This is a genomic window from Wenyingzhuangia sp. IMCC45533, from assembly GCF_054111225.1.
The window spans coordinates 1,248,517-1,363,859 of the sequence record NZ_CM134197.1 but is presented as its reverse complement, the minus strand read 5'-3'; the positions used below and the strand labels follow the sequence as shown (position 1 = coordinate 1,363,859).

Here is a 115,343-nt window from a genome sequence, read left to right as displayed (position 1 = left end):
CTTAAATGGAGTTACTATTTTAGAAGGAAATCAATTAGTTGATAATCATACGTTGGTAGCACACAAATCACCAGATTGTCAATCTAACGAAACCTACAAAGGAATTTATGGAGGTAAGTCCACAGGAGTTTTCAACGGAAAGGTCATTGTAGAGCAAGCAGCACAAAGAATTAACGCTTATCAGCAAAACGATTCTGTGCTGATTTCAGATGATGCAGTAATCAACTCCAAACCACAGTTAGAGATTTTTGCAGATGATGTAAAATGTTCTCACGGTTGTACTATCGGACAGTTAGACAAATCAGCTTTGTTCTACATGCAACAAAGAGGGATTCCTAAAAAAGAAGCAGAAGCATTGTTAATGTTTGCTTTCTGTTCCGATGCTATAAAGGAAGTTAAAATTCCAGCTTTAAAAAGAAAAATCAATCAGTTGATGGCTGATAAATTAGGAGTTAACATTCAGTTTGATGAAATAAGTTAATATCTCAAGACATATAACATAGCAGAGCCTTTCGATATAATCGAAAGGCTTTTTTGTGAATTCTATATTTTTCTGTAATTTAAAAACAAAAAAGCTATGAAAAGGAAAGTAATATTACTGATGATTTTCTATTGTCCTATTTTGTTCAGCCAAAACACCGGAGATATTTTGTTTACGGGTTTTAATGCAGACGGAGACAAAGATTTTTCTATTGTTGCAATGGTAACTCTAAATCCCAACACAACTATATATTTTACGGACAATGAGCCTAATGCAGCTGGTAATGGGAATATGGGCTCCGAAGGAGTTTTAAAGTGGGTTACGGGTTCAAACACTATCAATGCGGGAGATATAATTGTTTTTACAGATGTGGATAACGATTCAAATTCAAGTTTTGGAAGCTCAGTAGGCCTACTTACTACAGTAGATGCAGGTTTTAATATTTCTGCCAGTGGAGATGTTATTTACGCAACATATGGAGACCCAACCACTAATTCCGTTACCAAATGGATTTGTGGTTTACAAAATAGTAACACGAGCTTGGAGCCCAACTTTGGTCAAACAAGTCTTAGCTTGTCTGAAAATTATATCGTGATAGATGAGACCGCAAGTAAAGACGGTGGAACTTACAACGGAGTTAGAGAGAACAAAACAGGAGCAGAGTTTGTAGCTTTATTATTGGACGAAAATCAATGGTTCACCAGTACAACTGACGGAGAATCGTTGCTACCTTTAAGCCAAACTCCTTTTTCATTTTCAACGTTAAGCCAGTCAGTTGTACTTTCTAAAAGTAAAATACAATTCAAAATCATAAACGGTGAAATGGTTCCCGATGAGGGTAAAGTGATTTATGTTAGTGATATTTTAGGTAGAAAAAGAGAAAATAAGAATTTAGGAAGAGGGATTTACTTTTTTCAAGTTCTTCTAAACGATAAAATAAACGTCGTAAAAGTAAGTATATAACACACATGGTCTTAATCGTAATTACTTATCTAAAAGTGGCATTTAAACGTAATAAAATAGCCGAATACAATAATGTATTCGGCTATTTTATTACGTTTAAACTAATGATTGCTATTAAGCTTCAGCCTCTAATTGAACTGGAGTAATAGAAACATAAGATTTGTTGTTTCTTTTCTTTTGGAATTCTACAATTCCATCAACTTTTGCGTGTAAAGTATGATCTTTACCCATGTAAACGTTTTCACCTGGGTTGTGAGTAGTACCTCTTTGACGTACTATGATGTTACCAGCCAAAGCAGCTTGTCCACCAAAAATCTTTACACCTAATCGTTTCGATTCTGATTCTCTACCGTTCTTCGAACTTCCGACACCTTTCTTATGAGCCATAATATTGTGTTTTTAAGGTTATTTTTTTTAATAATTAAATTAGACAGTCAAATAATTAAGCGTTGATAGCTTCAATTTGAATTTCAGTTAAAAACTGACGGTGTCCGTTTTTCTTTTTGTAACCCTTTCTTCTTTTCTTCTTGAAAACGATTACTTTATCACCTTTTAGGTGACCTAAAACTTTAGCTTTCACTGAAGCTCCTTTTATAGCTGGGGCGCCAACTGTAACATCACCATCATTGTCTACTAATAAAACGTTGTCAAAAGAAACTGAATCTCCTTCTTCGCTTTGTAAACGGTGAACGTATACTTTTTGGTCTTGCGCTACTTTAAACTGCTGCCCTGCTATCTCTACAATTGCGTACATACTTAAATATTTAAAATGCTTGTTAATAAAATGGACGCAAATATAATTAATATTTCTTAACAACTAAATTTAAAAGTAAACTTTTTGAAATATTTATTTTTTTGATTTTAAAGTACTTATACGTTTTTAACGTTAAGTAGTCTGTTAATAACTTCCGAGCTCTAAAATTTATATAGTAGTGTAATATTATTCTGAAAAGTAGTTTAATAGTTATCTAAAATCTTTGCGTATTTTTGTCGTACATTATTTTAAAAAATTAAAAAATGAAGTTTATACAGTTTATATTGATTGCTTTTTTGTCAATTTCTTTTGTGGGATGTAAGCAGTCATCAGAAAAAAAAGAAACAGTTGAAGCGCTGCCAGCCAAACTATTAACCGCTAATATAAATATCGATGGAATGACCTGTGAGATTGGGTGTGCCAAAACGATAGAGTCAAAAATTTCTAAGATGGAGGGTGTTCAAGAGTCAAAAGTGAATTTTAAAGATAAAGAGGGTGTTTTTGTATATGATGCCAATAAAACTTCTGAAGAAAAATTGATGGCTACCATTAACAATTTATTAGACGGTAAAACTTATACGGCTACCAAATCAGCAAAACTATGCGAGCCAGATTGTAAGAAAGCTTGTTGTACTACAAAAACAAAAATTAAGGATTGCAAACCTGATTGTGAGAAACCTTGTTGTACTGCCAAAAAAGGGGATAGTTAAGAAAGTCACAATCATCAACATTAATCTTCTCTTACTAAGAAATATTTAAAATTAAGATATTAAAAAGCTACTCTGTACAGAGTAGCTTTTTAATATCTTAATTTTGTTCCAATTATTATTTGAATTAAGATGCAAAAATCACTTTTGAGGGCTATAAAATTAGCGACCATATCAGTTTACATCATTTTTATTGCAGGTTCAGTTGTGAGAATGACGGGGTCGGGGATGGGATGTCCTGATTGGCCTAAATGTTTTGGATACTATATTCCACCTACCTCTCAAGACCAGTTGGAGTGGAAAGAAAACACAACTTTTGAAAAAGGGGTGATTATTATTTACAACGAGGCTTTATTTGTTGCTAAAGATAATATTACTACCAATCAAGAATTTAATATTTTTCATTGGAAGCCTTATACTAAGCATGAGTATGCCGTTTTTAATGTCTATCATACTTGGACAGAATATATCAATAGGTTGAGTTCTGTACTAGCAGGATTTGTTTTTTTGTTTTTACTTTGGAAAGTAACTTTTAACAAAAATAAAATTAAGGGGGTAGCTCCTTTGGTTTATATCGCTTTTTTAGGAATGTTGTTTGAAGCTTGGCTGGGCAAAGTGGTAGTAGATAGTTTTTTAACACCTTACGTAATTACTTTCCATATGATTGGTGGTTTGGTCATTATAGGTTTGTTACTTAGAGCAAGATTTTTGGTGGAAAGTACAAATTTGTCCCTTGCTTATCAATCTAATAAACTGTTCCACAAACTTTTAGTAGTTTCTTTACTGATGATGATTGGGCAAATATTATTAGGAACCCAAGTAAGGCAATTTGTGGATGAACAAGTAAAACAATACGGATTTGAACACAAGGAGTTTAGATTATTGAATCCTAGTTTTAAATTCTATTTCCACAGGTCTTTTACTATAGCAGTAATAATGGTAAACGCTTTTATGTTTTGGTTAAACTATAAATACAATTTAGGTTTTAAACAGGTAAAGTACGTAATAGGTCTTTTGTTTTTTGAGGCTTTTACGGGTATTCTAATGTATTACGTAAACTTTCCGTTCGGAACGCAAGCAATACACCTGCTGTCTGGAGCTTTGTTATATGGAGTGTTAATTTATATGTACTTTATTTCTAGAAGAACGAATCAGTCAAGGATTGACTAATTTTTCCATTCTAAGGTTTCTATAAGATGTTTAATATCGTTGTTGATGTAATTAATGGCTGGTAGTATAGAATCGTAGTTAGGTCTTGTATTAAAATAAAGAGAACCGTAAATAAAGTTTTTTACAGAATCTGTAACCTGGAATTGAATAGGGGAGGCAACATCTCCGGTAAGCGTAAAAAGTCTAGCATATACTTTATTAGTGCTATTTTCAAACGGATAAACATCAATGTTGTCTGCCTTTAAAGTATGCTTGTAGGTTAGTTTTTCAGCATCCTTTATCAACTGAGTAAGGTTATTTGCAATAGGCTGGTAAGTGATGCTTATTTCAGCATTTAGACTAGGATAAAATAAATTACTCCACCCATTTTTTTTGTGTACAAACTCAGATAATTCAGACCGCTCAAAAGAGTACGGTATGTCATCCTTAATTGTAAAATAGGCTACTTTTGGATACTCCAATTTTAAAAAAGCATTGGGCTTAGGGGTTGTAGACTTTGTGCTACAGCTACTGACGATTAAAACAAGTAGTATGATGTGAATTGTTTTCATAGGTTAAGATAAAACAGCTACTTTTATTTGTTTGATTCTCTTTCGTTCTATAGCCTCTACGGTAAACGTTAAATTTTGATAATTTATTTTTTCGAATTTTCTTGGGAACTTTCCAGACAGTTCTAAAATTAATCCTGCAAGCGTTTCAGATTCTCCTTTTTCTTTTTCAAATAGGACTTCATCTAGTTCTAAAACTTTACAAAAATCTTTTAGATTAATTTTTCCATCAAAAACGTAATTGTTTTCGTCTATTCTGGAGTATGATAGGTCTTCGTCGTCAAATTCGTCACTAATGTCTCCAACAATTTCTTCTATCACGTCTTCTAGAGCGACTAAACCGCTAGTCCCTCCATATTCATCTACTACAATAGCTAAATGATTTTTCTTTTCTTGAAAGTCAATTAACAAATCGTCTAACTTCTTATTCTCAGGTACAAAAAAGGGTTCTCTTACTAGAGGAATCCAATCAAAGTTTTTTTTATGCAAATGAGGAAGTAAATCCTTAGAGTACAGCACTCCAGTGATTTCATCGATATTATCAGCATAAACAGGATTTCGAGAAAAACCTCTGGAAGATATAATTTCTAAAACCTCAGCAAACGAGGCTCTTTTGGAAATAGCGCAAATATCCATTCTCGGTTTCATAATTTGGATAGTTTCTGTATTTCCAAAATTTACAATTCCTTCTAAGATATTTTTTTGTTCTGCAGTGGTTTCGTTTTCTGATGTTAATTCTAGCGCTTGAGACAAATCTTCCAAAGAAAAATTACTTTTGTTGTTCCTTAAACGTTTTTCTATAAAGTTAGACAGCGCAATTAGCGGCGTTATAATAAAGATAAATAGCTTACTCAATAAAAGTAGTACAGGGCTCATATTTAAAGCAAATTTCTTTGCATTTCTGGTTGCATAAATTTTTGGCAATACTTCTCCAAAAATTAAAATGATGAAAGTGATGAGTACGACCTCTATAAAAAAACGCAGGTCAACTGTAAAAAAATAGAGATCTAATTTAAATGATATGTTGCCAAGAAACGTTTCTCCCAAATTGGAGAAAAGGAGTACAATTAAAATGTTAATTGCATTGTTGGCAACAAGAATATTGGCTAGTAATTTTTTGGGTTTTGCAATTAATCTTGAAGCTTTAAGGCTCTTGGCTTCTTGATTTGTTTTAATCTCGTCTAGCTCACTTTTGTTGAGAGAAAAAAAGGCAACCTCGGATCCTGAAATTAGGGCAGAACAGATTAGTAATACAAGTGTGACAACACAATTTATAAAGGTTTCTATTCCTATTTCGCTATGGAGTATGGGTTCAGGCAATGGTTTGTAGATTAAAATGGTAAATCATCAATAATTTCTCCCGGGTTAGAGGTTTCTTGATGAGAATTAGGTTTCTGGTTGTTAGGATTTTGCGATAAAAAATTCATCTCTTGTACGTGAATTTCAACGGTGTATTTCTTTACTCCCTCAAGTTCCCATTCTCGTGTTTTTATTTTTCCTTCACAGTATATTTTATCTCCTTTGGAGAGATACTTTTCACAAATTTCTGCCAATTTATTTTTGACAACAATATTGTGCCACTCGGTAGTGGTTATTTTTTCTCCAGAGGTTTTATTCGTGTAGGTTTCATTAGTAGCTAAAGGAAAACGAGCTATGCATCCACCTCCATCAAAATAATGGGTTTTTACATCATCTCCCAAATGGCCAATTAGCATTACTTTATTTAATGTACCTCCAGACATATTGAATCTTTAATATCAAAAATAACGAAAAATTATTTGCTTTTGTACTTCTTGAGAAAATTGTGAATGAGTTTGGGTACTGCAAACTTTTCAATGTCAGCCCATTTATGTTTGTCTGCATTTTTTAGGGGTGCGTTCACAATCCAAAACTGAGTATACAAATGCTGATGAGTTAATTTATGAACGATGGGTTCTGTGTTAAAAAGTGTAAGGCTTTGAACATCTACATGATTGAGTAATTCATTATCGAGAATTGTTTTGGTATCTACCAATTCAGACGATTCTATCAGTGGAAATTGATAAAGATTTTTCCAGATTCCGTTTTGGGTTCTTTTTTCAATTTGAGTATGTAAGCCATCATCAAAAACAATAAAGTTTAAATACCTATTCTTTATTTTTATTTTTTTCTCTTTAACAGGAAGAAGGGCAATTTTATTCTTAGCTTTAGCTAAGCATCCCTTACTCAAAGGACATTCATTACAAATAGGGTTTTGAGGTTTGCACACCATGGAGCCAAAATCCATAATAGCTTGGTTGTATTCTTTAGGATTTGCATTTTTAATTAATTCTTGTGCAAGTTCTTTAAAGTACTTAATTCCTTTGGAGCTATTTATAGCAATACCTATATCAAAATATCTAGCCAAAACTCTGTACACATTTCCATCTACAACAGCTGTTTTTTCATTAAAACAAATAGAGGCTATGGCAGAGGCTGTATAATCTCCTACTCCTTTTAGCTTTAAAATTTCTCGGTAGGTTTGCGGAAAAATTCCGTTTAACTCATCACAAATGTATTTTGCGGAAAAGTGTAAGTTTCTTGCTCTAGAATAGTACCCAAGTCCTTGCCAGTCTTTTAAAATTTCATCCTCAGAGGCATTTGCAAGGTGGTGCACGGTAGGATAATTTTGCGTAAATTTAAGGTAATAGTCCAAACCCTGTTGTATTCTAGTTTGTTGGAGTATAATTTCTGAAAGCCAAACAAAGTATGGATTTGAAGATTTACGCCAAGGTAAATCTCTTTTATTTTTTAAGTACCACGTTTCTAAGGTGTTATAAAATTCCATATATTTGCAGTTAAGAATGCAAACTTAACTAAAACTTCTCTTAAATTTTGGTGGTTAATGTTTTTAGAATTAATTAATTATCATATATTTGCGTCCTCAATTTTTTTCTAGAAATAATATTAAATTTAACAAGAAATGACGAAAGCAGATTTAGTGACAACAATTGCAGATAAATCAGGAATTGAAAAGGCTGATGTTTTAGCAACTGTTGAGGCATTTATGGATGAAGTAAAGAAAGCTTTAGAGAACGGAGATAACGTTTATTTAAGAGGGTTTGGTAGTTTTGTAATTAAAACTAGAGCTGAGAAAACAGGTAGAAATATTTCTAAGAATACAACTATTAAAATTCCTGCTCATAATATTCCAGCATTTAAGCCTGCTAAAACGTTTACAGAAGGAGTAAAAGCAAAAGTAGAAGTAAAATAAGATTACAAAAATAGATTATTAACTATCTCCGATAAAAGGAGACTTTAAAATTATACATTATGCCAAGCGGTAAAAAAAGAAAGAGAGCTAAGATCTCTACTCACAAACGTAAGAAAAGATCAAGAGCTAACAGACATAAGAAAAAGTAAGTTTTAAACTTACTTTTTCTTGTTTTTTATGGTTTTCTCAAAACCATTACACGTTCATTGACATTAAGACAATTGTCTTAATTATCAATACACTTATTTTTAATCGTGTTATGAAAATAACACTTAAAACAAAATCAGGATGAAATTAGAATTAATTATTCGTTCAAATTCTTCTGATATTGATTTTGCATTATTAAAAGACGGTAGGCTAACTGAGTTGAATAATGAATCTAATGATAATAAAATATCAGTAGGAGACATATTTTTGGCTAAAGCAGGTAAGGTATTAAAAGGATTAAACGCTTCTTTCGTAAACGTAGGTTACGAAAAAGATGGATTTTTACATTATCATGATTTAGGAGCTCAGGTTCAGTCTTTAAACAGTTTTTTGAAAAAAGTAAGTACAGGTAATTACAAAGATTTTACGTTAAACAAATTTCAATTTGAAAAAGATATTGACAAAGGAGGAAGTATTGACAAGGTTTTAAAGCCGAAGCAAAATATTCTTGTTCAAATTGTAAAAGAACCTATATCTACCAAAGGACCACGCATTAGTTCTGAGTTGTCCATTGCAGGTAGGTATTTAGTATTAGTGCCATTTTCTAATAGAGTATCCGTTTCTCAAAAGATTGAAGATCCTAAAGAAAAAGATAGACTTAAGAAGTTGGCTAAAAGTATCAAACCCAAAGGGTTTGGATTAATTCTGCGCACAGTAGCACAGGGAAAAAAAGTTGCAGAATTAGATAAAGATTTACAAAACTCACTACAAAGATGGGTGGATATGTGTGAACGTATTCCAAACACAAATACCCCCACTAAAGTTTTAAGTGAGTTAAACAGAGCATCCTCAATTTTGAGAGATGTTTTAAATGATTCTTTTACAAGTATTGTTGTCGATGATTCCGAATTGGCAACAGAAATAAGAGATTATATTCAAGAAATAGATCCTAAGAAAGTGAATATCGTAAACGATTACGATGGAAACGTTCCCATATTTGAAAAATACGGAATCGAAAGGCAAATTAAATCTGCCTTTGGAGAAACCGTATCTATGAGTAAAGGAGCTTATTTGGTGATAGAACATACCGAAGCGCTTCACGTTATTGACGTAAATAGCGGAAATAGATCTAACAAAGCCAGTTCTCAACAAGATACTGCCTTAGAAGTAAATTTAATTGCAGCAACAGAAATTGCTAGACAATTAAGATTGCGTGATATGGGAGGAATTATAGTGATAGATTTTATTGACATGAACACCAATGAAAACAGACAAAAACTATATGAACATCTTAAAAATGAAATGGCTACAGATAGAACCAAACACAAAATACTACCTCCTAGTAAGTTTGGTCTAGTTCAAATTACTCGTCAACGTGTTCGTCCGGAAACGAATATCAAAACACGAGAACCTAATCCGAATAAAAACGGAGAAGTAGAAGCACCTATAGTGCTTGTTAGTAAGATAGATTTTGAACTAAGAAAAATCTTATCAACAAAAAAACGTAACGAAAAAATCTTTTTACATGTACATCCTTTTGTGGCTGCGTATCTAAAACAAGGACTATTATCTCAGCAGAGAAAATGGTTTTCGGAGCATAAAAAATGGATAAAAATTGTACCAAGAGATGCTTATATGTATTTACAATATAAGTTTTCTTTTAAAATGTAGAATCGCATATCAGAGCCCTAATTAGTATACTAATTAGGGCTTTTTTTTGTTTAAGAAAGACTTATTCTTTTTCTAAAAGCCCTTCTTTGTCTTAGTAAAAGCCGCGTTACTTTATCTAAAACAATATCTCCCCCCACGTAAAAGAAAGCAACACCAATAGGTGGATTTATAGTAGTAAAAATTCCTTGCTGCTCATCCCATTTCCATACCCCCAAAGCAGTTCCTATAATTTCTAAATACAATACAATAAGTCCCATCATTAAGTAAAAAGGAGAGAATTTTCTCCTAATTAATATAACTAAATATAGAATCCCTAATAGCAGACTAAAGTTGTCTCCTAAAAAAAATATGGCATATGAAAAACTAATGATGAGAAAACTGATTAATATAACTTTAAACTTTTTAGGTTGTGTATAAGCAAAACTCCTTTGCGTAAGCAAACTTCCTACAACAAACACTCCTGCGTGTCCTACAGGAACATATAGTGGAATTACAGCCCCTCTATAGTCATACATATCTAAAAGTACAGAAAAAATATATTCTCCTAGCCAAGACAGCGGAATCATAATACACATTAAAACCTTAGACTTTAAAGGAAGTATATATAAAAGATAAAACGTAATGAAAATGACAAGTGTGGTGGTGATTATTTTTCCATCAAAAAAGTTCTCTGCAAAATAAAGAGAATCAAAAAATAAGATGGGTCCCCAAATAAGGATGATAAAAAGTGGAAAGAGCACACTTTTCTTATTTTGTCGAATATTCATATTACAATCATATTAAAACCAAAAACCTGCACTAAAGTAAACATTACTAAAGTCATTCTCATGAGACCAAGAATAGCGAATTTCAATTGGCCCTAAGAATGTATCTGAGCCAATTCCCACAGAGTATCCTCTGCTAGAATTACCAAAGAAAGATTCCGTTCTTAAAAAATTTAAAACATCATCCGTAACAACGGCATAATTGGCAATAAAGTCCGCATAGTTTTTTTTGTACACTCTGTACCTAAATGTAGCTGCTGTTTTTACAAATGAATTACCTTCTAGTTGCGAAAAACTGTAGCCATGTAGTGGTACAAAGTTATTGATAAAGTTCTTTCCGTAGCTTCCTAAGGAGTAGTTAAAATTATCGAGGGTTCTTCCTGTAAAACTCAAACCTCCATCACCTTGTCCCGTAAAAGTAAACCTATCGGAGAGGGTCCATGTTCCTTCTAATAGCAATCTCAACTGGGAGAAAGGAGAGAATTTTTCATTAAAATTACTAGATTGCAAAAAAGTCCTTAGCGTGGCCTCTAGTAAAATTCCTTTTTGGGGAAAGTTTTTATTATCATAAGTGTCTGCTTCAAGTTTGGCTAGTAGATTCAAATAATGACTGTTGTCAAAAAAAGTTCTGTCATCATCGTCTATAGACCCAAAATTATTCGTAAAAGATCGTATATGCTTATGTTCTATTCCAGCAGTTACAGAATATTTATTCTTTAAATTTCCTTGTAAATAGATAAAATTGGTAAAGTCCTCATATTCAAAATTAATTTTATTTACTCCGGTAAACGCTTTACTTTCTATAAAAGTGTCAAATTGGTTAAATCTACTCCTCAATCCATAACCCATAAAATAACCGTTGTCAATAAAATAGTTAATCTCATACCTTAGATTATCTCCAAAAGCAAGATCGGCAGACAACATATCATTTCTCATCAAGATATGTTTGTGAGTATAGTTAATTAATCCTGCAAGTTCATAAATTCTATCGTAATGAATTCCCAGTTTTAAAAACTTTGTATTTGTATTTTCTTTAATTTTTAAATCGATGTCTACAATAGAATCTTGATTATTAAAAGAATATAGTATGCTATTGAAGTTATTAGTAGTGGTTGCGTAATTAATATTATTATTGAATTGTTGGATAGATACTCTTTTCCCCTTTTTAAGATTTAACTTTCCACGAATATATCTTCTTGTATAATTTTTAGCCCCTTTGATGGAGTACGATTTAATGGTGTATTTTTTTGTGTCGACTTTTGCACTCCCAATTTTGGGAACTTTGGTGGAGGATTCTCCAATTAGATTAAGCTCCTTTAAATACTCTTTAGCTTTTGCATAACCTGCATCTATAATTTCTCTCTTTTCATCAAAATCCACCAAACTAAATTTCTTAACATCGGGATGAATGTGGAGATCCAGTCCTTTAAACTCTTGATTTTCGTCTCCGTATAATTGAAAGTTTACAATCTGATCAATCACCTCGATGGCGGAGTGAATTTTTTTCTGATTTTTTAGGGTACCTTGAACATCAACTCCAATGATAAAATCCATGCCCTTGGCTTTCATTTCTTCAATAGGAAAATTGTTGGAAACTCCTCCATCAATCAGCATTAAAGAATCTATTTGGCTTGGAGATAACAAAGTGGGCAGTGAAGCACTAGATCTGATAGCTAATGCCAATGAACCCGAATTAAGTTCTACCTGTTTCCCCGTTTCAATATTGGTTGCCATACAGAAAAACGGAATGGGCAGTTTTGAAAAATCTTGAATATGATCTACATGGTGATACAATTCACTTAACTTGTTATAGGTGTTTTGTCCTTTGGATAACGCAATGGGCAAACCAGGTTTAAATCCTTTGATAGGCAGTTGTAACAAATATTTTTCTCCGTGTTTTTTATGAAAAAACGAATAATACTTTCTGTCAATTTTATCGGTTAGCATTTTAGTAAAGTCGATAGACATGATGATAGAGTCTACTTGGTGGGCAGAATAACCAGAAGCATATAACGCTCCTACGGCAGCTCCCATACTGGTTCCCCCAATGTAATCTATTTCTACACCAGCCTCTTCAATAGCTTTTAAAACGCCAATATGAGCAAAACCCTTGGCACCACCACCGCTAAGTACAAGTCCTACTTTTTTTTTGTTGATGGCATTCACAATTGTTTTTTCCTGACCGAAAAAAAGACTGTTGTAAAGAATTAATATTATAAAAAAGTACCTTGCCATAACGGCAATAAAGTTAGGCCTTTTTATGATAGAAATTGTAAACTTTTTTAGCTCTAGATTCCCCAATTACACTGACGAGCTGAATTAAAGTAGCTTCTTTAATGCGTTTGACAGACTTAAAATATTGTAGCAAACTTTCTAGCGTTTGCTTTCCAATTCCAGGAATAAGCTCCAATTCCGAAACCAAAGAAGTTTTACTACGTCTATTTCTATGATGAGTAATTCCAAAGCGGTGAGCCTCATTACGCAACTGTTGCAAAATTTTAAGAGTTTCCGATTTTTTATCTAAGTACAAAGGAATAGGATCTTCTGGGAAAAACAGCTCTTCCAATCTTTTGGCAATACCAATAATAGCAATTTTGTTACGCAAGCCTAAAAGATCTAAGCTTTTTAGAGCCGAAGATAATTGTCCCTTCCCCCCATCAATCAATATAAGTTGAGGTAGAGGTTGATCCTCATCCAACAAGCGTTTGTACCGTCTGTGTACGGCCTCTTCCATCGAAGCAAAATCATCGGGTCCTTCCACAGTTTTGATATTAAAATGGCGATAGTCCTTTTTACTAGGTTTACCGTTTTTAAATACCACACAAGCCGCAACAGGATGGGTTCCTTGTATATTAGAGTTGTCAAAACATTCAATGTGTTTAGGTTCCGCACTCAAACGTAAATCCTTTTTCATTTGAGCCATAATACGTTTTGTATGTCGCTCAGGGTCTACAATTTGCACCTGTTTAAACTGCTCTTGTCTGTAATATTTAGCATTTCTTAAAGAAAGTTCTACTACTCTAAGTTTGTCTCCCTGTTTAGGTACAGTAACTTTAATTTTTTCTCCCACACTTACTTTAAAAGGAACAAATATTTCTGGAGCAATGGAGTTAAAACGTTCCCTAAATTCCACAATGGCCAGTTCTAGTAATTCTTTATCAGTTTCGTCTAATTTCTTTTTAATTTCTGAGGTGTGAGATTGGATAATAGATCCATTGGAAATCTTAAAAAAGTTTACATAAGCAGCAGATTCGTCCGAAACAATAGAAAACACATCTACATTGTTTATGCTCGGGTTTACGATGGTAGACTTTGCTTGGTAGTTAGAAAGCAACAGCATTTTCTCTTTAATTTTTTGTGCTTCTTCAAACTCCATTTTGGCGGCAAAATCAGACATCATATTTTCAAAGTACGATAAAGATTCTTTAAAATTTCCTTTGATGATGTTTCTGATGGAATTAATCTGATTAGTGTAAGCAGTTTCAGATTGTAAAGCTTCGCAGGGCCCCAAACATTTTTTAATGTGATAATCCAAACAAACCTTAAATTTTCCGGCATCGATATTTCTACTGCTTAAATCTAAAGCACAACTTCTTATTTGATATAGCTCCTTAATCAAATCAAGCAAGGCACGGGCAATTTTAACACTGGTATAGGGACCATAATATTCCGACCCATCACGAATAACTTTACGAGTCACAAAAATTCTTGGAAAACGTTCCTTTTTAATGCAAAACCATGGATAGCTTTTATCGTCTTTTAAAAGTACGTTGTACTTAGGTTTGTACTTTTTGATGAGGTTGTTTTCCAGCAAAAGCGCATCGGTTTCGGTAGCAACTACAATATGTTTGATATCACGAATTTTAGAAACTAAAATTCGGGTTTTGGCATCGTCGTGAGTTCTGTTAAAATAACTACTCACTCTCTTTTTAAGGTTAACGGCTTTCCCTACATAAATAATAGTTCCGTTTTTATCAAAATATTGATAAACTCCAGGAGTTGTTGGTAAAACGGTTACTTTTAATTTTAAATCTTTATCCACAATGTAAATTTAAGAATTAATGTTGATAGAATATCTCTCTTTTGTACTTAGCGAACTTGTTAAGAATTTTTATAAATGACTTGCTTCTCCGTACAAAAACAATCGCCATTTTATTTTGATTATCAATATCAGAAGTGATGTGTTGAAGATTATTTTTATAAATTATTGATATACGATTAACTATGAAATTAAATTTGTAGTCATCTTTATTATTACTACATTTGACAATTAACGTCAAGTCATAATATGGAAAATAATTTCGGGGAAACAATACGTAAATTACGAGGAGAGAATAATCTCCTTTTGAGAGAGGTTTCTGCAAAGTTGGAAATAGATGCTTCGATTTTGAGTAAAATCGAAAATAATTACAGAATTGCTAAAAAAGAGCTTGTAGAAAAGTTCTCTAAAATATTTAATGTAGATTGTAAAGAACTACTAATAATATGGCTTTCTGATAAAATAGTAAATGAGTTGAAGGGCGAAGACAATATTGACAAAATATTAAGATTAGCAGAACAAAAATTGAAGAATGAGAAAAAGTAAATTAATGGATTATCATCGTTTTTTGGATGAAGCAGGAGATACCACGTTTTACGGAAAGGGTAAAAAAAACATTATTGGAATGAATGGTGTTTCGAACGTTTTTATTCTTGGTATGGTAAAGATAAAAGATCCATTGGATGAGGTTCGGGAGAAAATTAACACACTTCAAGATAAGATTGCTAAAGACAATTTCTATCATGTGCCTAGTGTATTGAAAAAAATAGGCAAAAATGGTTACTACTTGCATGCAACTGACGATTTGCCTGAAGTTAGAAAAGAAATGTTTGATTTAATGAAAACTATAAACTGTAGCTTCGAAGCAGTTGTCGGAAGAAAAAGTATCGAACGTTACGAAACTAAGCATAAAGGAAAAGAAGAATATTTCTACGCTGATTTGCTATCCCATTTGCTAAAAAACAAACTTTCAAAACACGAAAAACTAGTAATGCATATTTCTGAAAGAGGTAAAAGTACCAAAAACCATAATTTAGAGTTAGCTTTTTTAAAAGCCAAACAAAGGTTTAGGAATATTAATGGGAATAAGGAGATGAAAACTAATATTGTCTTTAATATAAATTATCCAACTAAAGACCCTTTACTAAATTTGGCAGATTATTTCTGCTGGACAATACAAAGGGTGTTTGAAAGAGGCGAAGTAAGATATTATAACTTTATTAAAGAGCAAGTAAAAGTTGTAATTGACTTATACGATGCGAGCAATTATAGTAACTGGAAAAATTATTACGACAACAAAAAGAATCCACTAACGGCTAGAAATAAAATAAGCCCACTAAAACACTAATTTTAAATTGAATTTAAAATAACGACTTGGAGTCGACTTTCGTGTTTTGCAGACTTAGATTAATGCAAATATATAAAATATGTACGAGCTTATAAAATAAGTCTTAGAACAACGAGTAGGTACTATTTTAGGGCTAAGGCTGCTAACACTTGTTCATTTTACGAACGTCAATTTGGCTTCGTATATTCTTCTTTGCACTCACAAAACTGATGCTTTCGAAGTACTATAGTGGAGTCAAGAACTGTTCTCAGGATTCGGATTTAAGTGGTTGTGGTGGTAATATTAAAATCAGTTCGAATGTTTTTTGGAGTTGACTTAATAAAAGTGTAATAATAACCGTGTTGTTAATTTGCGTTAAGGATTGAACGGTTTGTATGAGCTCTTTTTTGGTGTTCTAAACTCCGTTTAAACAAAAAAAAAAGCGAGTAGTGAAAGCCTGACCCGTAGGGTAACGCCCAAAGCAAAAAACTAATAGCTAATTGCTAAAGGCTAAAAGCTAATTAATATCTTTGCTCAAAATTTTTTAAAAGATGGCTTACAACTTTGTTGAAGAACTAAAGTGGAGAGGAATGATGCACGACATCATGCCAGGAACAGAGGAACAATTATTAGAAGAAGTAACTGCGGGGTATATTGGATTTGATCCGACAGCAGATTCTTTACACATAGGGAGTTTAATTCCGATTATCGTATTAATGCACTTTCAAAAAGCGGGGCATAAACCTATTGCTTTAATTGGTGGGGCTACAGGAATGATTGGAGATCCTTCTGGAAAATCGGCAGAACGTAATTTGTTAGATGAGGAAACTTTGGCTAAAAATGTAGCAGGTGTAAAGAGTCAGTTAGAAAGATTTTTAGACTTTAATTCTGATGCTGCGAATGCTGCGGAGTTGGTAAACAACTACGATTGGATGAAGGAATTTTCTTTGATTGATTTTGTGCGTGATATTGGGAAACACCTAACGGTAAACTATATGATGGCAAAAGATTCTGTTAAAAAACGTATTTCTGGGGAAGGTGTAGAGGGAATGAGTTTTACAGAATTTACGTATCAGTTATTTCAGGGGTACGACTTTTTGCATTTGTACGAAAACAAAAATTGCAAGTTGCAAATGGGAGGTTCTGACCAATGGGGGAATATTACCACAGGTACAGAACTAGTAAGACGTAAGGCAAAAGGTAAGGCTTATGCAATGACTTGTCCTTTAATTACAAAAGCGGACGGAACTAAGTTTGGAAAATCCGAAGGGGGAAACATATGGCTAGATAAAGCGAGAACTTCTCCTTATAAATTCTATCAATATTGGTTAAATTCTTCTGACGAAGATTCTGAGAACTTTATTAAAAAGTTTACTTTTTTAAGTAAAGAAGAAATTGAAGCGTTGATTGCTGAGCACAAAGAAGCTCCGCATATGCGTTTGTTACAAAAGAAGTTAGCAGAGGAGGTTACCGTAATGGTGCATTCTCAAGAAGACTATGATAATGCTGTAAAGGCATCGTCTATATTATTTGGGAAATCTACGGCTGATGATTTAAAATCTTTAGACGAGCAAACGTTTTTAGATGTGTTTGAGGGAGTTCCTCAGGCAGAGTTAAGTAAAGAGGAATTAACTGAAGGTTTGGATATGATTGGTGCGTTGGCTGCAAAAACAAACTTTTTAAAAACCAATTCTGATGCGAGACGTGCGCTAAAGGAAAATGCAGTTTCTGTAAACAAAGCAAAAGTAAAAGAGGATTATAAAATTACGGAGGCTGACTTGATTGCAGAAAAGTACGTGTTATTACAAAGGGGTAAAAAGAGCTACTATTTGTTAAAGTTGGTTTAGTAGATAACTTTTTCTAGAAGATTATTCTAGGTGGTAGCGCATAAAAAAGCCATTAGCATTTTACTGCTAATGGCTTTTTACAAACTAAAACTATACTAAAACTACTTATATGATGACCAATTTTGGTCAGCTTTCTTTTTTAAATCCTCTGGATTCTCATCTGTCCATTTTTTTAAGGTGTTTACTCCCCACGAGTTATAGAACAAATACAATTTATCATCTCTAATTTCGTAAGTTTTAGGGTTGATATCGTATTTTGTATTATTGGCTCCTAACGCATATGCACACCAACCACCATATTGTGGAACGTATTGAGAAGGATTTGCTTTGAACTTTTTTAAGTTTTCTGCGTTGGCAAAACGGAACTTAACTCCATCGTGAGTTGCCGTAAACTCTTTTTTTCCTTCTATAGGATCGTTATCAAAATACGAGACTACATCGTAACCCTCTGCAACATATCCTTTCTTTAAGTTATAGTCTTTGTTTTGAGAGAAACTTACTAAGCTCACTAAAAAACTTAAAAATAAAATTACTTCTTTCATTGTATTGATACTTATATTTAAAACCTTTTTGAGAGGTTTGTGCTGTTTTAGACGTGTATTCTTAACGCAGTTTACAGCAAATTTGAATTAAGTTTTGTCACGCTATTATTTTGAGGATGTTTATTGGCTTGGCTGAGGCTAATTGAGTTGTAAATAGGTGTTATTGAATTAAAAGGTTGCAACCTCTAACATCAGAATTATCAAATCTACCTAAAACGTCAAAAGTACCGTTGTTGTACACTTTACCTAAATCTTGAGTAGCAATAAAAGAACAGGAATTTATGTTGGCCAAATCAATAACGTTAATTCCTCCGCTTTTGCCGTTAGGCAATAGCGAAAGAGCATCTTCTGTATCTCTAATTAAAATTTTCATCCATGGAGGACACTGAAATCTTTGAGTATCGGTAAAATAAGCTTGACTTAATAGTTCTGTCATCCCGTATTCGGAATGAATATTTGCTACTCCAAAACCTTGTTTTAGTTCTGTATGTAACTCTTCTCTAATCATTTCTTTTCGTTTGCCTTTCATACCACCAGTTTCCATAACAATGGTATGTTTTAAGTCAAGCTGATATTTTTCTATAAAATCTAACAGCGCAAAGGATACTCCTATTAGTAAAGTTTTCTGCTTTTTAGCTTCTTGTTTTTGGAGCTGCTCGTATAATTCTTGATAGCTATGAAGATAAAATCCGCTGTTTGGGTTTTCAGTTTTTTGAATTAAATCTTCTACCATATAAATTAATGAAGAGCCATTTCGTTCCAAATAAGAGGGTAGTAAAGCCAAAATTGTATAGTTCTTAATGTCTCCGTAAAAGTGTTTAAAAGCACCTAGGTAACTCTGTTCGTAGTAAGAGAGGTCCGTAACTAAGTGTTTGCTCTGTAAAGAACCTGTGGTACCACTACTTAAAAAGGTTTTTTCTACCTGCTTATTGTTGCTAATTATTTGATGACTTTTAAAAAACTGTATAGGTAAAAAAGGAATTTCTTCTAATTTGGTAATTGTTTTGGTCTGAATGTTCAAATGTTTAATAAACGTTTGGTAAACACTGCAATTTTGTGCCTGAAAATTAAAAACTTCTAAAGCTTTTTTTTCAAAACTATTTGGTTCCGTGGCATCAAAAGGAGTTAGGTTCATTTTATTAAGTTAAAAAAACTTTCTTCAAAATTATTCTTTATTTATGATTCGGAGCAATAAATTAATAAATATTCAAAAGGATGAATTGAAAGTTCACATATACCTATCTATCAGTAAAATACATTAACAAATGTCTGTTTTAAGAAAAATAGGTATATCGCTGGTTCTTATATATTTGTGTCAAACAAACTAAAATTTTTAACATGAGACATCTTAATTTACTGTTGGTAGCAGCGCTAATTGCACTACCATCTGTTGCCCAAAAGGAAGGCAAGACTAAAACGGGAGAAATTCCCGATACTGCTGTAAAAGCTAAAAAAGACTTAAAAACACCTGAGTTATCCTTTAATGATTATTGGTATGATGGAAAGGCGGAGATATCTAGTTACAAGCTAGAGCAGGCAAGGTATGGAGAAATGAGAAAAGGTACGTTAGTAAATGTATTTGTAACAGAAACCTTTTCTCCAAAAGCCAATGCTAAAACTGACACCTCGGATAAGGGAAATGTAAAAGTGTTAAAGCATATTACCGATAAAAATTTTAATACAGGAATTTATTCTTATTCAATATTAAATAGTTCTTTTTATCCAATCGATTCTAAAAAATATAAAAGTTCGTTAAAAGTATCTACGTCACTTCAGGAATGGTGTGGACATGATTATGCTGAACTAGTCAATGAAGGTGGTAAGTACAATGTTAGTTTACATTCGTATTACGAGGGAGAAGGATTTGAGGATAAAGAATTAGGCGAGGACGTGTTTTTAGAAGATGATATTTGGTCTATGATTAGAGTTGAGCCGAAGAAACTAATAACGGGCAAAAAAGTGAAAATGATGCCAAGTTTTTCTTATTTAAGATTTTTGCACAAAGAAATAAAAGGTTACGATGCGGTGCTTAGTTTAAATGAGAAGGATGGAAAAATAACTTACGAAATTGATTATCCAACTTTAAATAGAAACTTACGTATTACTTTTGAAGCTAAATTCCCTAATCGAATTTTAAGTTGGGAAGAAACTTGCTTAGAAGGAAGTGGTGCTATGAGAAAATTATTGACCTCCAAAGCAAAACTAATTAAAACAATAAAATTAGATTACTGGAGTAAAAACACTAATAAAGACCTTTATTTAAGAAAAGAATTGGGAATAGAATAATTTATTTTCTTCCAAAATCAGCAGGAATTTCACCCCATACTTTTGTTTCCCACTTAAGTATGGGGTTTTTGTATATGTTTTCTTGCAGCCATTTTTCTCCACGTTTAATCAAGTCAAACATTTTTTTGTTTTTTGATGTAGGCATTATCTTAGTTCTGCATTGTTTGGCACGTACCCAAGCAATGGCTGTTCTGGAGTCTGAATAAATCGACAAATTTTTCTGATTAATTTGCTGCAAGTAGGCCAAACCGTGAACTAAGGCCAGGAATTCTCCAATATTGTTAGTTCCTTCTTCAAAAGGGCCTTGAATAAAAAGTTGTTGCTTGGTTTGAGTATGAACTCCTCGGTACTCCATGAGTCCAGGATTTCCACTACAAGCAGCATCTACGCTTATAGAGTTTAAATTGGGTTGGCCTATTTCTTTTAACAACGCTTTATCAATAGCGGGTCTTTTGGTGTTCTTGCCTTTGTATTCATCATAAGTTTTGGTAAAAGCAACGTTTGCCTCTTCTTTAGAACTAAAAGATTTGTATTGTGCCCCTTGAAAGCCATCAATACTTTTTTTGCATGCATCCCAAGTCGTAAAAATCCCTGTGTTTTTACCACTCCACACCACATAATATTTTTTGCTTTTAGCCATTCAAAACTTACTTACAAATAGTTTCTTTAATCACTTTAGGGAAGTGTTCATATTCCAAAGCGTGCACTTTTTGCGCAATATCTTCGGGAGTATCGTTTTTGTTTATGGCCGTTTTAGCCTGAAAAATAATGGCTCCCTCATCATAGTTTTCATTCACAAAATGTATGGTAATTCCAGTTTCGGTTTCGTTATTGTTTTTTACTGCGCGGTGTACGTGCATTCCATACATCCCTTTACCGCCATAACTAGGTAATAAAGCAGGATGGATATTGATGATTTTGTTTGGAAAAGCCTCAATAATATTCTCGGGAACTTTAAGTAAAAACCCTGCTAAAACAATAAAATCAGCCTCTGCTTTTAGCAATTCGAGTAAATTAAGATCCTCTTTCATCTCCTTATTAGTGAAAACTCGACTTTTAATTCCCAACTTTTTAGCTCTTTGTAGTACAAAAGCATCCTTTTTGTTCGTTAAAATGTAGGTGATTTCAACATTTTTATCGTTCGAAAAATAATTGGCAATGTTCTCTGCATTGGAACCAGAACCAGAGGCCAAAATAGCTATTTTAATCATATTTAATGGGCTTTACAGCGGTTTTCAAGTTTCTTAACCTGTGTTAGTTGTAGAAAAACGAACTACAAAGATGTGATATTTTTTTTTATCTTAGTGAATATATTTATCAGAAAGATTGTTTGTGGAAACAAAAGTTTTTTATTTTTGTCCCCGGTTTTAAACTTATAAATTATATTATTATGTCAGACATTGCATCAAGAGTAAAAGCAATTATCGTTGATAAATTAGGAGTTGACGAAAATGAAGTAACTGCTGAGGCAAGCTTCACAAACGATTTAGGAGCAGACTCTTTAGATACTGTTGAATTAATTATGGAATTCGAAAAAGAATTTGATATTCAAATTCCAGATGATCAAGCTGAAAACATTGGAACAGTAGGTCAAGCAGTAAGCTTTATTGAGGCTGCTAAATAATTAGAAAATTCTCTATTTATGAAATTGAAACGAGTCGTAGTAACTGGACTTGGTGCATTAACACCAATTGGGAACAATATAGAAGAGTATTGGGATGGTTTAGTGAATGGGAAGAGCGGAGCTGCTCCTATAACACACTTTGATGCTGCCAAGTTCAAAACTCGTTTTGCATGCGAAGTAAAAAACTTTGACGTGAATGATTTTATTCACAGAAAAGAAGCTCGTAAAATGGACAAATTCACGCAATTTGCCATGGTAGTAGCCGATGAGGCTATTACAAATTCAAAATTAAATTTAGATACAGTAGATCCAGATAGAGTAGGTGTTATTTGGGGATGTGGTATTGGTGGTATAGATACTTTTGAGCAACAAGTAATAGACTTTGCTAATGGAGACGGTACCCCAAAATACAACCCATTCTTTATCCCAAAAATGATAGCAGATATAGCCCCAGGGCATATTTCTATTAAGTATGGGTTTAGGGGACCTAACTTTACAACGGTATCTGCTTGTGCATCTTCGGCGAATGCTATTATAGATGCTTTAAATTATATCCGACTAGGACATGCAGATGTTATTGTAACAGGAGGTTCAGAAGCTTCTGTAACTCCAGCTGCTATGGGAGGCTTTAATGCCTTAAAAGCGCTATCTGAAAGTAACGATCATCCAGAATCAGCCTCTAGACCTTTTGACAAAAATCGTAATGGTTTTGTAATGGGAGAAGGTGGTGGAGCCTTGATACTTGAAGAATATGAACATGCTGTAGCTAGAGGGGCTAAAATATACTGCGAAGTAGCAGGAGGTGGTCTATCTGCCGATGCATACCATTTAACCGCACCGCATCCAGAAGGATTGGGAGCAACTAAAGTAATGCAAAACTGTTTGCAAAATGCAGGATTAACTCCAGAAGATGTAGATGCAGTAAATATGCACGGAACATCAACTCCATTAGGAGATGTTGCGGAATTAAAAGCGGTTCAAAAAGTTTTTGGCGATCATGCTTATGATTTAAATATCAACTCTACCAAATCTATGACAGGTCACTTGTTGGGAGCGGCTGGAGCTATTGAGGCCATTGCTTCTGTATTGGCTATGGAAAATGGAATGGTACCGCCAACCATTAACCACGAAGAATTAGATGAACACATAGATCCTAAGTTAAACTTGACTATCAATAAAGCTCAAAAAAGAGACATTAAGGTAGCCATGAGTAACACTTTTGGATTTGGAGGACACAATGCTTGTGTGTTGTTTAAAAAATTAGAAGCTTAATACTTTTGAAATTTTTAAAAAATATAAAGAGATCTCGTTCGTCATCGGACGAGATTTTTTATGCACAAATAAAAAGGACCATAGGTTTTGTGCCTAAAAAACTTCAATTCTACAAAACAGCATTTACTCATACTTCTTTACAAATTAAAGACGAAAAAGGAAATCCTATCAATTTTGAGCGTTTAGAGTATTTGGGAGATTCTATGTTAGGTTCTATTATTGCGGCTTATCTTTTTGACGAAGTACCTGAAGCGAACGAAGGTTATCTCACGCAAATGAGATCTAAAATAGTAAGTAGAGATCACTTAAACGAATTAGGTAAAGATTTAGAATTGTTATCCTTCCTAGATACCAAAGTGTCTAAATCCAAAATGGGAAACAATATTCATGGAAATTTATTTGAAGCTTTAATAGGAGCTATATACCTAGACAGAGGTTACAACTACTGCGTAAAGTTTATCAATAAAAAAGTGATTATTCCCTACGTAGACATCCAAAAATTAGAAGGAAAGATAACCAGTTACAAAGGAGTTTTAATTGAGTGGTCTCAAAAAACAAAGAGGTCTTTAAAATTTCAAAATTACGAAGATTCTGGAAACCAATCGGCTAAGCATTTTAGTGTCAAACTTTTTGTAGATGGCAAAATAGTGTCAAAAGGAAGAGCTACTTCTAAAAAGAGAGCAGAAGAAATGGCTGCAAAAAGAGCCTACTATGCATTTCAGTCCGAAATGTAAATTTTACGATAACGTTTGCGATTTATTGTCCTAATATTTAGGTGAAATTCGATACTATTCGTTAACTTCGTGTTTAAATTTTTACGTATAAATACGTAGTTACATGGCGGCTAATTTTTTAACTCTTTGTGATTTTGATGAGCCCGATTATCGAATAGTTGGGGTACATACGGTTTTACAAGATTATAAATTAGCTTATTTGTTAAATAGTGAAATAAACTTTTGCTTCAAAAGAACAATGCCAGATTTAGATTATGTAATCGAAGGCAAAAAAGCTTTTTTTTCATCATTTGAATTTGAAGATTCTAAAAGGTTAATTAGTTGGTATTTAGCTAGTAACAAATGTAAAGTAGGGCCGTCGAAAGGAAATTCGTTAGGTTTGTTTCAAACGGAAGAGGCTTTTGCTAGTTCTTACGTATATTTGCAGCCAGAGATAAAGGAAGCAGATTTTATTCTAAAGATACAAGGAGATTTTTTAGAATCTAGTTTAAAGAATTTATTAAAGAAGATAAACAAAATAAAAGGTGTTGTTACTGCATATTCAGTAGACACTCATAAACTAAACCACAAAGAATATTTAATTTTTTAAAAATATGTCACAGACTAAAAAAACCAAAATTGTAGCTACGTTAGGTCCTGCTTTAACAGGAAGTAAAGATAAGCTAAGAGAGTTAATGATTTCTGGAGTAAACGTTTTCAGAATTAATTTCTCTCATGCTGATTACGAAGATGTAACTAACAATGTTAATATCATTAGAGAATTAAACGAAGAGTTAGATTTTAACGTTGCAATTTTAGCGGATTTACAAGGTCCTAAATTACGTGTAGGTGTAATGGCAGAAGGAGTTGAGTTAGCTCCTGGAGATGTTTTCAAATTTACTACTGACAAGTGTGAAGGAAACCAAGAAAAGGCTTTTATGACTTACCAACGTTTTCCTAAGGACGTAAAAGTAGGTGAAAAGATTTTAGTTGATGATGGAAAATTATTATTTGAAGTAACCGCTACTAACGGTGAAGATTTAGTAACTACCAAAGTGTTAAGAGGAGGACCTCTAAAGTCTAAAAAAGGAGTTAATTTACCAAATACGGATATTTCTTTACCTGCATTAACAGAGAAGGATATTGAAGATGCTAAGTTTGCTTTAGGATTAGAAGTAGATTGGATGGCATTATCTTTTGTACGTAATCCTGCGGATTTAGATGATATTCACAAATTAATTAAAGAAAACTCTGATATATCTGTTTACAGAACAAGAGTTATTTCTAAGATAGAAAAGCCAGAAGCTTTAGAAAATATAGATGCGATTATTGCTAACACAGATGCTATTATGGTTGCTCGTGGAGATTTAGGAGTTGAAATTCCTATGTCTGAAGTACCTTTAGCTCAAAAAATGTTGGTTAGAAAATGTAAAGAAGCTAAAATTCCTGTAGTAATTGCTACACAAATGATGGAGACAATGATTGAGAACTCTGTACCTACAAGAGCAGAGGTAAATGACGTTGCAAACTCTATTATGGATGGTGCAGATGCAGTCATGTTATCGGGAGAAACTTCTGTAGGAGCTTTTCCTAACGAGGTAATCAAAGTGATGAGACAAATCATTTTAGATGTTGAAAACTCTAGTTTGATTGAAGTGCCAAGAGAATCTCCTAAAGTAGATACTGATTCTGATAAAGCAATTACAAATGCAATTTGTCACCAAGCTGCTTTAGTAGCTGAGGACATTAATGCTAAAGTAATTTCTACAATTACCAATTCAGGTTACACTGCTCAACAAATTTCTGCATTAAGACCAAAATCTCAAATCTTAGCTTTTTCTTCGGACAAGAGAACTTTAGGGATGATGAATATTATGTGGGGAGTAAAAGGAAGATTTTATGAACCAAATACTCCGTATTCTACTGACATTATCAGAGAAGTTAATCAAATAGCTTTTGATACGGGTTATTTAACGGATGGAGATGTTGTGGTTAACTTAACATCTACACCTATCATGGAGCATGGAGATGCCAACACATTGCGCATTTCTAAAGTAGATTTAAGCAAATAAGGATATCATCCTAAAATATATAAAAAGCCCTATTTGACAACAAATAGGGCTTTTTCATTTATTCTACTAAAAACTTAACGGGTAGCGTATAAATAATATTTACAGGTTTTCCATTTTGCTGAGCAGGTTCCATTTTAGGTAGTTTCATCAATATTTTTTCCACTTGCTTACTTAGTTCGGGACGTGCACTTCTCGTTGTGATATCTTCGGTAATATAACCGTTACTACCAATGATAAATTGACTATAGATACTTTGAATTCCAGTTAAATTTAAATCACTGGCTATAGAAGCATCAAATTTTTTGGTAAAAAACTTGCTAATTTTACTGCTAAAACATTTCTTGGATTTAGTTTTGTCGTACTTGTATTTTTCACAACCAGGAAATACAGGAATGTTTTCTACAGAGATAAAAGGGATGTTTTCTTCGTTTTTGTCTTCAATGTCACTAGTGTGCTTAATACTTCCCTCATCTATAACTTCCAAAGGTTCATTATCAGTTGCCCCTAAAGGACTCTCTTTAATGATTAAGTCATTTTCTTCTTTTTTAACATTGTTAGGGTCTGTGATTTCGGTGGGTTTATCTTTAGGTTCTTCAACAGGTTGGTCTACAGTAATTGGAGCTTCTATTTTTTTTGGCTGCTCTTCTATAATGGTATAACGAACAGTCTCTATGTTTTCTTTTTCCGTTACTTTAAAAGATTCATTAAAAGTAGTTTTGGTTGATGCATACGATTTATGTTCAATAAACTGATAGGTGATGAATAAAGAGAGTACTAAGCCAAGCAGTGTAAAAACGCTACTATACTTTTCTAAGTTTGCATTGGGATTTTTTTTAAGCTTCATGATATAAAAAATTGATTAGTTATAATTTTTAGATATCAAGTTAAGTGCCAAAAAAAGCCTAACAATTGATTGTTAGGCTTTTATAAAATATTGAAAAACTTTTTATTTTAAAAGTTTTTTTGCCATTTCTTTTCCTAATTCTACCCCAAACTGGTCAAAACTAAAAATATTCCAAATAATTCCTTGTACAAATATTTTATGTTCGTACATGGCAATTATCTTCCCTAAGCTGTCTGGGCTCAATTTATCTGCAGTTATACAGTTACTAGGCCTGTTCCCAGTAAATACTTTAAAAGGCAATTCTATAGCATCTGCAGCTACTCCGCTTTCTAAAACTTGTTCTTTAGTTTTACCATAGCACAAAGCATCCTGTTGTCCGTAAAAATTGGCCATCAATTTTTTATGATGATCTTCTTTACCGTATAAAGATTTCTCAAAACCAATAAAGTCACAAGGAATTAGTTTAGTTCCTTGGTGTACTAGTTGCATGAAAGCATGTTGCATATTTGTACCTGCAGCACCCCAAATAATAGTTCCTGTTTGGTAGTTTACATCATTTCCATCTCTATCCACAGATTTACCATTACTTTCCATAAATGCTTGCTGTAAATAAGCTGGTAAAGTATTTAGGTATTGAGTATAAGGTAAAACTGCTTCACTTTCTGCTCCGTAGAAGTTATTATACCATATACTTAGTAAGGCTAGAATTACTGGAATATTCTGATCAAACTCGGCAGTTTTAAAATGCTTGTCCATTTCATGTGCACCGTTTAGTAGGGCAGCGTAGTTCTCGTATCCAACAGATAAAGCAATAGATAAACCTACAGCAGACCATAAAGAAAAACGACCTCCTACCCAATTCCACATTGGAAATACGTTTTCAGAATCAATTCCAAAATCAGCAACAGCTTCTAAATTGGTAGATACAGCAACAAAATGTTTAGCAACATCTGTCTCTTTAGCACTCTGTAAAAACCATTCTTTAATGGTTAATGCATTACCTATAGTTTCTTGAGTTGTAAACGTTTTAGAAACAATCACAAATAAAGTAGTTTCAGGATTCAATTTCTTAATCACTTCAGAAACATGGTCTCCATCAATATTAGAAACAAAATGTGTGTTTAAATGGTTTTTGTAGTATTGCAAACCATCCACAACCATATTGGGTCCTAAATCAGAACCTCCAATACCGATATTTACAATGTCGGTAATTTCTTTACCAGTGTACCCTTTCCAGTCTCCAGAAATTACTTTTTCTGTAAATATTTTAATATTTTCTTTAGCTTCATTAACCTCGGGCATTACATCTATTCCTTCAGAAATTACGGCATCTCCACTATTGTTTCTTAGCGCAGTGTGTAATACGGCTCTCCCTTCCGTAGCATTGATTATTTCTCCACCAAAATATTGCTCAATAGCATTGGGTAACTGAGTCTCTTTAGCTAGTTCTATCAAAAGATCCATAGTTTCCTTAGAAACTCGGTTTTTGGAATAGTCTAGTTTTAAGTTATCTAATTTAACACTGTAGTTGTCACTACGATTAGCATCCTCTGCAAATAAATCTTTGATTTCAATATTTTTTGCAGTTTCAAAATGAGCTGTTAATTTTTTCCACGCACTTGTTTGCGTAGGATTGATGTTCTGTAAAGACATGATAAGTAATTTATTAATAGGGTATAGCATCCAATTCTTGTTTAATAGGTGCTATGTGAGTTAAATATTTTTGTTGTATTTCTTTTTTCATAGGCTTGGCAGCCGGAAGCTTTTCTTTTAAAGGATCTACCTGTCTACCGTTCTTCCAAAAACGATAGCATACATGAGGTCCAGAGGTGTTTCCTGTCATTCCAACCCATCCAATTACATCTCCTTGCTTTACGTAATCTCCTTTCTTCACCTTTCTTTTTCTCATGTGCAGGTATTGCGTAGTGTAGGTAGCGTTGTGTTTAATTTTAACATAATTACCATTTCCTCCTCTGTACTTAGATTCTATCACCCTACCATTGGCAGTACTCATAATTGGACTTCCTATGGGAGCAGCAAAATCAGTACCTAAATGTGGTTTCACCCTTCCGTATAAAGCAATTCTCCTTCTCAAATTATATTTAGATGAGATTCTACTAAATTTCAGAGGAGCTTTTAAAAAAGCTCTTCTCAAATTTTTTGCACGATCATCAAAATACTCTTCTATTTTAGTAATGGAATCGGGTACGTAATTAAAAGCGTAAAAAGGTTTTCCTACATGCTCAAAATAGGCAGCAGTAATTCTTCCGATGCCAACAGGAACGGTATCATTAATGTATCGTTGCTCATAAATTACCTTAAATCTGTCGTTCTTTTGTAACCTAAAAAAGTCAATAGTCCAAGCGTAAATTTCGGATAAATCATTTGCTACTACAGGGCTTACATGTTTTTGATCTAGTGATTGAGATAGAGAACTAGTAATAATACCCGAAGCTTTTTTTAATCTGGTAGTTACATCCTTTTTAACTGTTTTAGCAAATATAGAATCTCTAAAATCTACAATAGAATAGTTTACCAAATCATGCTGATAAATAAATACTTGTGCTTTTTCTGTAGAATCTTTTTTTGCCAAAACGGTATAGTTCTTTCCAGCTCTAATCCTTCTAGCGTTAAATTTGGGCTTAATAGTGTTGGCAATTTTATAAATTTTGGGAGTCCAAACATGGTGCTTGTCAAGAATATTTCCAAAGGTTTCGCCTTTTTTTACTTTACTTTTTACAACCTTATAATCGTCTAATTGATAACCAAAGAATTTTTTGGAAACTTTCTCAACTTTTTCTTTTTGCTCCACGTCACTTTTTTTGTCTTCTTCCTTTGAATTACAAGAGGTGAACGCAAGTATCAAAAGGCAGATTAGGCTGATTTTTTTCAAGTCGCTGGAGATTTTAATTTTAACAAACAAAAATACAATTATTTTATGAATTATAGAGTTTTAAAAGGGTGTGCTAAGCCTTCATATTTATCAATATCAGCTTTTAAGGCACCCACAGCTAAATCGGCTTGAATTCTGATTGGAATTCTGTTTTTGTCAGCTGTTATCCATATACTTAAACTTTCTTTGGCTTTAAAAACTCTACCAGATTGTACCATAGGTTTAAATACAAAACACGCTACTTTTCCAAACTTTGTTTTTAGTGTTTCTTTCCCCGTTTTAACCAATTTAAAAGGAAATTTTTTGTGGTCAAAAAACATATCAATTTCTACGGATTGGTTCACGTCCAAGCTGTCTGGCACATTGTTGCGCAAGTAATAAAAAGCAGCAATCATATCATGAACATTTTTGGCAGCAACTCTTTTTTCCTTATTTCTTTTATGATCTACGGTTAACACACTGTCTTTTTCAAAAAATAATTCCACATTTTTTGTGTGTCCTCCCTCTTTTACTTTTCTGATTGCCCTAGTTGGATAACCTGTTTTTTTATGGATAAAAGACTCATATTGGTCATCAACATAAAATACCCATTTTAGCATACCAGAGGTCCATCCTTTGCCGACTACATGTTCGTAAGGCTCACTATCAATTATTTTGTCTTTAACTTCTATACTTGCATAACCAGCATTCACAATACCATAGTGAATTCTAAATTTTATTTTTTCTCCGCTTTTATAAGCTTGATGGTTTTGAGCATAGAGTCCAAATGAAATAAAACAAAGTAGAGATATAATGTATTTCATGTCCGTAATTGTTGGGTTTGTTGATAGGATTATCAAAACGTATTCCAAAATAAAAAATTAAACTCCAAGCTAGCTAAACCCAAGGCTATTTTTTTAGTTTTGTTGTTATGAGATTGTTATATAATATGCTAATTTATTTAGCAAGTTTATTGATTAAAGTGGTAGCTCTTTTTAATGACAAGATGAAATTGTTTGTAGCGGGTAGAAAGCAAACTTTTGAGATTTTAAAGAATAAGTTGAGCGACAAGGATGCTGTGGTGTGGATTCACGCATCTTCCTTGGGTGAGTTTGAGCAAGGAAGGCCTCTGATAGAAGCGATAAAGGCAAAATATCCTAGTTTTAAAATTGTACTCACCTTTTTTTCACCTTCAGGTTATGAGGTTAGAAAAGATTATGAATTGGCAGATGTGGTGTGTTATTTACCATTGGATAGTACCTCTAACGCAAAGCAATTTATCAATCATGTAAATCCAAAGCTAGCAGTATTCATCAAATACGAATTTTGGCCAAATTATTTGCGTGAATTGAGCAAAAATAAAATTCCAACGTTTTTAATTTCGGGTATCTTTAGAGAAGATCAACTATTTTTTAGAGCTCATGGTTTTTGGATGCGTAAACATTTAAAAACAATTCAACATTTCTTTGTACAAGACGTATTATCAGAAAAATTGCTAGAATCTATTGACATCGATACAGTAACTGTAGCAGGAGACACCCGTTTTGACAGGGTTCAAAAACTAGTAGATACTAATAAAAAATTACCGTTTGTAAACGACTTTAAAGATACTAAGCATTTGCTAGTAGCAGGTAGTACATGGCCAGAGGATGAGGAGCAATTAGTACATTATATAAATAATATTTCAGAGAATAATGAGCGATTTATCATAGCACCTCATAACATAACCAAAGAAGGAATTTTAAGACTAAACGAAAAGATAACAAAAAAAGTAATTCTCTTTTCGGAAATGCAAAATCAAGAGATGAAGAACTACGATGTTTTTATTGTAGATACTGTTGGGATTTTGTCAAAAATATACGCTTATGCAGATGTAGCCTATATAGGTGGTGGCTATACCAAAAGTGGAGTTCATAATACTTTGGAAGCAGCTACCTATGGTTTACCTATTGTAATTGGACCCAACTTCAAAAAATTTAAAGAAGTACAAGATTTGGTAGCTCAAAAAGGTTGCGTTAGCATAGATAATACTAATGATTTAATTCATATTCTAAAAGAATTACGTACCAACGATATATTAAGAAATGAAATGTGTAGTATTACCCAACAATATGTTGCTAGTAATTTAGGAGCTACTCAAAAAATTATGTCAACACTTTCAAAATATCTAGAAAATGAAAAATAGCCTTGTAGCTGCTGCGTTGGCTTTTGTAAGCTTATTAGCGTTATCAGATTTAGATTTTTTTAAAACAGTTTTATGGTTTCCAAACTTTTTATGGATTTTGCCTTTTTATCTGTTTTTCAGAATCTCAGTAAGCTATTTTGTTTTAGCTTTTCAGTACAAGGGATTAATAGTTAAAAAATTAGGACTAGTGGGCATCAATTCATTGTTGATTGCTGCGCTATTGTATTTGGGGTTTCAACTATGGAGGTCTAATCAGGGTAATATTCTAAGTACACAGGCTAACGAATTCCACATCACTCTTAAAAATATTTGGTTTTGGATAGTTTACCAGTCCCAGCTTTTACTGTTATTTTTTTCGGCATTTAAGTTATTAGTTACAATAGATCAGAAGTAAGCAAAGGAGCGACATTTATAAAAATAGGAGATCAAACAAATTAAGTTCTTTTGTTTTGCTAAGTTTGCGGCTAATTACAAGTGTTTTAACCTTGTAAAATCTATCCATCAAATAAGTGTTTTATAAAAGAGTATATGCACTTGTTTTATAGGCAAATGTTATATTTGCAGCTATACATTACAAAATATGAGTTATACAAAAAAAGAATTAGAGGCTTTAGACTATCACGAAAAACCACAACCAGGTAAAATAAAGGTAGTGCCAACAAAAAAATACGCAACGCAAAGAGACTTGGCTTTGGCTTATTCTCCGGGAGTTGCTACCCCTTGTTTAGCTATTGAGAAAAATATTGAGGATGCTTACAAATACACTTCAAAAGGTAACTTAGTAGCGGTAATATCTAACGGTACAGCTGTTCTAGGACTTGGAGATATTGGGCCTTTGGCAGGTAAGCCTGTAATGGAAGGTAAAGGACTCCTGTTCAAAATTTTTGCTGATATTGATGTTTTTGACATTGAAGTAGACACCAAGGATGTAGATAAATTTATAGAAACTGTAAAAATGATTGCTCCTACCTTTGGAGGAATCAATCTAGAAGATATCAAAGCTCCAGAGGCTTTTGAAATTGAAAGAAGATTAAAAGAGGAATTGGATATTCCCGTAATGCACGATGACCAACACGGAACTGCAATTATTTCTGCAGCTGCTTTAAAGAATGCCATTGAATTAACGGGGAAAGATATTTCCAAGGTAAGAGTAGTTGTAAATGGAGCAGGAGCGGCAGCTATTTCTTGTACCAAACTATACAAAGCATTGGGTGTTGCCTCGAACAACATTTTAATGTGCGATAGTAAAGGAGTGATTAGTACCAAACGTGAAGACCTCAATGCTCAGAAAAAAGAGTTTGCTGTAGATACTGAGTTTACCACTTTAGCAGAAGCCATTAATGGAGCCGATGTTTTTATCGGTTTGTCTGTAGCTGGGGCATTAACTCCAGAAATGTTAGCAACAATGGAAAGCGATCCTATCGTTTTTGCCATGGCAAATCCTGTTCCAGAGATTGATTACGATTTGGCAGTTGCTACTCGTAAGGACATTATTATGGCGACAGGGCGTTCAGATTATCCTAATCAAGTAAATAATGTTTTAGGGTTTCCTTTTATTTTTAGAGGAGCTTTGGATGTTAGAGCGACAGGAATTAACGAAGAAATGAAAATGGCAGCCGTAACAGCTTTGGCTGAAATGGCTAAAAAAAATGTTCCAGAACAAGTAAATATAGTTTACGGAGAAAAAAACTTACAATACGGAAGAGAATACATCATTCCTAAACCATTCGATCCAAGGTTGATTTATGAATTGCCACCTGCCATTGCTAAAGCAGCAATGGATAGTGGTATTGCTAAAAATCCTATCAAAGATTGGGATGCTTACGTGCACGAGTTAATGGAGCGTTCAGGAGCAGGAAGTAAATTTGAGCGTATGTTGGTTACTCGCTCTCAAAAAGATCCTAAAAGAGTGGTTTTTCCAGAAGCGGAGCACTTAAACGTTTTAAAGGCTGCACAAATTGTAAGTGATGATGGTATTGCCAAACCAATTCTTTTGGGAAATGTTGAGCTTATTAAAACATTAAAGAAAGATATTGGATTTGATACAGAAGTAGAGATTATTGATCCTAAGTCTGAAGAATACAAAGACAAAGTAGAAGAATACGCAGAAAAGTTTTGGATAAAACGTCAACGTAAAGGAATTCGATTATTAGATGCTCAAAAGCACATGATTACTCGTAATTATTTTGCAGCGATGATGGTAGACCAAGGAGATGCAGATGCAATGGTATCTGGATATTCTAGAAATTACCCCTCTACGGTAAAACCTATTTTTGAAACCATTGGAAAGCGATCAGAAGTTTCCAGAATTGCAGGAGCTAATATTATGCTAACGGCTAAAGGACCATTAATTTTTACAGATACTACAGTAAATATTGATCCTCAAGCAGAAACGTTAGCGAACATTGCGGAGCTAGCAAGTGATATGGCAAAAATATTTGCAATTGAGCCACATATTGCGATGTTATCTTATACCAACTTTGGGGGAGTGGCTTCTAAGGGAGTTTCAAATGTTAGCAAGGCAGTGGATATTTTAAAGCAGAGAAGACCTGATTTAAATGTAGATGGACCTATTCAGGCAGATTTTGCATTGAATAAAGATTTGTTAGAAAAACAATTCTCTTTTTCAGACTTAAGTGGAAAAGAAACAAATACCTTTGTTTTTCCTAGTTTAGATGCCGCTAACATATCTTATAAAATGATTAAGGAGTTGGCAGACACTACCTCTATTGGACCTGTGTTGATGGGATTAAATAAACCAGCACACGTTGTACAGTTAGGAGCTAGCGTAGAAGAAATAGTAAATATTACGGCAGTCGCAGTAATAGATGCTCAAAATCAATAAAATAAAATGATTACCCATTTAAAAGGTAAACTAGTAGAAAAAAATCCAACTTACGCCATTGTGGAATGCAATGGTGTAGGTTATTTTTTACATATATCCTTAAACACTTATTCTCAAATTCCAGATGCTGAGTTGTTAACGCTATATACTCAGTTAATTGTTAAAGAAGATTCTCATACTTTATATGGTTTTTCAACTACGCTTGAAAGAGAAATTTTCAAATTATTAATCTCTGTATCCGGAATTGGACCTAGTATTGCTAGAACCATGTTATCATCATTAACTACCGAAGAAATACAACAGGCTTTAGCATCAGAAAATGTTGCGGTTATTCAATCCGTAAAAGGGATTGGTGCAAAAACAGCCCAAAAAGTAATCATCGAATTAAAAGATAAAATTGTAAAAACATATAATATCGAAGAAACTTCTTCTGTGTTAAACAATAGTGTGAAAGATGAAGCGTTATCTGCTCTAGAAGTTTTAGGTTTTGTAAAACGTCAGGCAGAAAAAGTAATTACCTCAATTTTAAAGGAAACCCCAGATGCCAGTGTTGAGAAACTAATTAAATTAGCGCTAAAAAAATTATAAGGAGTTTGAACAAGTGTTTTCAAATAATATTTTTATTCCTATTTGTTATAGCTAGTGGGGTAGGTCAGGAAAAAGAAAATCAAAATTCTGAACCTGAAAAAGAAGCCCACACCTATTCTTTTGATAACAAGAAAGATGGAACACTTTATTTAAAAAATCCCTCCGAAGAAAAAATAGAATATGACTACAAAATTGGAAGATATATCATTAGAGAACGTATCGGGAAATCTAGTTTTACAACTCCTAAATACCTAACGGAGGAAGAGTATAAAAAATACAGACTTAAAAAAGATATTCAAGAATACTTTGACTCGAAAACTGCTGCCATAGAAGGTAAAGAAGGTAGTGAAGAAGCTCAAAAAGATTTATTGCCATCACTCTACGTAAATAACAAGTTTTTTGAAACACTATTTGGAGGTACAGAAATAAAATTAGTGCCAAGAGGGTCTGTAACACTAAGACTAGGGTTGCTTTATCAAAATGTAGAAGACCCACTTTTATCCGAAGAAAACAGGAAAAGTATTACTCCTGAATTTGATCAGCAAATAAGAGCCAATTTAACGGCCAAGGTAGGAGAGCGTTTAACAGCAGATGTTAATTACGATACCCAATCTACTTTTTCTTTCCAGAATCAATTAAAATTAGAATACACTCCTGGCGAAGATGATATTTTAAGGAGTTTAGAGGTTGGTAATATCAATATGGATATTAAAAACAACCTAATTACAGGGTCGCAAAGTTTGTTTGGTGTTAAAGCAAAATTACAATTTGGGGCTACTACGGTAACAGGGGTGTTTTCTCAGCAGCAGTCTCAATCTAGAAATATTATTGCTGAGGGGGGTTCTGCTTTAACTGAATTTGAGCTAAGAACCACACAGTACGATAACAATAGACACTTTTTTTTAGGACAATATTTCAGAAATAATTATAACAGGGCTTTAGAAAGATTGCCTTTGATTAACTCTGCTATACAAATTACCAAAGTAGAAGTTTGGGTTACCAACAGAAATACAAACACACAAGACGTAAGAAATGTTGTTGCTTTGGTAGATGTTGGAGAGTCTGGAAGAGATGTTTACGACAACACTACTAGCAACATAACCAATCAGTCTGGTTTTGTGCAAGAAACCCCAATCAATCCAATTACTCAAATTCCAGGAAATAATGCCAACACCTTAAACAGGTTTATCGGAACTGATAAAACGGCTTTAAGAGAGATAGAAAATGTACCTACAGCACTGAGTGGATTAGAGCAAGGACGAGAATACGCTATTGTAGAAAATGCTAGAAAACTAGATAGCAACGAATTTACTTTTCACAGACAGCTAGGATACGTTTCTCTTAATTCCCGTTTAAACGATGGAGATGTTTTAGCCATTGCTTACGAATATACAACAGGAGGGGAAACTTATAGAGTTGGAGAATTGTCTACAGATGGTATAGAGAGCGGCCAGAATTTAGTGGTAAAGTTAATAAGACCTCAACTTATAGATACTACAGATATCGTGTGGAATTTATTAATGAAAAATATTTACAACATTGGAGCTTTTAACTTGCAAAGAGACGGATTTAGGTTTAATGTGTTGTATAGGGATGACCAAAGAGGACAGGCTACAAATAATCTGTTTAGTGCTACCGAACAAGGTATTAGGGAAAGAACTCTTTTAAACATATCTCGACTAGATAGATTAGATCCTAATAATAATTTGACCTCCAAGAAAGCAGGTACAAACTTTGAAAGAGGAGATGGTTTTTTTGATTTTATCGAAGGAATTACCGTGAAGTCCCAAAGTGGGTCTATTATATTTCCTGTAATAGAACCTTTTGGTAGAGATTTAGAAAATATTTTAAGTGAGCCATCAGATATTGATAAGTTTGTTTTTAACGAATTGTATACTACCACAGTTTCGGTAGCAGAAAACGATTTTCAGGACAAGGATAAATTTTTAATGAAAGGTTTGTACACCTCTAGTGCTGCCGATGGAATTCCTTTAGGAGCTTTTAATGTGCCAAGAGGTTCTGTAACAGTAACTGCGGGAGGGATTGCCTTAATTGAAGGAGTAGATTATACAGTAGATTACTTTGCAGGAAGGGTGAAAATTATCAATCCAGCCATAGAGTCTTCAGGGCAAGCCATTAATGTTTCCTTGGAAAATAATACGTTTTTTAATCAACAACAAAAAACATTTGTAGGGGTAGACGTAGAACACAAATTTAGTGACCAATTTGTTTTGGGAGCTACATTCTTAAATGTTAAAGAAAGACCTATCACCAATAAAGTTCAGTTTGGGCAAGATCCAATTAACAACTCTATGTTTGGGTTAAATGTTAATTACAGTGCAGAGGTTTCGCAACTAACAGATTTGGTAAATTATTTGCCCAATATAGATACGGATGCCAAATCTAATATTTCTGTAAGGGGTGATTTTGCGTACTTAAGACCTAGTACCCCTTCTAGTATCGATATAGGAGGTGAGGCAACTACTTATATTGATGATTTTGAAGGAGCTCAAATACCCATCAACATTGGTACGGCTCAAAATTGGTCTTTGTCAAGTGTGCCACTTGGATTTGATGGACAAGATTTTGGAGTGGGTGCAAACGGTTCAGACAACGTAAACGATATAGAATCCGGATTCAAAAGAGCAAAATTATCTTGGTACACAATCGATCAATTATTTTACAATTCTTCTTCTCTAAGACCTGGTAATATCGATCCAAATGAATTGTCTAGAGCCGAAGTAAGACCTGTGGAAAGTAGGGAGTTGTTTCCAGAGCGTAATTTAGATGTAACTCAAAGAAACAACCTTCGAACATTTGATTTAACGTACTATCCAACTGAAAGAGGACCCTACAATTATTCTTCAGACGATAGCGATGCCAATAGTAGAATATTAAATGAACCAGAAGAAAATTGGGCGGGAATTACAAGAGGATTGGTTACTACGGATTTTCAAAGATCTAACATTCAGTACATAGATTTTTGGCTTCAAGACCCGTATGATAATTATAGCATTAGAAATAACACCGAGGCAGAGGGAAATATTGACACAACGGAACTACTAAGTCAACAAGGAAAACTATACATCAATTTAGGAAGTATATCCGAAGATATTTTACGAGATAATCGAAAGATGTTTGAAAATGGTTTGCCAGACGATGGAGCCATTGATAGAGGTATTGATTCTACTGCAGTAGCGAATATCCCTACCGAAAAATCGCTGTTATATGCCTTTGAACAAAACGATAATGCTAGACGTAACCAAGATGTTGGATACGATGGGATGAATGATAGAAGGGAAAAAAATAGATTGGTTTCTGAAGGAGCTGATGCTAACGTAATTGCTCTTGACGATCCATCATCAGATAACTATCGCTTTTTTAGAAGTGGTTTCTATGATAGCCAAAACGCTTCTATTTTAAGAAGATATAAAGATTTTAATAATCCAGAAGGAAACTCGCCAACAGCAGCGTTAAATCCAGAATCTTTTCCAACGTCTGCCACAAACAATCCTGATGTGGAAGATGCCGACAGAGATCAGACAATGAATACGCTTGATTCTTATTGGCAGTACGAAATAGATTTATCTAAAAATAATTTGAATAAAGGTTCGAACGATTTTATTATTGACGAAAGAACCACCACAGTTACTTTAGAAAACGGAGCACAAAGAGATTTTAAATGGTATTTGTTTAGAGTGCCTATAAGTGTAGGGGAGTCTATTGGGAACATTAATAGTTTTCAGTCTATTAGATTTATGAGAATGTTTTTAACAGACTTTGAAACCCCTATCAATTTACGTTTTGCTGATTTTCAGTTGGTGCGTGGAGATTGGAGAATTTACGATGAGGTAATTCAAGAAGATGATACTGAAGTAGAGAGACAACCTAGCGATACCAATAACTTAATTGAATCTGGAGTGGTAAACATTGAGGAAAATGAAAGGAGAGTTCCTATCAATTATATTTTACCTCCAACAATTTCTAGGGAAAATTTACAAGGAACCTCAAATGTGTTACAACAAAATGAGCAGTCTTTAACAGTTACAGTAGATAATTTAGAACAAAATAAAACGGTAGGAGTTTTTAAAAATATTACTACTGATATGCGTATGTTTAAACGTTTAAAAATGTTTATCCATGCAGAAGAATTGTTATTAAACACTGTGAATGATGATGATTTGGTAGCCGTAATAAGGCTGGGTAGTGATACAAACGAAAACTATTACCAAATAGAAATTCCGTTGAAACCTACAAGAGTCTCAAATCTTTCTGCATCAAATGCTTTAAGTGCCTCCGCAGTTTGGCCCGAGGTAAATAGCTTAGATGTTTCTTTATTTGAGATGACTAAAGTTAAACTAGACAGGGATAAGGAGGGTGTCCTAAACGATCAGTTATTTCCAGCCACAGTAGACAACAGCAGAGTCGCTTTAAGGGTAAAGGGAAATCCTAATTTATCCAATATAAGAACTATGTTTTTGGGAATTAAAAATGTAGATGTTGTTCCTAAATCTGCCGAAATTTGGTTTAACGAGTTGCGATTGAGCGGTTTTGATAACCAAGGAGGTTGGGCAGCTCAGGTTTCTGCGGATGCAAACTTTGCAGATTTTGCTAAGGTAGCAGTGAACGGAGGATATCAATCCATAGGATTTGGAGGGATAGATCAAAGCGTGAACGAAAGAAGTCAAGAAGAAATTAAAAATTACAGCATTAACACAAGTGTAAATGCGGGTCAGCTTTTACCCAACGATTGGAACGTTAGAATTCCTTTTAACTACACAGTTTCCGAAGAAATTAGTACTCCAAAGTTTGATCCAAAATACGAAGATGTATTGTCAGAGGATGCAAAAGATATCAATCCAAACAGTAATTCAACAGACATCACAAGTAAACGTAGGAGCATTAGTTTAATCAACGTAAAAAAAGACAAATCAGACGGGAGTTTAAAAAAACCTAAGATTTACGATATAGAAAATTTTAGTGTGTCTTACAGCTATAGCGACATTTCTAACGAAAGTTATACTATAGAAAAAGATTTAAAGCAAACAGTAAATGCATCGGCTAACTATGCCTTTAAATTTAAGCAAATAGAAGTGGTTCCTTTTAAAAAGGTTGCTTTTCTAAAGAATGACAATTTAAGTTTGTTACGAGACTTTAACTTCAATTTGTTACCCTCCAATATTGCAGTAAACAGTTCTGTAAATAGAAATTTTAGCGAGTACAAAACAAGAGATTTACTAGAACCTGGAGAAGGAAGTGTTGAGATTCCTACCCTAAAGCAACGCAATTTTATGTTCGATTGGGATTATAGAATTGGTTACAAACTAACCAAAGCAATCAACTTAGATTTTAATGCTAGTAACAGTCATATTTTTGATTCTTTTGAGCGAGTAGAAACAGCAGCTGAAGAGCAAGAATTAGAATCTATTGGGTTGTATTCAGACTTTTTCAACGTAGGAAGACCCAATAACTACAATCAAACATTAGTAGCTAACTATAAAATACCTATTGACAAGTTACCTTTGATGAATTTTGTAAGCGCAGATTATTCTTACAATGCAAACTTTAGCTGGCAGGCAGCTTCACCATCATTTGAAGACGAAATAGGAAATACGATACAGAATGGAAACACTCACAACATTTCTGGAACTTTAAATTTTTCCAAATTTTACACAACCATAGGCCTTAAAAAATGGTTCAAAACAAATAAAAAGAGCACTAATAAACCTTCCATTGGTAGAAATAAAGCTAGCAGTAAAAACAAAACTTCTGCAGGTACTATTCTGTACAACTTTTTAAGCGCATTTAAAACTGCTAGAGTTAGTTATAACGAAAATAGGAGTAGCTCTTTAGATGGTTACGCTCCAAGTGTTGGGTTTTTGGGGAGAGATAGATTTAGAGGGGGTTATGCTCCAGGGTTGGGTTATGTTTTTGGAGAACAAACGGATATCGTGAACAGAGCTGTAGAAAATCAATGGCTATTAGGAAGACAGGATACTTTAGGAGCTCCTGTTTATAACAAAAATTTTAACAGAACTAAATTCACAACGCTTAATTACGATGTTACTGTTAAACCTATTAGGGATTTGAATATTCAATTTACTGGAGATAGAAGTTTTTCCGAAAGTACCCAGCAACAAATAGACTTTATTGCAGGAGAAGATTCGATAGAATCTACTCAAGAAACAAAGTCTGGTAGCTACAACATTTCTTATTCATTGATAAAAACGGCTATCAATAGCAATCCAGATGAGTTATTTAACACGTTTGTACAAAATAGATCTCAAATTGTTGATGAAATACATGGCGATTATAGAGCTCAATTAGCAGGTGCAGCTGATCAAATGGAAAGAGATAGGTTAGAAAGCCAAGGGTTAAATAGCCAAGAGGTATTAATACATTCCTTCTTAGCTGCTTATGGAGGGAATGATGCTAAAAGCTCTGATAAAACGATTTTCAAAAAAATTCCAATACCCAATTGGCAAATAACTTATAGAGGTTTAATGAAGTTAGGTTTCTTTAAAAAGAGGTTTAGCAATTTTACATTGAGCCATGGATATAATTCCTCCTATACCATCAATAATTTTTCTAATAATTTAAACCCAGATTTGTCAAATCCGTTTCAACCAAGAGATTTTGTCTATTCTGGAGTTACACTGGTAGATGCATTTTCTCCACTGATAAAACTTGATGTAAAATTAAAAAATTCGTTATCGTTTAGAGGAACTATAAACACCAACAGAACTTTATCACTAAATTTAAACAACGCAACATTATCAGAAATAAACGGAAAAGAATATGTGCTTGGGTTTGGTTACAGAATAAAAGACGTTAAAATTAAAACCAAGTTTTTACGAAAAAGGAGAACTCTAAAGGGAGATATTAATATTAAAGCAGATGTGTCTTATAAAACGGACGTTACCAATATAAGAAGTGTCGACTCAGAAGCCAACCAGCCGGTGGGAGGGCAAAACTTATTAGGAATTAAAGTTGCTGCAGATTATAATTTAAGTCGTAGTTTTACTGCGTCTTTATATTACGACCAAAATGTTGCGAGTTATGCAATATCAACCTTGTATCCAAGACAATCTATTAATGCAGGATTGAGTTTAGTATATAACCTAGGAAACTAAAAATAATATAGAATGAATTTTCCAGAAGAATTAAAGTACACAAAAGATCACGAATGGGTAAAAATTGAGGGAGACCTTGTTGTGATAGGGATTACAGATTTTGCTCAAAGTGAATTGGGAGATATCGTATATGTGGATGTAGATACATTAGATGAAACAGTAGAAGCAAACGAAGTATTTGGATCTGTAGAAGCTGTTAAAACGGTGTCAGATTTATTCATGCCTGTTACAGGAGAAGTAGTAGCCTTTAATGAAGAATTAGAAGATGAACCCGAATCAGTAAACGAAAACCCGTACGAAAAAGGGTGGATGATTAAAGTAAAACCTACTAATATTAGTGATGTAGATACCCTTTTAGATGCGGCAGCTTATAAAGAACTTATTGGAGCGTAACAGCTTGTTTTTTGCTATAGCTTTTAGTGTTCTAATACTGATTTTAAGTTTAATTAAAACAGATGGAATTCCAAAAATAAGTTATAGTCATATAGACAAGGTGGAGCACTCAATAGCTTATGCGGTCATGACATTTTTTTGGGTCTTATCTTATCAATTAGGTAAAATAAAAGTTCATTTGTTAATTTTAATGTCGTCAATCATTGTTTTTGGTGTTATTATTGAAATATTGCAAATGAAGTTAACAGCCCACAGAACAGGTGATATACTTGATGTATTGGCAAATTCATTTGGTGTTATTATAGGGTACTTTTTTTTCAAATTAGTTAACCGTATATATTTGCAAGTGTAATTCTAATTTCGTTATTTTAGCGAACTAAAATGCAATCGAACTGAATAAAATGGAAGTTAAAAAGAATCCAAAATCAAACCTTGAAAATTTTAGTAAGGTATTTACCTTATTAGGATTGGTTTTAGCTCTATATATAGTTTACATAGCTATTGAGCATAAAACCTACGACAGGGTAGTTGAAGAGTTACAATCTGTAACCTTAGAATCTGAGGAGGTTGAGGATATGGTCTTGACACAAATTAAGCCACCATCTGCTCCACCGCCACCACCGCCACCGCCACCACCGCCACCATCTCCAGAGAAATTTGAGAAAGTTGAAGATGATGTTGAAATTGAAGAAGTAGTTATTCAAACTACTGAGGCAGAAGTTGACGATGTTGTGGAAATAGAACAAATTGAATATTCAGATGAAGCAGAAGAGGTAGTTTACGAAGATGTTCCTTTTGCAGCGATTCAGAATACGGCAGTTTTTCCAGGGTGTGAAAAGGAAAAAGATAAAAAGGAATGTTTTTCAAAAGGAGTTAGCAAGCATATTAGTAGAAACTTCAATGGAACTGAATTAGCAGAAGAATTGGGTTTAAGTGGTGTTCAAAGAATGTATGCTTTGTTCAAAATAGACACTAGTGGTAAAGTAGCACAGATTCAGGTTAGAGCTAAAAACCCAGAGTTAGCTAAAGAGTTTGAAAAAACTTTAAAGTCTCTACCTCAAATGGTGCCAGCAAGTCAAAACGGTAGAAAGGTGAATTTAATTTTTTCATTACCTCTAGTTTTTAAAGTTGAGTAAATTATCAAATATATTTTATTTTAAAAAAGCAATAACTACAAAATTAGTTGTTGCTTTTTTTATGCAAAAAATGTTTTTGGCACAAGCTTTGCTATTTATTAATTAGAAGTTTAAAAATTTAGTTTTTAAAGTATAGTTTTTCATAGTTTTAGTTTAGTAAGAACTCCTTGTAGATAATGTATTTCTACAGGGAGTTTTTTTTTGCTTTTTGGTACAACGGCTACTGTGTTATCTTTTGTTATCTTTGCAGCATTATTTTGTTTAACTAAATTGATATAGCATGCAACTGTATAATAAGTTAAGCGCAGAAGAACGTGCGCAATTAATCGACGAAGCGGGACAAGACCGCTTAACTATTTCTTTTTACCAATACCACCAAATTGGCAATCCCCAAGTTTTTAGAGACCATTTGTTTATTGAATGGGATAAATTAGAGATTTTGGGTAGAACCTATGTAGCCAAAGAAGGTATCAATGCTCAAATATCTGTACCTGCAGAAAACTTTAATGAATTTAAAACTCATTTAGATCAAATATCATTCTTAAAAGACATACGACTGAATGTAGCCATAGAACAAGACAACAAGTCATTTTTAAAGCTAAAAGTAAAGGTTAGAGACAAAATTGTGGCAGACGGTTTAAAAGACGAATTATTTGATGTTACCAACAAAGGAGTACATCTAAATGCGAAAGATTTTAACAAGCTACTAGAAGACCCGAATACTATTTGCGTGGATATGCGTAATCATTATGAGAGTGAGATTGGCCACTTTGAGGGGGCTGTTACTCCAGATGTTGATACTTTTAGAGATTCATTAGATATTATAGAAGAAGATTTAAAAGACCATAAAGAAGATAAAAACCTTCTGATGTATTGTACAGGAGGAATTAGATGCGAAAAAGCAAGTGCTTACTACAAGTATAAAGGATTTAAAAACGTCTTTCAGTTAGAGGGGGGTATTATTGAGTACACCAGACAGGTAAAGGATGAGGGAATCGAAAACAAATTTAAAGGAAAAAATTTTGTTTTCGATCACAGAAAATCAGAGAGAATTTCTGAGGACGTAATTTCAAATTGTCATCAATGTGGGTCACCTTGCGATACACATGTTAATTGTGCCAACGAGGCATGTCATTTATTGTTTATTCAATGTGAATCTTGTAAATCAAAAATGGATGAGTGTTGCTCTAATGACTGTAAAGAAATCAATGCGATGCCATTTGAAGTACAAAAGGAACTTAGAAAAGGAAAATCCAACAGTAATAAAATCTTCAAAAAAGGCCGTTCAGAAGTTCTTAAATTTAAAAAATAGATTCGCTAAAAAATTGTATCGCAATCACTCCTGCAAGCAATCTTTAGGTCTTTTTTGGGAGTTTTTTATATGATGGTTATGTTCTTAAGTTAAGGTCTAATATTTATTTTTTTGGTCAAATTTTTTGATGCGAGGATTGAGATGGTCTAGGCTGAGTATTTAAAGATAAGTTTTACATTGTCTGAGAATAATTATATCTTTAAAAATTGTTAGAAAATAAGCGTTACTACGATGTTTTCTTAATTAATTACGAATCTTACACCTTGGTGTGAAATAATATATAAAATATGGGCTGTACTAGTTGCTCAACTAAAGAAGGAGGAGTACCCAACGGGTGTAAAAGCAATGGAAGTTGTGGTACTGGAAGTTGTGATAAATTAACTGTTTTTGATTGGCTATCCAATATGGAATTGCCGACAGGTCAAAAACCATTTGATATTGTAGAAGTACGTTTTAAAAACGGAAGAAAGCATTTTTATAAAAACGAAAAAAACTTTCAATTAACTATTGGTGAGGTAATCGCAGTAGAAGGAAATCCTGGTCACGATATAGGGACGGTTTCTTTAACAGGAGAATTGGTTAAAATTCAAATGAAAAAGAAAAAAGTAGCCCTTGATAGCGAGGAGGTCAAAAAAATCTACAGAAAAGCGACAGTAAAGGATATAGAAACTTGGGAGCACGCTAGAAGTAGAGAAACCGAAACTCAAAAAAGAGGTAGAGAAATCATCATAAAACTTGGGCTAAAAATGAAGCTCTCTGATGTTGAATATCAGGGAGATGGAAATAAGGCTGTTTTTTATTACACGGCTGATGAACGTGTAGATTTCCGCCAACTAATTAGAGATTTGGCCTCTGCGTTTTCCATTAGAGTAGAGATGAAACAAGTTGGCTTGCGTCAAGAAGCTGCTCGTTTAGGGGGTGTTGGTTCTTGTGGACGTGAATTATGCTGTTCTACGTGGCTAACAGATTTTAGGAAAGTGAATACAGCAGCAGCAAGGTATCAACAATTGTCTTTAAATCCTCAAAAATTGGCAGGACAGTGTGGTAAATTAAAGTGTTGTTTAAATTACGAACTGGATACTTATTTGGATGCTTTAAAGGGTTTTCCATCTCAGAGTGTTACTTTAAAAACGGAAAAGGGTCTTGCTATTTTTATCAAGATGGATATTTTTAAGGAGGTACTTTGGTACACTTACAAAGATGATAAGTCCAAATGGTTCAAGCTGACTTTAGATCAAGTAAATGAAATTCTTGAAGAAAACAAAAAAGGCAATAAGGTTGAAAGTTTAGAAGAATTTGATGCGGAAAATGCAGAAGATACTAAGATAGACTTTGAAAACGTTGTTGGTCAGGATAGCTTAACGCGTTTTGATGAGCCTAAGCGAAAAAACAAACGTAGAAAAAATAATAGAACTAAAAATAGTAGATCTAGGTCAGAAGGTAGTGCTCCAAGAAAAAACACACAGGCTACAAACACTAGTGATACAGTTACTAGAAAAGACGGAGAACAAGCAAGTAGAAGACCTAGACCACAAAGGAATAGACCTAATAATGGTGTTGATAAAAAGACCAATCCCAATGCTAAAAAGCAAGATCAGTCTGCTAAAGAACCTAGGGCTAATGCAAATAGAAAACCTAGACCTCAGAGAAAAAACACCAAGGGAAAACCTCAAAATAACGAAGGAGTAGAAAATAAGTCAACGCAGAATCAATCATCGTCGACAACATCCGAAAAAGGAGCGACTAGCAATAAGCCCAAGAGAAGAAATAACAATAGAAGAAGACCAAACAAACCCACTAATGGCCCTGCAAAATCTGAATAAGTATTTTTACATATTCATATGTGTAATATCTATTTCTTGTGATCGTTATAAAAAATACGATGAGTATAAAACATTAGAGAATGGTGTTTGGGATAAGGACAGTATTGTTTCTTTTGAAGTAGTTATTGAGGATGTTTCTAAACCTTACCACGTATTTCTAAATCTTAGAACAGATAATGACTTTCCGTACAGAAATATGTTTGTTATAAGTAAAGTAACGTTGCCATCTGGAGCGTATATTAAAGACACGCTTGAGTATGAAATGGCAGATGCTTTTGGAAATTGGTTGGGAGAAGGGTTGACTGACGTTAGAAATAACAAACTATTTTTACTAGAAAATCATCAATTTAAAACAAGAGGTAAATACGTTTTTGAGTTTGAGCAGTCTATGAGGAAACGTGGAAGTGTGATGGGCTTACAAGCACTTCGCGGCGTTATAGATGTTGGCTTAAGAATAGAAGAAATAAAAAAATAATTGTGTACCATGGAGCATCAGGAAAAAGAGGTGACAAAATTCAATTTCTCAATTTATTTAAAAATATTTTGGGGAATTTTTTTGCTATCGATTTTAAGTGTTTTTATTGTTTTTTTACTGGTAAGTAAAGGAGCGTTTGGAGAGTTACCAACTTTTGAAGAGTTAGAAAATCCAGAAAAAAACTTTGCTACAGAAATTATCTCTTCTGATGGAGTTACACTCGGTAAGTATTATAAAGAAAATAGGACTCCTGTAAAATTTGAAGACTTACCAGAAAATTTAATCAAAGCTTTGGTGGCTACCGAAGATGAAAGATTCTATGAACATTCTGGAATAGACTTTTATAGTTTAGCCAGAGCCATTGCCAAATTAGGGCAAGATGGTGGAGGAAGTACCATCACACAACAATTGGCAAAGCAGTTGTTTACAGAAAACTTTGGAACTAGGAATATTGTTAAACGTATAGGTCAAAAGTTAAAAGAGTGGGTCATTGCCATCAAATTGGAAAGGCAGTACACAAAAAACGAAATTATTACCATGTACTTAAACAAGTACGACTTTTTGTACAATGCTATTGGTATTCGTTCGGCTTCAAGAATTTATTTCAACAAAGAACCTAAGGAGTTAAGTATAGAAGAATCTGCTGTTTTAGTGGGAATGGCAAAAAATCCATCATTATATAATCCTAGAAGATTTCCAACAAACGCTAAGAATAGAAGAACTACGGTTTTTGGTCAAATGTATAGAAACAATTCAATTACTTTAAAGGAAAAAGATTCTTTAAACGAGTTGCCTATTGTTATCAAATATACTCCAGAAGGGCACAGTGACGGACATGCAACTTACTTTAGAGAATATTTGAGAGATTATTTAAAAACGTGGATTAAAAACAATCCCAAGCCAGATGGTACAAGATACAATATCTACAGAGATGGATTAAAAATTTACGTAACCTTAGATTCCAAAATGCAAGCTTACGCAGAAAATGCGGTTCAGCAACATATGTCCAACTTACAACGTATCTTTTTTAAAGAACAAAAGAAAAATCCAACAGCTCCCTTCTACGATATTGAAAAAGAGCAGATAGAATCCATTGTTTACAGATCTATTAGGCAAACAAGTAGATACAGAACCTTGAAAGAAAAAGGGCTAAAAAAAGAGGAAATTATAAAGGCTTTTAAGAAAAAGAGGAAAATGGAAGTTTTTGATTGGAAAAAAGGAAGTAAAGATACTTTACTATCTCCTTACGATTCCATTAAATACTACAAATCTTTCTTACGCTCAGGTTTATTAGCGGTAGAGCCACAAACGGGACATATCAAAGCTTGGGTGGGTGGTATTAATCACAAATATTTTAAGTACGATCACGTAAAGCAAGGGAAGAGACAGGTAGGATCTACCTTTAAACCTTTTGTATATGCTTCTGCCATTAATCAATTTAGAATATCTCCTTGCGAAAAATATCCTAATACTCCATACACTATCCCAAAAGGTAAGTATGACTTGCTAGAAGATTGGACTCCTAAAAATTCTGGAGATGAATATGGAGGTGAATTAACGTTGAAACAAGCATTGGCAAAATCAATCAACGTAATTACAGCAAGAATGATAGACAAAGTTGGACCGGAGACTGTGGTAAGGCTGGCCAAAAAATCTGGAATTACTTCTAACATTCCACCTTATCCTTCTATAGCTTTAGGAACCGTGGATGCAAGTTTATTTGACATGGTGGGTGCTTACGCGATGTTTGCCAACAAAGGATTTAGAGTAAACCAAACAATGGTAATGCGTATAGAAGATAAAAATGGAAGTATATTGCAACGTTTTGTGCCAGAGTCCGAAGAGGTAATGAGTGAGGAAGCAGCGTATGCCGTTTTAGATTTGTTGAAAGGTGTAACTACGGAAGGGTCTGGAGTTAGACTAAGAGGTAAATGGGGGAAATACCCAGAAAATGTAGCTACTGGTTACCCTTATGAATTTACCAACCCGATAGCAGGTAAAACAGGAACCACACAAAATCAATCCGATGGATGGTTTATGGGGGTTGTACCTAATTTAGCAGTAGGAGTTTGGACAGGTGGAGAAGAAAGGTCTACCCACTTTGCTGGAATTACCTATGGTCAAGGAGCAAGTATGTCTTTACCCACATGGGCGTTATTTATGAAACAATGTTATGCCGATGAAAGCTTAAACATTAGTCAAGAAGATTTTGAAATGCCTGAGAACTTTGGTATAGCAATTGATTGTAACTCGGAGAGTGAAGAGGGAATAAATTCTTTGATAGAAACCAATCCAGAATTTTAAAAAACGAATATGAAAATTATATCATACAACGTAAACGGAATTAGAGCTGCTTTGAAAAAAGGATTTTTAGATTGGTTAGAGGTTACCAATCCAGATATTTTGTGTTTGCAAGAAACCAAAGCACATAAAGAGCAATTAGATTTGTCTTTATTTGAAGCATTAGGCTACAAATATACTTATTGGTTTTCTGCGCAAAAAAAAGGATATAGTAGTGTAGCTATTTTATGTAAAGAAGAGCCTAACCACGTTGCTTATGGAACAGGTATAGAGTCTATGGATTTCGAGGGAAGAAATATTAGAGTAGATTACGATACTTTTTCTGTGATGAGTCTGTATTTGCCCTCAGGAACGAATAGTGCTCGTTTAGATTTTAAACTAAACTACATGGATGAGTTTCTGGATTATATTACTCAACTACGTAAAGAAATTCCGAATTTAATTGTTTGTGGTGATTACAACATTTGTCACACAGAAATAGACATTCACAACCCAAAACAAAATAAAAACACCTCAGGGTTTTTACCCGTAGAAAGAGATTGGTTATCCAAGTTTATCAACAGTGGTTTTGTAGATAGTTTTAGACATTTTAACAAAGAACCACATCATTATTCTTGGTGGAGTTACAGAGCCAATGCTAGAAATAACAATAAAGGTTGGAGGATAGATTATCATATGGTTACGGAACCTTTAAGAGATAGATTAGAGAGAGCTTATATTTTACCCGAAGCAAAACATTCGGATCACTGTCCAATTGTTGTAGAACTTACTTAAAAATATTCCTATGAAAAAATTCATTTTACCATTATTAACACTATTAGTATTGTCTAGTTGTGTGACCAAGAGGCAGTTTACAGAATTAGCTGATAAGTACGATAGATTATCTAGGACTAATAATGATTTGATTACCCAAAATGGTACTTTATCAAATGATAGAAACACGTTGTCTTCTAAGTTAGATAAGTTGGGAAATCAAAAGTTGGACTTGGATAAACAATTAGCACTTTTAAATAAAGAGATAGCTGCGGCTAAAAATAGAAACAACGCTTTACAAGGTTCATATGATGACCTGTCGTTAAATAGCTCATCGGCCATCAGTGCAAAAGTCAAAGAAAATCAAAAGCTACTAGCAGAGTTAGAAAACAAAGAAAATAAGCTTTTAGAAGAAGAGTCAAATCTTAGAAAATTAAAAGCAGCGTTGGAAGCGAGATCCAAAAGAATATCTGATTTAGAAGCTTTAATAGCAAGCAAGGAGGCAGCCATGCAAAAACTAAAAAATGCTATTAGCGATGCGTTGATTGGTTTTGAAGGTAAAGGTTTAACGGTTGAAAATAGAGATGGAAAAATTTACGTTTCTATGGAGAACAAATTATTATTCAAATCTGGCGAGTGGGCTGTTGGAGCCAACGGTAAAAATGCAGTGGTAAAATTAGCAGAAGTTTTGGTAAACAATCCAACTATCAATGTATTGATAGAAGGGCACACAGATAACGATCCTTACAATGGAGGAGTTATTCAAGATAACTGGGATTTATCAGTAAAAAGAGCTACCGCTATAGTTAGAATATTACAGAATTATAAAGTTTCTCCAAAGCAAATTACTGCGGCTGGTAGAAGCGAGTATATTCCTGTTTCAGACAACGCGACAAGTACAGGTAAAGCCAAAAATAGGAGAATAGAAATAGTTTTGTCACCTAACTTAGATGAGGTAACAAAACTGTTAAACGAATAATTGTTTGAAATTTAGGGAGATGAAGTTAGTGGGTGTACTGCTCTTGGCGAATAAATTGTTGTTTGCGCAAGAGGGAATTGATAGTTTAAAACAATCTGAAAAGGTAATAGATACCGTAAGTTATGCAGATAAAATTTCTAGTCAAAAATTAGAAAAAATAGATAGCTTATGGATTGAGAATTTATACAGAACCTCTCTTATAGATAGTGTTTTTACAAGCCTTAAACAACCTAGAGAAAATGATATTTTTGTGGCTGATAAAGGTGTATCTACAGATACTTTAAAAGCTAGATTGAAAGTTTTAAACGAAAAAACTCCATTCAACATTGAATACAATATTGAGATGGAGAGAATTATAAAGAGTTATTTAAAATACAGAAAAAAATACTATCCTAAAATGATGGCTAGAGCGGAATATTACTTTCCGTTTTTTGAAGAGCAACTAGCCAAATACGAAATTCCTTTAGAAATAAAATATTTAGCCATTGTAGAATCTGCATTAAAGCCCAGAGCCAAATCAAGAGTGGGAGCCACAGGTTTATGGCAGTTTATGTATCAAACGGGTAAATTATATAACCTAAAAGTAAGTTCTTATGTTGACGAAAGGCAAGACCCCGTAAAATCAACGCAAGCAGCCTGCCAATATTTGGAAAAACTATATCATAGTTTTAATGATTGGGACTTAGCTTTGGCGGCTTATAACTCTGGGCCAGGGAATGTATCAAAAGCTATCAGAAGATCGGGAAATCATACCAATTATTGGAATATTAGACCTTTCTTGCCAAAAGAGACTTCAGATTATCTCCCCGCGTTTTATGCAACTATGTATATTTTTGAATACGCAAAAGAACACGGTATAGAAAAAGAAGCTCCCCAAATTCATAGTTTTTTGACGGACAGTATTCAAGTAAAGCAACTATTAACATTCCAGCAAGTGAATGACATGGTAGGAACGGATATAGAAATGTTAGAGTTTTTAAATCCGTCTTACAAATTAAATATAGTGCCCTACGTAAAGGGAAGAGATTACAAATTAGTGTTGCCTTTACAGGATGCTTTAAAATTTGTAGATCACGAAGATCAGGTTTATGCTTATGCCACGGCACAGGCAAATGAAAGAGAAAAACCCTTGCCTAAGTACTTTGAAATGAGTCAACGTATTCGTTACAAGGTTAGATCTGGAGATTATTTAGGTCTGATTGCAGAAAAACACGGTGTTTACGTTAGAGATTTAAAAAAGTGGAATAAGTTAAGTAGTACAAATTTAAGAGTTGGGCAACGTTTAACCATTTATCCCAAACGTCTGAACTACACGGTAGCTAAACCTAAGCCCGTAAAAAAAATAACCAAAGTTGACGTACCCAAAAAGGGAGCTAAAAAAGTTCATACAATTGTAAGTGGAGATAATCTTTGGGAAATTGCTAAAAAGTATAAAGTAACGGTAACGGCAATTAGGTCTTGGAACAATCTTTGGAGTAGTAACAATTTAAAGTTAGGTAATAAATTGGTGATTTATAAAATGTAACTCTTATGAAAAAAATTATTACACTCTTAGTTTTTACTTTATTAATTGCTTGTGGCAAAACAAAAAGCGATAAAAAAGATAACAGTTATTTAAAGCCTACGTCTACGGGTAGAATTAATCACGTGATTGTCGTGGTGAGTCCAGAGCATTGGAAAGGTAAAATAGGAAAAGCTTTTAAAGAGCTGATTCAAGAACCTATACCAGGTTTGCCACAGCCAGAATACTTATTTAATGTCTCTACAATTCCGCCAAGTGCTTTTACTAAAATGTTTCAAAATAGTAGAAATTTGTTGGTGTTGCAACTGGCAGATCAGGAAGTTTTTAAAACTACAAAAAATAAATATGCAGTGCCTCAAACCATTGTTGAACTAAAGGCTAAAACGGAGGATGAACTAGTAACACTGATAAAAACCAAAGGTCCAGAAATGGTTAAAGTTTTTAAAAGTGAGGATATAAAATCTATTCAGAAAGAAAATCGAAAGAGCAACATAGCATCAAAAATTAATGCCTTGTCAAATTTAGGGGTTAAGATGGAAATACCTAGCAAGTATAGAGTTGTAATGGATACTCTAGGTTCTTTTACATGGCTGCGAAGCCATATTGCTGGAGGTATTGCAGCTGGAGATCAAACCAATAATGTGTTGGTTTATCAAACACCCATGTTTGACAATACTCAACCTATAATCAGTCAAATTATAAAAAATAGGGATAGTATTGGTAAAACATATATTAGGGGTAATAATGTAGACACCATGTATATGATAACTGAGGCTGCGAGAACACCTGTTTTAAAAGAGGTAGTAATCAACGGAAAAAAAGCTTACGAGACTAGAGGGACTTGGGAAGTTTTTGGAGCTTATAACGCGGGTCCCTTTTTAAATTATTCTATTATTGATGAAAAAAACAATAGGGTTCTGGTGGTAGAAGGTTTTAACTATGCTCCATCTGTAAACAAGCGAGATTTTGTTTTTGAACTTGAAGCAATTCTAAAGACCGCAAAAATAAAATAAAACTCATCAACGATAAAAATAAAAAATCTGTATTTCTGTCTACTTAAATAGAAATACAGATTTTTTCGTTGAGAAGTAAAGGTTCATGGTGGGTAACTAGTATCTCCATGCCATTAAACGAGGCTTCAATTAAATAATGGTGACCTTTAAAATAGGAATTGGTTACTGTAGCATTCAAACTAGAATTTTTTACAATTTTTATCTGTTCAGGATACAGCAAAGAAAATCCTTCTTTATCAACTTTTAAAAAATGATTAGGTATTTCATTTACCTCGTTAAAAAAAGAAGCTACGTATTTAGATTGAGGATTGTCATAAATTTTATCAGGAGCACCATTGGCTATAATTTTAGAATCTTTGATGATGTACACACAATCTGCAAAAGACAAGGCATCTGTGCTATCGTGTGTAGCTACAATGCAAGAAATATTCTGTTGTTTTAAGTAGTTGAACAGTTTACGTCTCAGGTTGTTTTTTCTAAAATTGTCAATATGACTAAAAGGCTCATCCAACAAAAGAATTTTAGGTTCTTTCGCTAAAACTCTAGCAATAGCCACTCTTTGCTTTTGACCTCCGCTCAAATTTTTGACCTTAATATCGGCAAACTCGCTCATATCTACAACCTCCAACAATTCCCTAATTCTTGCTCTTTTCTTGTCTTTGTATATGTTAGATAAAAATTCACCTACATTTTCTGCTGCCGTTGTGTAAGGCATTAAACTAAAATCTTGAGCTAAGTACTTCATAAATGAGTGCCCAGGAATCAAGTTAAATTTGGGTCCTAACAACTTAGTTTCTTCGTAGTATATTTCGCCGTGTTTAATATCCATCAAACCATAAATAAGTTCAAGCAAAGTACTTTTACCACAACCGCTTTCTCCCAAAAGAGCAACATATTCACCGTTACTCACTTTAAAATTAATGTCTTTTAAAACGGTTTTGTCCTTTTTGTAAGCAAACGAAACATGTTGAATAGATAGCATAAACAGATATTATAATTACAAATATAATTGATAGTTGAGTCACAAATATCACTCAAGTTATTTTTCCGTATTAAAACAGTTTGTGTATAAATAATGATTAATAAAACGTGTTTTACTCATCCTAAATTGAAACGAAAATCGGGGTTTTTAATTTTTTTTATGTTCCTAATCCCTTGTTTTTAAGCTGTTTTTAACATTTTAAATGTTCAAGAACAATAATTTTTTGTAAACAGTAGGTTATTCTTCGACTGAAATGTCATGATAACTAATCTTACAAATAAATTAAATATGAAAACAATTAAATTTTTAACAATCGCAAGTTTAGCACTATTGGGCTTTAATGCAAGTGTACAAGCTCAAGGATACATTGATGGATTTTTTTCAGAACAAGGGGCCTTGTCAGTAACAACTTCTTACACAAGAGGTAGTTTTGATGAATTTTACTTTGGAAAAGAGAAAAAGAATTTAGATGATGAAACTCCATTTGATGAAATAACTCAAGATATTTACGATGTATATGCTAAATACGAAGTTGCTGCGGATTTAGTAGCCTTTGTAAATATTCCTTTTATTGTTGCTGATGCAGGAGGAAAAGTAGATCCTATAAATGGTGAAACTAGCGTTTCTGGTATTCAGGATATTGCCTTAGGGTTAAAATATAGAATTCACGAGTTTGAATTTGAAACGTCTGATTTAAGTATTTTATCAGGTTTAACTTTTGGAATTCCAGGAGATTATGAACCAAATGGAATTTTATCGATTGGTTCAGGTTCTTTTAATACAGACTTTACTACAGGTTTGCATCTAAATACAGAAGTAGGATTCTTTTCTACAGTATTAGCTTCTTACAGCTATAGAGATGATGCGCAAGGGAACGGTGACTTTGATGTACCTAATGCTTTTTTAGCAACTGCAAAAATTGGGTATGCAAGTAGCTTGTTTTATGCAGATGCTTGGATAGATCATTCAAACTCTTTGTCTGGTATTGATATTAGTGATGCAGATTTTGGAGGTAGATTCCCAGCAACCGAGGTAGAGTATACAAGAGTTGGTGCTACTTTGTACAAAAAATTTGTAGAGAATTTTGGTGCTAGTGTAGGGTTTGGAACTGTGCTAGATGGACGAAATGTAGGGAAAGCAACTACTTTTTCAGCAGGTTTAACTTACGACATACAGTTATTATAGTTTTTTTCAGAGAGAGCTTGACAATTTTATTGTCAAGCTTTTTTTGTTTAAAAATTGTACTGTAGTTTGTGTTTATTATTCTTAAGAAAAAAAAACCAAAAAAAAATTGTAAAAACCAAACCGCTCCTATTTTTGTTTCGTAAGTGTTATAAATCTAAACAAAACAAAAATGAAAAAAATTACACAATTCGTTATGATGCTATCTGTTATGGTAGGTTTTAACACAAGTTCAAGAGCGCAAGGATTAATAGATGGATTTGTTGATGAAGAAGGAGCGTTATCTGTATCCCTAACCTATTCAAGAAGTACTTTTGACGAAGCCTATGTTGGAAAAAAATTGTTAAAGCTTGATGGGCCAGAATTGGCAGGGGTTACTCAAGATCAACTAAACCAAGATATATATAACTTATTTGCCAAGTATATGATCAACGCAAAGTTGTCTGCTTTAATTAGCATCCCCTATATAGTTGGTACTTCCGAAGGAATGAGAGATTTATTCAACGGTGAAAGAAGAGTTTCTGGTATTCAGGACATCACAGCTGGACTTAGGTATAATTTTCACACTTTTAAATTTGAGAACTCAGACTTGATTTTATTGTCAGGTTTCACGTTGTCTGTTCCTTTTGATTACGAATCTAACGGATTCTTATCTATTGGTACTGGAGCATTGGCTGCAGATTTTACTGGAGGTATACAGTATTTATCAGATGATGGTTTTTTTACCATATTAACCGCTGCCTATAGTTTTAAAGATGATGCAGATGCCAAAGGAGTGTTTACTGATATTCCCAATTCATTTTTGGCAGGAGCAAAAATAGGATATTCCACTCGTAGTATTTATGTATCTGGATGGGTAGATTATGCGAATGCAATCGGAGGTGCTGATGTAAATCTAACAAATGCAGATGGGTTTCAAACCGTTGACGAAAATATGAACCCAGTGGGTAATTTTCCAGAGACTGAGGTAGAATATTTAAGGGCAGGAGTTGTAATTCAAAAATCTTTATCAGATGATATTAACTTATCAGTAGGTTATGGTAAAGTTTTAAACGGTCGTAACGTAGGTAAATCAGATATTTATTCTGTAGGACTTACCTATAACGTACAATTGTTATAATAGATAAGTAGGTTAGTTTTTTAGTTAAATAGTTTTTTTTAAGTAGAAAGTCTCAGGTAATTCCTGAGACTTTTTTTTGTGGTATTTTTATTGATATGTTTAAACTGTAATTTAAGTACACACTAATTTTATCAGAATGTGTTTTTAGATGAGAGTACATAATTTAAAAAAAATAGGATGAAAAAAATATGCTTGTTGCTACTGTTATTTATCAATCTTTCGTTGGTTGCACAAACCTCAAAATATAAATCTCTGTGGACAAAAGTTCATCAATACGAGCTAGAGGGTTTGCCTAAAACTGCCGCTAAAGAAGTAGCTAAAATATATAAAATTGCAAAGAGAGATGGTCAACAGGCTCAAAAAATAAAATGTTTACTATATCAAAGTAAGTTCAGTATAACCTTAGAAGAGGAAGCCAAGTTAAAAGTAATTAACCATTTTAAAGAGGTAATTGAGCAGACCGATAACGTAGGTTCTAAAGCAGTTTTGCATAGTATGCTTGCTCATATTTACTGGGACTATTATCAAAGTAACCGATGGAAAATACACAACCGTACCCAAACTACCGCAAAAAACAATACAGATTTTAGAACATGGGATTTAGCAACATTATTGGCAGAAGTTCAAAAGCATTATCAGTTTTCTTTACAAAATGAAGAGGTATTACAAAACATTTCTAGAGAAGAGTTTTCAGAAATTTTAAAAGCACATGATGATGAAAAAGATTATAAAAGAACTCTGTATGATGTTTTAGTTCACAATGCAATTGAGTTTTATCAAAATAGTCAAAGTAACATCAATCAGGCCAAAGAGCCTTTTCATATTGATAAAAAAGAATATTTAGAAGAGATAGAAAAATTCAATATTACCACATCAGATACGTTATCCAATAAATACAAATCCTTACAACTTTACCAGCAACTAATTAAATATCACAAAGCCAAAAATAATGAGCTTGCCTATGTTCAATCTATATTACGTGCAGTTCATTTTATAGAAAAAAATCAACAAATAGCTAATTTTTTAACCGTAAAACTCAACTATTTAAAAGGTTTAAAATCCCAAATAAAAGTATCAGAAAATCGTGTTTATATAGATTTTGAAATCGCTAAAGCGCATTACTCTTTGGCAGAAACTTTTGAACCCAAAAAACAAACCCAATATCAGTTTGAATTTGTGAAAGCTTTGGAAATATGTGAAACTATTTTAAAAGAGCATCCAAAACATCAGCTGGCTAAAAGTTGCGAACAATTAGAAAAGGTAATTTTACACCAAAACGTTAATTGTCGTTTACTGCAATATACCCCTGTAGGTAGCCATGTAAAATCATTAGTTAGCTATAGAAACGTTACCAATTTCCAGGCTACTATTTATCAAATCAACCAAAAAACAAGTCTGTTATTACAAAACACCTATAACAGAGATAAAAAAGATTCTATCATAAAATTATTGCCTGTCTACAAATCTTGGCAGGTAACTTTGCCCAATCAAAAAGATCATCAGCAACACAGTACAGAAATTTTATTGCCCGATTTAGAACAAGGAAGCTACTTGTTTACGGGAATTGTTAATGGCGATAAAGTTGTTAACGATTATAAAGAGTTTAAAGTTACCGATCTTACCTTTTTAAAAATAGCAGAAAATAGATATCAAATACTAAATAGAGTAAATGGAAAGGTTGTTGAAGGAGCTAAAATACAGATAAGTAATAAACATATTAATCAAAGGGCAAGGTACAATATAGAGAAGAATTTTGTTACGGATAAAAACGGAGAATTTACTTTTAAAGCCAGTAGATACTACGCTAATTGTGTTGTGAGTGTAAGAACAAATACGGAAAACACCTATTTTGATCACATTTCTTTTTACAAAAAAAGGACATATCAATCTAAAAATAATACCACGCATTACAAGGCATTTATATTTACAGATAGAAGTATCTATAGACCCGGACAAAAGGTGTTTTTTAAAACTATTTTATTGAGTAAAAAAGGAGAAGAAACAGCATTACTAGCGAATAAAAGTGTCGAAGTAAAGTTGTATGATGTGAATCAACAAGAAGTAAAAAAAGAGATCTTAACCCTAAACGATTTTGCTTCTGCCAACACCACGTTTACTTTGCCCACCTCGGGCTTAAACGGAGTTTACAGCTTTAAGGTGTACTACAAAAACAAGTATATTTCTAGCCGAAACAGTACTGTTTCTGTTGAAGAATACAAACGACCTAAGTTTGAGACTAATTTTAACCCGGTAAAGGGAACTTACAAAGTAAACGATTCCATCAAAGTAGAGGGGGAAGCTTTGGCTCTGGCAGGGAGTAAAATTACAAATGCCAAAGTTCAGTACAGGGTAGTGCGCAAAGCACAATACCCAAGATGGTGTTGGTGGATGCCTGCCGTCAATAAGCAAACGGAAATTGCCAACGGAGAAACAACAACCAACCATGAGGGAATTTATACCATTCCATTCAAAGCACACCCAGATGTGACGGTTGCCAAAGAACATCAGCCCGTATTTTATTATACTGTTTATGCGGATGTAACAGATATTAATGGAGAAACTAGGAGTGCTGAAACAAGGGTAGCGGTGGGATATCACGCTCTAAACTTGAGCATCAATGTTGCCGATAAACTGAATGTATTAGAGAAGAATAACATAGAAGTTCATAGTGAAAACTTAAATGGTGTTTGGACAGATACGCAAGGAACGGTAAAGATTTACAAATTGTTAGCTCCTCAAACACCCAAAGTAGCTTCGCCTTGGGAACGTCCAGATATTGTAGGAATTACAGCAAAAGAGCATCAAAAATTATTTCCTAATATTTTTGAGGACAAACATTTTAAGGATTTTAAAAAATGGGAAAAAGGAACTTTGGTATACAGCAAAAAATTTGATACTAAAAAAAGCAAAACACTGGCTTTAGGAAAAATTAAAAAATGGGAATTAGGTAAATATATCATTGAGGCCACCTCAACTGACAAATGGGGACAAGAGGTAAAAGATAAAAAATGGGTGGAGGTATATGACCCAAAAGCTAAAAAAGTTGCCGACCAAAAAATGTTTACAATTTTTACAGACAAACGACAATATCAGCCTGGAGATAAAGTAGTATTGTCTTTAGGTTCGGCTTCAAAAAACATGAATATCATGGTGGAGGTAGAAAAAAATCATCAACTTTTTTCTCAACATCAAATATTTCTAAGTAATGATATAAAAACCTTAGAAATACCCGTTACGGAAAATGATAAAGGAGGTTTTGCAATCAAATGGCATTGGGTCAATAGCAATCATTTAGAGAGTGGAGCTGTTCACATTCCCGTTCCTTATCCGTCTAAAGAATTGTCCATTGAAACGTTAACTTTTAGAGATTTGTTAGAGCCAGGTGCCAAACAAAAGTGGCAGTTTAAAATAAAAGGACCTCAACAAGAAAAAGTATCTGCCGAGGTATTAGCATCGATGTACGATATTTCTCTAGATCAGTTTATGCCTCATGCTTTAAATTTTAATCCTGAACAATTACCAATTTACAGGGCTTATCACCAAGTAACAAGCTATGATAACTTTAAAACTTCAAATTTAAGTGTAACAAACGGATATAGAAGTTTCTATCATTATGTGGTTTTTGATAAAGATGATTTTAATTGGTTTGGATTTAGTATTGACAATAATAGGTGGGTGAATAAACGGTATTTACAGAGTATTAGCTATGCGAAGGCTTCAATAAGTAAATATAAGGACAAGTCTATCCCAAAAGGTAAAGTTAAAATTACAGTTTTGGACGCTTTCAAGAAAGAGCCTATACCAGGTGTAGCAATTAGTAGTGGAAAGAATCAATTTGTGTCAGATTTCGATGGTATAGCTATAGTTGATACCAAATACAAGACAAAATTAGAATTGACGTATTTAGGATATGAAACGTACACTTTTAAAGTAGATAAAAAATACAACAGTTACACTGTTAAACTGGCAGCATCTTCAGACGAGCTAGACGAAGTTGTTGTTGTTGGATATGGTAAACATAGAAAGTCATTGCTTTCAGAATCCACTACCAGTTTTGAAACAGTCTCAGAATCACTCGAAGAAACTTCGAATATTCGAATAAGAGGGGTTTCTTCTTTGTCAGGAACTACAAATCCTTTATTTGTAGTCGATGGCGTACCAGTAGAAGGAAACCCCAATTTTCCCCCGGAAGAAATAGCATCTATAGATGTCCTGAAAGATGCTGCTTCTAAATCTATTTACGGGTCAAGAGGAGCTAATGGCGTAATTGTAATTAACACTAAAGAAGCATTAAAATCAAAAGTATCTAGCCAAGCATTAAACAACGTAAAAGCGAGAACTAATTTTAACGAAACAGCTTTTTTCTTTCCGCAATTAAGAACCAATGAAAAAGGAGAGGTGTCTTTTGAGTTTACCATGCCAGAAGATTTAACTAGATGGAAGTTACAATTAATAGCGCACGATAAAGCCTTAAATACTGGAACCAAAACATTAACCGCGGTAACTCAAAAACAGTTAATGGTGGTTCCCAACCCGCCAAGGTTTTTAAGGGAGGGAGATGCCATAATGTTGACTACCAAAATAGCCAATCTAAGTAAAGATATGCAAGAAGGGAGCGTAAAGCTTGAGCTAACGAACCCAATGACAGGTAAAAAGGTAGATGCGCTGTTTCAAAATCATCAATCTGTTCAGAATTTTTCTATAACCAAGGAGGGGAATACTTCGGTTTCTTGGAAACTACAAATTCCAGAAAATATGGGAGCAGTGCAATACAAAATTGTAGCGGCAACCCAACGTTTTTCTGATGGAGAACAAAATATACTTCCTATTTTATCTAATAGAATGTTGGTTACAGAAACATTACCATTGTGGGCAAACGGAGGACAAAGCAAAACTTTTACGTTAGCGGGTTTAAAAAACAGCAGTTCGCAAAGCTTAAAACACCATCAACTAAGCTTAGAGATAACAAGCAACCCCGCTTGGTATGCAGTACAAGCGCTGCCGTATTTAATGGAATATCCTTATGAGTGTGCAGAGCAAACTTTTGCAAGATATTATGCGAATCAGTTGGCAAGTCATATTGTGAATAGCAGTCCTAAAATAAAAGAAGTATTTGAGCAGTGGGCAAATTCAGAAACATTGATGAGCAATTTGGAGAAAAACGCGGAATTAAAATCAATTATAATAGAAGAAACTCCGTGGTTAAGGGATGCGCAATCGGAAGCGGAACAAAAAAAGAGAATGGCCTTATTGTTTAATTTGTCTAAAATGGAAGCCAATCTAAAAAGTGCCATTAAAAAATTAGACCATATGCAAATGTCCAACGGAGGATTTCCTTGGTTTAAAGGATCGGATGATGCCAATAGATATATTACACAACATATCGTGCAGGGATACCATCATCTTAAGAAACTGGGTGTTAGCATTGACGACAAACGTCTTGAAAAAATGATAGATAAAGCTGAAAGTTATTTAGATGATGAATTGATTGAGAGTTACGATTTACTTTTAGAACAAGCAGATAGATTACAACAACTCGCAAAAACAAAAAAAGAAGGAGTAAAGGCAACTCAAAATTATTTGAGTAAAAAACACTTATACAGTTTTCAGTTGCAATATTTGTACGTGCTTAGTTTCGATCAAAATAGAAAATTAAAAGGCAGGCTTAAAGAAGCTGTGTCATATTATACGCAACAGGCAGAAGAATTTTGGAAAGAGGAGTCGTTATACAATAAAGGGATAATTGCTTTGGTTTTTCACAGAGAGAACAATACCTCAGTTGCCAAAAATATTTTAAACTCGTTGCAAGAAAATAGTGTGTTGAGTGAAGAAATGGGGAGGTATTGGAAAGAGAACAAAGCAAGTTGGTACTGGTATCAAGATCCTATTGTTACACAAAGTTTAATGATAGAAGTGTTTTCTGAAGTTGCGGCTAATACTTTATTAGTTGATGAACTAAAGCAGTGGTTGTTAAAGAATAAACAAGTACAGCAATGGAATACGACCAAAGCTACCTCCGAAGCGATTTATGCTTTACTGCTACAAGGTTCCGATTGGTTGTCTGTAACCGAAGCTGTGGAGGTAACCATAGGAGGACAACCCATTCCGAAAGTAAAAATGAAAGACGTAACTGTAGAAGCAAGTACAGGTTATTTTAAAACACATTGGAAAGCTGATGAAATTACCAAAGATTTAGCCACAGTAACCTTAACAAAAAAAGAAAAAGGAGTTGCTTGGGGTGGTTTGTACTGGCAGTATTTTGAGGATTTGGATAAGATAAAGCAAGCCGAAACTCCATTGAGCTTAAAGAAAGAAGCGTACATCAAAAAAAATACGGAGCAAGGGATAAAATTAATAGCAATTAAAGGTAGTATTGCTTTAAAAGTAGGAGATTTATTAACAGTAAGAATAGAATTAACTTCTGATAGGGACATGGAATTTATTCATATGAAGGATATGAGAGCTGCTGGATTGGAGCCAATAGATGTCATCTCTCAATATAAATGGCAAGATGGTTTAGGTTATTATCAAACGACAAAAGATACGGCTACACATTTCTTTTTTGATCGTATTAAAAAAGGAATTTATGTATTTGAGTATGATTTAAGAGTGAGTCATCAAGGAACTTTTAGCAACGGAATTACCAATATAGAGAGCATGTATGCACCAGAATTTAGTAGTCACAGCAAAGGAGTAAAAATAAGGGTGGAGTAGCAAATTCTCATTATTTCTTGTCTTACGCTAAATAGGATTTCAATTTATTAGAATGCGGTACTAAACAAGTTCAGCATTACGGAAAGAGTGCTATCAAAAGTTACATACACAATTCAAACGTCTGTTCGAGTGTTTTTGAAGCGCAACGTAAAAAACGTATCGAGAACAGCGGTCATATAAATAAATAACCAACTTAAAATGTATCTTTGCGGTACAGAAATAACAAAAGAAATGGACTTAAACGTAATCCCAAAAATCAAACACGCAGATAGCGACAACTTTTTTTTATTAGCAGGACCTTGTGCTATTGAGGGGGAAGAAATGGCATTAAGAATTGCAGAAAAAGTAGTGACTATTACTGACAAATTAAATATTCCCTACGTTTTTAAAGGCAGTTTTAAAAAAGCAAATCGCTCTCGTATCGATAGTTTTACAGGAATTGGTGATGAAAAAGCGTTAAAAATTTTACGTAAAGTTTCTGAAACGTTTGATGTACCTACGGTTACAGATATTCATGAAATTGCTGATGCCGAAAAAGCGGCTGAGTATGTAGATGTATTACAAATTCCAGCTTTCTTAGTTCGTCAAACTGATTTGGTAGTAGCTGCAGCCAAAACAGGTAAAGTTGTAAATTTAAAGAAGGGGCAGTTTATGAGTCCTGGAGCTATGCAACACGCGGTACAAAAAGTAAAAGATGCAGGTTTTGATAAAGCTTGGGTAACAGATAGAGGAACTATGTTTGGATACCAAGACATGATTGTAGATTTTAGAGGAATTCCAGAAATGAAGCAGTTTGCTCCCACAGTTTTAGATGTAACCCATTCGTTACAACAGCCAAACCAAACAAGTGGGGTTACGGGAGGAAGACCTGATATGATTGGGACTATTGCTAGGGCAGGAATTGCTGCTGGAGTGGATGGATTGTTTATAGAAACACACTTTGATCCAGCAAATGCAAAATCTGACGGGGCTAATATGCTAAACATAGATTATTTAGAAAAGCTATTAACGGACTTATCGGCAATTAAAAAAGTAATTAACACTTTGTAAAATAAGGAGTTGGCATGAATTTTAAAATTTTGATTTTAAGACTTATACCAACGCATAAAATCACACTTTATTTTTTAGCTTTCGGATTAAATCTTCTAGTCCATTTAGTTTTAGTTCGTACACCAATGCCATCATTTCTCCTAATGTACCTTTGGGGAAGCCTTTATTTTTGTACCAAACAATATAATGCTCAGGCAAATTTATCAAATCGTAATCCTTATACTTTCCAAAAGGCATTTTAGTATTGGCAAGTTTTATTAAATATTCTTGATTTGATAAATTAGTCATATTTTGTAATTGGTATGTGTTTTGAGCGGATAAATATATACATTTGCAATCTTCTTTGAAATTATGGGGACGACTGGTTTTGACAGCGAGGTCAATTAACTAGTAAGCATGTCGAGAGATGGAGCTCATTCTCGTAAATCGAGGTTCCAAAACAATAAACGGTGAAGAATCTTTCGCCATGGCTGCCTAATTATCTGAATTAATAGTAAGATAAGGCCTAGGCTCACAAGGTGAGCAAGCTATGCATCTCCTGTAAGCGCTGATAGACCGCGTGCAATTTAGAGATGTCGTAAAAGTCTAAATAGAAAACATATTACTTAGCTGTGTTTTCGAAACTCAATAAGTTAAGTTTAGTGTAGGTAGTTTTTAGCCAGTCCTAGAACGAAAATCTAAATAAAAACTAAGCATGTAGAAAGCTACGCGATTGCTCGTTTGGACCCGAGTTCGATTCTCGGCGTCTCCACAAAAACCCTTTATAAACCTAGTGTTTATAAAGGGTTTTGTTTTTAGCTGACCATTGGGTTAACAATTTTTGAGTTCGACCCAAAACCAGATTACTCACCTACAAATTTATTATTTAATTGATTTAGGTTTTTGTAAGCATCTATATGACTTACCTTTAAATTTGTTCCCATACATCAAGCTGTATTCTTTATTTATTAACCATTTAATGATTAAGAATAGTTAGCTTATTCTTTAAAGTTAAATAAACGTTGTTCTCTTAATTTATTGAATAAGATATTTGTGTTTAAAGTATAACTATTTGTAGTATAGTATTTTATGAGTCATTTAGAAAAATACTTTTTTTAGGATACATATTTGTTTTTTGTTTATGTTTGTCAATATAATGAGTCGTTAAAGTGACGCATTGCCATATATCAAATGAAATTTTTTTTCAGATTCGGGCTTAGGAGCATAAAGAAGTCTACTCCAAAAGCTGCCCAAGGGATTGGGAACCGAATTCTCAGGCTGACTTCTGAAATAAATACTACTTTTCGTATTTTGGAACGTTGCAGGTTTGTTCCATCCACTACATTAATTATCCGTATTTAAATAGTTAGAAATATTTCAATTAGGCATTGAATGCCGTTTTTACATTTTTTTAATTATTTTATTTACATGCATTATGAAAACAAAATACTTTGATCTCATTGATCAAACTTTTGATTTTCCACAGGAAGAATTTACTCTAAGTCAAAATAAATTAAATTTTCACGGAGTTGATTTAATGGAACTTATAGAAAAATATGGTACTCCTTTAAAGTTTACCTATTTGCCAAAAATATCCGAAAACATTACAAGGGCGAAGGGCTGGTTCAATACGGCCATGGAAAAAAACAATTACAAAGCAAGTTACAACTATTGTTATTGCACCAAGAGTTCACATTTTAGACATGTGCTAAATGAGGTGTTAAAAAATGATGTGCACATTGAAACATCTTCCGCTTTTGATATTAATATTGTAGAAAATTTAAAGGCTGAAGGTAAAATTACTAATGACACTTTTATCATTAGCAATGGCTTTAAACGTGCTCAATACATTACCAACATTGCAAGATTAATCAATGGAGGGCATAAAAAATGTATTCCAATTATTGACAACTATGCGGAAATAGATCTGTTAACAGAGGAGATTAACGAGCCATACGATATTGGAATTAGAATCGCATCAGAAGAGGAGCCTAAGTTTGAGTTTTACACCTCCAGATTGGGAATCGGATATAAAAATATAGTACCTTTTTATGAGAATCAAATCAAAGACAATCCAAATGTAACGCTTAAAATGTTGCATTTTTTCATCAATACAGGTATACGAGATACTGCTTATTATTGGAATGAACTTTTAAAGTGTATGAAAGTATACACGAGTTTGAAAAAAGTCTGTCCTAGCTTAGACAGTTTAAATATTGGAGGAGGTTTTCCTATAAAAAATTCATTGGCGTTTGATTATGACTACGCTTATATGGTTAATCAAATTATCAGTCAAATTCAACAAATATGTGATGAAGAAGGAGTTGAGGTTCCCCACATTTTTACAGAATTTGGAAGCTTTACCGTAGGAGAAAGTGGAGGTGCTATTTACGAGGTGTTATATCAAAAAAAGCAGAACGATAGAGAGAAATGGAATATGATTAACTCATCATTTATAACTACATTACCCGATACTTGGGCTATTAACAAACGTTTTATCATGTTACCCATTACAGGTTGGGATAAAGAATATGAACGTGTTTTACTAGGAGGATTAACTTGTGATAGTGATGATTATTATAATAGCGAGCAACATATGAATGCCATTTATTTGCCCAAATACAGTAAGGAGAAACCTTTATACATAGGCTTTTTTAATACAGGGGCTTACCAAGAAACGATTGGTGGATATGGAGGCTTGCAACATTGTTTGATCCCTACTCCTAAGCACATATTGATAGACAAAGACGAGAAAGACAATATAGTAACTTCCCTGTTTTCGGAGCAGCAAACTTCGGAGGAGTTACTGTCCATCTTAGGATACAATTATGATGTAAACTAGTAAAAATTAAAAAAATATTAGAATTGGTAGCTACAAACTAAAAAGGATGCCTTTAAAATACAAAACATAAAGATGAAAACTGAAAAAACATACGCTGGAATACCTGTAGAATATACGAATCCTAACAAAGCAAAAATAGTGTTAATTCTTGTTCCTTTTGATGGAACAAGTACTTGGGGAAAAGGAGCTGACAAGGGACCAGAAGCATTTCTAGATGCTTCTGAGAACATGGAGTTGTATGATATAGAAACAGATAGTGAAGTATATAAAAACGGAATTTATTTAACAGAACCATTAGCGTTACTGTCAACTCCAGAAGCAATGGTTAATGAAGTATACAAGTACACCAAATCACAAATTATAAGGAATAAATTTGTTACGCTTTTTGGAGGAGAACACTCAATATCCATAGGAGCTATAAGAGCTTTTGATGAGTGTTTTGATAATTTAACAGTTTTACAAATTGATGCTCATGCAGATTTACGCAAAACTTATGAAGGAACACCTTATAATCATGCTTGCGCTATGTACGAAGCAAGCCAAAATACAAATTTAGTTCAAGTTGGAATCCGCAGTATGGACGTTTCCGAAAAAACTGTAATGAACAAAGAGAATGTGTTTTTTGCAAAAGATATGGTAAGCGATGAATACTGGATGACTGACGCAATAGATGTTATGACAAATAATGTGTATATCACGTTTGACTTAGATGCTTTTGACCCTTCTATTCTAAGTGCTACAGGAACACCTGAGCCAGGTGGATTGCTATGGTACGAAACTCTAGAGTTTTTAAGAAAAGTTTTTAAGGAGAAAAATGTAGTAGGTTTTGATGTTGTTGAACTTTGTCCAAATCACTACAGTCAAGCATCAAACTTTACAGCGGCCAAGTTATATTACAAAATGCTATCCTATAAGTTTGAAAATGTAGATATAGAAGAGGAGGATAATTTTTATCAAAAAGAAGAAAAGAAAAAAACAGTAACAAAATTTAAAGATTTGATTAATGACTAACAAGGGAGCCGTTTCGCAATTTATAGAAAAATACTACTTACACTTTAACGCAGCTACTGTGGTAGACGCTGCTAAAGCTTATGAAGTACAATTAGAGAACAACGCTAAAATGTTGGTTTCATTAGCTGGAGCTATGAGTACGGCTGAGCTGGGAAAAATATTCTCGGAAATGATTCGCCAAGAAAAAGTTCATATTGTTTCCTGTACGGGAGCCAATCTAGAAGAAGATATTATGAATTTAGTGGCACACAGCCACTACAAACGCGTACTTAATTACCGTGATTTAACCCCTGAACAAGAGTTTGAACTATTAGAAAAGGGTTTAAACCGAGTAACAGACACTTGTATTCCAGAAGAAGAGGCTTTTAGAAGACTACAACAACATATTTTTAAAATATGGAAAGATGCAGATGAGGCTAGAGAGCGATATTTTCCGCATGAATTTATGTACAAAATGTTACTGTCTGGAGTTTTAGAAGAGTATTATGAAATTGATTTAAAAGACAGCTGGATGTATGCTGCTGCAAAAGCCAATTTACCAATGGTAGTTCCTGGTTGGGAAGATAGTACTATGGGAAATATTTTTGCGAGCTACGTAATGAAAGGGGAGTTAAAAGCAAGCACAGTAAAATCTGGAATAGAATATATGGCTATGTTGGCGGATTGGTACAGTAATCATTCTGAAAATGGAATTGGTTTTTTCCAAATAGGTGGAGGAATTGCCGGAGATTTTCCGATATGTGTAGTACCTATGTTATACCAAGACCTAGAAAAAACAGACACTCCTTTTTGGAGCTATTTCTGTCAGATAAGCGATTCTACTACTAGTTACGGTTCTTATTCTGGAGCAGTTCCTAACGAAAAAATCACTTGGGGTAAATTAGATATCGATACCCCTAAGTTTATCATAGAAAGTGATGCAACCATCGTGGCTCCTTTGATATTTGCTTATTTGTTAGATATGTAAAATTTGAGAGATGAAAAATATTATAGTCGATTTCAAGAAATTAACGCCAGAAATATTAGCTTTAGTAGTAAAAAAGTATCCTGATGGTTACGGAGAGGGTGATGTTATCAAGTTTAAAAACGCAAAAAATCAAACCGTAGAAGCTGTGGAGGTAATTACTCAGGACACTAAGTATTTAATAAAAATTAGTGATAAGCTAGAAGCAGTGATGGATTCCTACGAGGTGGGAGATTACGAAGATTTTGAAGCGGATGATGTAGAAGCAATAAAAGATTCTTTTGAGGAGTCAGATGAATAAAAAAATAGAATTAAAAAATATTAAATGATAAAGTAGTCATAAAAATTCACACGTAAATTATTTAGACAATAAAATACTAAAAGCACAGACTTGAAGTGATTAAAATCTGATTTCAAAGTAAAAAATTGTACAACAAGCTACTGAATCAGTAGTCGATAAAAATTAAATAAAATGAAAAAATTAAAATCGAGTGTGTTACTAGTATTGTTTGTGTTTACCAGCATAAACGGGTTTACCCAAGATAAACCCAAACCAAAGATAGAACAGGTTTTTAAAGGTCTAGATAAAAACAAAGATGGTTTTATAGTGTATCAAGAATTAGAAGGAAAACCAATGCAAAAAAACTTTACTAAAGTTGATGCCAATAAAGATCAGAAAATAACTTTAGAAGAACTGTCTCTTTTTAGAGCAAAACAAGGACAGTCCAAAGTATCTGTTAACAGCAACCAACAACAGTCCATTGCTAATGGCTTTAAAACTTTTGATAAAAACGGTGACGGGTTTATTACTCTAGAAGAGTTAGAGGATAAAAAAATGCAGAAGAGATTTAAAAAAATAGATAAAAATAAGGATAAAAAAGTAACAATTGACGAACTTATTGCGTATCGAAAAAAACAAGCAGAGCTCAAAGCCAAGCAACTAGAAAGGGAAAGAGAATTTGAAAAAGAAACGAACAAAAATAGTTTCCCCAAAGAAGTGCAGTATCCAATAGAAAACGAATCTAACTTTAATCAAGAATAACAAACATTCAAAAAAATGAAAAAGCACCATTTAATATTAGCAGGGTTTTTCGCCGTTATTTTCTCTTTTTCGACATTGGCACAAGAACAAAAATTGATAAAAGACTTGGAGAGTTTGTACAAAACGTTGGATAAAAATGCTGACGAAATGTTAACTTTTGAGGAGTTGGGGGAAGATGCAGAATTGTCTGAAGTATTTGAAGAGGCAGATGTTGACGAGGATGGGTCATTAAATTTTGAAGAATTCAAACTGTTTATGGAATCTGATTTGACTCAAAAAATATGGAACCATGCAAAAGAAACCAAAAAGCCTTCAAGCAAATTAGAAGCTGATAAAGGAGAATTCTAATCGGTAGAAATCCAACTGTTTCAACTAGTAAAAAAATTCACAAATCTAAACTTGTTTAAAATCACATAGGTTGTTAAAGATAAAAAATGGCAGCCTATGTTTTTTAAGTGGTTTTTACTTATACGCTATGAATTTAAATGAAATTGATAATATTGAACTTCAATATTTAAATATAAGAGATTATCAAGAGCTAAAAAGGGCAATGATAGATGTTTATGACCAAATGCCCAATAGCTATTGGAGTGAATCGCAAATAAAAAAGCTCATCAAAATTTTTCCAGAAGGACAAATTGTTATTAAAGTAAACGGTCAATTGGCTGGTTGTGCTTTGTCTATTGTTGTAGATAGTTCAGAGGTAGAGAATCAGCATACTTATAAACAAATTACTGCCAATTACACTTTTGACACGCACAGTGCTCTAGGAGATATATTGTACGGAATAGAGGTTTTTATTAAGCCTGAGTTTAGAGGTTTGCGTTTGGGGAGAAGATTGTACGATTATAGGAAAGAACACTGCGAAAAATTAAATTTAAAGGGAATTATATTTGGTGGTAGAATACCCAATTATTATCAGTACAGCGAAACTTTAAGTCCCAAAGAATATTTGCAGAAAGTAAAGAAAAAAGAAATTCAAGATCCAGTATTAAATTTTCAAATGTCTAACGATTTTCATCCTTCTAAAATCTTAAAAGGATATTTGGATGGAGATACTGCTTCGGGAGATTTTGCAGTTTTGTTAAAATGGGATAATATCTATTATCAAAAACCAACAAAAGAAGTATCTGTCACTAAAAAAGTGGTCCGTTTAGGCTTGATCCAATGGCAGATGAGAACTTATCAAAATTTAAAAGAGCTCTTAAATCAGGCAGAGTACTTCATAGATGCCGTAGCTGGATATCGATCGGATTTTGCTTTATTTCCAGAGTTTTTTAACGCTCCATTGATGGCAAAAGACAATCATCTGAGTACTTCTGAGGCTATTAGAAGATTGGCACAACATACAGAGGCTATTGTAAATAAATTCTCTGAGTTTTCTATTTCCTATAACATCAATATTATTTCTGGAAGTATGCCAGTGATTAAGGATGGTAATTTATATAATGTAGGTTATATATGTAAAAGAGATGGAACTATTGAGGAGTACGAAAAATTACATGTAACTCCAGATGAGGCAAAAGTTTGGGGAATGCAAGGAGGTAGCAAACTGCAAACTTTTGATACCGATTGTGGAAAGATTGGAGTGTTGATTTGCTATGATGTAGAATTCCCGGAACTTGGACGAGTGTTGGCAGACAAAGGAATGGATATTTTGTTTGTACCTTTTTTAACAGACACCCAAAATGGTTACTCTAGGGTAAGGCATTGTGCGCAAGCGAGAGCCATAGAAAACGAATGTTATGTGGCTATTGCAGGTAGTGTAGGGAATTTACCTAAAGTAGAGAATATGGATATTCAATTTGCTCAATCCATGGTATTTACTCCTTGTGATTTTTCTTTTCCTAGTAATGGTGTTAAAGCAGAGGCAACACCTAACACCGAGATGATTTTAATTGCCGATGTAGATTTAAACCTTCTTAAAGAACTGAATCAGTTCGGATCTGTAAAAAACTTAAAAGATAGACGTAAAGATTTGGTACAGGTAGTTTATAAATAAACATTGTTTAAATAGTATCTTAGATTATCATTCGTGTGGATAGGTTACATAGTTAGGCTTTATTTTTGTTGTACTCTTAAAAATGAAGCTTATGTCTTTTGATCGCATACAGGAAAAATTAAAAATTTTAGCGGATGCTGCCAAATACGATGTGTCTTGTTCTTCTAGTGGTAGCAATAGGAAGAATACCAACAAGGGTTTAGGAGATGCTTCTAAATCTGGAATTTGCCATACCTATACGCAAGACGGACGTTGTGTATCTCTTTTAAAAATTTTACTAACCAACCATTGTATTTTCGATTGTGCTTATTGTGTAACACGTAGCAGTAATGATATTAAAAGAGCTGCTTTCAAAGTACAGGAAGTAGTGGATTTAACGATAAATTTTTATAGAAGAAACTACATAGAAGGCTTATTTTTAAGTTCAGGTATTTTTAAAAGTCCGGACTACACTATGGAACGTTTAGTGGCGGTTGCCAAAAAACTAAGATTAGAAGAAAACTTCAACGGATATATTCATTTAAAATCAATTCCTGGAGCGAGTGATGAGTTGATGCGAGAAGCAGGTTTATATGCAGATAGATTAAGCGTAAATATTGAAATCCCTACCAAGCAAGGTTTAAAATTATTAGCTCCAGATAAAAACCAATCCGACTTTTTAAAACCGATGACCAAGGTTAAGAATGAGATTATTCAATACAAGTCTGAAAAGAAAATTATAAAAAGTACACCAAAATATGCACCCGCAGGTCAGAGTACGCAAATGATTGTTGGAGCTACTGGGGAGAACGATATGCAGATTATGAAAACCTCTAATTTTCTGTATAAAAAATTTGGAATGAAGCGCGTGTACTATTCGGGGTACATTCCTATTAGTTACGACAATAGGTTACCACAAATAGGAACCCCTGTGCCTATTATGAGGGAAAACAGGTTGTATCAAACTGATTGGTTATATCGTTTTTATGGCTTTGAGATTGACGAAATTGTAAACGATCATCACCAATTTTTAGATTTAGATATTGACCCTAAATTAAGTTGGGCACTTAGAAATCTTCATCATTTCCCTATTGATATTAATAAGGCAGATAAAAGAATGCTAGCTCGCATTCCGGGAGTGGGAATGAACTCCGTTTATAAAATATTGCAAGCTCGTAAGCATAGAAATCTTAGCTGGGATCACCTTAAAAAACTAGGTATTGCTTTAAATAGAGCTCAGTATTTTATGACCTGTGCTTCTAGTGAATTTGAAAGAAGAGACCTAACGGCAGATAAAATTAAAGGACTCATTATGCGTCAGTCTAAAAGTAAATATGCTGCGAACTTTAGCAATCAGCTATCATTATTCAATTAATTTATGGTAAACATTCTAACCTACGATGCTTCTTTTGAGGGGTTTTTAACCGCTGTTTTTACGGTTTATGAATTGAAGTTAAAAGGGTATACTGAAATTCACAAACAAGAACTTTATCAAGATAAATTGTTTAGTGAAAGTTTAGAGGTTGTATCTAATAAAGATAAAGCAGATAGAGTTTGGAAAAAACTTAAAGAAAAAATAACTTCTAAAGGAACTTACCAATTGTATATGGCTTTTTTAAGCGAAGACGTGGGGGTAGAGAATATTTTGTTGTATACGATTCAACACATCATCAAAAGCAATAAAAATGTGATGAAAGACTATGCCAATCCTTATGTGATGCAAATTAGCAAGTGGGTAAAAAGTGTAGGTAGAGAAAAACATAGGATGGAAGCCTTTGTACGATTTAAGTTGACCAAAGACCAAATTTACTTTGCCAACATAGCCCCAGATTTTAATGTACTGCCGTTAATTAAAAATCATTTTAAGAACAGATATGCAGATCAGCAATGGATGATTTACGATTTAAAACGCAATTATGGATTGTACTATAATTTAAGTAAAGTAGCTATTATTCACTTAGATTTTGACCAAAATTACGACCCAACAAAAACATCATCAGCAATTTTTGCTCCTATAGAATTGGAGTTTCAGCAATTGTGGAAAGACTATTTTAAAAGTACCAATATAGAGTCTAGAAAGAATCTAAAACTACACATTCAACACGTACCTAAACGTTATTGGAAGTATTTAAGCGAAAAACAATAAATATTTAATTGCTGGCAGGAGTTAGCAGGCTTTCGTAAACAAATCCTTGAGTTCCATCGCGCAATTGAACTCTAAACCATTTCTCACTTTTTCCTATTACCTTTAAATCATCGGTTTTATTTAAACTAAGTATTTTGGCGTAACGCTTGCTCGGGCCTTTGCGCAAATTAGCTATTCTTTTAATACGGTATTCCTTATAAGTGTGAGCGTTCTGTTGTGTATTTCTTGCCTTTGGATAAGTTTTAATAAATGGGAATGGATCTATAGCCCCTGTGCTTTTATAAATTCCAAAATGCAGATGTGGAGGAGTGGTTCTAGCATTTCCTGTATTTCCTACAAACCCTAGCGTATCACCTACTTTTACAACACTACCCGTACGAGCATCAATACTATCTAAGTGTGCGTAATATAAAGAATTTCCCAGTAGTCCATCTTTCAACCAAACTTGTTTACCACCCAAACCTCTATTTCCTGTGTTAGAAATGAAACCACCAGTAGCAGCTACTACGGGAGTCCCTCTTTTTGCAAAAATGTCTACTCCTTTATGCTTTCTTCTTCCTCCAGCTCTAGGAGCTCCCCAAAAACTTTGTACAGCCTTGGGTGTATAACCAGCAACGGGAAACTGATATTTGGGCATAGTTTCGCAAGTGAAGACAAAACTTAGTTCCTGATTTATTTTAGGTTGTAAAATAAGGTGATAGGTACCAGGTTTTTTTAACAAAAAACTACTGCTTTGGCTGTCAAACAAAAGTTCTTCTATTTGTTTATCGTTCTTATAAATATCTAAGAATACAGCTGTGTTTTTTATTGAATTTACAGCGATTTTACCCAAGCTACCTTCTTTAAACGTAAAAACAAAGCTTGTAGCAATGGTAGAGGAATCTTTAGTATATAAGTATTCAGTATAAGGTAGGTTGTAGGTAACGCTATCTTGTTTAGCTCGTTTATAACTTTCTTCCCATTTTTTTACGAGTATGGTGTCTTGCTTAAAAGATCTTACATACAGCTCTTTATCTGAAGGATTTGTAATAAAATCTTTAACAGTTTGGTAAGGTTCTTTACAAGAAACCTGTAGTATAACCATAAGTAAAATATAAACGTATTTTAGGTAAAATTTCATAAGTCAATTCATAAAAACAAGAGTTATAAAATTACCTAACAAGAGATTTCGGTATAATGATGAGAATCAATGTTTTTGGATGATTATAGACAATCCCTATAAGTCACAACATACTTATTTTTATTACTATGGATTTAAAAAAATATAGCGAACCTAGCTTTATCACCAAAATGATACAAGAGCCTAACGATGTGATTCATCATTTTGATTTGAAGTATACCACATCTAAAGATTTGAGTATAGAAAGAGTAAAAAAGGGAAAGGAGTTCGTATATAAATACAATCATCAAATTATCGATAATCAGAAATTAGTCGATAGAATTGACCAGCTGGTGATTCCACCTGCTTGGGAAAAAGTAAAAATAGCCTATCCCATCAATGGACATTTACAGGCAGTGGGTAGAGATATTAAGAACAGAAAGCAGTACAGGTATCACCCTTTGTGGAATAAAATTAGAAATCAAACCAAATTTTTTAAACTGTCTTCTTTCGGTAAAAAATTGCCAAAGATAAGAGCCAAAATCAGCAAAGATTTAGAAGATGCCACGTGGAGCAAATCCAAAGTTTTGGCATTGGTTGTAAAACTTATGGAGGAAACACATATTAGAATAGGAGGAGCGCAGTATGCTAAAAGAAATAGAACTTATGGCTTAACGACTTTGAGAAATAAGCACGTTTTTTTAAATGATAAAAAAATGAGATTTGAGTTTATAGGGAAAAAAGGCAAGCAACACCGTATTAGCGTTAAAAACAAAAAGTTAGTGAAGTTAGTAAGACAATGTGAAGAATTACCGGGCTGGGAACTTTTCCAGTATTTTGATGTTGATGGTAACAAGTGCAGTATAGATAGCACAATGGTAAATGATTACATTCAAACAATTAGTGGGGATTTGTATTCAGCAAAGGACTTTAGAACATGGGCTGGAAGTGTTTTATTTTTTGAAGCCCTGCACTCTATGGGAACTGAATTGGACAATGAAAAAAACCAAAAGAACATACTAGCAGCTTTTGATATTGTAGCTAGTGAGCTAGGAAACACTAGGAACGTTTGTAGGAAATATTATGTGCATCCTGTGCTGATTCATCAATATAAAAATCATGGTTTGGCTCCGTACTTCGCCAAAATAGACAAGTCAACATCAGCAAATGAAGGTTTGTACTTTTCTATTTATGAAAAAACAATGCTAGAAATTTTGGATAACTATATTCCAGAATTTCTAGCATTAGATGAGGGAAATAAGTAATATTTACTCTCTTAAAGTTTTAAGGGAAGCTTCTGCATTATCAATCTTTTCCTCTTGTTCCTTTTTAATGGTTTTGTAATTGTCTTTGGCAATACTCACTTTTTCTTTTACGGCCTTAAATTCCTCTTTCGCTCTATCGCATTCTAGCTTTGCCACCTCTAATTTATTTTTAGCCTCACTTATTCGAGATTCGTAAGAAATAATATCTTTTCTTAAGTCTGCAATTTTAGAAGCTTTTTCTGTCTTACTTAAAGTTACTGTTTCAGCTTTTTTTTCTTGAGCATTGATTGTTAAAACGCTTAAAAAAAGTACAGTAGTAATTATTTTTTTCATCTGATTTATATGTTTGTTTTAAACCCTAAAGTAGATGATTTTACAAGTAATCACAAATTGTTTCTTGTCAACGTAATTGTTGACAAAGCAGACTAAGCTTTAAGATTTTTTGGAATTTCGCACACGGGTATAGGTTGCATTTTGTGCTGATTAGCACTATTTAATTTGGTATAAATAGCAAAAACCTCTCTTTCTCTCCCAGAAAAGTCTTCTACTTTTTTCTTAAGATCTTGTTGCATCATTGCCCATTCCAATTCATCGTAACTAGCTCCAAGCTGATCTTCATCAGTTCTACTATCTCCAAACAATCCATCCGTAGGAGCTGCAGTTTGTATCGCTGTAGGAACTTTTAAATAAGTACCCAGTTCAAACACTTCGCTTTTGACCAAATCAGCAATAGGACTAACATCTACACCCCCATCACCGTACTTGGTATAAAATCCAACTCCAAAATCTTCTACTTTGTTACCAGTACCAGCTACCAAACTACTATGTAGTCCCGCAATGTAATATAAGGTCGTCATTCTCAGTCTAGCACGCGTATTGGCTAAGGTAAGATTTAAAGTAGCCTCATTTTCAGTCGTTGGAACGGATTTTTTAAATACTTCGAAACTATCCGTTAAATCGATTCTTTCGCTAGATACGTTCTCAAAACGTTTTTTTAGTTGGCTAATATGCTCTTCAGCCCTAGATACCTGATCTGGGTGCTGATGTATAGGCATTTCTACACAAACCGTAGGTAAACCAGTGCTTGCACAAAGCGTAGAGGTTACCGCAGAGTCTATTCCTCCAGACACTCCTACAACAAAACCTTTAACGCCAGCCTTATTTGCGTAGTTTTTTAACCAAGTGATGATATGTTCTGCAATCTTTTGAGTTTCCATGTTGCTTATTTGTTATTTTTGAGGTTACACAAATTTACTCAAAATATGCTCGATATGAAAAAGTGGATTGCTTTATATTCAGTCGTTAGTTTGCTAATGTATTGTACACCTGTTGATAAAAAAGAAGAACAGATTGCGCAGGTAAATGTAGATACACAATTTTCATTGTTTCACAAAGCGTTTTTTAATGCGAAGGCTCAAGATATCCCTGTGCTAAAGAAAGAGTATCCTTATATGTTTCCTGAAAGAATGACGGATAGTGTAGTGCTTAAAAGAATGAATGATACCATACAAAGAGATTTGTTTGCTGAAGTAAATCAAGTATATGGAGATTTTGAAGCTCAAGAGCAAGCACTGTTGGACTTATTTAAACATATAAAATATTACTTTGAGGAATTTAATTTGCCTATTGTAGTCACGGATATTTCAGGAATATCTTATCAAAATAGAATATTATATGGGAATGATATGCTATTAGTATCCTTAGATATGTATTTGGGTAAAAATCACGAATTTTATGCGAGTTTTCCTGCCTATTTAAAAGAAACTTTTACACCCAATCATTTACCAGTAGATGTTGCTAAAAAGATAATCGAAGCTAAATACAGAATTGAAAGAGACAGAACTTTTTTAGGACAGATGATTTTTGAAGGAAAAAAACTGTATTTACTGGATTTGTTTTTACCCAAGGTGTCAGATGAAATAAAACTAGGCTATGCTAGTGAAAAAATGGATTGGTCGCGTAAAAACGAAGCCGCTATTTGGGCTTATTTTATTAAAAACGAAATGCTGTACAGTAACAATCCTAAATTAAAACAAAGGTTTATCAATTTGGCTCCCTTTTCTAAGTTTTATAAATCTATAGATAAGGAATCTCCTGGAGGTATAGCAAAGTATATTGGTTTGCAGATTGTAAGATCCTACGCAAAATCCCATCCTGAGATTACTCCCGCAGCACTCATGCGCACGGATGCACAAACTTTAATGGATACCTCGGGCTTTAAACCTCAAAAGAAGTAATGAGTAACCATATCACTATATTCTTTATCTTCGTGCTTCAATAAAAAATATAGGCATGGCTGTAGCACATAAATCTAAAATTGAGTTTGAGATAGGACTTGATGAAAATAAAATACCAGAAACAATTCATTGGTCTGCAACTGATGGTGGGATTACTAAAGACGAGTCCAAAGCGACCTTATTATCGGTTTGGGACTCCAAAGAAAAAGAAACATTATACTTGCCTTTATGGACCAAGAAAATGCCTGTGGATGAAATGAAAGTGTTTTTTCATCAAACGTTAGTACAGATGGCAGATACTTTTGAGAGAGCGACAAATGATGAGAAAATGTCTGCCACTATGAGGGATTTTTGTGAATATTTTGCGGAAAAATTAGAGTTAGAAGATAAAACAAAAAAGAATTAAGCGTTTTTAAATCATCAAAATCAAAAGAGCCTCTACACATGTAGAGGCTCTTTTGATGAATTGAAATATGTTCTATTTTGCAACCGTGGTGTCTGTGGAAAATAGTTTTTTAAACTTGTCTAGATAATGAATATCTAGCTCATTGCCTTTAGTATTCAAATTTTCGAGAGATTTGTTACTGTCGATATTAAGTTTTGAAAGTAAATTGTTAGAAACATTTAATGTTGTTAAAGCTGGATTTTTAGAAATATCAATCTGTTGTAGTTTGTTTTTGGAAACATCTAAGTTAATCAAAGAAGTTTCTTTGGAAAGATCCAAACTAGTTAATGAGTTATTCTTTAGGTATAATTCTTCTAGAGACACACAATCTAGTTTAACGTCAGTTAGCTTATTGTTTTGTAAATACAGTTTACGAAGCGTATTACTGTCAATTCGTATTTTACTTAAGTCGTTGTTTCTAGCCTTCAAGTAAACCAAATGATTGTTTTCGGGTAGGCTGATGTTATTTATCTTGTTTTTTTCTATATGCACTTCTTCTAATAACAAGTTATTGAAGAAATCTACAGTAGTAAGTTGGTTTCCAGCTAAATCTATTTTTTTTAACAAAGTGTTTTTACTTACATCTATAGCATTTAACGCGTTGTTTTGTAAAAACAATAGGGTTAGTTTTTTGTTATTTACAAGGTTTATCGAAGTAAGTTTGTTTCCGTAAGCATGTAAACTCTTTAGAGCTGTGTTGTTAGAAACATTTATTTCAGTTAATAAATTATTTCCTGCCAAAAGAAATCTCAAATTTTTAAAAGCCTCAATTCCCTTTAAGTTTGCAATTTGCTTATTAGAAACATTTAAAGTGCCTTTAAAGTTTTCCGCCTCAGAAGTCTCAATTTCACTATTTCCATTGATATTAATTTTAGCATTGGCTAATAGTTGTGCTTTAAAATTAGCATCAGGAATATTAACTTTTTGTGCTTGAAGGGTATTAGCAGCAAACATGACTCCTAGAAATAATATGGATTTCATAAAATTAGTTTTAAATGTGAATTTAGTAATTCTTGATTCGTAAAAATATAAAAATCTCAACCATAGACACTAATAGTTGAGATTTTTGTAAAAATATTTTTAATGAATGAATGTTTACTCTTCTGCTTCAGGGTTTTTTATCGCATCAATAATTTTAGCTTCTAATTCTTCGGCCAATTCAGGATTGTCTTTAATTAAATTTTTAACAGCATCCCTACCTTGTCCTAACTTTGTTTCTCCATAGCTAAACCAAGAACCACTTTTTTTAATGATACCGTAATTAACCCCAATATCTAAAATTTCACCTACTTTGGAAATTCCCTCCCCGTACATAATATCAAATTCTGCTTGTTGGAATGGCGGAGCAACTTTGTTCTTTACAATTTTAACTTTTGTAGCGTTTCCAATTACTTGGTCCCCATCTTTTAATTGTGTTCTCCTTCTAATATCAATACGTACAGAAGCATAAAATTTTAAGGCATTACCCCCAGTAGTTGTTTCTGGGTTTCCGAACATCACTCCAATTTTTTCACGCAATTGGTTAATAAATATAACAGTACAGTTGGTTTTATTAATAGTACCCGTTAATTTACGTAATGCTTGAGACATCAAACGAGCGTGTAACCCCATTTTGGAGTCTCCCATTTCTCCTTCAATTTCACTTTTAGGAGTTAAGGCAGCAACAGAATCAATCACAACAATATCAATAGCACCAGATCTAATTAAGTTCTCCGCAATTTCTAGTGCTTGTTCTCCGTGGTCTGGTTGAGAGATAATTAAGTTGTCAACATCTACACCTAAACTTTCTGCATAAAAACGGTCAAAAGCATGTTCAGCATCAATAAAGGCAGCAATTCCACCAGCTTTTTGCGCTTCGGCAATAGCGTGGATGGTTAAGGTTGTTTTTCCTGAAGATTCAGGTCCGTAAATTTCAATAATACGACCTCTAGGATAACCACCAACTCCCAAGGCTAAATCTACCCCTAAAGACCCAGAAGGAATAACTTCTACGTCTTGTACAGCCATATCTCCCATTTTCATAACGGCACCTTTTCCGTAAGTTTTGTCTAGTTTATCTAAGGTAAGTTGAAGTGCTTTTAGTTTAGCATCTTTATCATTGGTCTCTTTTGCCATATTATTAGTAGGTTAAATTGTTATTTGGTTGTTAGCTAAAATACGAATTTATCGTTGTAAAACAGGGAATGAATTTATTTTTACATTTGGTGTTTTTATTCTAAATAAGGATTTTTTTCAGACGAGTAAATAGATGTTATCTATTGATAATTAAATGTTTAAGTATAATGTGTGTCTATAATTGCTTAGTGAATTTGAACAACCCAATTGTATCATAAAAAACTGTGCATGAAGAGAACACATAAAAGTGGGGATTTAATGAAAGTGGATGTCTTTTTTTGAGAAATGCGATATCATGAGATAAAATTGGGTCATTTTAGACACGACAAAAATAAAAATCAAGAGAGGTGTCTTTCTTGATTTTTAGAGGGTGTTATCTTTAGTCTTTGGTGCAAAAAAAAGCAGCTTATTTAGATAAGCTGCTTTTTTGTGTTTAAAAATCCAAATTAAAATCATCATAACGCTCTTCTTCTGGTAATTTAAGAGCCTTGTTATTATCAGACATAGAAAAATCGTTGGCCAATTTTGAAATTTCTCCCATTTTGTCGAATTTAATTAACAGGGGATTATTTTTTAATTCAACATTTCCTGAAACACTTTCTACTGTTTGGAAACCGGAAATAGAAGATAAAGCTTCGTTGTTGTTAATCGTAATATGACCATCTATGATATTAACTTTATTAAAAGTTTTAATCTCTTTTAGCGTTGGATTTTGAGCAATTTTTAAAGAACCAATCATACCCTCTAAGTTGTCAAAACAATCAACATTAGCCAAGCTTTTATTATTATTGATGTTAGCTTCTATTTTAATATTGTTAAGATTGGATAAACTAGTAATGTCTTTTAAAGCTGCATTCCCTGCAATTGTAATAGTCTCATTAACAGTTTTAAGATTGGCAAAAGCTCCCAACTCACTTAACGATTTATTTCTAGTGATGGTAATGTTATTGATCTCTCCACCAACATTTTTAAGTCCAGCTAAGGTAGTTAGCTTAGGGTTTTTATCCATAATAACATCACCTTTGATAGACTTTATAGCTTGTAAGCTATTGACGTTTTTTAAATTGACGTTGTTAGAAATCACCAATTTGTTTGTAACACTAGTTACTTTATCAAAAGAATTTAATTCTGTTAATAGGGGGTTAATGGTAATTTGAATTTTCCCAACAGTACCTCCTACGTTTTTTAAGCCTTGTAACGTGGTTAATTTTAAATTGTCACTCACTACCACTTCGCCTAGTACAGAAGTAATACTTTTTAAATTATCGATGTTTTGTAATTTGAGATTTCCCTGAACTACTAAACTTTGATTGATTTTCGTTATTTTATTCAATCCTATAGTTGTAATTAAAGGATTGGAAACCACAGTAAAATTCTCAAGAGGACCTGCGACATTTTGCAGCTTGTCTACTGATGTCAAAAAATCGTTAAATTCTATTCGTATATCTCCAGTAACTTTTTTTAGATTTTCTAGCCCTGTTAAATCTTTTACAGATGTTTCTAATATATCTAAGTTTTTTACTTGTTCAATTGATGAGAGTGGACTCAAATCATTGACCTCTAATCCGTCAATGTGAATATTATTGGTTAATTTTTTACAGTTCGCGTATTTGGTTTTGAAACCGTCTACTTCCTCTTGAGTAGAAAAATATAGCTCCTCTACAGGGCACTGTGCTTGCAAAAAATTACTAAATATTACAAAGAATGTAAATAATATTATGTTAATTCTTTTCATGATTTATTTTTACTATGGTTCAAATTTAGGTTAAAAAAGTTAAATTAAGTATGATTTAAGTTTCTTAATTCTCCTGTTTTCCTAAAAAAAGATGTTATTTAACAGGTTTTATTCAAATTTTATACCAATAAAAGACAATTTTATCCCCAAAAATAAAAAATAAATCGTAACGTGCTGCTGTCAAATAGATTGAGGCAATATTTTAAGCCTAAAATAAAATGTGAAAATTTTTATGGGTGTTAAATAAATTCGATTTTTCACAAAAATATTATTTGTAGACTTTCAAAAGTTGATATAAATCAAGCCCTAAATAAAATCGGACTATTTAACCCCCAAATTTTAGTCCTAAAAAGTAAGTTCTTGGTCTTTGCGGACCATAGTTATAGGTAACATCTCTATTTACTCCTTGGTCAAAATCATTTTGATAAGAATTAAAAATGTTCTGAACACCACCGTACACTTGTATATAGGTACTTTGTTTTTCTTTGCTCAGGTAGAACTTATACGAGGATTTCCAATTCAATTCAAAAAAACTGTTAGAAGTCTCTAGTCTGTCTTGGTCAATAAAACCTTCTAAATGCTGAACTTTCATAGGGCCTGTAAAAACACTAGATATATTGTTCTGGAAGTTTTTAGTTGGAGCATAGGTCACAATAAAATTAGCGTAAGCGTTAGGGGTTTCGTTGAAAGCCCTCGAAGGAGGCACATTCAAATCTTCAGACCATTGTATAGCACTGTCAAATTTGGACTCTTGCAGGGTGGCACCAGCCTGAATTAACCATTCCTGATTAGGAGCGTACTTTAGTTCTACATTTAAACCATAAACTTTAGCACCATCTGAATTTTGTCTTCTAAAGATGAAAACATCTTCAGAGGTTTCTTCTTCTTGTTCCAAAGCAAAAGCATCTTTAAGTCTCGTGTAAAATAATTCCGTGACTAAGGAAAAATCTCCATTTTCTAATTCCTTAGTCCAATCTAGCGAAGTTAAAAAACTATGAGATGTTTCTGATTTCAAATTTTCAGCATTTAAAATTTGACCAATTTCATTTCCTGCCAAACCAGAGTGTACATCCTCTCCATAAATTTGTGGGGCTCTAAATCCTCTAGCATAACTAGTTCTCCATCTCAAATTTTTATTGATACTATATAAAATATTGGCTCTAGGATTCAATATCACTTTTTCGTCTGCCAAATTATGAGCATCTGCTCTAAGTCCAGCGAGTAGTCTCAACTTATTATTTACGACCCATTCTTGCTGTGCATACACACCTAAAATTTTAGTGGTTTGTAAAATTGGCGTGAAATCTTCAATATTGTCTTTTCTGTCTTCAATATCATTGTACTGAAATTCAACCCCTCCAGTAAAAGTTCCGGTATTATTTAAAAAACGATCAAATTTATGAGCATACTGACCTCCTCCAACAATAGTTAAATCATTAGATTTACCAAACCCTCTAATACTTTGAATAATAGCTTCTGTACTTTCGGGCTCCCCACCTAAGCCTCCATAAAAGTTTTTATTTTTAGAGACAGCAGTAGATGCGTAAACAGAATAGTTATCTTTTTTGTTGGGTGTTAAATACTCATAAGTTAAGCCCCCCGTTACCGCAGTAGATTCTATCTGTTCAGTAATATCAGTTAAAAAAGGTTGTTTGTCTAGTTCGTTTCCACCCCTTCTAAACTCCGTATTCGCGTTAAATTCAATCGTTATTTTTTTTCTATCGTTAGGTCTGGTAAAAGCTTTTAAGCCAAAAGAAGTGTTTTCTATTTGGGTCAATTCTGTAAAAGAATCACCGTCAATATCTAGAGATTCTCGATCTCTTTTAATTCCGAATAAAGCAATACCCGTATCAAAGTCTTTGTTAATAATAGTACCGTTGTAAGATAAAATCCTGTCTTGGGCTCTACCATCTATTAATGCTAGGTTCCCTCCAACGCTAAAACTATTCTCAGTAGGATCTTTGGTAATAATATTGATAGTTCCTGCGATAGCGTTAGATCCGTAGAGCGCAGAACCTCCTCCTCTCACAACTTCTATTTGTTTAATAATATTAGCAGGAATTTGGTCTAGTCCATAAACGCTGTTTAATGCGCTAAATACGGGTCTACTATCAATTAAAATTTGAGAGTAAGCACCTCCTAAACCATTCATTTTAATTTCTGAAGTTCCACAATTTTGGCAATTGTTTTCTACCCTTAGTCCTGGCTGAAAATTTAACCCTTCCGATAAACTTACGGCTTGTGTAGCTTCTAAAACTTTAGCATCCGTAACAGTAACAATTACTGGAGCTTTTTTACGATTTAAATAACCTCTAGTAGCTGTGATGACCACTTTATCTAATCCTAAAACATCCTCTTTTAGAACAATATCCATTTTTTTAATTTCTCCAGAATTGACATCAATAACTATTTCTTTGTTTTTATATCCCGAGGAAGAAATTAATAATGTTTGTAGTCCAGAATTCGTTTCCAACTTGTAAAAACCATCAAAGTTTGATTGCGTGGCAGTATGAGTTTCTTTTATTTTAATTAAAGCCAACAAAGGTATCCCTTCCTTGGATTGCACATGTCCTTGAATATAACCCTTTTGTCCGCTAACGTTAAATGTTGTGATGATAAAGAGGGTGAATAATATATGTTTCATGATAAATTTGACTGAATGAAATAGGTGCAAGAATATGTCTTTGTTTATAGAGAACTAAAGTTTTTTGCAAATCTAAAATATTATTTTTAGATAAGTCTAAAAATAATATTTTATATATACTGTTGTTAAATTTATATATTTGTAATAATGGAATTTGACTTATCACAAACGGAAGAAAATTACTTGAAAGCTATTTATAGTTTGTATGTAATGGTAAACAAACCCGTAAGCACTAATAAAATTGCTTGTAAATTAGAAACCAAAGCATCATCTGTAACAGATATGATGAAAAAGTTGGCGGATAAGGGTTTAATTGATTATATAAAGTATCAAGGGGTTTCGTTATCGGAACAAGGAAAAAATGTAGCCGTTAAAATTATTAGAAAACATAGACTTTGGGAAGTGTTTCTAGTAAGACATTTAGGATTTAAATGGGATGAAGTTCACGATGTTGCTGAGCAACTAGAACATGTGAAATCTGTAAAATTAACAGATAGTTTAGATGCGTTTTTAGATTTTCCTAGATACGATCCGCATGGAGACCCCATACCCGACAGCGACGGGAATGTGGTTAAAAGAGAAGTAACACTGTTATCTTCGCTAAAAGAAAATGAACATAGTAAAATAGTAGGAGTAAAGGATAGTTCTAGCGCTTTTTTAAACTATTTAGACAATGCCAATATCAAACTAGGAGCGACTATTAAAGTGTTACACAAAGAAGCCTTTGATAACTCCATGCTATTGTTAATAGAGCATCAAAAAATTTCTATTTCCCAACAGATTTCCAGCAATTTATACGTAAAACAGCAATAACAATCACATGAAAAGAATAGCCATACTACTAATTGTACTTATTGTAACAGCTTGTAAGCCCTCAAAAAAAACTGAGAACACAAAGTTTACAGTAGTAACGACCACTACCATGATTACAGATTTGGTGAAAACGATAGGAGGAGATGTTATTGAGGTAAAAGGAATTATGGGAGCTGGTGTAGATCCTCATTTATACAAGGCTTCTGCGGGAGATTTGACCAAGTTATCCAATGCAGATTTAATTATTTACAATGGTTTGCACTTGGAAGGAAAATTAGTGGATGTTTTTGAGAAAATGAATCAGATAGGTAAGAAAACTTTGGCTTTAGGTACCTTTTTATCCGAAGCACAAGTCATCAATTCTGAAGCTTTTGCCAGTTCACACGATCCTCATATCTGGTTTTCTATTAAAAACTGGAAAACAATTGCCTTAAAATTGGTTGAGGAATTGAGTAAGATAGATGCTGAGAATGCAGCTATTTATCGTAAAAACGGAAATGCTTACTTGTCTAAACTAACAGATTTGGAAGTGGAGATGAGGTCTAAGATAGAAGAATTACCAATTGATAAAAGAATTTTGGTAACTGCGCACGATGCTTTCTCTTATTTTGGAAGAGAATTTAACTTTGCGGTTGTGGGTTTACAAGGTTTATCTACAGCTACAGAGGCTGGTGTAAAGGACGTTCAGCGTATTTCCAATTTCATAATAGAAAATAAAGTAAAAGCAATTTTTGTAGAAAGTTCTGTTCCTAAAAGAACGGTAGAAGCTTTGCAAGCATCTGTAAAATCTAAAGGAAGTGAAGTAAATATCGGTGGCGAATTATTTTCTGATGCATTAGGAAGTCCTACTGAAGAAGTTGGAACCTACACGGGAATGTTTCGCTATAATGTAAATACAATTGTAGATGCTTTAAAGTAAAATATCCAAGGGTAATCGAGCGGAGTCGACCTTTTTTTTACAGTAGAAACATTGGTTGTAATTGGAATGACCATGTGTTGATGATGAACGAATGTATTTTTTTGCAGGATAATTAATCAGCCAAATTTGAGTGAGAACTTTTAAAAATAGAAGAAACAGTTGTGTTAGTGATTGACTGGCTTGTTTGAACTCTTTTGTTGGGTGATGGAGCGGAGCGGAGATTAGCCAACAAAAAGTGAGTAAGGAAAGCACGACCCGATAGGGAAACACCCAAAAATAAAATTAAAAAAATGGAACCTAAAATTGCCATTGCGATTGATGATTTAACGGTAGCTTATAATTATAAGCCTGTGCTTTGGGATATAGATTTGCAAATTCCGGAAGGAGTTTTAATGGCTATTGTGGGTCCCAACGGAGCAGGGAAATCTACGTTGTTAAAATCTATTTTAGATATTATAAAACCGTTGGCTGGGAGTGTAACGGTGTACGGAAAGCCGTATAAAAAACAGAGAGATTTGGTGGCTTACGTACCACAGAAAGGGAGTGTAGATTGGGATTTTCCAACTACGGCTTTAGATGTAGTAATGATGGGAACCTATGGTGCTTTGGGCTGGATAAAAAGACCTGGGCAAAAGCAAAAAAAAGAAGCTTTAGAGGCTTTGGAAAAAGTAGGCATGTTGGCTTTTCAAAACAGACAAATATCGCAATTGTCTGGAGGGCAACAACAACGAATTTTCCTAGCAAGAGCATTAGTACAAAACGCAGCTATTTATTTTATGGACGAGCCTTTTCAGGGGGTAGATGCAACCACAGAAAAAGCGATTATTCAAATACTAAAAGAATTGCGTAAGGCAGGGAAAACGGTGATTGTAGTGCATCATGATTTGCAAACTGTACCCGAGTATTTTGATTGGGTTACTTTTTTAAACGTTAAAAAAATTGCGACAGGACCTGTGGCGGATATTTTTAATGATGACAATTTAACCAAGACTTACGGTATTAATTACAAGGCAAGTATTACCGAAGGAAAGTTATGATAAAAGAATACATAGACTTATTGTTGGTAGATTATACCTTACAAATCATTACGCTTGGAACGGCCGTTCTAGGAGCGGTGTGTGGTATGCTAGGTAGTTTTGCGGTACTAAGAAAACAGAGCTTGTTGGGAGATGCAATTTCTCATGCATCGTTGCCAGGAATTGCCATTGTTTTTTTAGTCTTGGGAGTAAAAAACAACAATGGTCTGCTATTAGGGGCTTTGTTAAGTGGTTTGGTAAGTGCGGTTTTTATCAAAGGAATTATCTCTAAAACCCACTTAAAATCGGATACAGCTCTGGGAGTGGTATTGTCCACGTTCTTTGGTTTTGGAATGTTGCTATTAACCTATATTCAAAAACTACCTAATGCCAATCAGTCGGGTTTAGAAAAATATTTATTTGGGCAGGCAGCTACTTTATTAGCGAGTGACGTTTGGTTGATGTCTCTCATTGCTGGAATTTCTCTGTTTATAGTTTTACTGTTTTGGAAAGAATTTAAAATGGTGTTGTTCGATCCTGATTACACTAAAACTCTAGGTTTTAATGTAAAAATAGTAGATACATTAATTACCTCTTTTATTGTGATTGCTATTGTAATGGGGTTACAAACAGTTGGGGTAGTACTGATGAGTGCTATGCTATTAGCTCCTGCTGCTGCTGCCAGACAATGGACTAACAGTTTGGCGAAAATGGTTTTTTTGGCAGGATTGTTTGGAGCTGTTTCTGGGGTTTTGGGTACTGCCATAAGTGCTAGTGCTAACAACTTGTCTACAGGACCTGTTATTGTGTTAATTGCTACGTTATTTGTAGTGGTGTCTTTCGTGTTTTCACCTATGAGAGGTTTGTTGTTTAAGCAAATAAAACTCTGGCAAAACAGAAACGATTTAAAATTGATGAAAACATTGATGTTTATGTACAATTTGGTAAAAGATCACGAAAATGTATCGCATCCGCATAAAATACAATTGCTCAATAACTTTCAGGGATATACCAAAAAGAGTTTAAAAAGGTTGCAAGCAGAGGATTTGATCCTTTTAAACAAGAGCGATTGGTCTTTAACAGAAAAAGGATTTGATACGGCTAAAAATTTATACACCAACGAACGATGACCAGCGCGCAAATAGAAATACAGTTAATTTTAAGCTTGGTATCTATTGCTTGTGCTATACCAGGAGTGTTTTTGGTCTTGAGAAAAATGGCCTTGATTAGTGATGCGATTAGTCATTCCATTTTACCAGGAATTGTCATTGGTTTTTTTATTACGCAAGATTTAGCTTCACCATTGTTAATTGTCATGGCTACCCTAACGGGAGTATTAACGGTAGTGTTGGTAGAATACATTCAAAAAACAGGTTTGGTAAAAGAAGATACTGCCATTGGTTTGGTGTTTCCTTCGCTTTTTAGTTTGGGGGTAATTCTAATTGCTAGAAATGCGGGAGATGTTCATTTGGATGTGGATGCCGTTTTGCTAGGCGAAGTTGCTTTTGCTCCTTTTGATAGATGGATTTATGATGGAATTGATTTAGGTCCAAAATCTCTATGGATGATAGGAACTATTTTGATTATTTCTTTAAGCCTATTATTCTTATTTTTTAAAGAGTTAAAAGTGGCTACTTTTGATGCGGGTTTGGCAGCCTCTTTGGGGTTTACACCTATTGGGATTCACTACGGATTAATGACAGTTTCGTCGGTAACTACCGTTGGAGCTTTTGATGCCATTGGAGCTATATTGGTAGTGGCTTTTATGATTGTACCTGCTGCGAGTGTTTATTTGCTAACAAACAATCTAAAAAAAATGTTGGTATATGCGGCTCTGTTAAGTGTGGTAGCGTCTATTATAGGATATTGGGCAGCTCATTTAATGGACACGTCTATTGCAGGAACAATTGCCACTGTACTAGGGTTGATATTTTTTACGGTATACCTATTTGCTCCCAATAAAGGATATATTTCTCAATGGTATAAAACCAAACAGCAAAAAACGGAAGTTGCCATGCTGGTTTTTATGCTGCATTTGGCCAACCACGAAGAAGAAAAAGAGCGCAATATAAATCACCTACAAGAGCACATTAATTGGAACTCACAACTTGCCAAAAAAGTACTCAAATTGGCCTTTCAAAATAATATGATCGTTCAACAAAGTGAGATACTGAGCTTAACAACCAAAGGGGCAGATTTCACCAATAAAGCACTGTCTTATATCTCCGATAACAAAAATTCTGAGCTAGAAGGAATCAAGCAAAACTTCTTTTTATTTAGGGGTTAATATATTTTTAAGTTGATTATTAGACTTGTATAGTTTGCGGTAAAATACTAACTTTAGTAGACAACCTTTAAAACCAATAGCCCATGTCAATATTAAATATTTTTTTAAGCGGAACCCAAAAAAAGAATAGAGGGCATTTAGCAAACATTGTTAAAATAGCAAGGTCTAACGGTAAGTTAAATAGAGATGAAATTAAACTGCTAAAGAAAATAAAAAAGGATTTGAATATTAGCGATTTGGCTTTTAGAACCATCATTAGAAAACCCGAATTATACCCTATGAATCCTCCCTCTAATTACGATGAAAGAATAGAGAGATTGTACGCTTTAGCCAATATGATTTTAGTAGACAAAGAATCTTTTGACTTGTCCGTTAAATTATTAGAAAAGTTAGCCGTAGGTATTGGATTTCCACTACAAACACATGAACAAGTAGTAAAAATAGCCGTAGAGTTGGCTCAAAAAAATGCTGATTTGGAAATGTTTTCGCAAGAAATTAAAAGAGCTAATAGTAATGCCAAAGTGTAGCTTTTATTTAGTTCTTTATTAAAGGAAATTGTTTATTTTTAGACAATCTCTTTTTTTATAGCATGGAATCAACAAGTTTTTTCAAAGTTTACAATGCTTCTGCAGGTAGTGGTAAAACTTTTACCCTAGTGAAGGAATATTTAAAAATAGTGCTTACCTCGGGAGATTTTGAATTTCAAAAAATACTCGCAATTACTTTTACCAACAAAGCAGCTTCGGAAATGAAGCAGCGAGTATTAAACACCTTAAAAGATGCCTCTAAAAATACATCTAATCCAATTGTTGATGATGTTATTAAAGAAACAGCGTTAAAGCCAAAAGAAATTCAGGAAAAGGCAACTTTGGTGTTGTCCAACATTTTACATAATTACGCGAGCTTTAACATCATTACTATTGATAGTTTTACGCATAAATTGATTCGAACTTTTTCTTTGGATTTGGGATTGCCTTTAGACTTTGAAGTTGAGATGGATGCTTACCCTTTGCTACAAGAAACCATAGATTTATTGGTAGCAAAAATAGGAGAAGATAAGGATTTAACTAAGGTATTAGTGAGTTATGCCCTGCATCAGGTCAACGAAGACAAATCTTGGAATATAAACGATTCGTTGTTTGATGTTTCTAAGCTTCTGTTAAATGAAGAAAATGAGATAGAGATATCAAAATTAATTAATACGAGTCTCGCAGATTTTCAAGCCTTAGAAAAGAGGCTGAAAAAGTATTTAGAAGATACGGAAAATGCTTTTAAAGAGGTAGGTACACAAGCACTTTCATTAATTGATGAGCATGGTATTACGCACAATACTTTCACTTATTCCGATTTGCCTAAGTACTTTAACAAATTGATTGATAGTTGGAAGTTTAATGAGGCTAGTCCTTTGAGTGATAGACTTTCGAAAAACATGAACAATGGGATTTTGTATGCGAATACAAAACCAAAAGACTCAAAAAAACTTGCGGATAGGGATAAAATCGACCAAATAGAAAGTGACTTATTTCGTCTATTTGAAATTTCTCAGCAACTGTGCGAAGCTCATTTAGGGCAATATTTTCTGGTAAAAAAAATATTAAAATCATTGGTGCCTTTGGCAGTGCTTAGCTACATTAATAAAGAATTCACTTTTTTAAAAGAAGAAAATAACTTTAGACTGAATGCAGAGTTTAATAGGTTTATTAGTAATCAAATAAAAGATCAACCCGTTCCTTTTATATACGAGCGTTTAGGAGAAAAATATCAATATTTTTTTATTGATGAAATGCAAGACACCTCGGAACTACAATGGCAAAACCTAATCCCTTTAATTGATAATTCTCTATCTCAAGGAAAAGGGGGATTAATGTTGGTGGGCGATGCCAAACAATCTATTTATAGGTGGAGAGGAGGAAAAGCTTCTCAGTTCGTGGCTTTGTCTGATTCAGATAGCGAACAACAATTTTTCGTAGAAAAAGAGGTCATAACCTTGGGGACGAACTACAGAAGTTACAGTAATATCATTAATTTTAACAACGAATTTTTTCACTACCTATCGTCGTTTCTACAAGATCCTTCTTATCAAGAAATTTATGCGAAAGAAAAATTACAACAAACAAATAGTAAAGAGGGAGGCTACGTACACTTAGAAGTACATGAAAGAGAAGAGGATTTTGATGTGTACAGTCACTATTCCCAAAAAATACATCAACTGATAACTGATGTACAGAGTCGCGGTTTTAATAAAGGAGATATTTGCATTTTAACAAGAAAAACCAAAGACGGAATTGCTCTTGCAGATTATTTGGTGTCACAAGGAATTGAGGTTATATCTCCGGATAGCTTACTTTTAAAAAATAACAATCACGTTAAGTTTTATATATTTCTTTTGAGATGGATAGAGAACCCGTTGGACAAAGAAGTGTTGCTAGAGGTTTTGTATTTTTTATATGAACATTTAAATATTGGCATAGAAGAAAGCGATTTTTACGTGACGTGTTTGGCTTACCAAACGGTAGATGAATTATTGGCTTATTTAAAAATAGACTTCTCAGTTTCAAATTTTTTCTCACAGTCCTTATATGATGGAGTAGAGCTTGTCATCAGAAGTTTTGGATTGCAAGATAGCGTAGATGTATTTGTACAAGCGTTTTTAGATTTGGTTTTACAGTTTCAATTAAAAGAATCGGGAGGGTTGCAAGCATTCATAGCCTATTGGGACAGAAAAAAAGAGGGTTTAAAGGTTGAGGTAGCTGCCAATAAAAATGCAGTTCAGATTATGACTATTCACAAGTCCAAAGGTTTGGAATTTCCTGTGGTTATCTTTCCTTTCGATTTAAACACTGAGGATATCAATAGAGAAACTATTTGGTTGAATACCCAAAACAGCGAGTTATATGGAAAATTTGATAGTTTTAGAATCAACGCTTCTAACAAATTGTCGATGTATGGAGACGAGGGGGAGTACAAATTACAAGAGGTGAGTAAAGAAACGCAACTAGATAATTTTAATCTTCTATACGTTGCTTTAACTAGAGCCGAAGAACAACTATACATCTTGAGTGATACTAAAGAATCTAAACAGGAAACCACTAAAAATTATTCTGATTACTTTAAAAATTACATAATTGGCAAAGGGGTAGAGGGGGTGTACCAATTGGGAGATCCAAATAGACAGTCCGAAGCTTTGGTGGAAAAGACAATTTTTTCTCTTGACAAATTTTCTAGTATCGATAAAAAAGAAAACCAGATATATATTGTCCAAGGAGACCAATCGTTTGATGACTCCAGACATTTGGGAAATATCATACATCAAGCTTTTGAAAAAATAATTTCTGTAAACGATATAGACAAGGCATGTAATTTTATTGACCAACAAGGTTTAGATGATAACAATACCAAATTTTGTAAGTATTGTATTGATAACGTTGTCAATCATCCGCAATTAAAAGAGTATTATCAAGAAAGTTTGGAGACTTACAACGAACGAAGTTTTATAACTCAAAGTGGTGAAGTAAATATTATGGATAGATTGGTTTTTAAAGACAATAAAGTAATCATATTAGATTATAAAACTGGAAAACCTAGCCGCAGTCACCAGTTACAAATAGAGAATTATGCAAATATTCTAACCAACATGGGATATACGGTAGCCAGTAAAATTTTAATTTATTGTAATTCTCAGGTAGAAATTAATATTATATAATTTGTATAATCGTTATCTAAACCTGTTATTTTTTTTATATTTGTTAGCATTAAACACTATAATATATGAAAAATTTAAAAATAACATTGATAGCTCTATTTGCTGTTGCATTTTCATTCAACGCAAGTGCGCAAGATGAGGATAATAAATGGGTAATAGGTTTCGGTATCAATTCAGTAGATGTATCAAGTGCAGGATTGGGAGATATTGAAACTCAACTAAAAGATTACATAGGACTGAGTGACAACAATGTGTTGCCAGTGGCATCAAAAGTTTCCGTTGCAAGGTATTTAGGGAGTGGGTTTTCAGTGGACGCAGTAGGAACCCTTAATAATATTGATGAATCACCTACTGGAAATCCAGATGATAGCTCATATTTTGCAGTCGACTTCGGAGCGAGATATGATTTAAATTCTTTATTTGGAGAAACAGCTTGGTTCGATCCTTATGTGAAAATGAGTTTGGGTACCTCTTGGGCTGATGAAGAATCTACAGGTTTAAATATATCACCAGCTATAGGATTTAACACTTGGTTTAATGATGTAGTTGGTTTGAATTTTGAATCCATGTATAAAACAAGTACTTTAATTGGAAATAACAATTCTAGTATTATTGCTTCGGGATATCATTACCAGCATTCAATATCATTGGTAATACGATTCGACAATTAAATTAAGTTTACCTGATATGAAAAAAGCAGCTTGTTATTTTATAAGCTGCTTTTTTTGTTGATTTATAAGTGATGTCAACGACGATCTTTCCTGTAGAAGTGCTTGGTGAAAAGAATTTCATATCTATTTTGAGGTTTACAAACTCATTGATCTAGAGACTTCTTTACTGATAGGTAGAATAAGCAACTACAACTACCCACTAAATTGAGTAGCTAAAACTGATATCCGAATATTAGCGTTGCTTGTAAAAAGAGATACATGTCTATTATTCTTGATTTTTTTGTGCGTGTGAATCCTTGATCTCAATCAATCTTAAGGAAATCACAACAGTTACGTGAGAGATTAAAGAATATAAACTTTAGTTCAGTTAAGTGCGTTGACAAACAGTGTTTTGTGTTTGTTTTTCTTGTTTTTTAGAGCGAATTATTTTTAAAATTCTTGAGACCGAAACTCTCTCTTGATACTCATCAAGTTTGTTTTTTCAACATATCTTCTTTGTAGTTTTGGGGAAAATAAAATCACAAATAACATGAAGAAAATAACACTATTACTATTCGCTGGTTTAACCATGATTTTCAACACAAAATCAAACGGACAGGATAAAAATCACCCGTGGGCAATTGGTTTCGGTACCAATTTTATCGATATCTCCAATGCAGGAGTAAGTGAATTTGGTGCACAAACTAAAGACTATTTTAGAATTGATAAAGATTTAAACAATGTACCTTTTGTGACTAGGGTATATGTTGCTAAGTACTTAAAAAATGGGTTTACTGCCGACTTAACAGGTTCGTTCAACCAAATAGATGAAGGAGCAAATGGAGAAGTGCCAGAAGAGAACTACTACTCTGCAGATTTAGGTTTGAGATATGATATTAACAGATTGTGGGGTAAATCGGGATGGTTCGATCCTTATGCTAAATTTAGTATCGGAGCTATTTGGGTTGATAAAGATATGGGAGCTGTCCTTTCACCAGCTTTCGGATTTAACACGTGGTTCAATGATTCTGTGGGGTTAAACTTCGAAACAGCTTACAGATCTAACGCTGCATTTGGAAACGACACCCAATTGGGGAGTATCAAATACATTCCAGGATATCACTTTCAACACTCAGTTTCGGTAGTGTTTAGATTTGGAGACCCTATAGAGCAAGAACCTGAATTTATAGATTCTGATGGAGATAAAATTGCAGATATCAATGACAGATGTCCTAACGTAGCTGGAACTATAAGATTCCAAGGATGTCCTGATACCGATGGAGATTTGGTGCAAGACAGTAAAGATAAATGTCCAAACATAGCTGGGGCTGTAGAGGATGGAGGATGTCCAGATTCTGACCACGATGGATTGGCAGATCCTAACGATAAATGTCCAAATGAGTTTGGGCCAATTAAAAACAACGGATGTCCATGGCCTGATACAGATGGAGATGGAGTGACAGATAATATTGACAACTGTGTAAACGTAAAAGGACCGAAGTCAAACGTAGGGTGTCCAGTAAGATTAACAGAAGCAGCTAAAATAGAATTAGGAGAGTATGCAAAAATAATTCAGTTTAATGTAAACAGTGCAGAATTTAAACCTGGAGTAACCAAAATTTTGGATAAGGTAGCCAATGTAATGAATAAGTTTGAAGGTGTAAAGTTTGACATTGAAGGACATTGCGATAGCCAGGGGAATGATGCTTATAACTTAAAACTGTCTAGAGACAGAGCACAAGCTGTAGTAAATTACTTGTCAACTCACGGAATTGAGGAATGGAGATTAAAAGCTGTAGGTTACGGGGAAACTAAGCCCATTGCTTCTAACGCTACTGCCATTGGTAGATCGTTAAATAGAAGAGTAGTAATATCAGCTATTGAAGAGGATACCAATCAATAATAGATACTATTATAAAACCTGTTTTTTAACTAGCAGATAATAAAAATAGCCTTTGTAATTACAAAGGCTATTTTTATGCGTTCATTTTTATACTTCTTAAAAAAGCCGTTCCTTTAAGGAACAGCTTTTTAGGACTATTTTATGAAGACTTTTTTACAAGAAACAGCGAGTGCAATTATCAATGGTAAGACTAACTTAAAGAATACAATTTGCATTGTGCCTAGTGAAAGAGCTGGAATTTACTTAAAGCAGTCGTTTAAAGAAGTGTTGATAAACAAAGTTTCTTTCTTGCCAAAAATCATAAGTATTGAAAATTTTATCAAAGAAATTTCTGGTTTAGAAAGTATGGATCAGGTCTCTTTAATTTTTGAATTTTTCAAAATATACCAACAAGAATATAAGGGCGAAAATCCAGACACTTTTGAGAGATTTATAGGTTGGGCAACCATTGTGATACAAGATTTCAACGAAATTGATAGACATCTGGTGAATCCTAAGGAGATATTCAATTACCTCGCGGATATTCAAAATATAAAAGATTGGGATCCATCAAAAAATAAGGAAACCGATACCATGTCTAATTATATGAGTTTTGTAGAAGACTTGTATACGTATTACCAAAAACTAACCGCTACTTTATTGCATAAGAAATCCGCTTATCAAGGTTTGGTTTACAAAAAGGCTTTTGAAAATTGCGAAGAATATGTGGCTCAGTTTAAAGAGGAGACTTTTTGTTTTATAGGTTTTAACGCGCTAAACAAAGCCGAGGAACAAATATTTAAAACGTTTTTAGCATCAGAAAAAAATCAGATTTATTGGGACGTGGATGAGTATTACTTAGATAGCAAGCGCGAGGCTGGATCTTTTATAAGGGAATTTTTTACCCAATGGGAATGCTTGAATGTAGAGGGAAGAAAAAACTTTATAAACAATCATTTTCGTCAGAAAAAGAATATCCAAATATTGGGTTCGCCTTTAAATGTTACAGGTATTAAAGCTGCTACATCGTTTTTAAATGACGAAATAAATTCAAAAGAGACAGCTTTTGTTTTAGCAGAAGAATCCTTGTTACCAGTAGTTTTAAATTCCATCCCTTCCTCAGTTAACAAAGTAAATATTACGATGGGTTATGCTTTGAGCAATATTCCGTTATCGGGTTTGTTTCAGTCTTTGTTCGATTTACATTTGAACAAACAAAAATTAGCAAAGCAGGCATTTTATTATAAAGATATTATATCATTTTTAAGGCATCCTTATTTAACCAGAATTACAGATAGCAAAAATGATCTAATTATTGAGAGTATTACTAGACAGAACTTAGTGTTTGTATCTGAAAATGAAATAGACAATTTTTTCACGAAACACGAAATATTTCCATCTGTCGTAAACTTATTTAAGCCGTTTAAAAATGTTGCAGAGTTTCTTACGAAAACCATAGATTTTATAGGACTATTAAATCAAAAACTAGAGGGGGTAGATTTGTTGTATGTAGAAGGTTACAGAAAAGTTTTTCAAGAAATTATTAACCTAAACCAGCAGTATCAGTACATCAGCAACATCAAAGTTTTGTATAAAATCTTTAAAAAGTTGTTGCCTTTAGAGTCCGTAGATTTTAAAGGGGAAGCTTTGGAAGGAATGCAGCTAATGGGAGTTTTAGAAACTCGTTGTTTGGATTTTAAAAACGTAGTGCTAACTTCTGTAAACGAGGGGGTGCTCCCTTCTGGAACCACAGAAAGATCCTTTATTTCTTTTGAAGTAAAAAAACATTTTAAAATGCCGACTTACTTAGCTAAGGATGCTATTTTTTCGTATCACTTTTATAGATTGATTCAAAGAGCTGAGAATGTTTACCTTATCTACAATACCAAAACCAACGATTTTGGAGGGGGAGAAATGAGTAGATTCTTAACTCGATTAATGATTGACAAGGAAGCAGATATCACACATAAAAACGTAGTAGTTCCAGTGCAAAAGTCTGTTAAAGTAGCTAAAGAAATTATCAAAACAAACCAGGTGGTTGATGTTTTGATTAGCTATTTTAAAAAAGGAGTTTCTCCGAGTAGAATTACGGATTATATGAACGACCCTTTGGTTTTTTATAAAAAAATGGTGCTTAAAATAAGAGAAACGGATGCAGTAGAAGAAGAAGTTGCACACAATACTTTGGGAACCATTGTACACGACTCATTGGAGTTTTTATACAAACCTTACCTTAATAAAATCCTAGTAGCGAAAGATGTGGAGTTAATGAAAACTGAAGCTAAAAAAATGGTAGGCCTCAAGTTCAAAGAACACTTTAAAGAAGGTGATATTACCACAGGTAAAAATAGATTGATTAGCGAAGTTGCCAATCAGTTTGTCATTAATTTTTTAAACAAGGAATTAGACGAAATTAAAGTAGGTAAAGAGATTGTAGTTAAGGATTTGGAGATGGAATGTACACTATCAATGGTTACTCCTGCTGGACATCAAATAAAGTTAAGAGGTAAAATAGATAGAGTGGATGAGGTAGATGGCGTGAGAAGAATTGTAGACTATAAAACGGGGAAAGTAGAAGCCAAAGATTTGTGTTTGGAAGATTTGTCTATGGCTACCACAGATTACAAATATCACAAAATAGTACAGGTAATGACTTATGTGTTGTTGTACACCGAAACAGAGAAGTTTGATGTGGGTAGAAACGAACTCCAAACAGGAATTTATTCTTTCAAAAATTTCAAACCAGGGTTTTTAGCAATGAATCAATCTAAAAGTAGTCGTCAACAGAATTACAATATCACTGCAGATAATGTAGAAGCTTTTAAAAATAGTTTGTACGGATTGATAGACGAAATTTTAGACAACAACCGTACTTTTGTAGAAAACCTAGAGAATCCATATAAAATAGAGGCTTAATGATTTATAAAAATATTCAAGTAGAGGGAAAGCATAACAAACCTATTTTAACAGATATACACTATACCAAAGATGGTCGTAAAAAACCCTTGGTATTTTTTTGTCATGGATACAAAGGGTACAAAGATTGGGGAGCTTGGAATTTGATGGCGACAGAGTTTGCCAAGCAGGGTTTTTTGTTTGTTAAATTCAACTTTTCTCACAATGGAGGTACTGTAGAACAGCCTATCGATTTTCCAGACTTAAAAGCCTTTGGGAACAATACTTTTACCAAAGAAATAGACGACTTAGGATCTGTAATCGATTTTGTTTTACAGCACGATGTCTTGCTCTCCGATATGGACACTGAGAACATAACGTTGATTGGTCATTCTAGAGGTGGGGCCATTGCCAGCTTAAAAGCAGCTGAAGATAGTAGAGTTAAAAATCTAATTTCTTGGGCTGGAGTTTCCGATTTCGAATCCAGATTTCCAACTGGATTTAAACTGTTTTGGTGGAAATTAAGAGGAGTTGCTTATGTTCAGAACGCTAGAACAAAACAACAAATGCCACATTATATTTCTTTTTATAAAGATTTTATAGCTAACAAAGAAAGATTTGATATTCAAAGAGCGGTAAAAAAAATAAAAGCAAACCACTTATTAGTTCATGGAGATAACGATACGGTTGTAAAATTACAAGAGTCAAAAAACATTCAAAAATGGAATCCTAATAGCGAGTTATATGTAGTAAAGGATATGAATCACGCTTTAGGATGTTCGCAACCTTACACAAACAAAGAAATGCCATCAGACTTAAAAACTGTCGTTGCAAAGTCCGTTCAATTTATCAATGAGCAGCTCTAAATTTTCTTTTAAGTACATCAATAGTATTGCTGTTCCAGCAATTATTTCTGGAGTTATAGAACCTGTATTGTCGTTAACGGATACGGCTGTTGTGGGGAATGTGTCTATGAATGCAACAGAGGCATTGGCTGCTGTAGGAATCGCAGGTTCTTTTATAGCCACTTTAGGTTGGATTTTAACGCAAAGTAAAGTGGCTATTGCTGCTTTAGTGGCAGAGTTTTTAGGAAAAAAACAATTAGACAAAATAGCGGGTTTGCCTGCTCAAATGATAGGAATCAACGTTCTTTTAGGTTGTTTAATTTATGCGGTTACTTACTTTTTAACCATAGAGGTTTTTAAGTTGTACAATGCAGAAGGTTTGGTGTTAAGTTATACAACATCATATTATAAAATTAGAGCGTTAGGGTTTCCTTTTCTACTATTTACGGTTTCTGTATTTTCCGTTTTTAGAGGACTACAAAATACTTTTTGGCCTATGGTGATTAGTGCCATAGGGGCTTTGGTAAATATCGGATTAGACTTTGCGTTTGTGTATGGTGTAGAAGGTTGGATTCCTGCGATGCATATAGAAGGTGCTGCTTGGGCAAGTTTATGTGCGCAGTTTGTCATGTTTGCACTAGCTCTCATTTTATTGTTTGCAAAAACACCGTTTAGACTTAAAATTGTTTTTAAAGTTCACCCTGAACTAAAAAGAACAGTAACCATTAGTTTAAATATGCTAGTAAGAACCATTGCGCTAAATACCAGTTTGATATTGGCCAATGCTTATGCTACCAAATATGGAGCAAATTATATTGCTGCTTTTACCATTGCGTTTCAAATATGGTTGTTTTTTGCCTTTTTTATCGATGGATATGCAAGTGTATCGGCCATCATTGCAGGGAAATTAAAAGGAGAAAAAGATTACGGAGGTCTAAAAATATTAGTGACAACCATCACAAAATATGCTTTGTTCGTATCTGTGTCGTTGGCTGTTTTGTTTTTTGCTATATATCCCTATGTAGGATTAATTTTTACCAAAGATGTTAAAGTGTTGGAGACATTCAAATCTTTTTTTTGGATGGTGTTGGTGATGCAGCCTCTAAATGCAATAGCCTTTGTTTATGATGATGTTTACAAAGGAATGGCAGAAGCTGTTACCTTGAGAAATACGCAAGTGATTGCCACTTTTTTGGGTTTTGTGCCTACGCTGTTACTATTTGACTATTTAGATTTTAAAATTTATGCAATTTGGATCGCTTTTTTAACATGGATGTTGTTAAGAGCCTTACTTTTGCGTATTAAGTTTGTTAAACTTCTTAAATTTAGTGTTAAATATTAATTATGGAAGCATTTGTAAAAACAACCATTCAAAATCATATTGGGGAGATAGAGTTTTTTAACCCTGCTAGTAATTCTCTAAATAGTCTTCAGCTTAAAGAATTGTCCAAAGCGATACTCATTTGCGGAGAGCACCATGAGGTTCGTGTAATTCACTTAAAAAGTAGTGGAGCGCGTGCTTTTTGTGCAGGTGCTTCTTTTGATGAATTATTAGCGATAGATGATTTGGAGACTGGTACTAGTTTTTTTATGGGCTTTGCCAACGTAATTAACGCCATAAGAACCTGCGATAAAATAGTAGTAACTTCTGTCCAAGGAAAAACAGTAGGAGGAGGTGTTGGAATTGCGGCAGCTAGTGATTACGTATTTGCTACGGAAAGCGCGAGTATAAAATTATCAGAATTAAGTATTGGGATAGGGCCATTTGTTATTCAACCCGCAGTATCAAGAAAAGTAGGTTTGTCAAACTTTACAGCATTAACATTAAATCCTAAAGAATGGAAAACTGCTGTTTGGGCTAATAATAGCGGTTTGTTTCATAAAATCTATCCGTCTATTGACAATTTGACTCACGGAGTCAATCAATATTTGGAGGATCTAGTTAGTTATAATCTAGAGGCCTTAAATGAATTAAAAAAAGCACTTTGGGCTGATACAGAGCATTGGTCTGATTTGTTACAAGAAAAAGCGACAATTAGCGGAAAATTGGTGTTGTCTAAAGAAACAAAAAAAGCATTATCTCAGTTTAAAAATAAATAAGATGAACAAAATAAGAATTACAAAAAAGTTTGATTTTGAAACAGGTCATGCGTTACATGGGTACGATGGTAAATGTAGAAACGTACATGGGCACAGTTACAAGCTTTACGTAACCGTAATTGGTTCACCTATCAATGATGCTAATCATGTAAAAAACGGGATGGTGATTGATTTTACTGATTTGAAAAAAATTGTAAAATCGGAAATAGAAGATGTTTTTGATCATGCTACTGTATTTAACAAAAACACACCTCACGTAGAACTAGCGAAAGAATTACAGGACAGAGGGCACAATGTAATATTAGTAGATTATCAGCCTACAAGCGAAATGATGATTTTAGATTTTGCTGAAAAAATAAAAAATAGACTTCCAGAGCATATCACACTACATTCTTTAAAACTACAAGAAACAAGTAGTTCGTTTGCAGAGTGGTTTGCTAGTGATCAGTAAATAATTTACAGATTTCGGTTACCATTTATTCAATTAAGATTTTGTTAAATAAAAAAGGACTAGTCTCCGTAAAATTTACAAGCATTATCTGTTAGAAAAGAACCTCTTTGTTCTAAAATTGAAATCCTTGCTAGAGCTTAGTGTCGAAAATTATTCGATTCTAATCAATCATCAAGAAAAAGTCTGATTTTAGATAGAATCTGTTTTGTTTGTGGTTTTAGAGGATATTGAAATCCCCAATTTTGTTCCAAAAACGATAGTTAAAAATAGTAAACAGGCTAAAGAAGCAATGAGTAAATGGTGTTTGTTACTAGGGAATAGTAAAACAAAATCATAATCCTTTATGGTGGCCGAGTAGCTAGAGACACAGAAAGGAAATACAAAAAGTCTTACTTTGCTCCAAGTATCTTGTCTTTTACCTTGCTGATTCGTTGATAGCACGAGAGCAAACCCAATGATACAAGAAATACCCACAGCACTAGTCCAAAGTTTTAACGAGGGGGTAAAGTATATTGCCATAATAACTAAGTACCAGAGTAGGTAGCACCACAGAATAATTTTTGGAATTTTGATGTTTTTAAAATAGTTGAGAATTACCATATTACTTTATATCATCAACCTGTTTTCCGTTGTATTGGTTCATTGTGTTGGCAATACCAGCAGTACCAAAAGAAATAATAAGCTTAGAAGCCTTGTCTAGCAATTCAGGAAAGTAACGCTCTTCATCGCTGTTCCATTCTCCCAAAACGTAGTTTACTTGTTTTCCCTTACTAAATACAGCACCAATTCCAAATCTAAATCTAGCATAATTTTGGTTGCCTAACTTTTCGTTGATGTCTTTTAGTCCGTTATGCCCACCTGCACTTCCTTTAGCCTTGAGTCTAAAAGTTCCAAAGTCGATATTTAAATCATCTGAAATAACAAGTATGTTTTCTTGAGGGATTTTTTCTTTATCCATCCAGTACTTAACGGATTTACCGCTCAAGTTCATGTAAGTGGAGGGTTTTAGTAAAATAAAAGTTCTTCCTTTAAATTTAAAAACAGCAACATCACCTAGTTTTTCAGTAGAAAAAGAAGTGTCTTGCTGCTTTGCCAATTCATCTAAAACTTTAAAACCAATATTATGTCTTGTGTTTTCGTAATCTGCTCCAATATTACCGAGTCCAACAATTAAATATTTTTTCATTGAGTCTGTTTCGTTTGTGAGTTGTTTCGTTTGAAGCCATTTGGAAAAGAATGTCATCTTTTTTTAGCAAATATAACATTCTATGACATAAAAAAAGAGCGTTACTTAGTAACGCTCTTTTATGTTTATAAATAGTAAATACTATTCTTCAGTTTCTTCTGTAGTAGCTTTAGCAGCGTTACGAGACATTCTTACTTGAGAAACAACTGTGTTGTCGTTATGTAAGATTTGGTACTGATCGTTTCTTAAAGCAGAAACGTATAATTTGTTTCCAATTTGTAGTTCAGTAATATCAGCTTCTACTATATCTGGTAAATTAGCAGGAATTGCTTTTACTTTTAACTTACGTAAGTTTTGACGTAAAGCACCCCCAGCAATAACTCCTTTAGAGTTACCAACTAATTTTACTGGAATGTTCATGGAAATTTCTTTATCAGCTTGTAATTGATAAAAATCTACATGAGTAATAGCATCGTTGATTGGGTGAAATTGAATATCCTGTAAGATAGCTTCGTAAGTTTCACCGTCAACATCAATCTTAGCAGTATACACGTTTGGAGTATACACTAAGTTTTTAAACGCTTTTGCTTCTGCTGAAAAGTGTAAAACTTTGTCCCCTCCGTATATAACGCAAGGTACCTGTCCAGCATTACGTAAGGCTTTAGTCGCTGACTTACCTACGCTTTCTCTTTGAGATCCTTTGATTGTAATTGATTTCATAATATATATTAAATGATAAATTTATCCGTAATTGACTTAAAGTTTTGGACCTTTTCCATTACTTCTGCAAATAAGGGAGCGCAAGATAGTACTTTTATTTTAGAACTCTTCTTTTTTAACGGAATAGTATCTGAAGTAATTAATTCTGTTAAAGCAGATTTTTCGATTTTGTCGTAAGCATCACCAGATAAAATAGGGTGCGTTACAATAGCTCTTACACTCAAAGCTCCTCTTTCCATCATCAAATCCGCAGCTTTTGTTAATGTACCGGCAGTATCAGCCATATCATCAACCAATACAACGTGCTGTCCTTCAACATCTCCAATTAATTCCATATGAGAAACTTCGTTGGCTTTTGCTCTGTGCTTATAACAAATAACTACATGACTTTTTAAGTACTTAGCATATGCATAAGCTCTTTTAGAACCTCCCATATCTGGAGATGCAATAGTCAAATTCTCTAAACCTAAACTTTCTAAGTAAGGTAAAAACACGGTAGATCCGTATAGGTGGTCTACTGGTTTTTCAAAGAATCCCTGAATTTGTCCTGCGTGTAAATCCATGGTCATCACACGAGTTGCACCAGCAGCTGTTAATAAATTTGCAACCATTTTGGCACCAATAGCCACACGAGGTTGATCTTTTCTGTCTTGACGAGCCCATCCAAAATAAGGAATTACAGCCGTCACGTGCTTTGCCGAAGCTCTTTTACAAGCATCTAAGATAAGCAACAACTCCATTAAGTTGTCAGAGTTTGGGAAAGTAGAACCAATGATAAAGACTCTTCTTCCACGTACGGTTTCGTTAATTGTTGGTTGAAATTCACCATCGCTAAACCTAGCAACAGTTAAATCTCCTAATTCTGTTCCGTAGTGTTTAGCTATAGATGCAGCTAATTCAGTACTTTGGGAACAAGCAAAAACTTTTGGAGTTAATTGATTAACAGACATTTGAGTTTGTATTGTTAAGTGTGTTTTTATTTGTTTGCAAAAGTAGAAATATTTTTTTGTTTACCTAGTGTTAAAACATCGATATTTTTTTACATTTGCAAACCCAAGTCCATGCCTAGGTGGCGGAATTGGTAGACGCGCTGGATTCAAAATCCAGTTTCTTCGGAAGTGCGGGTTCGATTCCCGCCCTAGGTACAAGAAAAAACCCTTAACTATTTGATTTTAAATAGATTAAGGGTTTTTTGTTTTTATAAATCCCCATATATTCCCCATATTGTTGAAAGTGAAAGTGTTGTAAATAAAAGTTCTATTGTTGAGTTTGTTCTTGAAATAAGTTTGATTAATCGAAACAATACGCGCGCGAGTGACCTCTAAATACTATAAATGTGTTATAACTTCTGAGATTTTTAATCTCATAATGCGCGAACAGATACGAATGAAGTCTTGTTCTTTCAACTAAGTTCTAGGTATTGTTTGTATGTAATAGTTGGTGTAAAATCTTCATATATGTTTATGTATGACCTCTAATTACTCTTTAGTAAGTAATGCTATTGATTTGCTATAATGTTTTGAAAGATTGACATTTGTAAGCAATTTGTTTTTGTTACTCACGCGCTACGACGTCTAAAAAACCTTTAAAATTAAAACACGTTAGCAGATAGGGAAATATTACGTGCATATAAATAGAGATTTTTGCTTTTTGTTGCACTATTTAGATTAAATATAAGTTTGTAAATTTTTAGATACTTTTTGTCCTATAAAAAACCCAGTGTTTACAGGGGGTGTGAAGAGGGGTGTTTTTTAAGTAGTTGACTATCAGTTGTTTTTTGATGTTTTTGTGTCCTAACACAGATCATTATGTTGTTAGAGATTTGTCACATTAAATTCTTAATAGCAAAGCAATGGGCAAAAATAGAAAAGAAAAAGAGAAGACTAAAGAGTTGATTTTTTTATTGTTAAAATTGATTATTGAACTTTTTAGATTGACGAACTCAGTGTTATCGTTGATAAACATACTTTCGGTGGAATTCCGTTTTGATTAATATAACCTTAACTTTTATTAACAGGTTTATCTTGTTGGATGTTTATGTACACTCGTCAATAGATAAGCACGAACTATTGAATTTGTGAATAGCAAAAACAGACTAGCAGATAATGACGTTTTAATTATCGCGCGCGAGTACTGGTCACTTTTGAGATTTTAAATTTATACACACGAGAACAGATAGCAACGAACTATTAAAGGTAAGTCTAGAATAATGTAGGTTGATTGTTCGAGAACTGGTGTGTGCGCAAGTAGTTGCTTTTTTTGTTTCTTATGTTGTGTGCAATTTCTTTTATTTCAGTTTCTAAGTTAACACCAATCCATTTAACAGATAAATATTTGTTTTTAATGATTAAGTAATTTTGATAGTCTTCATTTAGAAGATATTTTAACCCAGTATGTGATAATAAAATACTATCTCTTTTTTGCATTGATATATCCATGCCAGTAATCAAACACTTTCTATTTTTTACAGATGTTCCAATCTCGTTTTTGATGTTGGGTTTTGTAAGGTTGTAAAGGGGTGTATTTTGAGTAGTGTTTTGGGTAATATTTACCCCTATATACAAGGTGTCTTTTATTACCCTACTTTGGTTTTCAGAAAGGCGGTCTTTTATTACCCCACTTTGTAGTAATTTTGACCTTATTTGGGCGTGTAAATTCTGTGAGTATTGATTGATGAATTCTTGCAACTTTTTTTTGGGTGAATCTCTTTTGTTTGGTTTTAAAGTATCAAACCAGTAATTAATATTTGAATAATTTAAAAGACTTGTTTTTTCTCTTTTAGTTAATGTTTTAGTGCATATAGTCTTGTCGTAATAAACAACCTCATCAAGCCGTTTTAAAATGAGTTTTAATCCTTTTTTTAGTGTTTCCGAATTCACATCTGCGAAAGTTTCAATTCCTGTGCTTTCGAACGCTTCGGACTTTTTACAAGCCACCTCAACACGTAAAACATTTTTATCCATTCCGCACTGCTTGCCTTTGTTGTAAATCTTAACCCTGTATATGCTGTGCCTTACTTCTCTGTATTTTCTATTGTGACCAGTTTCAAATACTTTACCATGATGATATAGTAAGCCTGTAATAAATAGTTGAGGATCAAAAAGAGTGTTTATATTTAATCCAAACTCAATATTTTGAAATACCATTTGTTGAGGTTCACAGCATAGCAATTCACATAGGTGTCTTCTAGTATTTAATAAATCTTGTAGCGTGTATTGATTGCCATTAAATCCTTTGTAGTTGGTAGGATTGTAGTTGGGTGCTAAAACATTATTTAGAGAGTTCCACATTTTATGTATGCTACCCTTAAAATAGACTAATCCGCTACTGTAAATAGTTATTTTACAATAATGATAATATGCTACTGTTTTGCCTGAGCAGTCTCCATTTTTTTCTGATACAAGTAATTTAAAATCCAAACTAGGTCTGTTTTTTATGTAACTGATATTAGGGTTTTTTAGTAATATTTTAACGTAATCAAACAATGATGTGTTTTGTTTTGATGTTGGTAAAAGAATATATTTGTAGTAGGTATGCGTTGCCACAATTACCTAACATTTGAACAGAATAAAGGAGGGAGTTGAATACCCTCCTTTTTTTATGGTTATTAGTCTGTTATAAAGTGCTTTACTGCGTTGAGGTCTTTTGTGTAGTAGTTCTTAAAGAAGTAAATTTTTAAACTACCTTGACTCTTGCAGTATTTAAATATTAAAAGGTTTTTACGTTTTTGAGTATCTCCGTAATACAAACAACTGGTTTCAGTCTTAAACATACCTGTAAGCCATTTTTTCGCCCATTTATTTACCTCTCGTTCTTTTATCCAGTAAATAGGCATAGATAACGCGCAATTGCGATTTGTAGATAGATTTAGTTTGTTTGATAGGGTAGGAGTTCCGTTTTTAACCTCAATGAGTTCAAAGTGTTTTGTGCTGGTGTACTTTCCTATGTTTATTTCTTTATAAACATGAATTATCGGAGTTGGTATGTGTGTTGCCATAATAGTACAATTATTTTTCCAGTTTAATAATTGCTTTCATTATATCCGAACGTTTGTAGTAAACGCGTCCTTGTAAAGAGTATGGAATAAGTTTGTTTTGTTGTTGCCAATTCCAAAGCGTGGATTTGTTTATTTTTAGGAGACTTGCAGTTTCTTCTCTTGTAAGAAGTTCTTCGGGTTTTTGTAGTTCTTTTTTAAACTCTGAAAGTTGACTTTTAACTCCTTCTAAAATTGCGCTTTGCAATTGTTCGGGTGTTATTTGGTAAAATTGTACTGTTTGCATAACTGTGTTTTTTAATGTTATGCAACAAAATTCAATCTATTTAATAAATTAGTTATCAATAAAAAATTATTCAATCTTAACAGGTACTAATCGAACTTGACCAATTAAATATTGATGTTAATGACAATTCTATCATATTATTAAAAGTCCTCCCCCCTCATAGTAGGGTATTTTATTTTTAAGAAATATAGAAATATTTTCTTAGGGTATCTCTTGAGTATGTGAAGTTGAAGTTATTTGTTATAAAATCTATAAACTCTTCGTTCGAGCCTTTTATATATTTTATTTTCAAATTCTTTAATTCGTGAAGTAAGTCTAAATCGTTTTTTTTTATCATTTCAAGTTTCCAGTCACTACCATATTTTTGTTCATCAATCTTTTTTATGTAGTTTTCAAGTGATTTTACTTTAATGAATGATTCATTACTGATTGCATCTAGTATGTAAACAAATGTGTGTTTATCAATTTTATTCATCTTTAGGGTTGTGATTGTTTTGAATATTTGCCACCTTCCTTTTTCAGAATTAAAGAAACTCAATTTAATAAAGTAATAGAAGTATTCTAATACCTCGTTGTTTTCGCAAAGCCGAATTATTTTCTCTTGTATATCCTCAATACTAAAATTTTTATTTTTTTTAATAAAAATTCTGTCATCACTTAGAATAATAAATAGTTTAGTTAGTTTTTCTTTATCTAAATGATTATTTGAAGGTATAGAATCGTATATTAATCCTTTTAATTTTTCGTTAAAAACATCATCTTTATTTAGCATGAAGCAATTTTTTTATGTGTTCATAGTATTTTAGATTAAATTATTTCAACCTTTACTCATACATATATTGTTAGAATGTAGTAGGTCTATTAATCCATGTTGTTTTCTTTTAAGGTCGTTTATTATTGATTTTTCAATAATTTTAATAAACATTCTTAATTCATCGTAGGAGTATTTTGTATTAAAAGAGAAGTCGTAATTTAATTCTTTGGCTAAAAGGTGGACTTTTAACGTGAGTAATTGTTTGTCTTCCAAATTCATTTTAATACAGAGATTAAATTAATTTGAACTTGGAGTGCATCAAGTTTATCCTTCTATCATTTTCTATTATCTGCAATCTCATTTGCTCTAATATTTCTTGTACTCGTGCATTTTTTGCAGCATACATTTGAATTACTTTGACTTCTTTTTTCATGTGTTTATTGATTAGAGACGTTTTTGATTACAGTCATTTTGTTGTCTATTGGGTTTTTTTGTTCTTCCTTAGATTTTTGTAACTTATTGTATTCGTTTCTCATTTTTTTAACCTGTGATAGTTTTCTGCTTCTATCTTGATTTACGTAAATATTTACGGTTTCTTCTTTGCTATGTCCTGTAATGTGCTTTACTTGAGAGCCAAACACTTGATAGTAGTGCGTTGTGGCTGTTTTTCGTAGTGTATGCGAGGTTATTAATTGCCATTTAGGGAATATCCCCTCTTTTTTACGTTTACACATCTTGCCGTCTATCTCTACGACTTGAGTAATTGCACCGTCCGTAGGTTTGTTTATTTCTGCTAGTTTGCAAATTTCTTTTAAGTATTCATTAAAACGTTGTTCAGATAATGGAGTAGGCAAACCGTCTTTTATAATTTCTTCAATGACCTCATCAATTGGTATTACTATTTCTTTCGTGTCCTGTGATTTTTTTTGAGTAAAAACAAAACATTTTGTCAGTTCTCCGTCTAAGTCGGGATGATGTTTTATGTTGTCTTCTGTAAGTGGTAGCAAATCACTTACCCTTTGTGCTATTTGTAAACCTAGTAAAAGCCATTTACGAGCGTTTATAAGACGTTCTTTTGTGATTGTTAGTTCTACAATGTTCTGTATTTCGTTATTCTCTAAAACAACAGGTTTGGGGTTTCTCCTTTTAATTCTTTTAATGTAGTCTAATTCTTGTGATGTGGGTATTTTATAACGTCTCGCGTGTCTACCAATTGCAATCAAATCATCTGAATATTTTTTTGCTGTATTGTGGCTGTAACCCTCTTTGCTTACTTGCCAATGTATAAAGTTGTCATAAAAGAACTGGTCTATCTCAATAATTTTATAAACGTGGTTTTTTTGATATTTCTTAAAAACATTTAAAAGGGTGTTTAATTGTTTAATTCTGTTTTTAGATAAACCTTTTTCGCCGATGCTGTTTTCAAACAAATGCGAGTTATCAATTACGAACTCAATCCAGTACTCAATGCTTGCGTTTTGTTCTTTTTCTTCTTTATTCGTGAATCTATTGTAATTGGTTTCTAGCCATTTCTTAGAGGGTTCTAGTCCTTGCGTTGTAATGTCATTTAAGTTTTCTTGAATATGACTGACAATTGTATCTAGTATATTTTTTAATTGTTTTAGTTCGGCGGTGGTTTCTTTAGGTCTTTTGGTTTTAGGATTCCATTTTTTACCGTCTATTGTTAAACCTGTGGAAATTGTGTAGTCATGTTTAACTCCACTTTTTAATCTAATATAAATCGTTGAGGTTGCTCCTTTGGTTTTAAGAATTGGGTTTATAGTTGCCATTGTCTAAATATTTGAACATTGTGAAAATACAACTTTCCCCATATTTTCCCCATATATTCCCCATAATTATACAATTAGATTAAATACTATTAAATTTATAACACTCTGTTTTTATTGTTTTTATTAGGTTTGTTGGTTGTTTTTGAATCTTTGAGATTGTTTGGAAATGCTGTTGGTGATTCCCGCCCTAGGTACATAGAAAAACCCTTAACTATTTGATTTTATAGATTAAGGGTTTTTTGTTTTTATAAATCCTCATATGTTCTCCACATTGTAGAAAGTAAATACCACGTTATTAGTGTCTTAGTTTTTTCTAAAACGTCTAATTTTTGAAATCGGTAAGAATAAGTAAGGTTTTTTGATGTTTCATTTGTACAGATTATGTATGGTAAAAACTATATCTAGTAGTTGTATTCGAAATATCCAAGAGACTTTAATCTTATGTCCATTGCTTGTTTACTTACATTAAATACCTTAGTTAAGCAGTTAACCTGTTCTACGTAGCTCAAATTATCAGGCAAATTATCTATTTGCTGAGATATCAAATGTTCAGGCATTAATAAATTTGCAGCAAATATATTAGCTTCTCTTTCTATTTCGTAGTCGTCATTAGTGTTTTTGTTTCTTCTGTAAATCTTTTCTTGATAATAATCAATAAATAAGGGTTGCTCAGAATGCAGGTTAAAATGACCAATTTCATGTGCTATAGTGAATCTTTTTCTTACTTCTGAATGATTTTCGTTTAATCCAATAACATTTCTCCCTTCTTTCCTTACAAAAAAACCTGATAGATTATCTTCCAAGTTCTGCTTATCAATCTTAATATCAAGTTTCTGTGCTAGTGCCTCTACATCAATAGGTAGACTATTAACATTGTTTTCTTTTAGAAGATTGTAGCTTTTTTTTACGATATTTCTGATTTTATCTTTCATAAATTATAGGTACCCTTTGATTATACTTAAATCTCTTTTAGATATATTTTTAGATGCTGATTTAATTATCTGATGATATTCCTCGCTAACCTCATTTGTAAGTGCGTAGTAGTCTTCTAAGGTCGGTATAATATCTTCTACTTTACATTCTAAAGCTATAGCGATATCAAACAATGTAGAAATAGTTAAATTAAATTTACCTGCTTCTATGTTAGATATAGTTGGTCGACTTACAGTGGTTAGAGAAGATAATTCACTTTGACCTAATTTTTTGGTTTTACGAATTCTTCTAATGTTTTGACCAACTAACTCGTTAATAGGGTTTGTTTTTTCAGTCATTTGTAATAGTTTCTAACGTATTTAGATGCAACTTAACTCAAATTTGAAAACTTTTAAATTTTCGAAAAATAAATTAAATGTGAGTTTTTTTGTTTAAAAGCTAATCCTAAATTAGTATTAGCGACCTTGGTAATAAGGCAATATTCCAGAGTTAAATCTCTTTTAATGTGTTGATTAACCTCTTTTTTATATTTATATAACACTTCATGAGTGTTGTACAAATATAATCAAATATATTAAAAAAATGTTAGCTGAGTTAACATTTTAGTATAATTTAAAAAAAGTCGCAATAGTTAACTATATTTGTTTATCTTTGTATGATAACTGACTGTTCGTTAAATTGTAAGAATGGGATGTAAATAAAAAAATCAGATAGAAAATCTACCTGATTTGTGATATGAGAATAACTAAGGGCTGGAAACCCAAAGCAAACTCTACTTTGTTTCTCGCAAAACAAATGTACGAAATATTCTTCATTTCAACAAATCTTAGGTTTTCTATTTGGTTTAATATTAATCACTTAAATAGAAAACATCTCCGTTTTAAACTCTTTTTTAACCCTAAAACTACTGCTATTCAGTATAGTACGTAATTAATTATTAATCTATATGTTTTGTTAGGGATAATGAAAACAAAGCAATTAGGTCGGTTGCTACCATGTCCGAAAGGTATTTAATTTAAAAACAGAGATTATGTCCTATAATAAATAAACAAAAAGGATGGAAGATTTAAAAGATAAACAAGATATTAATATGAAGAATAAAATAAATTTAAAAGAATGTTTCTGTAATGGAGTGAAGCCAGAAATAGCATACGAATATGTATTTCATATAAATGAGGGGGAGTTTGTTACCAAACAGCAATTAGTAACTGGTAACGAACTTCACGAATTATT

At 33.4% G+C, this 115,343-nt stretch carries 101 protein-coding genes, 1 tRNA gene and 1 other RNA gene (2 of these 103 only partly in view); 64 read left to right on the top strand and 39 right to left on the bottom strand.

The window, feature by feature from the left end; translation table 11 throughout:
• Positions 1 to 481, top strand: the end of a protein-coding gene (gene sufD / locus ACXGQW_RS06005; RefSeq protein ID WP_457821044.1) for a Fe-S cluster assembly protein SufD. It extends 827 nt beyond the left edge of the window; the window shows 481 of its 1,308 coding nt (coding positions 828–1,308); its start codon lies beyond the left edge, outside the window; it ends in the stop codon at positions 479 to 481.
• Positions 482 to 577: 96 nt separating this feature from the next.
• Positions 578 to 1,444, top strand: a complete 867-nt coding sequence (locus ACXGQW_RS06000; protein WP_457821042.1) for a hypothetical protein — start codon at positions 578 to 580, stop codon at positions 1,442 to 1,444.
• A 114-nt stretch (positions 1,445 to 1,558) separates the two neighbouring features.
• On the opposite strand, the gene rpmA is transcribed toward ACXGQW_RS06000, so the two are convergent.
• Positions 1,559 to 1,831, bottom strand: a complete 273-nt coding sequence (gene rpmA / locus ACXGQW_RS05995) for a 50S ribosomal protein L27 (RefSeq protein ID WP_457821040.1) — start codon at positions 1,829 to 1,831, stop codon at positions 1,559 to 1,561.
• A gap of 55 nt (positions 1,832 to 1,886) precedes the next feature.
• Positions 1,887 to 2,198: a 50S ribosomal protein L21 gene (gene rplU, locus ACXGQW_RS05990; RefSeq protein WP_457821038.1), complete on the bottom strand. Its 312-nt coding sequence runs from the start codon at positions 2,196 to 2,198 to the stop codon at positions 1,887 to 1,889.
• A 263-nt stretch (positions 2,199 to 2,461) separates the two neighbouring features.
• Between rplU and ACXGQW_RS05985 the strand changes: the two genes are divergently transcribed.
• A complete protein-coding gene (locus ACXGQW_RS05985; protein ID WP_457821036.1) occupies positions 2,462 to 2,908 on the top strand; it encodes a heavy-metal-associated domain-containing protein in 447 nt (148 codons plus the stop codon).
• Positions 2,909 to 3,052: 144 nt separating this feature from the next.
• Positions 3,053 to 4,075, top strand: a complete 1,023-nt coding sequence (locus ACXGQW_RS05980) for a COX15/CtaA family protein (protein WP_457821034.1) — start codon at positions 3,053 to 3,055, stop codon at positions 4,073 to 4,075.
• Here the strand turns inward: ACXGQW_RS05980 and gldD are convergent.
• The 4 genes from gldD to mutY are packed head-to-tail and all read right to left on the bottom strand — an operon-like array spanning position 4,072 to position 7,429.
• Positions 4,072 to 4,626, bottom strand: coding sequence for a gliding motility lipoprotein GldD (gene gldD / locus ACXGQW_RS05975; protein WP_457824185.1), 555 nt, complete (start codon positions 4,624 to 4,626; stop codon positions 4,072 to 4,074). The genes ACXGQW_RS05980 and gldD overlap by 4 nt on opposite strands.
• 3 nt (positions 4,627 to 4,629) lie before the next feature.
• Positions 4,630 to 5,943 (bottom strand): gliding motility-associated protein GldE, encoded by a 1,314-nt coding sequence (gldE, locus tag ACXGQW_RS05970; RefSeq protein ID WP_457824184.1) that lies wholly within the window; start codon positions 5,941 to 5,943, stop codon positions 4,630 to 4,632.
• A gap of 11 nt (positions 5,944 to 5,954) precedes the next feature.
• Positions 5,955 to 6,365: a single-stranded DNA-binding protein gene (locus tag ACXGQW_RS05965; RefSeq protein ID WP_457824183.1), complete on the bottom strand. Its 411-nt coding sequence runs from the start codon at positions 6,363 to 6,365 to the stop codon at positions 5,955 to 5,957.
• A 32-nt stretch (positions 6,366 to 6,397) separates the two neighbouring features.
• Complete coding sequence (mutY, locus tag ACXGQW_RS05960) at positions 6,398 to 7,429, bottom strand: A/G-specific adenine glycosylase (RefSeq protein WP_457824182.1); 1,032 nt, start codon at positions 7,427 to 7,429, stop codon at positions 6,398 to 6,400.
• A gap of 135 nt (positions 7,430 to 7,564) precedes the next feature.
• On the opposite strand from mutY, the gene ACXGQW_RS05955 reads away from it, so the two are divergent.
• On the top strand, positions 7,565 to 7,855 hold the full coding sequence (locus tag ACXGQW_RS05955; protein ID WP_457824181.1) for an HU family DNA-binding protein: 291 nt from the start codon (positions 7,565 to 7,567) through the stop codon (positions 7,853 to 7,855).
• A gap of 288 nt (positions 7,856 to 8,143) precedes the next feature.
• Positions 8,144 to 9,673: an Rne/Rng family ribonuclease gene (locus tag ACXGQW_RS05950; RefSeq protein WP_457824180.1), complete on the top strand. Its 1,530-nt coding sequence runs from the start codon at positions 8,144 to 8,146 to the stop codon at positions 9,671 to 9,673.
• Positions 9,674 to 9,723: 50 nt separating this feature from the next.
• Here ACXGQW_RS05950 and ACXGQW_RS05945 read toward each other — a convergent pair whose 3' ends face one another.
• The 3 genes from ACXGQW_RS05945 to uvrC are packed head-to-tail and all read right to left on the bottom strand — an operon-like array spanning position 9,724 to position 14,479.
• A complete protein-coding gene (locus ACXGQW_RS05945; RefSeq protein WP_457824179.1) occupies positions 9,724 to 10,440 on the bottom strand; it encodes a hypothetical protein in 717 nt (238 codons plus the stop codon).
• Positions 10,441 to 10,452: 12 nt separating this feature from the next.
• Positions 10,453 to 12,672, bottom strand: coding sequence for a patatin-like phospholipase family protein (locus tag ACXGQW_RS05940; RefSeq protein ID WP_457824178.1), 2,220 nt, complete (start codon positions 12,670 to 12,672; stop codon positions 10,453 to 10,455).
• A 13-nt stretch (positions 12,673 to 12,685) separates the two neighbouring features.
• Positions 12,686 to 14,479: an excinuclease ABC subunit UvrC gene (gene uvrC / locus ACXGQW_RS05935; RefSeq protein WP_457824177.1), complete on the bottom strand. Its 1,794-nt coding sequence runs from the start codon at positions 14,477 to 14,479 to the stop codon at positions 12,686 to 12,688.
• Positions 14,480 to 14,725: 246 nt separating this feature from the next.
• Between uvrC and ACXGQW_RS05930 the strand changes: the two genes are divergently transcribed.
• From ACXGQW_RS05930 to tyrS, 3 genes are all read left to right on the top strand, one after another.
• Complete coding sequence (locus ACXGQW_RS05930) at positions 14,726 to 15,022, top strand: helix-turn-helix domain-containing protein (RefSeq protein ID WP_457824176.1); 297 nt, start codon at positions 14,726 to 14,728, stop codon at positions 15,020 to 15,022.
• Entirely contained in the window at positions 15,009 to 15,824 is an 816-nt protein-coding gene (locus tag ACXGQW_RS05925; protein ID WP_457824175.1) for a DUF3800 domain-containing protein, read from the top strand. Before ACXGQW_RS05930 ends, ACXGQW_RS05925 begins: the two co-directional genes overlap by 14 nt.
• 530 nt (positions 15,825 to 16,354) lie before the next feature.
• Positions 16,355 to 17,650 (top strand): tyrosine--tRNA ligase, encoded by a 1,296-nt coding sequence (tyrS, locus tag ACXGQW_RS05920; RefSeq protein ID WP_457824174.1) that lies wholly within the window; start codon positions 16,355 to 16,357, stop codon positions 17,648 to 17,650.
• A 101-nt stretch (positions 17,651 to 17,751) separates the two neighbouring features.
• Here the strand turns inward: tyrS and ACXGQW_RS05915 are convergent, their stop codons facing one another.
• Both ACXGQW_RS05915 and ACXGQW_RS05910 read right to left on the bottom strand, forming a co-directional pair.
• Positions 17,752 to 18,192, bottom strand: coding sequence for a YHS domain-containing (seleno)protein (locus ACXGQW_RS05915; RefSeq protein ID WP_457824173.1), 441 nt, complete (start codon positions 18,190 to 18,192; stop codon positions 17,752 to 17,754).
• A gap of 160 nt (positions 18,193 to 18,352) precedes the next feature.
• Entirely contained in the window at positions 18,353 to 19,327 is a 975-nt protein-coding gene (locus ACXGQW_RS05910; RefSeq protein WP_457824172.1) for a LuxE/PaaK family acyltransferase, read from the bottom strand.
• Between the two features lie 203 nt (positions 19,328 to 19,530).
• Here ACXGQW_RS05910 and ACXGQW_RS05905 point away from each other — a divergent pair, with 203 nt between their 5' ends.
• Positions 19,531 to 20,478 (top strand): septum formation inhibitor Maf, encoded by a 948-nt coding sequence (locus tag ACXGQW_RS05905; protein WP_457824171.1) that lies wholly within the window; start codon positions 19,531 to 19,533, stop codon positions 20,476 to 20,478.
• Between the two features lies 1 nt (position 20,479).
• Here ACXGQW_RS05905 and ACXGQW_RS05900 read toward each other — a convergent pair whose 3' ends face one another.
• Together ACXGQW_RS05900 and purN are read right to left on the bottom strand one after the other, a co-directional pair.
• The gene (locus tag ACXGQW_RS05900) at positions 20,480 to 21,118 is read right to left on the bottom strand and encodes a ribonuclease H1 domain-containing protein (protein WP_457824170.1); all 639 of its coding nucleotides are present in this window, start codon (positions 21,116 to 21,118) and stop codon (positions 20,480 to 20,482) included.
• 7 nt (positions 21,119 to 21,125) lie between these two features.
• On the bottom strand, positions 21,126 to 21,689 hold the full coding sequence (gene purN, locus ACXGQW_RS05895) for a phosphoribosylglycinamide formyltransferase (RefSeq protein ID WP_457824169.1): 564 nt from the start codon (positions 21,687 to 21,689) through the stop codon (positions 21,126 to 21,128).
• 179 nt (positions 21,690 to 21,868) lie between these two features.
• Between purN and ACXGQW_RS05890 the strand changes: the two genes are divergently transcribed.
• The 5 genes from ACXGQW_RS05890 (at position 21,869) to pyk (ending at position 26,159) form a co-directional block, all read left to right on the top strand.
• Positions 21,869 to 22,102, top strand: a complete 234-nt coding sequence (locus tag ACXGQW_RS05890; protein WP_068828135.1) for an acyl carrier protein — start codon at positions 21,869 to 21,871, stop codon at positions 22,100 to 22,102.
• Between the two features lie 18 nt (positions 22,103 to 22,120).
• Positions 22,121 to 23,374, top strand: coding sequence for a beta-ketoacyl-ACP synthase II (fabF, locus tag ACXGQW_RS05885; protein ID WP_457824168.1), 1,254 nt, complete (start codon positions 22,121 to 22,123; stop codon positions 23,372 to 23,374).
• A gap of 5 nt (positions 23,375 to 23,379) precedes the next feature.
• On the top strand, positions 23,380 to 24,108 hold the full coding sequence (gene rnc, locus ACXGQW_RS05880; protein WP_457824167.1) for a ribonuclease III: 729 nt from the start codon (positions 23,380 to 23,382) through the stop codon (positions 24,106 to 24,108).
• A gap of 103 nt (positions 24,109 to 24,211) precedes the next feature.
• Positions 24,212 to 24,697, top strand: coding sequence for an IPExxxVDY family protein (locus ACXGQW_RS05875; protein ID WP_457824166.1), 486 nt, complete (start codon positions 24,212 to 24,214; stop codon positions 24,695 to 24,697).
• A 4-nt stretch (positions 24,698 to 24,701) separates the two neighbouring features.
• Positions 24,702 to 26,159 (top strand): pyruvate kinase, encoded by a 1,458-nt coding sequence (gene pyk, locus ACXGQW_RS05870; RefSeq protein WP_457824165.1) that lies wholly within the window; start codon positions 24,702 to 24,704, stop codon positions 26,157 to 26,159.
• Between the two features lie 58 nt (positions 26,160 to 26,217).
• Here the strand turns inward: pyk and ACXGQW_RS05865 are convergent, their stop codons facing one another.
• The 4 genes from ACXGQW_RS05865 to ACXGQW_RS05850 form a co-directional block, all read right to left on the bottom strand.
• The gene (locus ACXGQW_RS05865; protein WP_457824164.1) at positions 26,218 to 27,003 is read right to left on the bottom strand and encodes an energy transducer TonB; all 786 of its coding nucleotides are present in this window, start codon (positions 27,001 to 27,003) and stop codon (positions 26,218 to 26,220) included.
• Positions 27,004 to 27,105: 102 nt separating this feature from the next.
• Positions 27,106 to 28,656 carry a glucose-6-phosphate isomerase gene (gene pgi, locus ACXGQW_RS05860; RefSeq protein WP_457824191.1) on the bottom strand — a complete coding sequence of 517 codons (1,551 nt, stop codon included), beginning with the start codon at positions 28,654 to 28,656 and terminating at the stop codon, positions 27,106 to 27,108.
• A gap of 13 nt (positions 28,657 to 28,669) precedes the next feature.
• Positions 28,670 to 29,869, bottom strand: coding sequence for a peptidoglycan DD-metalloendopeptidase family protein (locus tag ACXGQW_RS05855; RefSeq protein WP_457824163.1), 1,200 nt, complete (start codon positions 29,867 to 29,869; stop codon positions 28,670 to 28,672).
• A 77-nt stretch (positions 29,870 to 29,946) separates the two neighbouring features.
• Positions 29,947 to 30,699, bottom strand: a complete 753-nt coding sequence (locus ACXGQW_RS05850; RefSeq protein WP_457824162.1) for a DUF3108 domain-containing protein — start codon at positions 30,697 to 30,699, stop codon at positions 29,947 to 29,949.
• A 125-nt stretch (positions 30,700 to 30,824) separates the two neighbouring features.
• On the opposite strand from ACXGQW_RS05850, the gene ACXGQW_RS05845 reads away from it, so the two are divergent.
• The 16 genes from ACXGQW_RS05845 to ACXGQW_RS05770 all read left to right on the top strand — a co-directional run bounded on the left by ACXGQW_RS05845 (position 30,825) and on the right by ACXGQW_RS05770 (position 54,333).
• Positions 30,825 to 32,060: a 3-deoxy-D-manno-octulosonic acid transferase gene (locus tag ACXGQW_RS05845; RefSeq protein WP_457824161.1), complete on the top strand. Its 1,236-nt coding sequence runs from the start codon at positions 30,825 to 30,827 to the stop codon at positions 32,058 to 32,060.
• On the top strand, positions 32,050 to 32,454 hold the full coding sequence (locus ACXGQW_RS05840) for a hypothetical protein (RefSeq protein WP_457824160.1): 405 nt from the start codon (positions 32,050 to 32,052) through the stop codon (positions 32,452 to 32,454). Before ACXGQW_RS05845 ends, ACXGQW_RS05840 begins: the two co-directional genes overlap by 11 nt.
• Positions 32,455 to 32,640: 186 nt before the next feature.
• A complete protein-coding gene (locus ACXGQW_RS05835; RefSeq protein WP_457824159.1) occupies positions 32,641 to 34,905 on the top strand; it encodes an NADP-dependent malic enzyme in 2,265 nt (754 codons plus the stop codon).
• Between the two features lie 6 nt (positions 34,906 to 34,911).
• Positions 34,912 to 35,493 (top strand): Holliday junction branch migration protein RuvA, encoded by a 582-nt coding sequence (ruvA, locus tag ACXGQW_RS05830; protein WP_457824158.1) that lies wholly within the window; start codon positions 34,912 to 34,914, stop codon positions 35,491 to 35,493.
• A 5-nt stretch (positions 35,494 to 35,498) separates the two neighbouring features.
• A complete protein-coding gene (gene sov, locus ACXGQW_RS05825) occupies positions 35,499 to 42,626 on the top strand; it encodes a T9SS outer membrane translocon Sov/SprA (protein WP_457824157.1) in 7,128 nt (2,375 codons plus the stop codon).
• Between the two features lie 12 nt (positions 42,627 to 42,638).
• Positions 42,639 to 43,019 carry a glycine cleavage system protein GcvH gene (gcvH, locus tag ACXGQW_RS05820; RefSeq protein WP_457824156.1) on the top strand — a complete coding sequence of 127 codons (381 nt, stop codon included), beginning with the start codon at positions 42,639 to 42,641 and terminating at the stop codon, positions 43,017 to 43,019.
• Positions 42,985 to 43,371: a VanZ family protein gene (locus tag ACXGQW_RS05815; RefSeq protein WP_457824155.1), complete on the top strand. Its 387-nt coding sequence runs from the start codon at positions 42,985 to 42,987 to the stop codon at positions 43,369 to 43,371. Before gcvH ends, ACXGQW_RS05815 begins: the two co-directional genes overlap by 35 nt.
• 49 nt (positions 43,372 to 43,420) lie before the next feature.
• Entirely contained in the window at positions 43,421 to 44,155 is a 735-nt protein-coding gene (locus ACXGQW_RS05810; protein WP_457824154.1) for an energy transducer TonB, read from the top strand.
• Positions 44,156 to 44,435: 280 nt separating this feature from the next.
• Positions 44,436 to 45,467: an oxygen-dependent tRNA uridine(34) hydroxylase TrhO gene (gene trhO / locus ACXGQW_RS05805; RefSeq protein ID WP_457824153.1), complete on the top strand. Its 1,032-nt coding sequence runs from the start codon at positions 44,436 to 44,438 to the stop codon at positions 45,465 to 45,467.
• A gap of 287 nt (positions 45,468 to 45,754) precedes the next feature.
• Positions 45,755 to 47,290, top strand: coding sequence for a PSP1 domain-containing protein (locus tag ACXGQW_RS05800; RefSeq protein WP_457824152.1), 1,536 nt, complete (start codon positions 45,755 to 45,757; stop codon positions 47,288 to 47,290).
• On the top strand, positions 47,268 to 47,765 hold the full coding sequence (locus ACXGQW_RS05795) for a gliding motility lipoprotein GldH (protein ID WP_457824151.1): 498 nt from the start codon (positions 47,268 to 47,270) through the stop codon (positions 47,763 to 47,765). The genes ACXGQW_RS05800 and ACXGQW_RS05795 overlap by 23 nt, the downstream gene beginning before the upstream one ends.
• A gap of 9 nt (positions 47,766 to 47,774) precedes the next feature.
• Entirely contained in the window at positions 47,775 to 50,069 is a 2,295-nt protein-coding gene (locus tag ACXGQW_RS05790) for a penicillin-binding protein 1A (protein ID WP_457824150.1), read from the top strand.
• A 9-nt stretch (positions 50,070 to 50,078) separates the two neighbouring features.
• Positions 50,079 to 50,840 carry an exodeoxyribonuclease III gene (locus ACXGQW_RS05785; RefSeq protein WP_457824149.1) on the top strand — a complete coding sequence of 254 codons (762 nt, stop codon included), beginning with the start codon at positions 50,079 to 50,081 and terminating at the stop codon, positions 50,838 to 50,840.
• 10 nt (positions 50,841 to 50,850) lie between these two features.
• On the top strand, positions 50,851 to 51,798 hold the full coding sequence (locus ACXGQW_RS05780) for an OmpA family protein (protein ID WP_457824148.1): 948 nt from the start codon (positions 50,851 to 50,853) through the stop codon (positions 51,796 to 51,798).
• Between the two features lie 19 nt (positions 51,799 to 51,817).
• A complete protein-coding gene (locus ACXGQW_RS05775) occupies positions 51,818 to 53,323 on the top strand; it encodes a transglycosylase SLT domain-containing protein (protein WP_457824147.1) in 1,506 nt (501 codons plus the stop codon).
• 5 nt (positions 53,324 to 53,328) lie between these two features.
• Positions 53,329 to 54,333: a DUF4837 family protein gene (locus tag ACXGQW_RS05770; RefSeq protein ID WP_457824146.1), complete on the top strand. Its 1,005-nt coding sequence runs from the start codon at positions 53,329 to 53,331 to the stop codon at positions 54,331 to 54,333.
• Positions 54,334 to 54,376: 43 nt separating this feature from the next.
• On the opposite strand, the gene ACXGQW_RS05765 is transcribed toward ACXGQW_RS05770, so the two are convergent.
• Entirely contained in the window at positions 54,377 to 55,315 is a 939-nt protein-coding gene (locus tag ACXGQW_RS05765; protein WP_457824145.1) for an ABC transporter ATP-binding protein, read from the bottom strand.
• 288 nt (positions 55,316 to 55,603) lie between these two features.
• Between ACXGQW_RS05765 and ACXGQW_RS05760 the strand changes: the two genes are divergently transcribed.
• The 4 genes from ACXGQW_RS05760 to kdsA all read left to right on the top strand — a co-directional run bounded on the left by ACXGQW_RS05760 (position 55,604) and on the right by kdsA (position 65,381).
• Complete coding sequence (locus ACXGQW_RS05760) at positions 55,604 to 56,500, top strand: hypothetical protein (protein ID WP_457824144.1); 897 nt, start codon at positions 55,604 to 55,606, stop codon at positions 56,498 to 56,500.
• 169 nt (positions 56,501 to 56,669) lie between these two features.
• On the top strand, positions 56,670 to 57,617 hold the full coding sequence (locus ACXGQW_RS05755) for a hypothetical protein (protein ID WP_457824143.1): 948 nt from the start codon (positions 56,670 to 56,672) through the stop codon (positions 57,615 to 57,617).
• A 177-nt stretch (positions 57,618 to 57,794) separates the two neighbouring features.
• Positions 57,795 to 64,331, top strand: coding sequence for an alpha-2-macroglobulin family protein (locus tag ACXGQW_RS05750; protein WP_457824142.1), 6,537 nt, complete (start codon positions 57,795 to 57,797; stop codon positions 64,329 to 64,331).
• Positions 64,332 to 64,562: 231 nt separating this feature from the next.
• The gene (kdsA, locus tag ACXGQW_RS05745; RefSeq protein ID WP_457824141.1) at positions 64,563 to 65,381 is read left to right on the top strand and encodes a 3-deoxy-8-phosphooctulonate synthase; all 819 of its coding nucleotides are present in this window, start codon (positions 64,563 to 64,565) and stop codon (positions 65,379 to 65,381) included.
• Between the two features lie 60 nt (positions 65,382 to 65,441).
• Here the strand turns inward: kdsA and ACXGQW_RS05740 are convergent, their stop codons facing one another.
• A complete protein-coding gene (locus tag ACXGQW_RS05740) occupies positions 65,442 to 65,669 on the bottom strand; it encodes a DUF3820 family protein (protein ID WP_457824140.1) in 228 nt (75 codons plus the stop codon).
• A gap of 65 nt (positions 65,670 to 65,734) precedes the next feature.
• Between ACXGQW_RS05740 and ssrA the strand changes: the two genes are divergently transcribed.
• The 10 genes from ssrA to ACXGQW_RS05690 all read left to right on the top strand — a co-directional run bounded on the left by ssrA (position 65,735) and on the right by ACXGQW_RS05690 (position 75,346).
• Positions 65,735 to 66,135: a transfer-messenger RNA gene (gene ssrA, locus ACXGQW_RS05735) on the top strand.
• Between the two features lie 660 nt (positions 66,136 to 66,795).
• Entirely contained in the window at positions 66,796 to 68,202 is a 1,407-nt protein-coding gene (locus tag ACXGQW_RS05730; RefSeq protein ID WP_457824139.1) for an arginine decarboxylase, read from the top strand.
• Between the two features lie 72 nt (positions 68,203 to 68,274).
• Positions 68,275 to 69,213, top strand: coding sequence for an agmatinase (gene speB / locus ACXGQW_RS05725; protein ID WP_457824138.1), 939 nt, complete (start codon positions 68,275 to 68,277; stop codon positions 69,211 to 69,213).
• On the top strand, positions 69,206 to 70,180 hold the full coding sequence (locus ACXGQW_RS05720; RefSeq protein WP_457824137.1) for a deoxyhypusine synthase family protein: 975 nt from the start codon (positions 69,206 to 69,208) through the stop codon (positions 70,178 to 70,180). The genes speB and ACXGQW_RS05720 overlap by 8 nt, the downstream gene beginning before the upstream one ends.
• 10 nt (positions 70,181 to 70,190) lie before the next feature.
• Complete coding sequence (locus ACXGQW_RS05715) at positions 70,191 to 70,478, top strand: hypothetical protein (protein WP_457824136.1); 288 nt, start codon at positions 70,191 to 70,193, stop codon at positions 70,476 to 70,478.
• 171 nt (positions 70,479 to 70,649) lie between these two features.
• Positions 70,650 to 71,219 (top strand): hypothetical protein, encoded by a 570-nt coding sequence (locus ACXGQW_RS05710; RefSeq protein ID WP_457824135.1) that lies wholly within the window; start codon positions 70,650 to 70,652, stop codon positions 71,217 to 71,219.
• A 15-nt stretch (positions 71,220 to 71,234) separates the two neighbouring features.
• Positions 71,235 to 71,567, top strand: coding sequence for a hypothetical protein (locus tag ACXGQW_RS05705; RefSeq protein WP_457824134.1), 333 nt, complete (start codon positions 71,235 to 71,237; stop codon positions 71,565 to 71,567).
• Positions 71,568 to 71,694: 127 nt separating this feature from the next.
• Complete coding sequence (locus tag ACXGQW_RS05700; protein WP_457824133.1) at positions 71,695 to 73,221, top strand: carbon-nitrogen hydrolase family protein; 1,527 nt, start codon at positions 71,695 to 71,697, stop codon at positions 73,219 to 73,221.
• A 91-nt stretch (positions 73,222 to 73,312) separates the two neighbouring features.
• Positions 73,313 to 74,575 (top strand): putative DNA modification/repair radical SAM protein, encoded by a 1,263-nt coding sequence (locus ACXGQW_RS05695; protein WP_457824132.1) that lies wholly within the window; start codon positions 73,313 to 73,315, stop codon positions 74,573 to 74,575.
• Between the two features lie 3 nt (positions 74,576 to 74,578).
• Positions 74,579 to 75,346 carry a TIGR03915 family putative DNA repair protein gene (locus ACXGQW_RS05690; RefSeq protein ID WP_457824131.1) on the top strand — a complete coding sequence of 256 codons (768 nt, stop codon included), beginning with the start codon at positions 74,579 to 74,581 and terminating at the stop codon, positions 75,344 to 75,346.
• A 4-nt stretch (positions 75,347 to 75,350) separates the two neighbouring features.
• On the opposite strand, the gene ACXGQW_RS05685 is transcribed toward ACXGQW_RS05690, so the two are convergent.
• Positions 75,351 to 76,430, bottom strand: coding sequence for a peptidoglycan DD-metalloendopeptidase family protein (locus ACXGQW_RS05685; RefSeq protein ID WP_457824130.1), 1,080 nt, complete (start codon positions 76,428 to 76,430; stop codon positions 75,351 to 75,353).
• Positions 76,431 to 76,594: 164 nt separating this feature from the next.
• Here ACXGQW_RS05685 and ACXGQW_RS05680 point away from each other — a divergent pair, with 164 nt between their 5' ends.
• Positions 76,595 to 77,710: a DNA topoisomerase IB gene (locus ACXGQW_RS05680; protein ID WP_457824129.1), complete on the top strand. Its 1,116-nt coding sequence runs from the start codon at positions 76,595 to 76,597 to the stop codon at positions 77,708 to 77,710.
• Between the two features lie 3 nt (positions 77,711 to 77,713).
• On the opposite strand, the gene ACXGQW_RS05675 is transcribed toward ACXGQW_RS05680, so the two are convergent.
• A complete protein-coding gene (locus tag ACXGQW_RS05675; protein ID WP_457824128.1) occupies positions 77,714 to 78,043 on the bottom strand; it encodes a hypothetical protein in 330 nt (109 codons plus the stop codon).
• Between the two features lie 92 nt (positions 78,044 to 78,135).
• Entirely contained in the window at positions 78,136 to 78,927 is a 792-nt protein-coding gene (gene nadE / locus ACXGQW_RS05670) for an NAD(+) synthase (protein WP_457824127.1), read from the bottom strand.
• A gap of 54 nt (positions 78,928 to 78,981) precedes the next feature.
• On the opposite strand from nadE, the gene gldB reads away from it, so the two are divergent.
• On the top strand, positions 78,982 to 79,947 hold the full coding sequence (gene gldB / locus ACXGQW_RS05665; protein WP_457824126.1) for a gliding motility lipoprotein GldB: 966 nt from the start codon (positions 78,982 to 78,984) through the stop codon (positions 79,945 to 79,947).
• Positions 79,948 to 80,002: 55 nt separating this feature from the next.
• The gene (gldC, locus tag ACXGQW_RS05660) at positions 80,003 to 80,353 is read left to right on the top strand and encodes a gliding motility protein GldC (protein WP_457824125.1); all 351 of its coding nucleotides are present in this window, start codon (positions 80,003 to 80,005) and stop codon (positions 80,351 to 80,353) included.
• A 72-nt stretch (positions 80,354 to 80,425) separates the two neighbouring features.
• Here gldC and ACXGQW_RS05655 read toward each other — a convergent pair whose 3' ends face one another.
• The 4 genes from ACXGQW_RS05655 to ACXGQW_RS05640 all read right to left on the bottom strand — a co-directional run bounded on the left by ACXGQW_RS05655 (position 80,426) and on the right by ACXGQW_RS05640 (position 86,886).
• Positions 80,426 to 81,373 (bottom strand): hypothetical protein, encoded by a 948-nt coding sequence (locus ACXGQW_RS05655; protein WP_457824124.1) that lies wholly within the window; start codon positions 81,371 to 81,373, stop codon positions 80,426 to 80,428.
• Between the two features lie 114 nt (positions 81,374 to 81,487).
• Positions 81,488 to 82,507 (bottom strand): recombinase RecA, encoded by a 1,020-nt coding sequence (gene recA, locus ACXGQW_RS05650; RefSeq protein WP_457824123.1) that lies wholly within the window; start codon positions 82,505 to 82,507, stop codon positions 81,488 to 81,490.
• A gap of 433 nt (positions 82,508 to 82,940) precedes the next feature.
• A complete protein-coding gene (locus ACXGQW_RS05645) occupies positions 82,941 to 84,242 on the bottom strand; it encodes a hypothetical protein (RefSeq protein WP_457824122.1) in 1,302 nt (433 codons plus the stop codon).
• A gap of 325 nt (positions 84,243 to 84,567) precedes the next feature.
• Positions 84,568 to 86,886, bottom strand: a complete 2,319-nt coding sequence (locus tag ACXGQW_RS05640; protein ID WP_457824121.1) for a TonB-dependent receptor — start codon at positions 86,884 to 86,886, stop codon at positions 84,568 to 84,570.
• Positions 86,887 to 87,033: 147 nt separating this feature from the next.
• Between ACXGQW_RS05640 and ACXGQW_RS05635 the strand changes: the two genes are divergently transcribed.
• The 14 genes from ACXGQW_RS05635 (at position 87,034) to ACXGQW_RS05570 (ending at position 104,447) form a co-directional block, all read left to right on the top strand.
• On the top strand, positions 87,034 to 87,699 hold the full coding sequence (locus ACXGQW_RS05635; RefSeq protein WP_457824120.1) for a metal-dependent transcriptional regulator: 666 nt from the start codon (positions 87,034 to 87,036) through the stop codon (positions 87,697 to 87,699).
• Between the two features lie 7 nt (positions 87,700 to 87,706).
• Complete coding sequence (locus ACXGQW_RS05630; protein WP_457824119.1) at positions 87,707 to 88,618, top strand: metal ABC transporter solute-binding protein, Zn/Mn family; 912 nt, start codon at positions 87,707 to 87,709, stop codon at positions 88,616 to 88,618.
• Between the two features lie 290 nt (positions 88,619 to 88,908).
• Positions 88,909 to 89,655 carry a metal ABC transporter ATP-binding protein gene (locus tag ACXGQW_RS05625; protein ID WP_457824118.1) on the top strand — a complete coding sequence of 249 codons (747 nt, stop codon included), beginning with the start codon at positions 88,909 to 88,911 and terminating at the stop codon, positions 89,653 to 89,655.
• A complete protein-coding gene (locus ACXGQW_RS05620; protein ID WP_457824117.1) occupies positions 89,652 to 90,764 on the top strand; it encodes a metal ABC transporter permease in 1,113 nt (370 codons plus the stop codon). Before ACXGQW_RS05625 ends, ACXGQW_RS05620 begins: the two co-directional genes overlap by 4 nt.
• The gene (locus ACXGQW_RS05615) at positions 90,761 to 91,921 is read left to right on the top strand and encodes a metal ABC transporter permease (RefSeq protein WP_457824116.1); all 1,161 of its coding nucleotides are present in this window, start codon (positions 90,761 to 90,763) and stop codon (positions 91,919 to 91,921) included. The genes ACXGQW_RS05620 and ACXGQW_RS05615 overlap by 4 nt, the downstream gene beginning before the upstream one ends.
• 83 nt (positions 91,922 to 92,004) lie before the next feature.
• On the top strand, positions 92,005 to 92,448 hold the full coding sequence (locus ACXGQW_RS05610; RefSeq protein WP_457824115.1) for a TerB family tellurite resistance protein: 444 nt from the start codon (positions 92,005 to 92,007) through the stop codon (positions 92,446 to 92,448).
• A gap of 62 nt (positions 92,449 to 92,510) precedes the next feature.
• Positions 92,511 to 95,624 (top strand): UvrD-helicase domain-containing protein, encoded by a 3,114-nt coding sequence (locus ACXGQW_RS05605; RefSeq protein WP_457824114.1) that lies wholly within the window; start codon positions 92,511 to 92,513, stop codon positions 95,622 to 95,624.
• A 65-nt stretch (positions 95,625 to 95,689) separates the two neighbouring features.
• Positions 95,690 to 96,295 carry a hypothetical protein gene (locus tag ACXGQW_RS05600; RefSeq protein ID WP_457824113.1) on the top strand — a complete coding sequence of 202 codons (606 nt, stop codon included), beginning with the start codon at positions 95,690 to 95,692 and terminating at the stop codon, positions 96,293 to 96,295.
• Positions 96,296 to 96,824: 529 nt separating this feature from the next.
• Positions 96,825 to 98,177, top strand: a complete 1,353-nt coding sequence (locus ACXGQW_RS05595) for an OmpA family protein (RefSeq protein WP_457824112.1) — start codon at positions 96,825 to 96,827, stop codon at positions 98,175 to 98,177.
• A gap of 141 nt (positions 98,178 to 98,318) precedes the next feature.
• Positions 98,319 to 101,072, top strand: coding sequence for a PD-(D/E)XK nuclease family protein (locus ACXGQW_RS05590; RefSeq protein ID WP_457824111.1), 2,754 nt, complete (start codon positions 98,319 to 98,321; stop codon positions 101,070 to 101,072).
• The gene (locus tag ACXGQW_RS05585) at positions 101,072 to 101,917 is read left to right on the top strand and encodes an alpha/beta hydrolase family protein (protein ID WP_457824110.1); all 846 of its coding nucleotides are present in this window, start codon (positions 101,072 to 101,074) and stop codon (positions 101,915 to 101,917) included. The genes ACXGQW_RS05590 and ACXGQW_RS05585 overlap by 1 nt, the downstream gene beginning before the upstream one ends.
• Positions 101,904 to 103,238, top strand: coding sequence for an MATE family efflux transporter (locus tag ACXGQW_RS05580; protein WP_457824109.1), 1,335 nt, complete (start codon positions 101,904 to 101,906; stop codon positions 103,236 to 103,238). Before ACXGQW_RS05585 ends, ACXGQW_RS05580 begins: the two co-directional genes overlap by 14 nt.
• Before the next feature lie 2 nt (positions 103,239 to 103,240).
• Positions 103,241 to 103,996, top strand: coding sequence for an enoyl-CoA hydratase/isomerase family protein (locus ACXGQW_RS05575; RefSeq protein WP_457824108.1), 756 nt, complete (start codon positions 103,241 to 103,243; stop codon positions 103,994 to 103,996).
• A 1-nt stretch (position 103,997) separates the two neighbouring features.
• Complete coding sequence (locus ACXGQW_RS05570) at positions 103,998 to 104,447, top strand: 6-pyruvoyl trahydropterin synthase family protein (RefSeq protein WP_457824107.1); 450 nt, start codon at positions 103,998 to 104,000, stop codon at positions 104,445 to 104,447.
• A gap of 189 nt (positions 104,448 to 104,636) precedes the next feature.
• Here the strand turns inward: ACXGQW_RS05570 and ACXGQW_RS05565 are convergent, their stop codons facing one another.
• The 4 genes from ACXGQW_RS05565 to ACXGQW_RS05550 form a co-directional block, all read right to left on the bottom strand.
• Positions 104,637 to 104,966, bottom strand: a complete 330-nt coding sequence (locus ACXGQW_RS05565; protein WP_457824106.1) for a hypothetical protein — start codon at positions 104,964 to 104,966, stop codon at positions 104,637 to 104,639.
• 82 nt (positions 104,967 to 105,048) lie between these two features.
• Positions 105,049 to 105,633: an aminoacyl-tRNA hydrolase gene (pth, locus tag ACXGQW_RS05560; protein ID WP_457824105.1), complete on the bottom strand. Its 585-nt coding sequence runs from the start codon at positions 105,631 to 105,633 to the stop codon at positions 105,049 to 105,051.
• Positions 105,634 to 105,774: 141 nt separating this feature from the next.
• On the bottom strand, positions 105,775 to 106,353 hold the full coding sequence (locus ACXGQW_RS05555) for a 50S ribosomal protein L25/general stress protein Ctc (RefSeq protein WP_457824104.1): 579 nt from the start codon (positions 106,351 to 106,353) through the stop codon (positions 105,775 to 105,777).
• A gap of 8 nt (positions 106,354 to 106,361) precedes the next feature.
• The gene (locus ACXGQW_RS05550; protein ID WP_457824103.1) at positions 106,362 to 107,303 is read right to left on the bottom strand and encodes a ribose-phosphate pyrophosphokinase; all 942 of its coding nucleotides are present in this window, start codon (positions 107,301 to 107,303) and stop codon (positions 106,362 to 106,364) included.
• 113 nt (positions 107,304 to 107,416) lie between these two features.
• Here ACXGQW_RS05550 and ACXGQW_RS05545 point away from each other — a divergent pair.
• Positions 107,417 to 107,498, top strand: a tRNA-Leu gene (locus tag ACXGQW_RS05545).
• A gap of 1,056 nt (positions 107,499 to 108,554) precedes the next feature.
• Here the strand turns inward: ACXGQW_RS05545 and ACXGQW_RS05540 are convergent.
• The 9 genes from ACXGQW_RS05540 to ACXGQW_RS05500 form a co-directional block, all read right to left on the bottom strand.
• Positions 108,555 to 109,898 (bottom strand): hypothetical protein, encoded by a 1,344-nt coding sequence (locus ACXGQW_RS05540; RefSeq protein ID WP_457824102.1) that lies wholly within the window; start codon positions 109,896 to 109,898, stop codon positions 108,555 to 108,557.
• 62 nt (positions 109,899 to 109,960) lie between these two features.
• Positions 109,961 to 110,350 (bottom strand): hypothetical protein, encoded by a 390-nt coding sequence (locus ACXGQW_RS05535; RefSeq protein ID WP_457824101.1) that lies wholly within the window; start codon positions 110,348 to 110,350, stop codon positions 109,961 to 109,963.
• Positions 110,351 to 110,360: 10 nt separating this feature from the next.
• Positions 110,361 to 110,633, bottom strand: coding sequence for a helix-turn-helix domain-containing protein (locus ACXGQW_RS05530; RefSeq protein ID WP_457824100.1), 273 nt, complete (start codon positions 110,631 to 110,633; stop codon positions 110,361 to 110,363).
• A 178-nt stretch (positions 110,634 to 110,811) separates the two neighbouring features.
• A complete protein-coding gene (locus ACXGQW_RS05525; RefSeq protein WP_457824099.1) occupies positions 110,812 to 111,405 on the bottom strand; it encodes a hypothetical protein in 594 nt (197 codons plus the stop codon).
• 45 nt (positions 111,406 to 111,450) lie between these two features.
• Positions 111,451 to 111,666 carry a hypothetical protein gene (locus ACXGQW_RS05520; RefSeq protein WP_457824098.1) on the bottom strand — a complete coding sequence of 72 codons (216 nt, stop codon included), beginning with the start codon at positions 111,664 to 111,666 and terminating at the stop codon, positions 111,451 to 111,453.
• A 13-nt stretch (positions 111,667 to 111,679) separates the two neighbouring features.
• Entirely contained in the window at positions 111,680 to 111,820 is a 141-nt protein-coding gene (locus tag ACXGQW_RS05515; RefSeq protein WP_457824097.1) for a hypothetical protein, read from the bottom strand.
• A 4-nt stretch (positions 111,821 to 111,824) separates the two neighbouring features.
• Positions 111,825 to 113,177: a tyrosine-type recombinase/integrase gene (locus tag ACXGQW_RS05510; protein WP_457824096.1), complete on the bottom strand. Its 1,353-nt coding sequence runs from the start codon at positions 113,175 to 113,177 to the stop codon at positions 111,825 to 111,827.
• Between the two features lie 401 nt (positions 113,178 to 113,578).
• The gene (locus tag ACXGQW_RS05505) at positions 113,579 to 114,109 is read right to left on the bottom strand and encodes an ImmA/IrrE family metallo-endopeptidase (RefSeq protein WP_457824095.1); all 531 of its coding nucleotides are present in this window, start codon (positions 114,107 to 114,109) and stop codon (positions 113,579 to 113,581) included.
• Positions 114,110 to 114,112: 3 nt separating this feature from the next.
• Positions 114,113 to 114,448, bottom strand: a complete 336-nt coding sequence (locus ACXGQW_RS05500) for a helix-turn-helix transcriptional regulator (RefSeq protein ID WP_457824094.1) — start codon at positions 114,446 to 114,448, stop codon at positions 114,113 to 114,115.
• A gap of 719 nt (positions 114,449 to 115,167) precedes the next feature.
• On the opposite strand from ACXGQW_RS05500, the gene ACXGQW_RS05495 reads away from it, so the two are divergent.
• On the top strand, positions 115,168 to 115,343 hold the start of the coding sequence (locus tag ACXGQW_RS05495) for a multiubiquitin domain-containing protein (RefSeq protein ID WP_457824093.1). It continues 802 nt past the right edge of the window; only the first 176 of its 978 coding nucleotides appear in the window; it begins with the start codon at positions 115,168 to 115,170; its stop codon lies beyond the right edge, outside the window.

Coding starts and splice junctions, on each gene's coding strand:
- ACXGQW_RS06000 (WP_457821042.1), top strand. CDS start 578: ATGAAAAGGAAAGTAATATTACTGATGATTTTCTATTGTCCTATTTTG.
- rpmA (WP_457821040.1), bottom strand. CDS start 1,831: ATGGCTCATAAGAAAGGTGTCGGAAGTTCGAAGAACGGTAGAGAATCA.
- rplU (WP_457821038.1), bottom strand. CDS start 2,198: ATGTACGCAATTGTAGAGATAGCAGGGCAGCAGTTTAAAGTAGCGCAA.
- ACXGQW_RS05985 (WP_457821036.1), top strand. CDS start 2,462: ATGAAGTTTATACAGTTTATATTGATTGCTTTTTTGTCAATTTCTTTT.
- gldD (WP_457824185.1), bottom strand. CDS start 4,626: ATGAAAACAATTCACATCATACTACTTGTTTTAATCGTCAGTAGCTGT.
- ACXGQW_RS05965 (WP_457824183.1), bottom strand. CDS start 6,365: ATGTCTGGAGGTACATTAAATAAAGTAATGCTAATTGGCCATTTGGGA.
- mutY (WP_457824182.1), bottom strand. CDS start 7,429: ATGGAATTTTATAACACCTTAGAAACGTGGTACTTAAAAAATAAAAGA.
- ACXGQW_RS05955 (WP_457824181.1), top strand. CDS start 7,565: ATGACGAAAGCAGATTTAGTGACAACAATTGCAGATAAATCAGGAATT.
- ACXGQW_RS05950 (WP_457824180.1), top strand. CDS start 8,144: ATGAAATTAGAATTAATTATTCGTTCAAATTCTTCTGATATTGATTTT.
- ACXGQW_RS05945 (WP_457824179.1), bottom strand. CDS start 10,440: ATGAATATTCGACAAAATAAGAAAAGTGTGCTCTTTCCACTTTTTATC.
- ACXGQW_RS05940 (WP_457824178.1), bottom strand. CDS start 12,672: ATGGCAAGGTACTTTTTTATAATATTAATTCTTTACAACAGTCTTTTT.
- ACXGQW_RS05930 (WP_457824176.1), top strand. CDS start 14,726: ATGGAAAATAATTTCGGGGAAACAATACGTAAATTACGAGGAGAGAAT.
- ACXGQW_RS05925 (WP_457824175.1), top strand. CDS start 15,009: ATGAGAAAAAGTAAATTAATGGATTATCATCGTTTTTTGGATGAAGCA.
- tyrS (WP_457824174.1), top strand. CDS start 16,355: ATGGCTTACAACTTTGTTGAAGAACTAAAGTGGAGAGGAATGATGCAC.
- ACXGQW_RS05915 (WP_457824173.1), bottom strand. CDS start 18,192: ATGAAAGAAGTAATTTTATTTTTAAGTTTTTTAGTGAGCTTAGTAAGT.
- ACXGQW_RS05910 (WP_457824172.1), bottom strand. CDS start 19,327: ATGAACCTAACTCCTTTTGATGCCACGGAACCAAATAGTTTTGAAAAA.
- ACXGQW_RS05905 (WP_457824171.1), top strand. CDS start 19,531: ATGAGACATCTTAATTTACTGTTGGTAGCAGCGCTAATTGCACTACCA.
- ACXGQW_RS05900 (WP_457824170.1), bottom strand. CDS start 21,118: ATGGCTAAAAGCAAAAAATATTATGTGGTGTGGAGTGGTAAAAACACA.
- purN (WP_457824169.1), bottom strand. CDS start 21,689: ATGATTAAAATAGCTATTTTGGCCTCTGGTTCTGGTTCCAATGCAGAG.
- ACXGQW_RS05890 (WP_068828135.1), top strand. CDS start 21,869: ATGTCAGACATTGCATCAAGAGTAAAAGCAATTATCGTTGATAAATTA.
- fabF (WP_457824168.1), top strand. CDS start 22,121: ATGAAATTGAAACGAGTCGTAGTAACTGGACTTGGTGCATTAACACCA.
- ACXGQW_RS05875 (WP_457824166.1), top strand. CDS start 24,212: ATGGCGGCTAATTTTTTAACTCTTTGTGATTTTGATGAGCCCGATTAT.
- pyk (WP_457824165.1), top strand. CDS start 24,702: ATGTCACAGACTAAAAAAACCAAAATTGTAGCTACGTTAGGTCCTGCT.
- ACXGQW_RS05865 (WP_457824164.1), bottom strand. CDS start 27,003: ATGAAGCTTAAAAAAAATCCCAATGCAAACTTAGAAAAGTATAGTAGC.
- pgi (WP_457824191.1), bottom strand. CDS start 28,656: ATGTCTTTACAGAACATCAATCCTACGCAAACAAGTGCGTGGAAAAAA.
- ACXGQW_RS05850 (WP_457824162.1), bottom strand. CDS start 30,699: ATGAAATACATTATATCTCTACTTTGTTTTATTTCATTTGGACTCTAT.
- ACXGQW_RS05845 (WP_457824161.1), top strand. CDS start 30,825: ATGCTAATTTATTTAGCAAGTTTATTGATTAAAGTGGTAGCTCTTTTT.
- ACXGQW_RS05840 (WP_457824160.1), top strand. CDS start 32,050: ATGAAAAATAGCCTTGTAGCTGCTGCGTTGGCTTTTGTAAGCTTATTA.
- ACXGQW_RS05835 (WP_457824159.1), top strand. CDS start 32,641: ATGAGTTATACAAAAAAAGAATTAGAGGCTTTAGACTATCACGAAAAA.
- ruvA (WP_457824158.1), top strand. CDS start 34,912: ATGATTACCCATTTAAAAGGTAAACTAGTAGAAAAAAATCCAACTTAC.
- gcvH (WP_457824156.1), top strand. CDS start 42,639: ATGAATTTTCCAGAAGAATTAAAGTACACAAAAGATCACGAATGGGTA.
- ACXGQW_RS05815 (WP_457824155.1), top strand. CDS start 42,985: ATGCGGCAGCTTATAAAGAACTTATTGGAGCGTAACAGCTTGTTTTTT.
- ACXGQW_RS05810 (WP_457824154.1), top strand. CDS start 43,421: ATGGAAGTTAAAAAGAATCCAAAATCAAACCTTGAAAATTTTAGTAAG.
- trhO (WP_457824153.1), top strand. CDS start 44,436: ATGCAACTGTATAATAAGTTAAGCGCAGAAGAACGTGCGCAATTAATC.
- ACXGQW_RS05800 (WP_457824152.1), top strand. CDS start 45,755: ATGGGCTGTACTAGTTGCTCAACTAAAGAAGGAGGAGTACCCAACGGG.
- ACXGQW_RS05795 (WP_457824151.1), top strand. CDS start 47,268: ATGGCCCTGCAAAATCTGAATAAGTATTTTTACATATTCATATGTGTA.
- ACXGQW_RS05790 (WP_457824150.1), top strand. CDS start 47,775: ATGGAGCATCAGGAAAAAGAGGTGACAAAATTCAATTTCTCAATTTAT.
- ACXGQW_RS05785 (WP_457824149.1), top strand. CDS start 50,079: ATGAAAATTATATCATACAACGTAAACGGAATTAGAGCTGCTTTGAAA.
- ACXGQW_RS05780 (WP_457824148.1), top strand. CDS start 50,851: ATGAAAAAATTCATTTTACCATTATTAACACTATTAGTATTGTCTAGT.
- ACXGQW_RS05775 (WP_457824147.1), top strand. CDS start 51,818: ATGAAGTTAGTGGGTGTACTGCTCTTGGCGAATAAATTGTTGTTTGCG.
- ACXGQW_RS05770 (WP_457824146.1), top strand. CDS start 53,329: ATGAAAAAAATTATTACACTCTTAGTTTTTACTTTATTAATTGCTTGT.
- ACXGQW_RS05765 (WP_457824145.1), bottom strand. CDS start 55,315: ATGCTATCTATTCAACATGTTTCGTTTGCTTACAAAAAGGACAAAACC.
- ACXGQW_RS05760 (WP_457824144.1), top strand. CDS start 55,604: ATGAAAACAATTAAATTTTTAACAATCGCAAGTTTAGCACTATTGGGC.
- ACXGQW_RS05755 (WP_457824143.1), top strand. CDS start 56,670: ATGAAAAAAATTACACAATTCGTTATGATGCTATCTGTTATGGTAGGT.
- ACXGQW_RS05750 (WP_457824142.1), top strand. CDS start 57,795: ATGAAAAAAATATGCTTGTTGCTACTGTTATTTATCAATCTTTCGTTG.
- kdsA (WP_457824141.1), top strand. CDS start 64,563: ATGGACTTAAACGTAATCCCAAAAATCAAACACGCAGATAGCGACAAC.
- ACXGQW_RS05740 (WP_457824140.1), bottom strand. CDS start 65,669: ATGACTAATTTATCAAATCAAGAATATTTAATAAAACTTGCCAATACT.
- ACXGQW_RS05730 (WP_457824139.1), top strand. CDS start 66,796: ATGAAAACAAAATACTTTGATCTCATTGATCAAACTTTTGATTTTCCA.
- speB (WP_457824138.1), top strand. CDS start 68,275: ATGAAAACTGAAAAAACATACGCTGGAATACCTGTAGAATATACGAAT.
- ACXGQW_RS05720 (WP_457824137.1), top strand. CDS start 69,206: ATGACTAACAAGGGAGCCGTTTCGCAATTTATAGAAAAATACTACTTA.
- ACXGQW_RS05715 (WP_457824136.1), top strand. CDS start 70,191: ATGAAAAATATTATAGTCGATTTCAAGAAATTAACGCCAGAAATATTA.
- ACXGQW_RS05710 (WP_457824135.1), top strand. CDS start 70,650: ATGAAAAAATTAAAATCGAGTGTGTTACTAGTATTGTTTGTGTTTACC.
- ACXGQW_RS05705 (WP_457824134.1), top strand. CDS start 71,235: ATGAAAAAGCACCATTTAATATTAGCAGGGTTTTTCGCCGTTATTTTC.
- ACXGQW_RS05700 (WP_457824133.1), top strand. CDS start 71,695: ATGAATTTAAATGAAATTGATAATATTGAACTTCAATATTTAAATATA.
- ACXGQW_RS05695 (WP_457824132.1), top strand. CDS start 73,313: ATGTCTTTTGATCGCATACAGGAAAAATTAAAAATTTTAGCGGATGCT.
- ACXGQW_RS05690 (WP_457824131.1), top strand. CDS start 74,579: ATGGTAAACATTCTAACCTACGATGCTTCTTTTGAGGGGTTTTTAACC.
- ACXGQW_RS05685 (WP_457824130.1), bottom strand. CDS start 76,430: ATGGTTATACTACAGGTTTCTTGTAAAGAACCTTACCAAACTGTTAAA.
- ACXGQW_RS05680 (WP_457824129.1), top strand. CDS start 76,595: ATGGATTTAAAAAAATATAGCGAACCTAGCTTTATCACCAAAATGATA.
- ACXGQW_RS05675 (WP_457824128.1), bottom strand. CDS start 78,043: ATGAAAAAAATAATTACTACTGTACTTTTTTTAAGCGTTTTAACAATC.
- nadE (WP_457824127.1), bottom strand. CDS start 78,927: ATGGAAACTCAAAAGATTGCAGAACATATCATCACTTGGTTAAAAAAC.
- gldB (WP_457824126.1), top strand. CDS start 78,982: ATGAAAAAGTGGATTGCTTTATATTCAGTCGTTAGTTTGCTAATGTAT.
- gldC (WP_457824125.1), top strand. CDS start 80,003: ATGGCTGTAGCACATAAATCTAAAATTGAGTTTGAGATAGGACTTGAT.
- ACXGQW_RS05655 (WP_457824124.1), bottom strand. CDS start 81,373: ATGAAATCCATATTATTTCTAGGAGTCATGTTTGCTGCTAATACCCTT.
- recA (WP_457824123.1), bottom strand. CDS start 82,507: ATGGCAAAAGAGACCAATGATAAAGATGCTAAACTAAAAGCACTTCAA.
- ACXGQW_RS05645 (WP_457824122.1), bottom strand. CDS start 84,242: ATGAAAAGAATTAACATAATATTATTTACATTCTTTGTAATATTTAGT.
- ACXGQW_RS05640 (WP_457824121.1), bottom strand. CDS start 86,886: ATGAAACATATATTATTCACCCTCTTTATCATCACAACATTTAACGTT.
- ACXGQW_RS05635 (WP_457824120.1), top strand. CDS start 87,034: ATGGAATTTGACTTATCACAAACGGAAGAAAATTACTTGAAAGCTATT.
- ACXGQW_RS05630 (WP_457824119.1), top strand. CDS start 87,707: ATGAAAAGAATAGCCATACTACTAATTGTACTTATTGTAACAGCTTGT.
- ACXGQW_RS05625 (WP_457824118.1), top strand. CDS start 88,909: ATGGAACCTAAAATTGCCATTGCGATTGATGATTTAACGGTAGCTTAT.
- ACXGQW_RS05620 (WP_457824117.1), top strand. CDS start 89,652: ATGATAAAAGAATACATAGACTTATTGTTGGTAGATTATACCTTACAA.
- ACXGQW_RS05615 (WP_457824116.1), top strand. CDS start 90,761: ATGACCAGCGCGCAAATAGAAATACAGTTAATTTTAAGCTTGGTATCT.
- ACXGQW_RS05610 (WP_457824115.1), top strand. CDS start 92,005: ATGTCAATATTAAATATTTTTTTAAGCGGAACCCAAAAAAAGAATAGA.
- ACXGQW_RS05605 (WP_457824114.1), top strand. CDS start 92,511: ATGGAATCAACAAGTTTTTTCAAAGTTTACAATGCTTCTGCAGGTAGT.
- ACXGQW_RS05600 (WP_457824113.1), top strand. CDS start 95,690: ATGAAAAATTTAAAAATAACATTGATAGCTCTATTTGCTGTTGCATTT.
- ACXGQW_RS05595 (WP_457824112.1), top strand. CDS start 96,825: ATGAAGAAAATAACACTATTACTATTCGCTGGTTTAACCATGATTTTC.
- ACXGQW_RS05590 (WP_457824111.1), top strand. CDS start 98,319: ATGAAGACTTTTTTACAAGAAACAGCGAGTGCAATTATCAATGGTAAG.
- ACXGQW_RS05585 (WP_457824110.1), top strand. CDS start 101,072: ATGATTTATAAAAATATTCAAGTAGAGGGAAAGCATAACAAACCTATT.
- ACXGQW_RS05580 (WP_457824109.1), top strand. CDS start 101,904: ATGAGCAGCTCTAAATTTTCTTTTAAGTACATCAATAGTATTGCTGTT.
- ACXGQW_RS05575 (WP_457824108.1), top strand. CDS start 103,241: ATGGAAGCATTTGTAAAAACAACCATTCAAAATCATATTGGGGAGATA.
- ACXGQW_RS05570 (WP_457824107.1), top strand. CDS start 103,998: ATGAACAAAATAAGAATTACAAAAAAGTTTGATTTTGAAACAGGTCAT.
- ACXGQW_RS05565 (WP_457824106.1), bottom strand. CDS start 104,966: ATGGCAATATACTTTACCCCCTCGTTAAAACTTTGGACTAGTGCTGTG.
- pth (WP_457824105.1), bottom strand. CDS start 105,633: ATGAAAAAATATTTAATTGTTGGACTCGGTAATATTGGAGCAGATTAC.
- ACXGQW_RS05555 (WP_457824104.1), bottom strand. CDS start 106,353: ATGAAATCAATTACAATCAAAGGATCTCAAAGAGAAAGCGTAGGTAAG.
- ACXGQW_RS05550 (WP_457824103.1), bottom strand. CDS start 107,303: ATGTCTGTTAATCAATTAACTCCAAAAGTTTTTGCTTGTTCCCAAAGT.
- ACXGQW_RS05535 (WP_457824101.1), bottom strand. CDS start 110,350: ATGGCAACACACATACCAACTCCGATAATTCATGTTTATAAAGAAATA.
- ACXGQW_RS05530 (WP_457824100.1), bottom strand. CDS start 110,633: ATGCAAACAGTACAATTTTACCAAATAACACCCGAACAATTGCAAAGC.
- ACXGQW_RS05525 (WP_457824099.1), bottom strand. CDS start 111,405: ATGCTAAATAAAGATGATGTTTTTAACGAAAAATTAAAAGGATTAATA.
- ACXGQW_RS05520 (WP_457824098.1), bottom strand. CDS start 111,666: ATGAATTTGGAAGACAAACAATTACTCACGTTAAAAGTCCACCTTTTA.
- ACXGQW_RS05515 (WP_457824097.1), bottom strand. CDS start 111,820: ATGAAAAAAGAAGTCAAAGTAATTCAAATGTATGCTGCAAAAAATGCA.
- ACXGQW_RS05510 (WP_457824096.1), bottom strand. CDS start 113,177: ATGGCAACTATAAACCCAATTCTTAAAACCAAAGGAGCAACCTCAACG.
- ACXGQW_RS05505 (WP_457824095.1), bottom strand. CDS start 114,109: ATGAAAGATAAAATCAGAAATATCGTAAAAAAAAGCTACAATCTTCTA.
- ACXGQW_RS05500 (WP_457824094.1), bottom strand. CDS start 114,448: ATGACTGAAAAAACAAACCCTATTAACGAGTTAGTTGGTCAAAACATT.